General features: G+C 53.1%; 107 protein-coding genes, 1 rRNA gene, 2 pseudogenes and 1 riboswitch (1 of these 111 running past the window's edge). Of the genes and pseudogenes, 76 read left to right on the top strand and 34 right to left on the bottom strand.

Annotated elements, in window-relative coordinates:
* Positions 1–905, bottom strand: partial view of an ATP-binding protein gene (locus L2W48_RS02385; RefSeq protein ID WP_236099022.1) — the 5' portion only. It extends 112 nt beyond the left edge of the window; the window shows 905 of its 1,017 coding nt (coding positions 1–905); it begins with the start codon at positions 903–905; its stop codon lies off the left edge, out of view.
* A 137-nt stretch (positions 906–1,042) separates the two neighbouring features.
* On the opposite strand from L2W48_RS02385, the gene kdsB reads away from it, so the two are divergent.
* From kdsB to L2W48_RS02350, 7 genes are all read left to right on the top strand, one after another.
* Positions 1,043–1,777 carry a 3-deoxy-manno-octulosonate cytidylyltransferase gene (gene kdsB, locus L2W48_RS02380; RefSeq protein WP_236099021.1) on the top strand — a complete coding sequence of 245 codons (735 nt, stop codon included), beginning with the start codon at positions 1,043–1,045 and terminating at the stop codon, positions 1,775–1,777.
* Positions 1,774–2,931: an iron-containing alcohol dehydrogenase gene (locus L2W48_RS02375; protein ID WP_236099020.1), complete on the top strand. Its 1,158-nt coding sequence runs from the start codon at positions 1,774–1,776 to the stop codon at positions 2,929–2,931. The genes kdsB and L2W48_RS02375 overlap by 4 nt, the downstream gene beginning before the upstream one ends.
* On the top strand, positions 2,932–4,113 hold the full coding sequence (locus L2W48_RS02370) for a DegT/DnrJ/EryC1/StrS family aminotransferase (RefSeq protein WP_236099019.1): 1,182 nt from the start codon (positions 2,932–2,934) through the stop codon (positions 4,111–4,113).
* Positions 4,114–4,254: 141 nt separating this feature from the next.
* Positions 4,255–4,941, top strand: coding sequence for a TetR/AcrR family transcriptional regulator (locus tag L2W48_RS02365; protein ID WP_236099018.1), 687 nt, complete (start codon positions 4,255–4,257; stop codon positions 4,939–4,941).
* Positions 4,942–4,943: 2 nt separating this feature from the next.
* Positions 4,944–6,071, top strand: a complete 1,128-nt coding sequence (locus L2W48_RS02360; protein WP_236099017.1) for an efflux RND transporter periplasmic adaptor subunit — start codon at positions 4,944–4,946, stop codon at positions 6,069–6,071.
* On the top strand, positions 6,068–9,097 hold the full coding sequence (locus L2W48_RS02355; protein ID WP_236099016.1) for an efflux RND transporter permease subunit: 3,030 nt from the start codon (positions 6,068–6,070) through the stop codon (positions 9,095–9,097). The genes L2W48_RS02360 and L2W48_RS02355 overlap by 4 nt, the downstream gene beginning before the upstream one ends.
* 63 nt (positions 9,098–9,160) lie before the next feature.
* Entirely contained in the window at positions 9,161–10,618 is a 1,458-nt protein-coding gene (locus tag L2W48_RS02350) for a chromate transporter (protein ID WP_236099015.1), read from the top strand.
* Here the strand turns inward: L2W48_RS02350 and L2W48_RS02345 are convergent.
* The 8 genes from L2W48_RS02345 to L2W48_RS02310 form a co-directional block, all read right to left on the bottom strand.
* Positions 10,605–11,123 (bottom strand): hypothetical protein, encoded by a 519-nt coding sequence (locus L2W48_RS02345; RefSeq protein ID WP_236099014.1) that lies wholly within the window; start codon positions 11,121–11,123, stop codon positions 10,605–10,607. The genes L2W48_RS02350 and L2W48_RS02345 overlap by 14 nt on opposite strands.
* Complete coding sequence (locus tag L2W48_RS02340; RefSeq protein WP_236099013.1) at positions 11,120–12,169, bottom strand: AAA family ATPase; 1,050 nt, start codon at positions 12,167–12,169, stop codon at positions 11,120–11,122. The genes L2W48_RS02345 and L2W48_RS02340 overlap by 4 nt, the downstream gene beginning before the upstream one ends.
* A gap of 84 nt (positions 12,170–12,253) precedes the next feature.
* Positions 12,254–13,342, bottom strand: a complete 1,089-nt coding sequence (locus L2W48_RS02335; RefSeq protein WP_236099012.1) for a mandelate racemase/muconate lactonizing enzyme family protein — start codon at positions 13,340–13,342, stop codon at positions 12,254–12,256.
* On the bottom strand, positions 13,330–14,844 hold the full coding sequence (locus L2W48_RS02330; RefSeq protein WP_236099011.1) for a tripartite tricarboxylate transporter permease: 1,515 nt from the start codon (positions 14,842–14,844) through the stop codon (positions 13,330–13,332). The genes L2W48_RS02335 and L2W48_RS02330 overlap by 13 nt, the downstream gene beginning before the upstream one ends.
* 69 nt (positions 14,845–14,913) lie before the next feature.
* The gene (locus tag L2W48_RS02325; protein WP_236099010.1) at positions 14,914–15,888 is read right to left on the bottom strand and encodes a Bug family tripartite tricarboxylate transporter substrate binding protein; all 975 of its coding nucleotides are present in this window, start codon (positions 15,886–15,888) and stop codon (positions 14,914–14,916) included.
* A 52-nt stretch (positions 15,889–15,940) separates the two neighbouring features.
* Positions 15,941–16,438 carry a tripartite tricarboxylate transporter TctB family protein gene (locus L2W48_RS02320; RefSeq protein WP_236099009.1) on the bottom strand — a complete coding sequence of 166 codons (498 nt, stop codon included), beginning with the start codon at positions 16,436–16,438 and terminating at the stop codon, positions 15,941–15,943.
* A gap of 20 nt (positions 16,439–16,458) precedes the next feature.
* Positions 16,459–17,619 (bottom strand): dipeptidase, encoded by a 1,161-nt coding sequence (locus tag L2W48_RS02315; RefSeq protein WP_236099008.1) that lies wholly within the window; start codon positions 17,617–17,619, stop codon positions 16,459–16,461.
* Positions 17,620–17,623: 4 nt separating this feature from the next.
* A complete protein-coding gene (locus L2W48_RS02310) occupies positions 17,624–18,829 on the bottom strand; it encodes a M20 metallopeptidase family protein (protein ID WP_236099007.1) in 1,206 nt (401 codons plus the stop codon).
* Positions 18,830–19,011: 182 nt separating this feature from the next.
* On the opposite strand from L2W48_RS02310, the gene L2W48_RS02305 reads away from it, so the two are divergent.
* The 43 genes from L2W48_RS02305 to L2W48_RS02095 all read left to right on the top strand — a co-directional run bounded on the left by L2W48_RS02305 (position 19,012) and on the right by L2W48_RS02095 (position 59,833).
* Positions 19,012–19,812, top strand: coding sequence for an IclR family transcriptional regulator (locus tag L2W48_RS02305; RefSeq protein ID WP_236114851.1), 801 nt, complete (start codon positions 19,012–19,014; stop codon positions 19,810–19,812).
* 20 nt (positions 19,813–19,832) lie between these two features.
* The gene (locus L2W48_RS02300) at positions 19,833–21,437 is read left to right on the top strand and encodes a gamma-glutamyltransferase family protein (RefSeq protein ID WP_236099005.1); all 1,605 of its coding nucleotides are present in this window, start codon (positions 19,833–19,835) and stop codon (positions 21,435–21,437) included.
* 69 nt (positions 21,438–21,506) lie between these two features.
* The gene (gene relB / locus L2W48_RS02295; RefSeq protein WP_236099004.1) at positions 21,507–21,740 is read left to right on the top strand and encodes a type II toxin-antitoxin system RelB family antitoxin; all 234 of its coding nucleotides are present in this window, start codon (positions 21,507–21,509) and stop codon (positions 21,738–21,740) included.
* Positions 21,724–22,026: a type II toxin-antitoxin system RelE family toxin gene (locus L2W48_RS02290; RefSeq protein ID WP_236099003.1), complete on the top strand. Its 303-nt coding sequence runs from the start codon at positions 21,724–21,726 to the stop codon at positions 22,024–22,026. Before relB ends, L2W48_RS02290 begins: the two co-directional genes overlap by 17 nt.
* A gap of 153 nt (positions 22,027–22,179) precedes the next feature.
* A complete protein-coding gene (locus tag L2W48_RS02285) occupies positions 22,180–25,143 on the top strand; it encodes a lectin like domain-containing protein (protein WP_236099002.1) in 2,964 nt (987 codons plus the stop codon).
* 75 nt (positions 25,144–25,218) lie between these two features.
* On the top strand, positions 25,219–27,099 hold the full coding sequence (locus L2W48_RS02280; RefSeq protein ID WP_236099001.1) for a lectin like domain-containing protein: 1,881 nt from the start codon (positions 25,219–25,221) through the stop codon (positions 27,097–27,099).
* 146 nt (positions 27,100–27,245) lie between these two features.
* Positions 27,246–27,950, top strand: a complete 705-nt coding sequence (locus L2W48_RS02275; RefSeq protein WP_236099000.1) for a Crp/Fnr family transcriptional regulator — start codon at positions 27,246–27,248, stop codon at positions 27,948–27,950.
* Between the two features lie 35 nt (positions 27,951–27,985).
* Complete coding sequence (locus L2W48_RS02270; protein WP_236098999.1) at positions 27,986–28,666, top strand: DUF969 domain-containing protein; 681 nt, start codon at positions 27,986–27,988, stop codon at positions 28,664–28,666.
* Positions 28,663–29,577: a DUF979 domain-containing protein gene (locus L2W48_RS02265; RefSeq protein WP_236098998.1), complete on the top strand. Its 915-nt coding sequence runs from the start codon at positions 28,663–28,665 to the stop codon at positions 29,575–29,577. Before L2W48_RS02270 ends, L2W48_RS02265 begins: the two co-directional genes overlap by 4 nt.
* Before the next feature lie 11 nt (positions 29,578–29,588).
* The gene (pcp, locus tag L2W48_RS02260) at positions 29,589–30,233 is read left to right on the top strand and encodes a pyroglutamyl-peptidase I (RefSeq protein WP_236098997.1); all 645 of its coding nucleotides are present in this window, start codon (positions 29,589–29,591) and stop codon (positions 30,231–30,233) included.
* Between the two features lie 286 nt (positions 30,234–30,519).
* Entirely contained in the window at positions 30,520–31,257 is a 738-nt protein-coding gene (locus tag L2W48_RS02255; protein WP_236098996.1) for an IclR family transcriptional regulator, read from the top strand.
* Between the two features lie 73 nt (positions 31,258–31,330).
* Positions 31,331–32,161 (top strand): 3-methyl-2-oxobutanoate hydroxymethyltransferase, encoded by an 831-nt coding sequence (gene panB, locus L2W48_RS02250; protein WP_236098995.1) that lies wholly within the window; start codon positions 31,331–31,333, stop codon positions 32,159–32,161.
* Positions 32,162–32,178: 17 nt separating this feature from the next.
* Complete coding sequence (locus tag L2W48_RS02245) at positions 32,179–33,120, top strand: ketopantoate reductase family protein (RefSeq protein WP_236098994.1); 942 nt, start codon at positions 32,179–32,181, stop codon at positions 33,118–33,120.
* A gap of 7 nt (positions 33,121–33,127) precedes the next feature.
* Positions 33,128–34,126: a TRAP transporter substrate-binding protein gene (locus L2W48_RS02240; RefSeq protein WP_236098993.1), complete on the top strand. Its 999-nt coding sequence runs from the start codon at positions 33,128–33,130 to the stop codon at positions 34,124–34,126.
* Positions 34,127–34,203: 77 nt separating this feature from the next.
* Positions 34,204–34,689 carry a TRAP transporter small permease gene (locus L2W48_RS02235; protein ID WP_236098992.1) on the top strand — a complete coding sequence of 162 codons (486 nt, stop codon included), beginning with the start codon at positions 34,204–34,206 and terminating at the stop codon, positions 34,687–34,689.
* Complete coding sequence (locus L2W48_RS02230; protein ID WP_236098991.1) at positions 34,686–35,969, top strand: TRAP transporter large permease; 1,284 nt, start codon at positions 34,686–34,688, stop codon at positions 35,967–35,969. Before L2W48_RS02235 ends, L2W48_RS02230 begins: the two co-directional genes overlap by 4 nt.
* Before the next feature lie 55 nt (positions 35,970–36,024).
* Positions 36,025–37,173, top strand: coding sequence for an amidohydrolase (locus L2W48_RS02225; protein ID WP_236098990.1), 1,149 nt, complete (start codon positions 36,025–36,027; stop codon positions 37,171–37,173).
* A 98-nt stretch (positions 37,174–37,271) separates the two neighbouring features.
* Positions 37,272–38,819: an ABC transporter substrate-binding protein gene (locus L2W48_RS02220; RefSeq protein ID WP_236098989.1), complete on the top strand. Its 1,548-nt coding sequence runs from the start codon at positions 37,272–37,274 to the stop codon at positions 38,817–38,819.
* Positions 38,820–38,907: 88 nt separating this feature from the next.
* Complete coding sequence (gene nikB / locus L2W48_RS02215) at positions 38,908–39,840, top strand: nickel ABC transporter permease (protein ID WP_236098988.1); 933 nt, start codon at positions 38,908–38,910, stop codon at positions 39,838–39,840.
* 28 nt (positions 39,841–39,868) lie between these two features.
* Positions 39,869–40,741 carry a nickel transporter permease gene (gene nikC, locus L2W48_RS02210; protein ID WP_040383019.1) on the top strand — a complete coding sequence of 291 codons (873 nt, stop codon included), beginning with the start codon at positions 39,869–39,871 and terminating at the stop codon, positions 40,739–40,741.
* Positions 40,742–40,756: 15 nt separating this feature from the next.
* On the top strand, positions 40,757–41,728 hold the full coding sequence (locus L2W48_RS02205; RefSeq protein ID WP_329604250.1) for an ABC transporter ATP-binding protein: 972 nt from the start codon (positions 40,757–40,759) through the stop codon (positions 41,726–41,728).
* Positions 41,729–41,740: 12 nt separating this feature from the next.
* Complete coding sequence (locus L2W48_RS02200) at positions 41,741–42,721, top strand: ABC transporter ATP-binding protein (protein ID WP_236098987.1); 981 nt, start codon at positions 41,741–41,743, stop codon at positions 42,719–42,721.
* 106 nt (positions 42,722–42,827) lie between these two features.
* Positions 42,828–43,175, top strand: coding sequence for a DUF6883 domain-containing protein (locus L2W48_RS02195; protein WP_236098986.1), 348 nt, complete (start codon positions 42,828–42,830; stop codon positions 43,173–43,175).
* Positions 43,156–43,449 carry a hypothetical protein gene (locus tag L2W48_RS02190; protein ID WP_236098985.1) on the top strand — a complete coding sequence of 98 codons (294 nt, stop codon included), beginning with the start codon at positions 43,156–43,158 and terminating at the stop codon, positions 43,447–43,449. Before L2W48_RS02195 ends, L2W48_RS02190 begins: the two co-directional genes overlap by 20 nt.
* A 1-nt stretch (position 43,450) precedes the next feature.
* On the top strand, positions 43,451–43,891 hold the full coding sequence (locus tag L2W48_RS02185) for a protein-export chaperone SecB (RefSeq protein WP_236116494.1): 441 nt from the start codon (positions 43,451–43,453) through the stop codon (positions 43,889–43,891).
* A gap of 284 nt (positions 43,892–44,175) precedes the next feature.
* Positions 44,176–46,950 carry a TrlF family AAA-like ATPase gene (locus tag L2W48_RS02180; protein ID WP_236098983.1) on the top strand — a complete coding sequence of 925 codons (2,775 nt, stop codon included), beginning with the start codon at positions 44,176–44,178 and terminating at the stop codon, positions 46,948–46,950.
* Between the two features lie 3 nt (positions 46,951–46,953).
* Positions 46,954–48,243 (top strand): ATP-binding protein, encoded by a 1,290-nt coding sequence (locus L2W48_RS02175; RefSeq protein ID WP_236098982.1) that lies wholly within the window; start codon positions 46,954–46,956, stop codon positions 48,241–48,243.
* Between the two features lie 343 nt (positions 48,244–48,586).
* Complete coding sequence (locus tag L2W48_RS02170; RefSeq protein ID WP_005659857.1) at positions 48,587–48,805, top strand: DUF1659 domain-containing protein; 219 nt, start codon at positions 48,587–48,589, stop codon at positions 48,803–48,805.
* Between the two features lie 44 nt (positions 48,806–48,849).
* The gene (locus L2W48_RS02165) at positions 48,850–49,056 is read left to right on the top strand and encodes a DUF2922 domain-containing protein (protein ID WP_005659855.1); all 207 of its coding nucleotides are present in this window, start codon (positions 48,850–48,852) and stop codon (positions 49,054–49,056) included.
* Positions 49,057–49,074: 18 nt separating this feature from the next.
* Positions 49,075–49,227: a YvrJ family protein gene (locus tag L2W48_RS02160; RefSeq protein ID WP_236098981.1), complete on the top strand. Its 153-nt coding sequence runs from the start codon at positions 49,075–49,077 to the stop codon at positions 49,225–49,227.
* Positions 49,220–49,555 (top strand): D-Ala-D-Ala carboxypeptidase family metallohydrolase, encoded by a 336-nt coding sequence (locus L2W48_RS02155; protein WP_236098980.1) that lies wholly within the window; start codon positions 49,220–49,222, stop codon positions 49,553–49,555. Before L2W48_RS02160 ends, L2W48_RS02155 begins: the two co-directional genes overlap by 8 nt.
* Positions 49,556–49,577: 22 nt before the next feature.
* Entirely contained in the window at positions 49,578–50,144 is a 567-nt protein-coding gene (locus L2W48_RS02150) for a sigma-70 family RNA polymerase sigma factor (protein WP_236098979.1), read from the top strand.
* A 119-nt stretch (positions 50,145–50,263) separates the two neighbouring features.
* Positions 50,264–51,322, top strand: a complete 1,059-nt coding sequence (locus L2W48_RS02145) for a ParA family protein (protein ID WP_236098978.1) — start codon at positions 50,264–50,266, stop codon at positions 51,320–51,322.
* A gap of 55 nt (positions 51,323–51,377) precedes the next feature.
* The gene (locus L2W48_RS02140; RefSeq protein ID WP_236098977.1) at positions 51,378–51,638 is read left to right on the top strand and encodes a type II toxin-antitoxin system RelB/DinJ family antitoxin; all 261 of its coding nucleotides are present in this window, start codon (positions 51,378–51,380) and stop codon (positions 51,636–51,638) included.
* A complete protein-coding gene (locus L2W48_RS02135; protein WP_236098976.1) occupies positions 51,638–51,910 on the top strand; it encodes a type II toxin-antitoxin system RelE/ParE family toxin in 273 nt (90 codons plus the stop codon). The genes L2W48_RS02140 and L2W48_RS02135 overlap by 1 nt, the downstream gene beginning before the upstream one ends.
* Before the next feature lie 200 nt (positions 51,911–52,110).
* Positions 52,111–53,196, top strand: a complete 1,086-nt coding sequence (locus L2W48_RS02130) for an Ldh family oxidoreductase (RefSeq protein WP_236098975.1) — start codon at positions 52,111–52,113, stop codon at positions 53,194–53,196.
* A gap of 23 nt (positions 53,197–53,219) precedes the next feature.
* Positions 53,220–54,317 (top strand): non-hydrolyzing UDP-N-acetylglucosamine 2-epimerase, encoded by a 1,098-nt coding sequence (wecB, locus tag L2W48_RS02125; protein WP_236098974.1) that lies wholly within the window; start codon positions 53,220–53,222, stop codon positions 54,315–54,317.
* Positions 54,314–55,060 carry an acyltransferase gene (locus tag L2W48_RS02120; protein WP_236098973.1) on the top strand — a complete coding sequence of 249 codons (747 nt, stop codon included), beginning with the start codon at positions 54,314–54,316 and terminating at the stop codon, positions 55,058–55,060. The genes wecB and L2W48_RS02120 overlap by 4 nt, the downstream gene beginning before the upstream one ends.
* Positions 55,061–55,077: 17 nt before the next feature.
* Complete coding sequence (locus L2W48_RS02115) at positions 55,078–56,397, top strand: nucleotide sugar dehydrogenase (protein ID WP_236098972.1); 1,320 nt, start codon at positions 55,078–55,080, stop codon at positions 56,395–56,397.
* Positions 56,398–56,413: 16 nt separating this feature from the next.
* Complete coding sequence (locus L2W48_RS02110; RefSeq protein WP_236098971.1) at positions 56,414–57,448, top strand: Gfo/Idh/MocA family protein; 1,035 nt, start codon at positions 56,414–56,416, stop codon at positions 57,446–57,448.
* Positions 57,445–58,686: a glycosyltransferase gene (locus tag L2W48_RS02105; protein WP_236098970.1), complete on the top strand. Its 1,242-nt coding sequence runs from the start codon at positions 57,445–57,447 to the stop codon at positions 58,684–58,686. The genes L2W48_RS02110 and L2W48_RS02105 overlap by 4 nt, the downstream gene beginning before the upstream one ends.
* Positions 58,687–58,958: 272 nt before the next feature.
* The gene (locus tag L2W48_RS02100; protein ID WP_236098969.1) at positions 58,959–59,270 is read left to right on the top strand and encodes a DUF6444 domain-containing protein; all 312 of its coding nucleotides are present in this window, start codon (positions 58,959–58,961) and stop codon (positions 59,268–59,270) included.
* A 17-nt stretch (positions 59,271–59,287) separates the two neighbouring features.
* On the top strand, positions 59,288–59,833 hold the full coding sequence (locus tag L2W48_RS02095; RefSeq protein ID WP_329604252.1) for an IS66 family transposase: 546 nt from the start codon (positions 59,288–59,290) through the stop codon (positions 59,831–59,833).
* 24 nt (positions 59,834–59,857) lie between these two features.
* Here the strand turns inward: L2W48_RS02095 and L2W48_RS02090 are convergent.
* Positions 59,858–60,836: pseudogene (locus L2W48_RS02090) on the bottom strand (IS3 family transposase).
* 529 nt (positions 60,837–61,365) lie between these two features.
* On the opposite strand from L2W48_RS02090, the gene L2W48_RS02085 reads away from it, so the two are divergent.
* Positions 61,366–62,322: a hypothetical protein gene (locus L2W48_RS02085; RefSeq protein WP_236116493.1), complete on the top strand. Its 957-nt coding sequence runs from the start codon at positions 61,366–61,368 to the stop codon at positions 62,320–62,322.
* A gap of 64 nt (positions 62,323–62,386) precedes the next feature.
* Here L2W48_RS02085 and L2W48_RS02080 read toward each other — a convergent pair whose 3' ends face one another.
* Positions 62,387–64,546 carry a glycosyltransferase gene (locus L2W48_RS02080; RefSeq protein WP_236098966.1) on the bottom strand — a complete coding sequence of 720 codons (2,160 nt, stop codon included), beginning with the start codon at positions 64,544–64,546 and terminating at the stop codon, positions 62,387–62,389.
* A gap of 228 nt (positions 64,547–64,774) precedes the next feature.
* Here L2W48_RS02080 and rfbB (L2W48_RS02075) point away from each other — a divergent pair, with 228 nt between their 5' ends.
* The 6 genes from rfbB (L2W48_RS02075) (at position 64,775) to L2W48_RS02050 (ending at position 70,150) form a co-directional block, all read left to right on the top strand.
* The gene (gene rfbB / locus L2W48_RS02075; protein ID WP_236098965.1) at positions 64,775–65,830 is read left to right on the top strand and encodes a dTDP-glucose 4,6-dehydratase; all 1,056 of its coding nucleotides are present in this window, start codon (positions 64,775–64,777) and stop codon (positions 65,828–65,830) included.
* Positions 65,827–66,234, top strand: a complete 408-nt coding sequence (locus L2W48_RS02070) for a sugar 3,4-ketoisomerase (protein WP_236098964.1) — start codon at positions 65,827–65,829, stop codon at positions 66,232–66,234. Before rfbB (L2W48_RS02075) ends, L2W48_RS02070 begins: the two co-directional genes overlap by 4 nt.
* Before the next feature lie 2 nt (positions 66,235–66,236).
* Positions 66,237–67,343 (top strand): DegT/DnrJ/EryC1/StrS family aminotransferase, encoded by a 1,107-nt coding sequence (locus L2W48_RS02065; protein ID WP_236098963.1) that lies wholly within the window; start codon positions 66,237–66,239, stop codon positions 67,341–67,343.
* Positions 67,340–68,083: a sugar phosphate nucleotidyltransferase gene (locus L2W48_RS02060; RefSeq protein WP_236098962.1), complete on the top strand. Its 744-nt coding sequence runs from the start codon at positions 67,340–67,342 to the stop codon at positions 68,081–68,083. The genes L2W48_RS02065 and L2W48_RS02060 overlap by 4 nt, the downstream gene beginning before the upstream one ends.
* A gap of 3 nt (positions 68,084–68,086) precedes the next feature.
* Complete coding sequence (locus L2W48_RS02055) at positions 68,087–69,508, top strand: oligosaccharide flippase family protein (RefSeq protein WP_236098961.1); 1,422 nt, start codon at positions 68,087–68,089, stop codon at positions 69,506–69,508.
* Positions 69,509–69,625: 117 nt separating this feature from the next.
* A complete protein-coding gene (locus tag L2W48_RS02050; protein ID WP_236098960.1) occupies positions 69,626–70,150 on the top strand; it encodes an acyltransferase in 525 nt (174 codons plus the stop codon).
* A 135-nt stretch (positions 70,151–70,285) separates the two neighbouring features.
* On the opposite strand, the pseudogene L2W48_RS02045 reads toward L2W48_RS02050, so the two are convergent.
* From L2W48_RS02045 to L2W48_RS02030, 4 genes and pseudogenes are all read right to left on the bottom strand, one after another.
* A pseudogene (locus L2W48_RS02045) lies at positions 70,286–70,507 on the bottom strand (IS3 family transposase); the annotation flags it as partial.
* A 4-nt stretch (positions 70,508–70,511) separates the two neighbouring features.
* Positions 70,512–70,790 (bottom strand): transposase, encoded by a 279-nt coding sequence (locus L2W48_RS02040; protein ID WP_236098959.1) that lies wholly within the window; start codon positions 70,788–70,790, stop codon positions 70,512–70,514.
* Positions 70,791–70,828: 38 nt separating this feature from the next.
* A complete protein-coding gene (locus L2W48_RS02035; protein WP_499776432.1) occupies positions 70,829–71,398 on the bottom strand; it encodes an IS66 family transposase in 570 nt (189 codons plus the stop codon).
* A 29-nt stretch (positions 71,399–71,427) separates the two neighbouring features.
* Complete coding sequence (locus tag L2W48_RS02030; RefSeq protein WP_236098958.1) at positions 71,428–71,739, bottom strand: DUF6444 domain-containing protein; 312 nt, start codon at positions 71,737–71,739, stop codon at positions 71,428–71,430.
* A 271-nt stretch (positions 71,740–72,010) separates the two neighbouring features.
* On the opposite strand from L2W48_RS02030, the gene L2W48_RS02025 reads away from it, so the two are divergent.
* The 4 genes from L2W48_RS02025 to L2W48_RS02010 all read left to right on the top strand — a co-directional run bounded on the left by L2W48_RS02025 (position 72,011) and on the right by L2W48_RS02010 (position 74,347).
* Positions 72,011–72,925 (top strand): glycosyltransferase family 2 protein, encoded by a 915-nt coding sequence (locus L2W48_RS02025; RefSeq protein WP_236098957.1) that lies wholly within the window; start codon positions 72,011–72,013, stop codon positions 72,923–72,925.
* Positions 72,926–73,227: 302 nt separating this feature from the next.
* On the top strand, positions 73,228–73,560 hold the full coding sequence (locus L2W48_RS02020; protein WP_407928688.1) for a DUF6444 domain-containing protein: 333 nt from the start codon (positions 73,228–73,230) through the stop codon (positions 73,558–73,560).
* Positions 73,561–73,611: 51 nt separating this feature from the next.
* Positions 73,612–73,932: a hypothetical protein gene (locus L2W48_RS02015; RefSeq protein ID WP_236098956.1), complete on the top strand. Its 321-nt coding sequence runs from the start codon at positions 73,612–73,614 to the stop codon at positions 73,930–73,932.
* A 55-nt stretch (positions 73,933–73,987) separates the two neighbouring features.
* Positions 73,988–74,347, top strand: coding sequence for an IS66 family transposase (locus tag L2W48_RS02010; protein WP_236098955.1), 360 nt, complete (start codon positions 73,988–73,990; stop codon positions 74,345–74,347).
* On the opposite strand, the gene L2W48_RS02005 is transcribed toward L2W48_RS02010, so the two are convergent.
* Positions 74,348–74,524, bottom strand: a complete 177-nt coding sequence (locus L2W48_RS02005; protein WP_236098954.1) for a DUF4277 domain-containing protein — start codon at positions 74,522–74,524, stop codon at positions 74,348–74,350.
* A 131-nt stretch (positions 74,525–74,655) separates the two neighbouring features.
* On the opposite strand from L2W48_RS02005, the gene L2W48_RS02000 reads away from it, so the two are divergent.
* A complete protein-coding gene (locus L2W48_RS02000) occupies positions 74,656–75,975 on the top strand; it encodes a glycosyltransferase (RefSeq protein ID WP_236098953.1) in 1,320 nt (439 codons plus the stop codon).
* A gap of 113 nt (positions 75,976–76,088) precedes the next feature.
* Here the strand turns inward: L2W48_RS02000 and rfbC are convergent, their stop codons facing one another.
* The 8 genes from rfbC to L2W48_RS01960 all read right to left on the bottom strand — a co-directional run bounded on the left by rfbC (position 76,089) and on the right by L2W48_RS01960 (position 85,427).
* A complete protein-coding gene (gene rfbC, locus L2W48_RS01995; RefSeq protein WP_236098952.1) occupies positions 76,089–76,640 on the bottom strand; it encodes a dTDP-4-dehydrorhamnose 3,5-epimerase in 552 nt (183 codons plus the stop codon).
* A gap of 2 nt (positions 76,641–76,642) precedes the next feature.
* Positions 76,643–77,530 carry a glucose-1-phosphate thymidylyltransferase RfbA gene (gene rfbA, locus L2W48_RS01990; RefSeq protein WP_236098951.1) on the bottom strand — a complete coding sequence of 296 codons (888 nt, stop codon included), beginning with the start codon at positions 77,528–77,530 and terminating at the stop codon, positions 76,643–76,645.
* The gene (rfbB, locus tag L2W48_RS01985; protein ID WP_236098950.1) at positions 77,527–78,582 is read right to left on the bottom strand and encodes a dTDP-glucose 4,6-dehydratase; all 1,056 of its coding nucleotides are present in this window, start codon (positions 78,580–78,582) and stop codon (positions 77,527–77,529) included. Before rfbB (L2W48_RS01985) ends, rfbA begins: the two co-directional genes overlap by 4 nt.
* Before the next feature lie 14 nt (positions 78,583–78,596).
* The gene (rfbD, locus tag L2W48_RS01980) at positions 78,597–79,445 is read right to left on the bottom strand and encodes a dTDP-4-dehydrorhamnose reductase (RefSeq protein ID WP_236098949.1); all 849 of its coding nucleotides are present in this window, start codon (positions 79,443–79,445) and stop codon (positions 78,597–78,599) included.
* Between the two features lie 4 nt (positions 79,446–79,449).
* Entirely contained in the window at positions 79,450–80,508 is a 1,059-nt protein-coding gene (locus L2W48_RS01975) for a DUF1972 domain-containing protein (protein ID WP_236098948.1), read from the bottom strand.
* Between the two features lie 8 nt (positions 80,509–80,516).
* A complete protein-coding gene (locus L2W48_RS01970) occupies positions 80,517–81,827 on the bottom strand; it encodes a sugar transferase (RefSeq protein WP_236098947.1) in 1,311 nt (436 codons plus the stop codon).
* A gap of 80 nt (positions 81,828–81,907) precedes the next feature.
* Entirely contained in the window at positions 81,908–83,221 is a 1,314-nt protein-coding gene (locus tag L2W48_RS01965; protein WP_236098946.1) for a GumC family protein, read from the bottom strand.
* Between the two features lie 22 nt (positions 83,222–83,243).
* Positions 83,244–85,427: an SLBB domain-containing protein gene (locus tag L2W48_RS01960; protein WP_236098945.1), complete on the bottom strand. Its 2,184-nt coding sequence runs from the start codon at positions 85,425–85,427 to the stop codon at positions 83,244–83,246.
* A gap of 210 nt (positions 85,428–85,637) precedes the next feature.
* On the opposite strand from L2W48_RS01960, the gene L2W48_RS01955 reads away from it, so the two are divergent.
* Positions 85,638–86,336: a Synerg-CTERM sorting domain-containing protein gene (locus L2W48_RS01955; protein ID WP_236098944.1), complete on the top strand. Its 699-nt coding sequence runs from the start codon at positions 85,638–85,640 to the stop codon at positions 86,334–86,336.
* A gap of 104 nt (positions 86,337–86,440) precedes the next feature.
* Positions 86,441–88,579 carry a YjbH domain-containing protein gene (locus L2W48_RS01950; protein WP_236098943.1) on the top strand — a complete coding sequence of 713 codons (2,139 nt, stop codon included), beginning with the start codon at positions 86,441–86,443 and terminating at the stop codon, positions 88,577–88,579.
* Between the two features lie 15 nt (positions 88,580–88,594).
* Here L2W48_RS01950 and L2W48_RS01945 read toward each other — a convergent pair whose 3' ends face one another.
* Positions 88,595–90,586 (bottom strand): TonB-dependent receptor plug domain-containing protein, encoded by a 1,992-nt coding sequence (locus L2W48_RS01945; protein WP_236098942.1) that lies wholly within the window; start codon positions 90,584–90,586, stop codon positions 88,595–88,597.
* A 62-nt stretch (positions 90,587–90,648) separates the two neighbouring features.
* Positions 90,649–92,883 carry a Synerg-CTERM sorting domain-containing protein gene (locus L2W48_RS01940; protein ID WP_236098941.1) on the bottom strand — a complete coding sequence of 745 codons (2,235 nt, stop codon included), beginning with the start codon at positions 92,881–92,883 and terminating at the stop codon, positions 90,649–90,651.
* A 49-nt stretch (positions 92,884–92,932) separates the two neighbouring features.
* A riboswitch (cobalamin riboswitch) is annotated at positions 92,933–93,095 on the bottom strand.
* A gap of 136 nt (positions 93,096–93,231) precedes the next feature.
* Here L2W48_RS01940 and L2W48_RS01935 point away from each other — a divergent pair.
* Both L2W48_RS01935 and L2W48_RS01930 read left to right on the top strand, forming a co-directional pair.
* Positions 93,232–93,594: a hypothetical protein gene (locus L2W48_RS01935; protein WP_236098940.1), complete on the top strand. Its 363-nt coding sequence runs from the start codon at positions 93,232–93,234 to the stop codon at positions 93,592–93,594.
* 183 nt (positions 93,595–93,777) lie between these two features.
* Entirely contained in the window at positions 93,778–96,762 is a 2,985-nt protein-coding gene (locus tag L2W48_RS01930) for a ribonucleotide reductase barrel domain-containing protein (RefSeq protein WP_236098938.1), read from the top strand.
* A 54-nt stretch (positions 96,763–96,816) separates the two neighbouring features.
* On the opposite strand, the gene L2W48_RS01925 is transcribed toward L2W48_RS01930, so the two are convergent.
* Positions 96,817–97,392, bottom strand: coding sequence for a hypothetical protein (locus tag L2W48_RS01925; RefSeq protein WP_236098937.1), 576 nt, complete (start codon positions 97,390–97,392; stop codon positions 96,817–96,819).
* A 171-nt stretch (positions 97,393–97,563) separates the two neighbouring features.
* Between L2W48_RS01925 and L2W48_RS01920 the strand changes: the two genes are divergently transcribed.
* The 7 genes from L2W48_RS01920 to L2W48_RS01890 are packed head-to-tail and all read left to right on the top strand — an operon-like array spanning position 97,564 to position 106,113.
* Entirely contained in the window at positions 97,564–97,980 is a 417-nt protein-coding gene (locus tag L2W48_RS01920) for a chemotaxis protein CheW (RefSeq protein ID WP_236098936.1), read from the top strand.
* Positions 97,980–99,338, top strand: a complete 1,359-nt coding sequence (locus L2W48_RS01915) for a CheR family methyltransferase (RefSeq protein ID WP_236098935.1) — start codon at positions 97,980–97,982, stop codon at positions 99,336–99,338. The genes L2W48_RS01920 and L2W48_RS01915 overlap by 1 nt, the downstream gene beginning before the upstream one ends.
* A 15-nt stretch (positions 99,339–99,353) precedes the next feature.
* Complete coding sequence (locus tag L2W48_RS01910; protein ID WP_236098933.1) at positions 99,354–99,857, top strand: chemotaxis protein CheW; 504 nt, start codon at positions 99,354–99,356, stop codon at positions 99,855–99,857.
* A 17-nt stretch (positions 99,858–99,874) separates the two neighbouring features.
* The gene (locus L2W48_RS01905; protein WP_236098931.1) at positions 99,875–101,533 is read left to right on the top strand and encodes a methyl-accepting chemotaxis protein; all 1,659 of its coding nucleotides are present in this window, start codon (positions 99,875–99,877) and stop codon (positions 101,531–101,533) included.
* A 24-nt stretch (positions 101,534–101,557) separates the two neighbouring features.
* A complete protein-coding gene (locus L2W48_RS01900) occupies positions 101,558–103,711 on the top strand; it encodes a hybrid sensor histidine kinase/response regulator (protein ID WP_236098930.1) in 2,154 nt (717 codons plus the stop codon).
* 12 nt (positions 103,712–103,723) lie between these two features.
* Positions 103,724–104,737, top strand: a complete 1,014-nt coding sequence (cheB, locus tag L2W48_RS01895; RefSeq protein ID WP_236098929.1) for a chemotaxis-specific protein-glutamate methyltransferase CheB — start codon at positions 103,724–103,726, stop codon at positions 104,735–104,737.
* 8 nt (positions 104,738–104,745) lie between these two features.
* Positions 104,746–106,113, top strand: a complete 1,368-nt coding sequence (locus L2W48_RS01890; protein ID WP_236098928.1) for a diguanylate cyclase — start codon at positions 104,746–104,748, stop codon at positions 106,111–106,113.
* A 64-nt stretch (positions 106,114–106,177) separates the two neighbouring features.
* On the opposite strand, the gene L2W48_RS01885 is transcribed toward L2W48_RS01890, so the two are convergent.
* Positions 106,178–107,344 (bottom strand): iron-containing alcohol dehydrogenase, encoded by a 1,167-nt coding sequence (locus L2W48_RS01885; protein WP_236098927.1) that lies wholly within the window; start codon positions 107,342–107,344, stop codon positions 106,178–106,180.
* Between the two features lie 304 nt (positions 107,345–107,648).
* On the opposite strand from L2W48_RS01885, the gene L2W48_RS01880 reads away from it, so the two are divergent.
* Positions 107,649–108,425, top strand: a complete 777-nt coding sequence (locus L2W48_RS01880; protein WP_236098926.1) for a transporter substrate-binding domain-containing protein — start codon at positions 107,649–107,651, stop codon at positions 108,423–108,425.
* Positions 108,426–108,471: 46 nt separating this feature from the next.
* Here L2W48_RS01880 and L2W48_RS01875 read toward each other — a convergent pair whose 3' ends face one another.
* The 6 genes from L2W48_RS01875 to kduD form a co-directional block, all read right to left on the bottom strand.
* A complete protein-coding gene (locus L2W48_RS01875) occupies positions 108,472–109,752 on the bottom strand; it encodes a TRAP transporter large permease (RefSeq protein WP_236098925.1) in 1,281 nt (426 codons plus the stop codon).
* Positions 109,743–110,219, bottom strand: a complete 477-nt coding sequence (locus L2W48_RS01870) for a TRAP transporter small permease (RefSeq protein WP_236114984.1) — start codon at positions 110,217–110,219, stop codon at positions 109,743–109,745. Before L2W48_RS01870 ends, L2W48_RS01875 begins: the two co-directional genes overlap by 10 nt.
* A 71-nt stretch (positions 110,220–110,290) precedes the next feature.
* Positions 110,291–111,292: a TRAP transporter substrate-binding protein gene (locus L2W48_RS01865; protein ID WP_236098923.1), complete on the bottom strand. Its 1,002-nt coding sequence runs from the start codon at positions 111,290–111,292 to the stop codon at positions 110,291–110,293.
* A 44-nt stretch (positions 111,293–111,336) separates the two neighbouring features.
* Positions 111,337–112,170 carry a 5-dehydro-4-deoxy-D-glucuronate isomerase gene (kduI, locus tag L2W48_RS01860; RefSeq protein WP_236098922.1) on the bottom strand — a complete coding sequence of 278 codons (834 nt, stop codon included), beginning with the start codon at positions 112,168–112,170 and terminating at the stop codon, positions 111,337–111,339.
* A gap of 33 nt (positions 112,171–112,203) precedes the next feature.
* Entirely contained in the window at positions 112,204–112,968 is a 765-nt protein-coding gene (locus L2W48_RS01855; RefSeq protein ID WP_236098921.1) for an IclR family transcriptional regulator, read from the bottom strand.
* A gap of 27 nt (positions 112,969–112,995) precedes the next feature.
* Positions 112,996–113,763, bottom strand: coding sequence for a 2-dehydro-3-deoxy-D-gluconate 5-dehydrogenase KduD (gene kduD, locus L2W48_RS01850; protein ID WP_236098920.1), 768 nt, complete (start codon positions 113,761–113,763; stop codon positions 112,996–112,998).
* Positions 113,764–113,991: 228 nt separating this feature from the next.
* Between kduD and L2W48_RS01845 the strand changes: the two genes are divergently transcribed.
* A complete protein-coding gene (locus tag L2W48_RS01845; RefSeq protein ID WP_236098919.1) occupies positions 113,992–114,402 on the top strand; it encodes a hypothetical protein in 411 nt (136 codons plus the stop codon).
* A gap of 462 nt (positions 114,403–114,864) precedes the next feature.
* Positions 114,865–115,343 (top strand): 16S ribosomal RNA (locus tag L2W48_RS01840); the annotation flags it as partial.

The following is a 115,343-nucleotide window of genomic DNA, read 5'->3' as shown; positions in this document are numbered from 1 at the left end:
ATAGACATGACCGGAATCGACATCCTCTTCTTTCTACTCATCAGGAGTGTCTTTTTAAGCACGAAGTACGAATGGGTCGCGAGAAAAAACTGAATACCTCGATCGGCCAAAACGGCCAAGATATCCAAGAAATCAGATATGGCTTTGGGATGCATGGCGGCCTCAACCTCGTCTATGAAGACCACCGATCCTGGAGAGAGATAACGATTTCCCAAAAGGATGTCCAAAATGGCTATCTTTTTTATCCCCTCCGCTGTTGTCCCTATTGCGAACTTCTCGTTGCCGACCTTGAACGACCAGCGTTGAGCCTCGTCGTCGTATTCAACCCGTCCCCCTAATATTCCTTTCAGGTTTTCTCTGGATTGGGCGAATTCGGTGAAGTTTTTTCCCCTAGTCGGTTTTATAGAGAGGACCTTGGCCAGATCGAAATAGGTATCGTCGAAACCGAAAACCTGGTCTACCTCTCTAGACCGAAGAACGACGTGATGGATGGACAGGAGCTCTTTCGCCGGGATGAATATTGAATTGTTCTTTCTGAAGGAGCCTTCCCAGCCTATCTTAGTTATCTGTTTGGTGGTGTCCTTGCCGAAGGAATATTCCAGCTCGTCCCCGTCTATGATGGCTCTCATCCGAAGTTTTTCGTCGCTCCCCTTCGTCACCAGATCGCCGATCTTTTCGGCCTGGAACGTCCAGTGTAGCTTGCGGGCAAGCAGATCCGCCAGTGAGGACTGTCTGTCGTCGCCTCGTCCGGACATCTCTATGGAGCGGATGGCGCTGTAAAGGGCCTTCAAGAGGAAGGTCTTCCCCCTGCCGTTTTCGCCTATGACCAGGTTTATCTTTCCTAGATCGGGCCAATGCAGGTGTTTCAGAGGGCCAAAATTATTCAGGTCGACTTTCTCTATCATAATCCTCGCTCCTTCTTCAACGTAATTTCTCTCCCTACCGAGTCATTGTAACCCATCTCGAACGTTTTATTCGTGCCACTATCGCCCCTAGTCTGTGATACTTCTACGTGAAAGGAAAAAAGATGGAGGTGAGAGATTTGATCGAGACCCTGGCGGTGATACCGGCTCGGTACGGCAGCACGAGGCTTCCGGCCAAGCCCCTGATGGAGATAGGAGGGGTCCCCCTGGTGATCAGGGTGCTTCGCAACGCCCTGAGGTGCCGTGGCGTAGACAGGACCCTGGTGGCTACCGACGACGAGAGGATCGCTTCGGTCGTCGAGGACTGGGGAGGGGAGGCCATGATGACCCCGAAGGATCTCCCATCCGGAGGGGATCGGGTGGCCTACGTGGCGGAGCGAATAGAGTCCAGATACGTGCTGAACATCCAGGGAGACGACCCCCTGGTTGGGCCGGAGATGGTGGACCCTCTGATGAAAGCCCTCAAGGGCGACCCCTCGGTGCCCCTCGCCGTGCTGGCCAAGAGAATAGAGCGGCCCGAGGAGGTCGACTCGCCCGACATAGTGAAGATGGTCTTCGATAAAAAGGGAAACGCCCTATATTTCAGCCGTTCTCCTATACCGTACCGTAGAGTCGGAGAGGCTGCCTGCTACAAGCACATAGGGCCCTACGCATATAGGAGAGACTTTCTTCTGCGTTTTTCCAGCTGGGATCAGACCGAACTGGAGCGCTCCGAGAGCCTGGAGATGCTTCGGGTCCTCGAGAGGGGATACCCCATCAGGTGCGTGGAAACCTACAGGGACACCATAGAGATAGACACGATGGAGGACGTAAAGTCCTTAGAGAGATATCTTCGGGAGGTAGAGGACGAATGAATTTCGATATGTTCATGGCTGGAAAGATCTCCTTCGGTGCCGGAGTGTCGGCTACGGTAGGGGAAAAGGCGAAGGTTCTAGGAGCCTCCAAGGTTATGTTGGTGACCGACGAGACAATGGTCTCCATAGGAACGGCTGAACGTATAACCTCCTATCTGGAGGAGGCTGGCCTTTCCGTAGAGACGTTCTCCCAAGTGGAGCCCGAGCCGTCGGTGGAGACGGTCGACTTGGCGGCGGACCGGCTCAAATCCACAGGATGCGACCTCGTCGTGGGGCTGGGAGGAGGAAGCTCCATGGACGTGGCCAAGGCTGTCAGCGTTCTGGCAACCAACGAGGGTTCCGCCGGGGCCTATCAGGGACTGGGGCTGGTCAAGAAGCCCGGTCTTCCCAAGATCGTGATCCCCACCACCGCCGGTACCGGTTCTGAGGTCACCTTCACCGCCGTGTTGATTCGCAAAAGCGACGGAGTCAAGGGCGGAATAAACTCGGACTACCTATATCCGGACTGCAGCCTGTTGGACCCGGAGCTCACCCTATCCATGCCCCGAAAGGTCACAGCCGAGACAGGCATGGATGCTTTGGCCCACGCCCTGGAGGCCTATACCAGCCGCCAGGCATCTCCCTTCAGCGACATGATGGCCGAGGCCGCAATAGCCAGGATTGGCAGATACCTCAGGGTCGCAGCCTTGAACGGGAACGATATCGAGGCCAGGAGCGAGATGATGCTTGCCGCCCTCTTCGGAGGTGTGGCCCTTGCCAACGCCGGAGTCACCGCCTGCCATTCCATGGCATACCCTCTGGGTGCGGTCTTCGGAGTGGGGCACGGTCTTTCCAACGCCCTGCTTCTTCCATACGTGGTTCGGTTCAACGCCATGGCGGCGCCGGAGAAATTCGCCAGGGCCTCGGAGCTTCTGTGCGGGCCTAATTACTCGGAGGGGCTTTTCGACAGGGCCGTCGAGTGTGCCGATCGGCTGGACGAGCTGGTCCACGATCTGGATCTGCCGACGAACCTGAGAGAGCTGGAGGTCGGCATAGCCTCGGAGAACTTCGAGGACATGGCGAAAAGGGCCATGGCCGTCGCCAGACCTATGGAGAACAACCCTAGGGACATAACTCTGGAGCAAGTCATATCTATTTATGAGGAGGCCTTTTAAATGCCCGGTTTTGAGTTTTTCGATCAGAGAGAGATAGATGCAGTAGCCGACGTTATCAACAGGAAGATGGTTCACCGTTATTCCTTCAACGACTGCCGTGACGGCATATACAAAGTTGAGGAATTCGAAAAGGCCGTCGCCGATATGGTGGGATCCCGTTTCGCCCTGGCGGTCAGCAGCGGAACCGCCTCCCTTTACGTTGGACTCAAGGCCATGGGCATCAAGCCCGGCGACCAGATCATAACCTCGCCCTTCACCTTCATCGCTACGGTGGAGGCCATGGCCGAGTGCGGCGCCGTGCCGGTGTTCGCCGATATCGACGAGAGCCTCAATATGGATCCCGCCTCCGTGGCATCTCTGATAAACGAGAAGACCAGGGCCGTCATGCCGGTCCACATGTTCGGTGCGGCGGCGGACATGGATGCCATAGCCAAGGTCTGTCACGACTACGGTCTGCCTCTCCTGGAGGATTCCTGTCAGGCCATGGGCGCCACCTACAAGGGCAAGTACGTTGGGACCTTCGGAAAGTGGGGCCCCTACAGCCTCGATCCCTATAAGCTTCTGACCGTTGGAGAGGGCGGCATGATCGTCACCGACGACGAGGAGCTCTACAGGGTCATGGAGTACGCTCACGACCACGGACACGTCCACGACAAGTCCATAGACCGTGGAGCGGAGCGCAAAAGCGGCCTGGGCATGAACTTCAGGATGAGCGAGATCCAGGGGGCCATAGGAGTGGTCCAGGTTGAGAAGATGCCGGGCGCCATAAAGACCCTCAGGGAGAACAAGGCCAAGGTCCTCGAGGCCGTGGGGAGCGTCCCCGGCCTGGTGCGCCGTTCCTTCCCCGATCCCGACGGCGAGATAGCCACCCAGCTGGTCTATATCCTTCCGGACGGAGAGTCGGCGAAGAGATTCCAGGCCGCCTCCGCCGAGGCCGGAGTGGGGTGCGGTATCCTCTCGGGCAACTCCTGGCACTATGCCAAACATTGGGATTCCCTTAGGGAATGGGGCCGTTGCGCCAGGGCTCACGGCATGGACGTTCCCTTCTATCGTCCTGTCGACATGGAGGTCACCGAGGGTATTCTCTGCCGTGCGGTCGTCTACGGCATAGGAGTGACCGCCTCGGACGAATCGCTGGAGACCATGGCGAAGGCCATAAAAGCCGGAGCCGTCGCGGCCTGACCGAGGCGATTCGCTAGGCCGGTAGAGAACCTTGTAGGCTCTCTGCCGGACTTTTTTTACCCTGTCGAAACATTGGTCACTTGACTAAAATAGGTCGACCGTATAAAATCCTTCTCCGTAAAGATCCATGGAGGTGACGGCATGGCAGGATATTCCAGCGGAGACAGAACCAGGGAAAACCTCGTGAACGCCGCGGGAGAGCTCGCGGCGGAACTGGGCTTCTCCAGAGTGACCACCAGAGAGGTGGCCAAAAGGGCCGGAGAAAACGTCGGCAGCATCCACTATCACTTCGGCAGCAAGGAAAAGCTCTTCGAGGCGGTGGTCTACAAGGCCATAGATCCTCAGCTGAAAAACCCCCTTTCCGATGTTCTCGCTCCCTATATGGATCGCCTGGACGATCGAACGGTGCAGGCCGAGGCTGTGGTATCCGCCGTCAGGTGGTTTATGGGACAGCTTTTCTACGACGACAAACCCCTTTGGTGCTGTCGTGTGATCTACCAGCTGCTTCAGAGCCCGGGACATCTGAGAGACCTCGCATACTCGGTGGCAATAGAGCCGGGAGTCGAGTCCTTCCGAAGGCTCCTTCGAAGGGTAGACGGATCCCTGAGTTTCAAGGATTCAATTAGAGAGATGCTGATAATATGTTCCCCCATATTTTTCCACGCCGACTACAGGGACATCATAGGCAGGGAGCTGGGGGTGGAGAGCTACTGTCCCGATTACCTGGAAGGGCTCGAGAGAAGCGTGCTTAAGAGAACTCTGTTTGCCTTGGGATTGGCCGATCAAGTGGAGAAAATATGGAACAGCAGCGAAAGAGGAGGAGAGTAGAGTTGAACAAGAAAATCCTATGGGTTTGTGCCGTCCTGTTCCTGGCACTGGGATCGTGGTTCCTGTGGAGCCACGTCGTTATGGCATCGGAGAAAAACTCGGACAAGGTCGTCGAGGCCCCCAGACCCAGACCGGTGGGACTGGAGACCGTTGGAGTCGGTGCGATCCGGTCGGATCGCCGCTACCCCGGCGTGGTGGAGGCCGATCAGGAGGCCTTTCTTGCCTTCCGGGTAGCAGGTCCCCTGACCAAGGTGGACGTTCAGCTGGGAGACCTGGTGAAGAAGGGGCAGAGGCTTGCCCAGATAGACCCCAGGGATTTCAGAGACGAGATAGAGGTGTTGAAGGCTCAGCTCGAGGGAGCCAGAGCGACCCTCGAAAACGCCCAGACCGACTACGGCAGGTCCAAGTCACTGCTGAAGGAGAAGGTCATAGCCCAGGCCGAGTACGATGGGGCCAAGAAAGCCGTCACCACGGCCAGATCGTCGGTAAGAAACCTCTCGGCCCAGCTGGACATAGCCGGACACAGGCTTCAGGACACGGAGCTAAAGGCTCCCTTCGACGGCATAGTGTCGGAGAGAAAGGTGGAAAACCACGAGATGGTCTCGGCGGGACAGGTGGTCATGGGGCTTCTGGATATATCCACCCTCAAGGTTACAGCCAATGTCCCCGAGGGGGCCCTGGTCCGAGGGTCCCTGTCGGAGGGAACGAAGGCGGAGCTGTCCTTTCCGTCCATACCGGATCTCAAGTTGACCGGGACCCTCGAGGAATGGAGCTCCTCCCCCGATCCTGCTACCAGGACCTACTCGGTGTCCTTCTCCTTCCCGGCGCCGGAAGGGGTCAGGGTGCTCCCGGGAATGACCGCCGAGGTCCTCTGGAACGGCGAGGAGGGCTCCTCCGAGGTCGTAACGGTGCCTCTGGGGGCGGTTGTATCCCGAGGAGACGGCGGATCGTCCGTCTGGGTCTACGATCCTGACGAAAAGGTGGTGCGATCCAGGTCGGTGTCGCTAGGCAAGGTCGGAGGAGACGACAGGCTGCCGGTGATCGACGGCCTCAGGCCCGGCGAGAGGATAGTGGTCGCCGGAGTGGACTTCGTGACCGAGGGCATGTCCGTCAGCCCTCTTGAACGATGAGCAATCCCGCTTCCTTCGCTTTAAGAAAGAGGACCTTCATGGCGGTGATAACCGTCATGATAGTGGCCGCCGGTATAATCGCCTACGGAAAGCTGGGCAGGCTGGAGGATCCCACCTTCACAATAAAGACCGCCCTGGTGGTCACTCCCTATCCAGGAGCCTCTCCCTCGGAGGTCGAGGAGGAGGTCACGGACGTGGTGGAGGAGGCCGTCCAGTCCATGGGACAGGTCAAGGAGGTCCGATCCACCTCTCAGGAGGGACTGTCTCTGGTCTACGTGGACATGCAGGACGACTACCGTTCTCACGAGCTGCCTCAGATATGGGACGAGCTCAGAAAAAAGGTGTCCGACGTTAGAGGACAGCTGCCCCCCGGGGCCGGTCCCTCCATAGTCAACGACGACTTCGGCGACGTCTACGGAGTCTTCTTCGCCCTGACCGGAAAGGGCTACACCATGAAGCAGCTGGAGGACTACGCAAAGGACCTCAAGAAGGAACTGCTTCTGTGCGACGACGTGGCAAAGGTGTCCATATGGGGAACCAGGGAGGAGCGGATCTACGTCGAGTTCAAACGGTCCCGACTGGCCGAACTGGGCATACCTCCGGCAAGCATATACGCCACCCTCTCGGGACAGAACCTGGTGGAGACGGCGGGAAACGTGGAGATGGACGGAGAATACGTCCGCATCTCCCCTACCGGCGCCTTTCCGGACGAATCGGCCATAGGCGACCTGCTCATAGGTGGAATGAAAGGGCTGGTTCGGCTGGGCGACGTGGCCACTGTCACCAGAGGATACCAGGACCCGCCGGAGAGGATCATGGAGTTCGACGGCAAACCCGCCATAGGAATAGGGATCTCCACCGTGTCCGGCGGCAACGTCATAACCATGGGAAATTCCATAAGGGAGACCCTGGCCGAAATAGAGTCGAACAGACCTCTGGGGATGGAGCTTTCACCGGTCTACTATCAGAGCGACATAGTGACCGAGTCTGTGTCGGTATTCATAACCAACCTCGCCGAGGCGGTGGGAATCGTCATAGCGGTGCTTATGGTCTTCATGGGATGGCAGAGCGGTCTTCTTATAGGCTTCATACTGCTTCTCACCATACTCGCCACCTTTTTGGGAATGTTTCTTCTAGACATAGATCTTCAGAAGATCTCTCTAGGGGCTCTCATACTTGCGCTCGGTATGCTTGTGGACAACGCCATAGTCGTGGCCGACGGCATACTGGTCAAGGTCGAGAAGGGCGAGACCAGAGAGCAGGCGGCGGTGGACGTAGTACGAGACACCCAGTGGCCCCTTCTGGGAGCGACTTTCGTGGCGATACTGGCCTTCACCGCCATAGGGTTCGCTCCGGGAAACATCGGTGAGTTCTGCCACAGCCTATTCGAGGTAATGGCCCTGTCTCTGTCCATAAGCTGGATACTGGCGGTCACTGTGACGCCACTTCTGTGCGTGTGGTTTCTGAAGATACCCAAGGAAACGACCGATCCCTACGACAGGCCTCTCTACCGGTTCTACCGAAGGGCGCTTCAATCCTGTCTGGCCCATCGGTGGATCACGATCGGGGCGGTCCTGGCGATGCTGATCGTCGCCCTGATAGGCTTCGGGGCCGTGCCTCAGACCTTCTTCCCCGACTCGACCCAGAAACGGTTCTACGTCAACTACTGGAAACCTCAGGGATCCCACATAGACGAGACCTACAGGGACACGTCCTCCATAGGCGACTTCGTATCGGAACTTGAGGGAGTGGAGTCGGTGGCGTCCTTCGTGGGAGAGGGGACTCTGCGCTTCGTGCTGTCCTACAACTACGAATCTCCCAACGGCAGTTACGGTCAGCTACTGGTCCAGGTCGACGACGTGTCCAGGATCGACGGACTGATAGACCATATAGAGGAGCATATATACGAAAACTACCCCGACGCGGAGTCCCACTGCACCAAGCTGCCCAACGGCCCGGGGCTGGAGTACAAGGTGGGGGTCCGTTTCAGAGGCCCAGACGTCGAGGTATTGAAGGAGCTGGCGGACCGGGCCTTGGAGGTGATGAGGGAAAACCCCAACGTGGCCGACCTGCGTACCGACTGGAGACAGCCTGTCCACGTCTTGAGGCCGATTTTCTCCGAAAGCAAGGCCAGGCAGGCCGGAGTCAGCAGAAACAACCTCCATCAGGCCCTTCAGTGGACCTACGGGGGAAGTCGGGTGGGAATCTACCGTGAGGGAGACGATCTTATTCCGATAGTCTCCCGTCCCCCAGAGGAGGAGAGGACCTCTGTAGGTTCTCTGGGAGACGTTCAGGTATGGAGCGACGGAGCTATGGCCTTCGTTCCCCTGTCGAAGGTGGCAGACGGAGAGGAACTGATCTGGGAGGATCCCCTGATAAAGAGGCACGACCGTCAGAGGGCTATATCGGTGGAGTGCAATCCCGCCATCGGTCTGGCCGAAACCTTGAGGCGACAGGTCCTGCCTGGAATCGAGGCTATAGAGCTTCCTCCGGGCTATTCGATGGAATGGATAGGCGAATACGAGGACTCTCTGGAGGCCCAGGAGCCCCTCCAGAAGACGTTTCCTATCTGTCTTGTGGCGATGTTCGTCACGGTGGTATGGCTGTTCAATTCACTGAAAAGACCGATCGTCATCTTTCTCACCGTGCCTCTTTCCATAATAGGGGTTGTGGGAGGAATGCTGCTCTTCGGAGTACCCTTCGGGTTCATGTCCATACTTGGTTTTCTGGGCCTTTCGGGGATGCTCATAAAGAACGCCATAGTACTCATCGACGAGCTGGACCTACAGCTCAAGGGAGGCAAGGAACCCTATCACGCAGTGGTGGACTCGGCGGTTAGCCGACTCCGTCCTGTCGCAATGGCTGCGGCCACCACCATATTGGGAATGGCCCCCCTCCTCTTCGACCCGATGTACTCGGGAATGTCGATAACCATAATGGGAGGCCTCTTCGTCGGCACTTTCCTGACCCTCATAGTCGTGCCGGTGCTATACTCGGTATTTCACGGGGTCAAGGAATCGTCTTGAAGTTCGAGAGCCTTGTCTACCCGTGACGTTTACGAATAATCGACGGATGAGGAGGCGAGATCTTTGATATTCAAGGTTTTTGCGGCTTTTCTGAGGGCCGGTTTTCTGGGATTCGGAGGAGGGGCCGCCATAGCCCCGGCGATACACAAAGAGGCTGTCGATAGACACGGCTGGGTGGACGACGGCACCTTCAACGACGTCCTGGCGTTGTCGAACACCCTGCCGGGGCCGGCGGCCCCTCAGATGGCGGCGGTCATAGGCTACAGGGCGGCGGGAATCGGCGGAATGCTTGCGGCCGTCTCCGCTCTGGTGGTCCCCATGGCGGTGCTGGTGGTGGTCCTCATCTCCTGGATCTTCTCTGCCGTGGGGGAGAGCGCCGACAAGATGCTGCTCCTCAAGAGGAGCACCGTGGCGGTTTTCCCTCTGGTGTCGGCCATGCTCTGTCGGCTGATGCTCAAGTTCTACCGTCAGGGGTCGGAGGCCATAGGATCGGTCAGGACGGTGCTGTTCTCTCTGGTCTGTCTGGCTCTGCTCTACCTGGGGGTGGACAACGGCTTCGTCATATTGGCCATGATATCCCTGGCTATAACCTCTGCTGCTCCCTGGCCCGGATGGTTCCGCTACGTCATGGCGGTGCCGGTGGCGGCTCTGCTTTTCGTCCACAGCGACCTCGTCTCGACGTTGAGCATGACCGTTCCGGATTACCTGGAGTGGTCGGTGGTGCTCGGGCTTCTGGTCGCAGGGGCCGTCGGGCTTTGGACCACCCCTGCGGAAAACGGGCTTCCGGAATCGACCGGCGAGGCCGGGCTACGTCCGGTTTTAGAAGACCTCGGGCGGATCTGGTCGGTGGTGCTGGCTGTCTGCGTGCCTTTGGTGGTGTTCTGCCCTCTTCTTCGATCCTCCGCCTATCTGGCGCTTCTGGCCGGGATGACCTTCACCGGACTCATGACCTTCGGAGGCGGCCCGGTGTTCATTCCACTTGCCATAGGGCTTCTGGCCGGGCCGTCGTCTCAGATATTCCTCTACACCAGGGAAAGGCTCATGCAGTATATAGCCATAGTGAACGCCCTGCCGTCTCCCATAATATCCAAGCTCTCCGCCATCTCCGGCTGGGACATGGTGCAGAGGGTGGCCGATTCGGGAACAGCCTATTCCGGTCCCCTTTGGCTTTGGACTTCGGCGGGAGGAGCCATCCTGGTGGTAGCCATGGTGCTCCCTGCGGTTACGAACTCGTTGGTCGCCTTCTCCTGTCTCGACAGGATAAAGAGATCACCGGGTATGAAGGCCATGACCAAGTTTATCCTTCCCGTTCTCATGGCCATCTTCCTGTCGGTCTTCATCTCCTTCATGGATACAACCTTTCGTACGGTGGCCTCCTTCCCGGGACAGTCGGCTATATCGTCGGGGTTGCAGTGTGTCTGGCTCTTCTGCCTCTTCCTCTGGCTACAGACCCGCCTGCGCAGAATTCCCGACCCCCTCTTGATATTGGGCGCCGTGGCCTACGGGATCATCGTTCTCTAGGGGCGCACCTCTTTATGGGATATTTCGGCAGGTAGCGCTTCCAGCCGTCCACCGTCACAACGGCGCAGTCCTTCACGTAGGGATGGCTCCATGGCCGGTCGGATTCCCATCTCAGCTTGGAGAGGATCCTCTCCTTGGTGGCCAGAAGCTGGGCCGCCTCCACAGGGGTCCTCTCCAGACCCAGAAGAAGCACGAACAGGATGGGCTTATCGTCCAGTCCCATGAGGTGCAGATAGCAGTAGCTGTCCCTGGCCTTGGGGATCAGCCTTCCCGCCAGATATTCGTCTCCCGAAAGTCGCCTCACGAAGGAATGCCTCTCCCTCTCCGGGGCACCCTGGTCCGACGGGTCCTTCACCTCCACCATTATGGTCCGTTCCCTTTCCACTATGACGAAGTCCACCAGAGCCATTCCTATGGGACGGGGTTCTCCCGGCTCGTCCAGCTTTATCCAGCTCTCCGCCGCCGAGAGGTTGAGAAACAGCTCCTTCTCTCTGGTCCAACTCAACTTTCTCCCTCCTCCGACTCCAGAAGAGCCCTGGTGGCGTCCCTGTGGTAGAGGTCCATGAAAACCTGGGAGATCACGTTGGGGTGAAGCGACGGATAATCCTCCGTGGAGGAAATGTCTATCCCCCTGCCGTTTCGAAACAGGGCGTGGAAACGGACGTCGTCTCCCTCCCTCGACCTGAGGTCCAGCTCCTTGAGCACCACGTAATCATGGGTGGCCAGGAAAACCTGAACCCCCCTTCTCTGTATCGCTAGGACCACTTCCATCATCGGCCCTATGGCCGACGGGTTGACGTTCGCCTCCGGTTCGTCCCAGAAGAGGACGCTCCCTCCCGTAAGGGTACCGTTTCGTATCAGCCTCCAGAGGACGCCGAGTTTTCTCAGCCCCTCCGCCATCAGGGGGAACTCCAGATCGTCGTACTCGGACTGAAGGAAAAAGCCTCCCTCTCTCTCCACCACCTGGCCGCCTATACGCCGCTCCAGATCCAGGGCCAGCTCCGTCATGTCCTCGTCCAGAGGTGCTTCCGGCTGGGCCATGGACCTCTCTATTACGTCGGCGTAGGTATCGTCGAAGGCCAGCCGTCCCGCCCGATGAAGCGCCGTGAAGTTCGGAGCGTGGACCAGCATCTCCTTCACCGGCAGAAAAACGCTCTCGAGAGGGTGGGCCAGCCACTCCCTCTCTCCCACCATCTCCACCTCGCTCGGGCTATCCGTGCTATCGTCGAAGGAACATAGAATGTGGTCCTCTCCGCCGTCTCTCGTCTTCCTGATCTCTATGGCACCGGAGGACAGCTCCTCTCCCCGCCGCACCAGACGTCCGATCCGTCCGCCCAGGGGCATGAACAGCCTGGTCAGCTTCTCGGGAAAACTCCTCTGGCCCAGCGAAGCCTCGCAGGCTCCGTAGAGAAACTTCATCATGTGAGACTTACCAGAACCTCCCTCTCCCACCAGCACGTTCAGTCCCGGTGAAAAACGTCCTGTGACGGAGGAAAAAGCGGTAAGGTTTTTCAACGTCACCGACGAAAGATAACCTTTGTTCATGTCCATCACCCCTTTCTCCCGTTATTGTAGAATAAAAACCTTGCGGTTTCGTATCGGCAGCTTATACGGAAGCGGTGGGAAAGTGGGTTTTCAGTCCAATTGGAATTCCGCCAGGCTGCGTACTCCTATGCCGGGTTCCGGACCGACGTAGAGGTAGCCGTCTTTTAGGCGATGACAGGTATCGGCCATCTCTTTTTGAGTGGCATAGCATGTTAGATCGTTTGCGGTTTTTGCCGACGGAATGGAACATGCCAGATGAAGGCATGCGGCGCAGTTTATCTGAGTATCGAAGGTGTTGGCGATGACGCAGCCGACGCCGGCCGCCTGAGCGATTCCCGCTATTTGAAGGGCCGGATATATCCCTCCGGTCTTGATGAGTTTGACGGTAATGAAATCGGCCGCGCCCTTCATGAGTTGTTCGGCTGCGTCCGCGGGCGAGTGCACTCCTTCATCCGCGCATAGAGGTATTCCGAACTCTCTTCGCAATCGAGAGGCTTCGTCTATCATATTTGCGGGAAGAAGTTGTTCATACATCTCTAAATCGCAGTCCACGACGCCACGTATGAACTTTACGGCTTTTCCGATGTCGTAACCTCCGTTGGCATCGACTCTTATATTGACGTCTTTCCCGGCCGTGGATCGGACCGTTTTGACTCTCGCTATGTCTTCGACGACTTTATCGCCGATTTTTATTTTTATGCTTTTTACCCCTTGTCGGATATATTCCTCCGTCAGCTTTTCCGTTTTTTTTATATCGGTTATTCCTATATGACGGTTTATAGCTGTTTTATCCCTGTACTTGCCTCCTGTCAGTTTATATATGGGCACGCCTAGTTTCTTTGCATTGAGGTCGTACAGAGCGGTATCTATGGCCGCCTTTGATGCATTGTTGCCGTATATCGATATGTCCATGCTTTCGTGTAAGGACCCCATATCGAAACTTTCCATGCCGATAAGAGGCGGCAGAAGATATTTAGTGAGCACGAGCTTGACTATGGCGACCGTCTCTCCCGAAAATTCCGGTAAGGGCGTGGATTCGCCCCAGCCACGTACGCCATCTTCGTCCTCCACTCTGACGATGACGTGTTCCTTTTCCTGCGGTGGCTTGCCGTAAGAGGTGGCCATCACGGTAGTGGAACGCTTTATAGTCCTGATATCCCATTTTTTTATTCTGGACATCTTGATATCCTCATCCTTTTCCGTCGAGTCGATACCAGAGGCATGATTATGAACAGGACCGATATGACGAATATGACCAATGCTATAGGTCGTCCGGCCAGATCGGACAGATTCCCTCCGGAAGATATTATGGCAGTCCTGAAGTTGCTCTCCACTATGGGACCCAGAATATACCCCAGTATCAAAGGAGGAAGGGAAAAACCGCTGTTGGTGAAGAAATATCCGAATGTCCCGGCTCCAAGCAACACCCATATATCGAATATGCGGTTGTTTACGCTGAAGGTACCCAATATGCACATGATCAGTATAACCGGATAGAGTATCTTTGCCGGAACCTTAAGTAGTCTTACGAAAACTCTTACCAAAACCAAGGCTACTATCACCATGACGAAATTCGAAAGTGCGTAGGCGATGAACATGGATCCCACTATGTCGGCATTCATCCTGAACATGAGCGGACCTGGCTGAAGTCCGTGAATCACCAGCCCGCCCATCAATATGGAGGTAACTAAATCTCCCGGAATCCCGAGAGTCATCATCGGAATCATCGCTCCGCCGTTTACCGCGTTGTTTGCAGATTCGGAAACAGCGACACCCTCGATGCAGCCGTTGCCGAATTCCTCAGGATGCTTCGAAAGGTTCTTTACCTGTGAATAGGCGATCATGGAGGCCGTGGATTGTCCCACCCCCGGCAGTATGCCTATAAGCGTTCCGATAAGGGAGCCTACCCATAGCGCCGTTTTGGATTGGGCTATATCGGTCCATGACGGAATTATGGAGACTTTCTTCTGCATGGGGTTGAATTGGGGTTCACCGGTCGACATAGATCTTACCTGGGTCAACATCTCTCCGAGGGCGAAAAATCCCATCAGAGTCGCGAGAGTTGGAAATCCGCTGTCCAGCTGCCAGATTCCGAAAGTGAATCTCGTGACTCCCATGACCGGGTCCATTCCCGCCATGGCCAAAAAGATGCCTACGACCGCCGCAATAAGACCTTTTGTCATATCCTTGCTTGCCAAGCTGACCACCACGCTGAGTCCCATTATGCCGAGTGCGGTGTATTCCCAGGGGCCGAATATCAAGGCGGCTTTGGCGAGCATTGGCGCTATGGTAACCAAAACGACCATGCTGAATGTGCCTCCTACGAAGGATGCGAATACACCCATCGATAGAGCTTCGGCTGCTCTGCCCTTTTTAGCCAGTGGAGTGCCGTCGAAACACGTGACGATGGATGCCGAAGTTCCCGGAATGTTCAACAGGACGGCTCCGTACAATCCTCCCGATATTCCGCCGACATATATGCCTATCAGGGTGGATATACCTTGAATGGGGGTCATCATATAGGTAAGGGGCAGTATAAGCGATACTCCCAGAGCGGCGGTGAGTCCAGGAATGCACCCGAAGATCAACCCCATTATTACGCCTGAGACCAGAAGCGGGAAAACCGTGATATCGGAGAAAAAAGCGTGAATGCCGATGTTCAGACTCGATACGATATCCATTGTTAACCCCTCGTTTCGTATGGAGTTGCGTGGAAACCTGTTTTTGAGGTTTCCACGCTTCGTTTGTACCTACTTCTTGCCGTATTTTTCGAGCAGCATTCCGTAATATGGGGAATTTTTCTCTATCCATGCCTTGGTAGCGGCGCTATTCCATGCTACGGGGTCTATGCTCATTCCCTGTCTGAACACGTCCTGGAATCCCTTGTTTTGGGCGGCTTTCATAAAAGCCGCCTCAAGTTTATCTATAATGGGACGAGGAGTGCTGGCGGGAGCCCATATGCCTCTCGTGCCGAGGCAACCTGTTACGTTGTATCCCAGATCTATAAGAGTGGGTACATCTGGTAGAAAGGGCGATTTTTCTTCGGATAGGACGAAGAGAGGGCGGAGGTCTCCGGCCTCTATCAGGCTCTTATTCTCCGATATCGTGGCCAAAAGCGAATCTACGTGCCCACCGAGAAGGGCGGCGCGGGATTTTGTGGAACTGTCGAATGCCACATATTTTATGTCTATTCCAGCTGCGTCCTTGACCACCAATCCGGATGTATACATTGTGGACATGCCTACGGATGCCAGCTTGAGTTTTCCGGGATTTTCCTTTGCGTAGGAGAAGAACTCCTGAGCTGTCTTGAACGGAGAATTTCTTGCCACACAGAAGACTGGGTTATCCATTCCCATGATTACGATGGGGATCATGTCTCTGAATACGGCCTCTGGATACAGTCCCTTGAGCCCTCCGACTATCATGCCGGCCGGACTGTTGGCCAACAGGGTGTATCCGTCCGGCTTACTGTGGAAGACCTCCATGGTACCTATGGTGGATCCCGCTCCAGGCATATTTATCACCACGGTGGGTTTCCCCAGGTCGACGAATTGGAGAAGCGCCCTGGTCGTCAGATCCCCGCTTCCGCCCGGACCGAATGGCACGATCACCCTGACGGTGCGTTCCGGGTATGAATCGTAATTGTCGTTCGCGATAGACGGTAAGGCCGACATCGCCATGATCGTTGATACCATGATACATATCGCTAATCTCCTGAATTTCATATGATACACTCCTTTTATGGGATTTCGTCTCACTGGAGACGACGATCACAAATCACTGAAAAAGCTCTCCGGCCGGGAGGTAGACTCCGAAAACGGAACCGAACACGAAATTCAGTGTCAGACCGACGACGGTCGATATCGTTATGGCCCTGAGCATGGTCTTCCATAAATTCCCGCCTGATTTCCCTTTAGCCGATGAACTTAGTCTGTTGTAATAGGTCATGAGAAAAGCGAGAAAGACTATGGTACACGGCAGGAATCCCAACTTTTTCAGGGTCGAAAGATATATCAGCAGCGAGATCACCGTCAGGAAAATTCCCTTGGTCATCAGGGGGTTCACGCGATTACGCCTTCTCTTTTTCATAGAACGCGCCATCAGAGAGATCGATAGAATCAGGAGGATCACGGCCCAGATTTTGGAATATACACTCGGCTCAGCAAGGGCTGGAGCCTCTACCGTTCCCACGAAGGTATCGCTGTAGAAGAATATGGCCACGCTTGCCATGCCGAGAAGAACAGCCCATATAGCATCGCGAATGTCTTCCGTCATTGTATGCATCTCCTGTTCCCCTAGCCTATGGTTTTTTCCAGCAGTTTAACTACGTTAATACCGATCAATTTTCGAATGTCGTCGTCAGAGTAGCCGCGGGATACCAGTACCCTTGTCAGATTCGGCATTTCTCCGGGATTCTCCAGATATTTTACGTATTCTCCGACGAAGGGCTTTGCCGGATGTCCCATCATCTTGGAGATACATTTGTGAAGTCCGAGGTGATCTCCGAACATGGAGTCGGTACCTATGGCCACATGGTCGATTCCCATAACTTCCACACAGTGGTCTATCTGATCGGCGACGTCGAATATGCTCTGCTCTTTCTTGGAAGACGTCACGTTCGGTACGGACTGTACCGCGAAAACCCAGCCGGCATCGGAGATTGCCCTGAGAATGTCGTCTGATTTCGCCTTCGGATGGGTGTTGAGAGCCTTCGGAACGGAGTGACTGATACAACACGGAGCGTCTGATATCTCCAGGGTGTCCAATATCGCTCGATCCGAGCTGTGGGCGAAATCCATAAGCATGCCTAGACGGTTCATACGAACGACGACTTTTTCTCCGAACCTGCTCAGTCCGCCGTCCTGGGTTTCGTTGCTGCCGTCGGCTATGGTGTTGCGTTGATTGTAGGAAAGCCCCATGCAACGGACGCCGAGTCCGTATAGGACGTCCAGGCGATCTATTTCGTTACCGATGATTCCGGCGTTTTCCACGTTGGCGAACACGGCGCAACATCCGGTGGCCTTGGCCTTGTCCACATCGTTAACGCAGGTTCCGAGAATGGTAACGTCCTGATGATGAGCTATATCTGCCTGGCGGATGCCCAGGTCCCATACGATATCCTCGAACTGCCAGGCCTGCGGACTGGAGCGTCTTCCAGCACTGCCGCCATAGCCGTTGAAGCAGGCCGTCATGCCGGATTTGGCTATTCCGTCGTATCCCATGGCTATACGTCCGCTTCTAGCGTACGTTTCGAAATCACGGAGCATGTTATCGGCTAAACGGTGGACGTGGTTGTGGAGATCGAAAACCACGCTTTCATGATGCAGTTTTACGGCACGGGCCTCCATGTTTTCGGGAAGCTCGAGTCTGCAATCCAGGGGGCCGTCCACGTCAGGTGCCAGCTCCACCGGTATTACGGAGGGGTCTTTCAGATACGAGTAAGCTGAGCGTGGCATATCGTCACTCCTCTGAAGATAGGAAATCATCGACTACCTGGGAGAGCACGGTCACTCCGACCGGAATAGCCGCCAAGTCCACCTGGAAAGTGGACGAATGGGTAGAACCTCTCTTGCGAGATCCTACGGACGTCACGCCTATCCTAACTACTCCGGCTGGAACTCTCCTGGAATAGAAGGCGAAATCCTCTCCGCCCATCCTGGTCGGGGATGAGATGATACTCTCCTCCGGAAGATGTCGGAGCGCCGCATCGCGTATGAGCTTCTCCACGTCGTCGTCGATGACGCATGATGGAACTCCTACGCGATAATCGAGCTTGGCCTCAATATGGAACAGACTTGAAAGAGAATCACAGGTTTCCTGCATTCTTTGGATGATTCTGGATTGAACCGTATCGCTGAGTGTTCGGACCGTGCCGGTAAGTTTTGCGGAACCTGGAAGAACGTTGAATGTGTTCCCGGCGTTGAAACTGCATACGGAAATGACCGCCGGATCTCTGGCGTCGATATCCCGGGATACTATGGATTGAAGGATACTGACAAGGTGAGATCCGGCAAGAATCAAGTCTTGGGTTTGAAAGGGACGAGAGCCATGACCTCCGGATCCAGTCAACTCTATGGAAAAATTATCCGAGTTCGCATGGCTGTAACCCTTGAACAGGGCGATCTGTCCCACGTTGATGTCCGGATCCCCGTGGGACATCATTATCATATCCACGCCGGGATTATCAAGGATTCCGGCTTCTATCATGCGTTTAGCTCCCTCCAGTGTTTCTTCAGCCGGCTGGAAGATGAATTTTAAGTTTCCACGTAGATTGCCGTTCGAATATTTTTCCACCGTCTTTTTCAATACGCCGAGCATCACCGTGGTGTTGAAATCGTGCCCGCAGGCGTGCATGATCCCGGTGTTTTCGGATGCATATTCCAAAGACGTTTTCTCTAAAATCGGTAGGGCGTCCATATCCGCTCTTAGTGCCAGAGTGGGTCCGTTTTTTCCCCCCCTTATAACGCATGCCGCTCCGACATCCATGCCGGGCAGATCGATTCGTTCGACTCCGAGATCGTCCATGATCGATTTGATAAGGACGGTCGTCTGGAATTCCTGCATTCCGAGTTCCGGGTGACGATGTATTTTCTTATATATATCCTCCAGCCATGTCGTCGATTTTTCGTCGATAACGGCATTTGAGAGATTCGGGACTTTGCCCATCACGTTTATCCTCCTTTTCGGCTTCGAAAAAATTTAGAGCGTCGTTCTAAAAAATCAAAATCATTTTTGCCTACTTTCTTCGTCCTGTCAAGTAGAATGCCATTCCGTTTTTTCGATAGAGGAAGTCTCAGTCTTTGGTAGAATGTAACTGAGCGAGAGTTCTGAAGGATGGAGGAAGGTTCATGGTAAAAAGGGAAAAAAGCAAGGAGTCGGAAAGGATTAACTCTTCTTTGAAATATAGTCTTCAGATCCTGGATTATCTGGAGGGAAAGGAATCCGGGGTTTCTCTGGCTGATATATGCCGTGCCGTGGAAATAAACAAATCGAGAGCTATGAGGTTGTGCGGAACCATGGAACATATGGGTTATTTGGTTCTTCGTCAGGAGGGTGGGGTCTACTCCCTAGGTCCTAGATTGCTTTCTTTAGGCAAGGCTTTCGAGAGGAATAATCCCATGATAAGGATCGTGAAGCCTGTCCTTCGTAATATGGTAATCGATCTTGAGGAAACGGTAAGTTTCCAGGTCATACGTAACGATAGGCGCATGTGTATAAGCGCGGTAGAAAGCCCTCATCCGGTGAGGTACACGATGGTCGAGGGATCGGAGGGAGAGTTTCCATCCGGCGCTTCGAGCAAGGTTTTGCTTGCATGGGGTCCTGAGAAATTAAGAGAGGAGGTATTCGAAAGGGCCCCTTATGAACGGCACACTCCAAATACGATCACGACCCTTGAAGAACTTAAGGAATCCATAGCTAAAACCTTGGATCAGGGTTATATACTATCTTTTGAAGAAAGAAGTTTGGGTTCCGCCGCATTGGCCGTCCCTGTTTTCGGTAGCGAGGGATCGCTCGTCGGAGCCATATGTGTCTCAGGGGTTCTTGAAAGGATGTCGAAAGAATTCTTAAGGATGGCTGTGCCTTATTCGATCGAAAGGGCCAAGGAACTCAGCCGAATGTTCGGCTGTAGCAATTCATTTATCGAATGAAACCGAGGAGGCTCAGGGAAATGGAATTCGATGCCTTTAGATATCGCAATCCGTCCAGACGGGCTCTGGTCTACGGTTCCCGTGGAATGGTGGCTACCTCCCACCCTCAGGCCGCCCAGGCCGGTCTGGATACGCTCAAAAAAGGGGGAAACGCAGTCGACGCGGCAATTGCCACCGCGGCGGCCTTGACGGTGGTGGAGCCCACCAGCAACGGCCTGGGCAGCGACGCCTTCGCCATAATATGCAAAGACGGAAGGCTCTACGGCATAAACGGCAGCGGACCTTCTCCCAGGGCCCTGACGAGAGACCTATTGAATAAGAAGGGACTTTCCCGACTGCCCTCTATGGGGTGGCTTCCGGTGTGCGTCCCCGGAGCCGTCGCAACCTGGGCGGCCATGTCCAAGAGGATGGGCCGTCTGCCCTTGTCGGAGGTTCTGGCCCCGGCGGTGGATCTGGCGAAACAGGGAGTGGCCGTGCCTCCTACCGTGTCTAAAAACTGGAAGCTGGCCCTGGATAAATACGGAACCTCCAGCGACCCCGCCCTTTCCCCGTGGAAAGACACCTTCGTGTTCGACGGAAAAACCCCCGAGCCGGGAGATATCGTCCGTCTGGTGCACCACGGTAAAACCCTGGAGATGATAGCCCGTTCCGACGGCGGGGACCTTTACCGAGGAGAGCTGGCCGAGAGGATCGTCTCCTTCGCCTCCGAAACAGGCGGTCTCCTCGCCTTCGAGGACCTGGAGGAGTACTCTCCCGAATGGGTGGAGCCCCTCTCGGTGGACTACGGAGATCTTACCGTATGGGAGCTGCCGCCGAACGGCCAGGGCATAGTCGCCCTGATGGCCCTGGGGATACTGGACGGCCTGGGATCCTCCGATCCTAACTCGCCCGAGTCGGCCCACCGCTCCATAGAGGCTCTGAAGCTGGCCTTCGCGGACGGACACCGCTACATATGCGATCCCCATATGGCGGATGTCCCGGTGGACCGGTTGCTGTCCGACGGCTACCTCTCCGAGCGGCGTCTTCTGCTGGGAGACAGGGCCGCTCGGCCCGAGCCCGGCGATCCCCACTCGGGCGGAACCGTCTATCTGGCCACGGCCGACGGCTTCGGCAACATGGTCTCCATGATACAGAGCAACTACACCGGTTTCGGTTCCGGAGTCGTCGTACCTGGAACGGGAATCGCCCTCAACAACAGGGGGCTAGGCTTCTCGATGGAGCCGGGCCATCCAAACGAGATTATGCCGGGAAAGAGGCCCTACCACACCATAATTCCCGGCTTTCTCACGAAGGGCGGCGAACCCTTGGGTCCCTTCGGCGTAATGGGAGGCTACATGCAGCCTCAGGGGCACCTTCAGGTTATAACCAACCTGGTCCGGAGGGGGATGAACCCTCAGGAGGCACTTGACGCCCCCAGATGGCAGTGGACCGGCGGGCTGGACGTCTCGGTGGAGCAATCCTTCCCGTCCGACATGGCCAGGGCCCTCTCCCGGATGGGTCACCACATAACGGTGGTTCTCGAGCCGGACTCCTTCGGCAGAGGACAGATAATACTGAAAACCGACAGAGGCAGCCTGGTGGGAGCCACCGAGCCCAGAGCGGACGGAACCGTGGCTACCTGGTGACGAGCCTTTTCAAGGATATATCGCCGTGGTAGTATAGGTAATACCACGGATGACTTGGAGGTGTCGTAGATGAAAAGCGTGATCACCGTAAAGCTCGATGAAGAGTTAAACCGTATACTTTCCGAACGGGCGGCCCGTGAAGGCAGAAGCAAAAGTTTTTACGTTCGGGAAGGATTGATCCAGTACCTTGAGGACCTTGAAGACATAGAGGCCGCCGAAGCGGGATATAAAGATTGGGAGGCAGATAACTTTAAGACCCATAAATGGGAGGACGTGAGGTTCCGTCTTGGCCTGGACGATTGAGCTCTCGTCAAAAGCGCGAAAGGAACTTGAAGCCCTGTCTAATGAAGATCGTAAACGTGTAGGGAGCTATCTGGACGAACTTCTCACATTGGAGACCCCTCGTGATAGGGGACGGGCCTTGACGGGTAATTTTAGAGGTTACTGGCGGTATCGAATCGGCGATATACGTGTAATCTGCGATATAGAGGACGAGCGTTTCGTAATTATCGCTTTGCGTATCGATCGCCGAAGCCAAGTCTACCGACGCTCCTTGCCGCGAAGAATTAGAGGCCGATATGGTAAATGAACCGTGGTGACCTGGCAAGATATCGTATTTTTCTTGACACTTTCGTGGGTGTCGTTGTTAAATGGAAACAAAGGGCCTCTTCCGATGTCGGAGGCCCTTTGTCTTTAAGGTGGCGAGAGTTATCCGCAGAGAACGAGAAAGGGGAGTGGACACATGAAGAATTGGGGAAAGATCCTTCTGTGTGCCGTGATCGTAACTTTGGTCGCGGCGGCGGGATGGGCCGAAATGGCTCCGTTGAATCCCGCTTTCGAAAGTTACATGGAGCGCATACACGAGAAAAACAACGATGGAGCCGGTTCCGGAGCTGTCTTAGGAGGGCGTATACCCTCTCCGGTGGACCTCAGCCACCTGGCCGGGGTATCGGTGCTTTGGTCGGACGGAAAATCAGCTCCGTCCTTTCCGGTAAGCTACGACCTCAGGGAGCTGGGATACGTCACGGAAGTAAAGAACCAGAACCCATACGGCGCCTGCTGGACCTTCAGCGCCATGGCCTCCATGGAATCCACCGCCCTAAAGGCGGGGGTAACCAGCCCGGACTACGCCGAGCAGTTCATAGCTTACTACGGCTACGTCGACCAGTCTTCCGAGCTGCCGGGGTTTGCAAACTATACCGCCTCCAACTTTCCCGGCATTATGGACAACGGCGGAGACGACTTCAGAGCCATAGCCCTGCTGGCCCGTGGAACCGGAGCGGTGAACGAGGCGGACGCACCCTACGGTTCGACCGCCCCCAGCGCCACAGCTCCCGTGTCCAGGGCCCTCAGAAACGTCTACTATTTCTATTACGATAACGACACCAGATATCAGAAGGCCAGCGTGGAGAACGTAAAGACCGCCCTTATGAACTACGGGGCTGTGTCGGTGGGAATGTACGCCGGGGACCCTCAGGGTGGGAACTGGGACGACTCTTCCTACTACAACCCTTCCACCTATGCGTCCTATATCCCCTCTGGCAACCCCGACGGCCTTTCTGTGGGGTCGGCCAACCACGCAGTCACGGTGGTCGGCTGGAACGACAACTACTCCAGAACCAACTTCAACCCGTCCAACCAGCCGTCCTCCGACGGAGCCTGGATAGTGAAAAACTCCTGGGGCTCCGGCTGGGGCGACGGAGGCTACTTCTACCTGTCCTACGAGGACGCCGTGCTGGACACAGGTGCCGCCTACGTAGGAGGCGATCCTGCCAGCTACGACAGGGTATATCAGTACGACCCCTTCGGGTGGTGTTCTTCCTACTCTCCCAGTGGAATGGTCGACAACACCGCCTGGATGGCCAACGTCTTCACCGCGGCAGAGGATACTTTGGTGGAGGCCGTCTCCTTCTACGTCGGAGGGGTAGGCAACACCTACGAGTTGTCGGTCTACACCGGCGTCACCGGTTATCCAACCACCGGGACCAAGAGATATCCCTCTCAGACAGGAACCCTGAAAGAGCCGGGATACCGTACGGTTCAGCTGGAATATCCCGTCTTCGTAAAGGCTGGAGATAGCTTTTCCATCGTGGTGAAATTGATCACGCCTGGATATGATTACCCCATAGCGATGGAGGCTCGACACATCGGATACTCCGATAAGGCTACCTCCTCGCCGGGACAGAGCTATGTTTCCTCCGACGGATCTGCCTGGACCGATGTCACCACGGTGAACAGCACCGCCAACGTATGCCTTAAGGCCTTCGGGTTAAACCATGTAGCTAGAACCGGCAAGGAGATTCTGGGCTATTCCATACCAGGCCAGGTAAGCTCCATCGTAAACGAAGACCTTCATACGGTCGGCGTAACCGTGCCTTTTGGAACCTCGGTCACCTCTTTGGTGCCTTCCTTCGTCCTCTCCGGTGGAGCGAGCGCAACCGTAGGCGGGGTAAACCAGTTCAGCGGCACCAGCTCCAACGACTTCGGATCTCCCGTCGTCTACAGTGTGACGGCCGAGGACGGAACCACCCAGGACTGGACAGTAACCGTCACGGTGGCTCCTGCTCCCAGAACCGGAAAGGACATACTCAGCTACACCCTTCCGAATCAGGTGGGCGACAGCTTCATAGACAAGGGTAAATACACCGTATCGGCGGACGTCAAAAAGGGAACGGATCTGACGTCTTTGGTCGCGACCTTCGATCTCTCCGGAGGAGCTAGCGCCGCCGTCGGCGGGGTAGAACAGGTCAGCGGGATCACCTCCAACGACTTCAGCTCCCCCGTCAACTACGCCGTTACCGCCGAGGACGGAAGCGGACGTAACTGGACCGTGACGGTGTCCTATTATTCCGTAAACTCCAAAGACGTCGAAAAGGTCGTCGTCAGCGACGATGTGGTCAGCTCCGACGGAGGGGCCTCGTTGGTGAAAACGGACGATCTCGTCGATCTGGTAAACGACAACACAGACCTGATCGCACTGTTCAAGAGAGAAGAGGTCGCCCTGGCCATGGCCGGTTCCCTGATCCCCGGCTCCGAGCTGGACTTCTCCTCCGCCTCCGGCGACAGCACCTACGTTTCCAGGCTGGGCATGGGGTACGAGGGAGCTCAGGGTAAAGTCACTCCCGTGATGGTGCAGACCAAAAAAGGATCGAAGGACTTCGACGGACTGGACGTCTCCCTTCCGGAGGCCCAGAGAAAATCGCTGATGGCATCTGGATCGTCGGAGAAACTCGCCTTCCGGTTCCGGGTAACCTCCGGAGACAAGGCCCTTCTCTTCAAGGGCAGAAACCTCATGGCGGAGAAACTCGCCTCGCTCAAGAAGGACGAGGACGGATTCCCCTATCTGGAGTTCATCCTGTCCAACGGCTCCGGTGGCCTCTCCTTCGACGACCTGGACGGAACGGCGGTGGATATACACGACAAAGCGAAGTTCATCGACGATGTGTTGAGCAAAATATCCACGGGTAAATACGTCTATCAGGACCTGGTAAACATCTACATAGAGAACCTGGATCAGTCCAAGTTCAGCGAATACAAGGCCGAGATAGACAAACTGACCACTCCCACCCTGGCGGACATCGAGACCATAGTGGAAGCGGTCAACAAGGGTGAGACCCCGCCCTCCGGCGGTGGCGGCGGATGTTCCGTCGGTCTCGTTCCCTCGACGGCAATTTTACTTCTGCCGTTGCTCTTTCTGCGAAAATAGATAACAATATACAGATCTTGAAGAGGCGGTCTCCTCGAAGGGAGGCCGTCTCTCATCTAAAGTAGGAGGTAATCTATGAAAACGAAAAAATACGTGAGATTGTTTTCCTGTTTTTTATGTCTGCTCCTTTGGTCGACGGCCTCTTGGGCCGCCGAAATGGCTCCGTTGAATCCCGCTTTCGAAAGCTACATGGAGGACCAAGCCGATGAGGGCAAAAACGCCTCCGATAAACCCCACAGAGGGCGTATACCCTCTCCGGTAGACCTCAGCCACCTGGCCGGGGTATCGGTGCTTAGGTCGGACGGAAAAGCCGCGTCCTCCTTTCCGGTAAGCTACGATCTTAGACCCCTTGGCCTGGTCTCCCCTGTTAGAGATCAGAGCCCCTACGGAGCCTGCTGGACCTTCAGCGCCATGGCCTCCATGGAATCCACCGCCCTAAAGGCGGGTGTCGCTAACCCGGACTACGCCGAACAGTTTCTGGCTTACTACGGTTACGTGGATCAGACCAGCGAGCTGGTCGGATTCGGAAACTACGATGCCTCCGACTTTCCCGATCTCATGGACAAAGGCGGAGACGACTTCAAGGCCATAGCTCTTCTGGCCCGTGGAACCGGAGCGGTTAACGAGGTGAACGCACCCTACGGTTCGACCGCCCCCAGCGCCACCGCGCCCATATCCAGGGCCCTCAGGGACGTCTACTATTTCTATTACGATAACGACACCAGATATCAGAAGGCCAGCGTGGAGAACATAAAGACCGCCCTCATGAATTACGGAGCCGTTTCGATCGGAATGTTTGCCAACAATCCTCAAGGTGGAAGCTGGGATAGTTCTCCATACTACAATCCCTCGACCTACGCTTCTTATACTCCCTCGGGCAACCCCGACGGGCTTTCAATCGGTTCGGCCAACCACGCCGTCACGGTGGTCGGATGGGACGACAGCTACTCCAAGAGCAACTTCAATTCGTCCAATCAGCCGTCCTCCGACGGAGCCTGGATAGTGAAAAATTCCTGGGGCTCCGGCTGGGGCGACGGAGGCTACTTCTACCTGTCCTACGAGGACGCCGTTATGGACACCGGTGCCGCCTACGTAGGAGGCGATCCTGCCAGCTACGACAGGGTATATCAGTACGACCCCTTCGGGTGGTGCGGTTCCTACGCTCCCAGCGGCATGGTCGACAACACCGCCTGGATGGCCAACGTATTCACCGCCACGGTGGACACCGACATAAAGGCGGTCTCCTTCTACGTCGGAGGTGTGGGCAACACCTACGAGATATCTGTCTACACCGGCGTCACCGGTGGCCCGACGACGGGAACCGCAGACATATCGTCCCAGACTGGAACCCTCCAGGAGCCGGGTTATCATACCGTTCATCTGTCCTCCGTCGTCTCGGTAAAGGCCGGAACCAAGTTCTCCGTCGTGGTCAAGGTCAAAACGCCTGGATACGACTATCCCATAGCTTCAGAGGGTCTTGCGGAGGGGTACTCGGATAAGGCCTCTACTAGAGCTGGACAGAGCTACTTCTCCTCGAACGGAACATACTGGAAGGACATAACGTCGGTTAACAAGACCGCCAACGTGTGTCTGAAGGCCTTGGGAACCGTCACTGGGACCAAAGCGAACGGTTCCCTGACGATAACCATAACCCCTCAAGACGCCGCCGACGCCGGAGCTCGCTGGAGCGTAGACGGAGGAAATACTTGGAATACCTCGGGACGGAACCTCTCTCTCGATCCCGGTGAATACACCGTCATCTTCGACATGCCCTCCGGTTGGGCGGACAAGATCCCCGAGACCTATCCGGTCGTAACCGGGGTGAGCAACTCCTACAGCTCCACCGCGGAAGAAGAATGGTCCCCCTTCGGAAGCGGCGGTGGATGCTCCGTCGGCTTCACTCCGGCGGCGCTCCTCTTGGGTCTGCCCATGTTGGCCCTGTTCGGCAGGAGATAGATAAACCCGAAAAGAACCTCTCTTAGGAGCTCCCCTTAAAAGGGGCGCTCCTTTTTTGTAGCCTGGACTACAGATTTCAAAAAATACATTGTCTATACTTATGTGTATGTTCTTGAATCGCCAGGAGAGATGGAGGCGAGATAACCGTGAACGAAGGGAAAAGCTACTACCGCGAGGTCTTCGACGAGAAGAAGCAGCTGGAGATGAGAAACTACTTCAAGGAAACTCTGGCTCCTCGGGGAAAACTCAAGAGATACCCTAGAAACGACGTCGTGGAGCCGGGAAGGCGGGGAAAATGCTTCGGCATCGTGGTGGAAGGAAAGATCTCCAAGGCCATCATAAGCTCCTCGGGCAGGGAGAAGCTGCTCTACGTCCTCCGCCCCGGCGAATTGTTCGGCGAGATGGACCTCATCGACGGAGGCTCGCTCAACTACGTCCTCTACGCCAAGGAACCCTCCGCCGTATCCTGCATCGCCCAGGCCGTCCTGGAGGAAGAGCTCCGGTGCAACCCCGAGGCCTACCGCTACTTCATCCACAGCATGACCAGGAAATTCCGCATAGTCACGTTGCAGCTTGCCAACAACGTCTTCAACGACTCCACCGGACGGGTGGCCGACGCTCTCATTCGGCTTTACGCCTGCTCCGACACGGAGGACGCCGAGATGACCGAGGGAATGATAACCACCGCCCTCACCCAGAGCGAACTGGCCTACAACGTAGGCTGTTCCAGGATCACCATATCCAGGATACTGAAATCCTTTTTCGAAGAGGGACTTCTGGAAAAGGTAAACAGAAAAATCGTCATAAAGGACATGAAGGGACTGGCGAAGTACACCGACAGGGTCCAGTGAAAGGGTCGCCTGTCGTAATCGAAAGGGGATAGAAAATGATCAGGTTGGTAGGCGTGTTGGTCGTCATAGTGGGATTGGGGCTGAGGCTCAACCCTCTACTTGTCGTCATAGTGGCGGGGTTCTCCTCCGGTCTGGCCGGAGGAATGGGACCCTATGAAATACTGGAGGCCATCGGAACCGCCTTCGTGACCAATCGGTATATGTCTCTCTTCATCTTGACCTTGCCGGTCATAGGGCTGCTCGAGCGTCACGGTCTCAGGGAGCAGGCGGAGCTCTTCATAATGAAGCTGAAAGGCGCCACGGCGGGAAGGATAATGCTTCTCTACATGGTGTTCCGCCAGGCCACCAGCGCCGTGGGGCTCCAGCTCGGAGGACACCCCACCTTCATAAGACCCATAATCTCACCCATGGCGGAAGGGGCGGTTGCCAAAGGTAGGACTCTTCCCCAATCCGTGTTGGACGAGATCAGGGGAATGGCCGCGGCGGCGGAGAACTACGGCAACTTCTTCGGTCAGCTCATATTCATAGCGGCCGGAGGGCTTCTGCTCATAAAGGGAGTCATGGAACAGGCCGGATACTCGGTCGACCTGCTGTCCATGGCGCTCTACGCCGTTCCCACCGCTCTGGCCGCTCTGGCCCTCGCGACGGTTCGTTACACCATGTTCGACCGCAGGATGAAGAATCTGTCTCTGGAATCGGAGGAGGAAAGCCGATGAAGATAACTCTGGATCACATGTACGTCGTCACGGGGCTTCTGCTGATGGTCTTCGCCCTTCGCTCCTTCCTGGACAAAAACAACGCCAAGAGGGTCGGCACGGCGGTCTTCTGGGCCCTTTACGGCGTCACCTTTCTCTTCGGCAAAATCATACCGGACGGAATAATCGGGGGCATGGTGGTCCTGATGGCGGTGATAGCGAGCTGCAAGGGCCTGGGGTCCGGATTTTACGGCGAAGCGTCCAAAGAGGAGAAGACCAGGGAAGCTAGAAAGTTCGGCAACAGACTCTTCCTCCCCACCCTGATAATACCGGTCGTCACGTTTCTGGTGGCCAAGTTCACCTCGCTGGGAGCTCTGGTAGGGCTGGGATTGGGTTCCATCGCTGGGTTGATAGCCGTCGTACTCCTGACCGGCAACGGAATCGGCACGGCGGTAAACGAGGGACGTCGTCTCATCGACGCCATAGGATGGGCCGTCATACTGTCCCAGTTTCTGGCGGCGTTGGGCTTCCTGTTCGACAAGGCCGGTGTCGGGGGAGTCATAGCCCAGATGGTCTCGTCGGTGGTCCCGACCGGAAGCGCTCTGGCTACCGTGATCGCCTACTGCGTCGGAATGGCCTTTTTTACCATGATAATGGGCAACGCCTTCGCCGCCTTCGCCGTCATCACCACGGGAATAGGCATCCCCCTGGTGATAGTCATGCACGGAGCCAACCCCGCCATAGCCGGTGTTATAGGGATGCTCTCCGGCTACTGCGGCACCCTCATGACCCCCATGGCGGCCAACTTCAACGTGGTTCCGGCGGCTCTTCTCGAGATGGAAGATAAAAACGGTGTCATCAAAGCCCAGATAGCGACGGCCGTTCCGATGCTCTGCGTAAACATCGCCCTGATGTACTTTCTCGCTTTTTAGGAGGTAAAAACATGAAGATATTGCTCACCGGATTCGAACCCTTCGGAGGAGAGCCGGTCAACCCGGCTCTTGAGGCGGTCAAAAAGCTGAACGGAAAAACCGTGGCGGGAGCGTCCGTTTCTTTCTGCGAGCTTCCCACCGTTCGCTGGAAATCGCTGGAGAGGCTGGAAAAAGCCATAGCCGAGGTGGATCCGGACGTGGTGGTCTCGGTAGGTCAGGCGGGAGGACGGACCGACGTCACTCCGGAGAGAATCGCCATAAACGTGGACGACTACAGAATAAAGGACAACGACGGCAACCAGCCGGTGGATGATTTAATCGCCCCCGAAGGTCCCGCCGCCTATCGTTCCACCCTTCCGATAAAGGCCATGGTCTCAGCCATGAAGGAAAAGGGCGTCCCCGCCTCGGTCTCCAACACCGCCGGAACCTTCGTCTGCAACCACGTTTTTTACGGCCTGATGCACATACTCGCCAAGGAGGGCAACCGCAGAAAAGGCGGCTTTGTCCACATACCCTACCTCCCGGAACAGGCCGCCAGGCTGGGAGGACAGCCGAGCATGTCCCTGGACTGCATAGTGGAGGGGCTGGAGGCCGCCCTCGCCGCGGCGGTAACGGTGGAGGACGATCACAAAAAAATCGGCGGGGCGATCTGCTGAGCAGCCCTATTTGTTCGACGAGTTTCCGCATGACGGAAGGATTTAGCCTTATACTTAGAGAGAGCCCTCGGGCTCTCTCTTTTTTTGGGACGTATTCACCATGGCAAGCCCATCAGTTTCGTTGTCTACGGCAACTTTAATATACAATATACATAATTGACGCTGTTGAAATCACTCTCCTGGGAGGGGTATAATTATATTGTCCCATAATACAAGACGTTGTCCCGTATTGTGGGACTTAAAAGGGGTAGGTAACGCAGTGAGAAATTCCGATAACGTTCAATCCGTGGAAAGAGCTCTCCTTATCGTAGAATATCTCGACGAAAATGGAGAGCAAGGGATAAACGAGATAAGCAGGGGGTTGCTTCTGGAAAAAAGCACGGTTCATCGCCTCGTGTCTACGTTGAAGAATCTGGGATATTTGAGTCAAAATCCGACGACCAAAAAATACGCCAACAGCTTTAAGTTCTTCGAGATAGGCAACGGTGTGGTCAAAAGGCTGGGACTTCGTAAGCAGGCTCAGCCTTTTATGAGAGACCTATCTGAAAAGAGCAAGGAAGCTGTCAACTTGGCCATTATGGATAGAGAACATGTGGTCTACATAGATAAGATAGAAAGTCCTTCAACTTTTAAAATAGATTTGGCTATAGGTAAAAAAATGCCCTCTTACTGTACGGGGCTGGGAAAGGTCCTACTTTCCTCTATGGAAGAGTCTTGCGTGAGGGATCTTTTCAAAGATCGAAAGCTGGAAAGGTTTACCGAAAATACGATTACCGACATCGATGATCTTATAAAAAATCTACGAAGGATAAAATCTCAGGGATACTGTATAGACGACGAAGAGTACATAGCTGGTCTTCTGTGCGTAGCCGCACCTGTATTAGGACACGCCGGAGAGCCCGTAGCAGCTATCAGCGTGGCTCTTCCGAAATTCAGATACGACGAGAAAGAAATAGAGCCCATAGTGGAAGCGGTGAAGGCCGCCTCCGAAGGGCTTTCCAGGGAGTTGGGATATTCCCTGTAGACGTTTCCTTTGCAGCATCTCATCCTACCTGCTGATCGGCCGAACAGTGGAAAAGACAAACGGAGGGAGCGACATGACGAAGGTAACGATCCAGAAACTGCGGGAAATGAAGCAAAAGGGAGAGAAAATCTCCATGGTAACCGCCTACGACTATCCCCAGGCCTGCTTCGTCGAAAAAGCGGGCATAGAGATAATTCTGGTGGGAGACTCGCTATCCATGACCATCCTGGGCAACGAGGGAACCGTACCACTGACCACCGACGAGATGATCGCCCACATAAAGCCGGTCGTCAAGGGAGCCCCTACCCCGATGATAGTGGGGGACATGGTCTTCGGATCCTACAACGAAAGCCGTGAGCAGGCCATTCACAACGCCAACCGTCTCATGAAAGAGGGAGGTTGCGACGTAATCAAGCTGGAGGGCGGCCGTCCGGACATAGTCGGAGCCATAGTCGAGGCGGGAATCCCCGTTCAGGGCCATATAGGGCTCACCCCTCAGACCTCCTCTCTTTTAGGAGGCTTCAAGGTCCAGGGCAAAAGCCTCGAAGCCGCTCAAAAAATAGTAAACGATGCCAAGGCCCTGGAGGCGGCCGGAGCCTTCTCCATAGTGGTGGAGTGCGTTCCGGAAGAGCTGGGAAGGGCCATCACCCAGGCGGTCTCCATACCGACCATAGGAATAGGGGCCGGAGCCCACACGGACGGACAGGTCCTGGTATATCACGATATGCTGGGAATGTTCGACAAATTCGTCCCCAAATTCGTAAAGAGGTACGCCAACATCGGAGATCAGATAGTGGAGGGACTGGAAAAATACAGAGACGAGATAAAATCCGGAGCCTTCCCTGCGAAGGAACACGCGTTCGGAGGCATAACCCGGGAAGACCTGGACGGTCTCATCCTCTGAGCCAGGAGGCCGAAGCCATGAAGATAGCCATACTCGGCTCGGGAGCCATGGGTTGCCTCTACGGCGGCAGACTAGCCGAGGCTGGATTCGACGTAACCCTCGTAGACGTCTGGAAAGAACACGTCGAAGGCATAAACTCCGACGGACTCAGTATCGAAGGCATAGGAGGAAAGCGGATAGTAAAGGGCATAAAGGCCGTCATCGATCCGAACCGGGCGGGCCAGGTCGATCTGGTGGTGGTGTTCGTCAAGGCCACCCTCACTAAAAAAGCCATGGAGGGAGCCCTCGGATTGGTGGGGGACGGCACCAGGGTCCTGACGCTGCAAAACGGCCTGGGAAACGTGGAGGCCCTGAGCGACATAGTAGGTTCCGACCGCCTTATAGCAGGCACCACCGCCCACGGATCCACCCTTCTCGGACCGGGATCGATAAAACACGCAGGAGAGGGCATCACGGTGATCGGGAACCTCTCGGGGAAGACCGACCCCTTTTTGGAAGATCTGACGGCAATTCTAGAAAAGGCGGGGTTCTCCGTTCAGACCTCTGAAAACGTTATGGGCCTCATATGGGGGAAACTCATCGTGAACGTCGGCATAAACGCCCTCACCGCGATAACCGGCCTTAGAAACGGTCGCCTGCTAGACTTTCCCGAGACGAAGGAGCTCATGAAAATGGCGGTGGAAGAGGCCATCGAGGTGGCCCGGCGAAAGGGCATCGTGCTGAGCGATCCCGATCCGGCAAGACACGTCGAAGAGGTGTGCCGATCCACGGCGGAGAACCTTTCCTCCATGCTTCAGGACGTCATGAACCGACGGCGAACAGAGATAGACGCCATAAACGGGGCGGTGGTCGCCGAGGCGGAAAAATTGGGAGTGCCTGCCCCGATCAACAGGGTTTTGTCCGCTCTGATAAAGGTAAGGCAACTTACTTACGAAGAGACAGAAAATCAAGGAGGGTAGAATTGAGATGAAGAATCGTGTTTTTTTCGCTTTTGGAGTGTTTGTTGCGCTGTTTTTTTTGAGCTCTGCCGTGACGGTGGCTTACGCCGCTCCGAAGTATAGTTTTAAACTGGGCCACGCCGTTCAGGAAACCCATCCCTATCATCTTGGAGCTATGAAATTCAAGGAAATAGTTGAGAGGGAGACCGACGGAGATGTCGAGATCAAGCTTTTCCCCAATAACCAGCTGGGATCCGGAGAGAGGGATCTCATAGAGGGGATGCAGCTGGGGACGGTGGATCTGGTGGTGTCCTCGACCGGACCGATGGGAGGCTTCGAGAAAAAGTTCATGCTCTTCGATTTCCCCTTCCTTTTCAGAGACAAGGAACACGCCTACAAGGTTCTCGATGGCCCGGTCGGTCAATACGTCATGGGGCTTCTGGAGAAGAAAGGAATAAAAGGACTTGCCTGGTACGAGAATGGTTTTCGTAACTTCACCAACTCCAAGAAGGCGGTAGAGACCCCTGAGGACGTCGAGGGACTTAAACTGCGTACCATGGAGAACAAAGTCCATATGGCTATATGGAGAGCCCTAGGTGCCGATCCCACCCCGATGGCCTGGGGAGAGTTATTTACCGCTCTTCAACAGGGAGTGGTGGACGGACAGGAAAATCCGGTCCCGATAATATATACATCCAAACTTTACGAGGTTCAGAAATATCTCGCCATGACCGGTCACGTATTCTCCCCTTCCATGATACTCATAGGGAAAAGGCAGTTCGACGGTATGCCGGAGGATTACAGGCGGATTTTCCTCGATGCCGCCCAGGAGTCCGCCGTCTACGAACGATCCGAGATAACCAGGATGGAAAACGAGCAGGTTGATAAGCTGAAGGAACTCGGCATGGTGGTTACATACCCGGATAAAGCTGCTTTTCTTGAAAAGACCAAGCCGGTTTACGACCAGTACAGAGGAGAGCTCGGAAAAGACGGGGATCTTTTGGACCGAATAATAGAGACGAAATAGTTCCTGTAAAGCGAGGAGGGCGCGAAAGGATCGGATCGTGCCCTCCTCCGTTAAATTATCAAACGGGGGAACTTGAGATGTTCTATGAGAAAATTCTAGATAAGCTGAACTCGGCTGTCGAGGTCCTTATAAGTTTTCTTCTGACCTTCATGGTGGTCGTGGTCTTCCTCCAGGTCGTTTTTCGATTCATAATACATTCATCCTTGCCTTGGTCGGAAGAAGCCGCGAGGTACCTATTGATCTGGATTTCCTTTCTGGGAGCCACCGTGGGTGTGAAAAGGGGGGCTCACGTAGGGGTGGAGGCCGTTGTGAACCTGTTCGGTGGAAGAAAAAGAAGAGCTATCTCCGTCGTGGCCTACGTATTGGAAGCTGCCTTCTTCGTCTTTCTCGTCCTTTACGGATATAGGATTTTATCGATAGTATTTTGCCAGTCCTCTCCGGCCATGGAAATATCTATGGCCGTACCTTATTCATCTTTGCCCGTTAGTTCGGCGATAATGCTTCTGTACACGATAGACGGGCTGTTCAGAACCATCTTCGATCCAACGGAGGTGATAGCATGACCGCCGCTGTCTTGTTCACATCTCTGGTCGTACTCTTTGCCATCAACGTGCCAATCGCAGTGTCCATCGGCCTGTCCTCTCTTGCGGCCGTTCTGTTCTCCGGGGCGATCCCCCCCGTGGTAGTCGTTCAGAAAATGATAACCGCGACCGACTCGTTCCCTCTGATGGCGGTACCTTTCTTCCTATTGGCCGGTTCGTTGATGGAATACGGCGGCATCTCCAGGAGACTGGTGGATCTGGCGAACTCTTTTGTGGGGAGATACTCCGGCGGGTTGGCCTTCGTCGCAATAGTCTCCAGCATGTTTTTCGGGGCGATCTCAGGAGCGGCCGTTCCCACCGTCGCTGCCATAGGCTCAATTCTCATACCTGCCATGGTCAGGAAGGGATACGACAAATCCTTCGCAACCGCAGTTGAAGCCAGTGCCGGAACTCTGGGTGTTATGATCCCGCCGAGCATACCGATGATAATATATGGAACCCTTACGGGAGTATCCATCGGAGCCCTGTTTATGGGGGGCATCTTGCCCGGCGTGCTGGTGGGATTTTCCCTAATGTTCGTAGCCTGGCGGATATCGAGGAAGAGGGGTTACAGAGGAGACGCGCGATCTACTAGAACCCAGAGATGGACGGCCTTCAAAGAAGCAATCCCTGCTCTTATGATGCCAATAATAATTTTAGGGGGTATCTACGGTGGCGTGTTCACCCCGACGGAGGCTGCCGTCATTGCGGTGGTCTATGGATTCATGGTGGGAACCTTCGTCTATAAGACTCTGGGATTTCGGGACATAAGGAAAACCCTGGTGTCCTCGGCCGTTGGAACATCGGTGGTAATGTTCATCATAGCGACTTGCTCGGTTTTCAGTTGGATTCTTACGGCGGAGCAGATTCCTCAACTCGTCGCCGATGCCATCCTTTCCATTTCCGATAATCCGATAGTCATATTGACCCTGGTAAATTTGCTGCTTCTCTTCATAGGAACTTTCATGGAAACCGTGGCGGCCATAATAATATTGGTTCCGGTATTGCTCCCGATAGTGACTCAGATAGGGGTGGATCCACTGCATTTCGGTATAGTCATGGTCGTGAACCTGGCGGTGGGAATGGTAACGCCCCCTCTCGGAGTCTGCCTATTCGTAGGGTGCGGTATCTCTGGGATAAAACTGGAACAGATAACTAGGGCGATTTTGCCCTTCATACTCATCATGATATTGGACATACTCATATTGGCCTACGTGCCGGTTATCTCGACTTTATTGCCCCGGTTGGCCGGGATCTACTGATCTGTTATACAATGGTTCCCTAGGCAAGGTATCCAAAAACAGGAGGGGATCACAGTTGAAAGCGATAACGAAGGTCCAGGCTTGGACAGTTACGGGTGGAATCGTGGAAAACGCCACGGTAGTCGTCGACGGCGGCAAAATCGTCTCGGTCCAGTCCGGGGGAGCGGTGCCGGAGGGAGCCGAGGTCATCGACGGAACCGGCAAGATACTCACCCCGGGCTTCATCGACGCCCACGTCCATGCGGGAATATGCGAGGAGGCCGTTCCCGGGGCGATGAACGCAGTTAACGAAGACACCGGGGCGGTCACACCGTCGGTGCGGGCCGTCGACGGAATCAACCCGTCCGACGAAGCCTTCCGCAACGCCCTGTCCGCAGGGATCACCTGTATGCAGATACTTCCGGGCAGCGCCAACATAATCGGGGGAATAGGGGCTATCTTAAAACCGGTGGGGCACATAGTGGACAAAATGGTCGTCCGGGCCCACTCGGGAATGAAGGCTGCTTTGGGCGAAAACCCGGTCAACTGGCAGGGAGGCAAGGGACGTTTCCCCTCCACCAGAATGGGCAACGCCGCCTGCATGAGAAAAGCCATACAGGACGCCTTCGACTACAGGGACAAAAAGAAACGGGCGGAGGAAAAAGGGGAACACTTCTCCGTCGACCAGGGAATGGAGCACTTCCTTCCCGTATTGGACCGCACCGTGCCCATGAGGATCCACAGCCACAGGGCCGACGACATCTGCACCGCCATAAGAATCTGCGACGAATTCGACCTTCGCTACACCATAGAGCACTGCACCGAGGGACAGTTCATAGCGGACTACCTGGCGGAGAAAAAAGTCCGGGCCGCGGTCGGACCAACCGCCACCAGCAAGACCAAGGAAGAGGTCAAAAACAAGGGCTGGGAAACCCTTCTGGCCCTCAAAAAGGCCGGCGTATCCTTCTGCCTCATAACGGACCATCCGGTAATCCCTATAGAGACCCTCCCCGTCGCAGCGGCCCTTGCCATAAGGGCCGGACTGGACGCCGATACGGCCCTGGAGGCCCTCACCATAGCCCCTGCCAGACACCTGGAGGTGGATGACAGAATGGGCTCCATCGAGCCGGGCAAAGACGCCGACCTGGTCCTCTGGGGCGGCGACCCCTTCGACGTAAGGAACTCCCCCGAATTGGTCTTCGTGGACGGAGAGTCGGCACTGTAAAGGTAAATAAAGAACAGTTGACGAATTGAAGTAGGCCCGATAAAGTGGCAGCAGGGTGCGTTAAAACGGATACCAATTTGAATACGGGAGGGAATACAATGAAAGCAAAAGGCATCAAACTCTGCGCGGCATTCTGCGCAGCCGCTCTTTCCGCCGGACTACTGGCGGGAAATCCCGCCATCGCCAAGGAAAAGAAAGACCCGGACACCTTGACCGTGGCCAACGTCTACGACGCCAAGACCCTGGATCCATTCGGGACCAACGATGTGGCCTCCTCCGGAGCCATGCTCCACATCTACAACCGTCTGGTCAAGCTCAACGACAAGGACGAAGTGGTAGGAGACCTGGCCGAGAAGGTCGAGCAGGTGGACGACCTCACCTACAGATTCTATCTGCGTAAGGGCGTCAAGTTCCACAACGGCGAGGAGCTCAAAGCCTCCGACGTGGTCTTCAGCCTCAAGAGATCCCTGTCGCCCTCCAGCGGTGCCGTCAAGCACATCGTCGGAGCCATCGACCCGGACAGCATAGTGGCCCTGGACGACTACACCGTCGAGGTCAAGACCCTGTTCCCCTTCGCCGCCTTCCTGCCCTCCATGACCCACATGGGCGGAGGAGCCATCCTCAACGAGAAAGCCGTCACCGAGGCGGGAGACAACTACGGCATGAACCCGGTGGGCACCGGCCCCTTCAAACTGGTCGAGTGGAACCGCGGCGACAAGATGGTAATGGAGCGCTTCGAGGACTACTTCGGCGAGAAACCGGCCTATAAGACCCTCATCATCAGGGCCATCCCGGAGGGAACCAACCGCACCATCGAGCTCGAGAGCGGCAACGTCGACATCGCCTACCAGATAACCACCAACGACGTCAGCAGGGTGGAGGCCAACAAGGAGCTCAAGCTTCTCAGGCTTATCGACAACTCCACCACTTACCTCGGCTTCAACTGCGAGAAGGCCCCCTTCGATGACGTCAGGGTCCGTCAGGCCATCACCATGGCTCTGCCCACCCCCCAGATCATCAAGGCGGTCCTCAGAGGAGTCGGAGCCACTGCGGTCGGCCCCATCGCTCCCAACGTAAAATACGCCAACCCGGACCTAAAGCCCATGCCCTACGACGTGAAGAAGGCCAAGGCCCTCCTCGCCGAGGCGGGATACCCCGACGGCTTCAAGGCCTCCATATGGACCAACGACAAGAAGGCCAGAATCGACATAGCCACCATCGCCCAGAACCAGCTCAAGAAGATCGGTGTCGATGTGGACATCCAGGTCCTCGAGTGGGGCGCCTATCTTGAGGGACTTACCCAGAAGAAGCACGACATGTTCATCGTCGGCTGGACCTGCCAGACTCCCGACCCGGACATGGCGGTCTTCGCTCCCTTCCATTCCTCGATGAAGGGCAACAACAACTTCACCTTCTTCGGAGACGACGAGGTCGACGCCCTTCTCGAAAAGGGCAGAGTAACCCCCGACGGCCCGGAGCGTCAGCAGGTCTACTACGATATTCAGGACGCCCTCAGAAACAAGGGACCCTGGGTGTTCATGTACAACGACGAGCAGATCATCGGAACCCAGGACTACGTCAAGGGATTCACGGTAAGCCCCTTCGGCTTCCACGATCTCAGCAAGGTGACCTTCGACGGCAAATAGCCTGAAGACCTCAAGCACCTAAGCACCCGACGCAGGAGCATGGCTCGTCCGTGCTCCTGCTTTCCATTCTGCATTGGGAGGTAACGGAATGTTCAAATATATCTTCAAACGGGTACTCATGCTCGTTCCGGTGCTCATAGGGGTGACCTTCATAGTCTTCTCCATGCTCTACATAACCCCGGGAGACCCGGCCAGGATGGTCCTGGGAGAGCAGGCCCCGCAGGAATCGGTGGACGAGCTGAGGCAGGAGATGGGTCTGAACGACCCCTTCTTCGTACAGTTCGGACGCTACGTCTATAAAGCGGTCGTCCACGGAGACATAGGCCGGTCCTACATCACCAAGAGGCCGGTGGTCCAGGAAATCTGGGCCGCCTTCCCGGTGACCCTGAAACTCTCCGCCATAGCCATGGTCATAGCCATGATAGTGGGCATACCCTGCGGCATAGTGTCGGCCATAAAACAGTACTCTCTGTTCGACAACGCCGTCACGATCTTCGCCATGATCGGCATATCCATGCCGGTCTTCTGGCTGGGAATATTGCTCATACTGCTCTTCTCCGTCAGGCTCGGATGGGTTCCTCCGTCGGGTTTCGACAGCGTCTCCACCATGATCCTTCCGGCCCTGACCCTGGGAGCCCAGTCCGTGGCCATCATCACCAGGATGACCCGATCCAGCATGCTCGAGGTCATAAGGCAGGACTACATCCGCACCGTCAGAGCCAAGGGACAGAGGGAAAGAGTGGTCATCTGGAAACACGCCCTGGGCAACGCCCTCATACCTGTCATAACAATAAGCGGAATACAGTTCGGCATCCTTCTGGGAGGGGCGGTCCTCACCGAGCTGATCTTCTCCATCCCGGGAGTCGGAAGACTCATGGTCGAATCCATCAAGATGAGGGACTTCCCTGTGGTACAGGGCGGCGTCCTCTTCATCGCCGTGGCCTTCTGTGTGGTCAACCTCCTGGTGGACCTCGTTTACGCCTGGCTGGACCCGAGAATCAAGGCCCAGTACGTCTCCTAGGAGGTGCATCGGAATGAGCGAACCCGTAATGAGCGAAACCGTAATCAAAGAGACCAAGAGAAAAAACCCCTGGGCCGAAGTATTCCGAAGGCTCAAAAAGAACAGACTGGCAATGATCGGCCTGTTCGTGGTAATAGTGCTGGCCTTCACCGCCATCTTCGCCGACTTCATAGCCCCCTATACCTACGAGGAACAGGACCTCATGGCGGCCTTCGAAAGTCCATCGGCGACCCACTGGTTCGGAACGGACGAATTCGGCCGGGACATCTTCAGCCGCATAGTCTACGGAAGCCGAATCTCCCTACAGGTGGGATTCGTCGCGGTCAGCTTCTCCATACTGATCGGAGGCTTTTTGGGAGCCCTGGCCGGATACTACGGCGGATGGATAGACAACGTAATAATGAGATTCATGGACGTCCTGTTCTCCGTTCCTCAGCTGCTGTTGGCCATATCGGTGGCGGCCTCGCTGGGACCGGGACTCTTCAACCTCATGATAGCCGTCGGCATATCCTCCGTGCCTCAGTACGCCAGACTGGTCCGGGCCTCGGTGCTCTCCATAAGAGAGCAGGAATTCATAGAGGCGGCCAGATCGGTGGGAGCCAAGGACCTCAAGATAATCTTCAGACACATACTGCCCAACTGCATGGCCCCCATCATAGTACAGGGCACCCTGGGGGTCGCCTTCGCCATACTCACCGCCGCGGGGCTCAGCTTCATCGGCTTGGGCATACAGCCTCCCATCCCCGAATGGGGCGCCATGCTCTCCGGAGGACGGGAATACATCCGGGATCATGCCTACATGACCATGTTCCCCGGACTGGCGATCATGATAACCATACTGGCTCTCAACTTCCTGGGCGACGGACTAAGAGACGCCCTGGACCCCAAGCTGAAGAACTAGAACGGGGGACCGGAAATGAACGATAAAATGCTGCTGGACATACAGGACCTCTCGGTTCGCTACACCACCGAGGACGGAATCGTCCGGGCCGTGGAGGACCTGCAACTGAAGCTGGCCCCGGGCGAATCCCTGGGCTTCGTCGGAGAGACCGGAGCGGGAAAAACCACCACCGCCCTCTCCATAATGGGCCTTATCTCCGAACCGCCTGGAAAGATAACCGACGGAAAGATAATCTTTCAGGGAAAAGACCTGCTCAAGGCCTCCGAAGAGGAAATGCGCTCCGTCAGGGGAGGCAAGATCGCCATGATCTTCCAGGACCCCATGACCTCCCTCAACCCGGTCATAACGGTGGACGAGCAGATAGCCGAGATGGTGCTGCTCCACAACGACGTCAGCAAGAAAGAGGCCCTCAAGATAGCTGTGGAAATGCTCGAGGTCGTCGGAATCCGTTCCGAAAGGGCCCACGAATATCCCCATCAGTTCTCCGGGGGCATGAAACAGAGGGTCGTCATAGCCATAGCCCTGGCCTGCAACCCGGCTCTGCTGATAGCGGACGAGCCCACCACCGCCCTGGACGTAACCATCCAGGCCCAGGTGCTGGAGCTCATGAAAGACCTCAAACGCAAGTTCAACACCGCCCTGATCATGATAACCCACGACCTGGGGGTGGTCGCCGACATATGCGAAAAGGTCGCCATAATGTACGCCGGTTCGGTGGTGGAATACGCCGAGAAGAGGCCCCTCTACACCGAGCCCCTTCACCCCTACACCGTGGGACTGTTCAACTCCATACCGGACGTGGACGACGACGAGGAATTCCTCAAGGTCATACCGGGACTGACTCCGGACCCCACGAACCTTCCGTCGGGATGTCCCTTCCACCCCCGGTGCACCCACGCCATGGAGCGGTGCCGCACCGAGCGTCCCCGCTGGACCGAGGCCAGGCCGGGCCACTTCGTGGCCTGTTTCCTGCACCAGAAAGACTGAGGAGGGCCCGTCATGGTCGCAGTAGGAAACAAACTCATAGAGGTCAACAACCTCAAGAAATACTTTAAAACCAAAAGAGGCATGCTCCACGCCGTGGACGACCTCAGCTTCCACATAGACAAAGGCGAGACCCTGGGTCTGGTGGGGGAGTCGGGCTGCGGTAAATCCACCACAGGCCGGGTCCTCATAAGGCTGCTGGAGGCCACGGCGGGACAGGTCCTAATGGACGGAGAGGACGTGCTCTCCGCCTCGGGAAAGAGACTGGCGGACCTCAGGACCAAGATGCAGATGGTCTTTCAGGACCCGTACTCCTGCCTCAACCCCAGGATGACCGTATCGGAGCTCATATCCGAGCCCCTGGAGGTCAACAACCGCTACACCGGAAAAACCGAGCGACCCGCCAGAATCAGGGAGCTCATGGACATAGTCGGACTGGCCACTAGGCTCACCAACGCCTACCCCCACGAACTCGACGGAGGACGGCGCCAGAGGGTGGGCATAGCCAGGGCCCTCGCCCTGAACCCGGAATTCATAGTTCAGGACGAGCCGGTCTCCGCACTGGACGTGTGCATCCAGGCACAGATACTCAACCTGATGAAAAACCTCCAGAAAGAGCTGGGACTGACCTATTTATTCATCTCCCACGACCTCTCGGTGGTCAAACACGTCTCTGACAGAATCGCCGTCATGTATCTCGGGTCGATGGTGGAGCTTACCGACTACAGATCCATATTCAAGAACCCCCTCCACCCCTACACTCAGGCCCTGCTGTCGGCCATACCGATAGCCAAGGTCGACGTCGACAGAGACAGAATCCTCCTGGAGGGAGATGTTCCCAGCCCCATAGAGCCCCCTGCGGGATGCCGCTTCGCCGGACGATGCCGCTTCCGCCAGGAACGGTGCACAGTGGAGACCCCGGAACTTCGTCAGATGGAACCCGGCCGCTGGGTAGCCTGCCACTACGCCGGTCAGCTGGAGGAACGACGGGCATAGGATCACCGGGACAGATCGAGTTGTCTGACCTCTCTTGACGGGATTGGCGGTGGGTAATAGGATCTAGAATATATAGACGGTGGAGATCTCCTGAGGGGGAGGCGTTTTGGCTAGTTTAAATAATCTGACCATAGAGATTCCTGAGGCTAAGATTTTCAGGTATGCTCTGAACGAGCAGCACCCTTCGGGGAAACATAAGGCTTTTGTTTTCGAATCGGTATTAGGCTTTAATTCGTCTAATGGAGATAAGCTGATAGAAAAAATAAAGGCTGCTGTGTTGCAAAATGTAGACAGACTAACGGAAAAGGGTTGTACTCCGGATGGATCGTTGCGTTATGAATTGATACTCGAAATTGAGGGAGAAAACGGTCGAGTAGCTAAGGTGCTAACAGCTTGGCAAAAAATAGGCAGTACTTTAAGGTTGGTGACGACACATGTATGCAAAAATAGATGAGCTTGACATGGTTAAGCTGAGGGACGGTACTGAAGGAACCGTCGTCCATGTAGGTTCGGGGGGGTCTTTTTACACCGTAGAGGTTGAATCCTCCGATGGAGACTGGGAACTTTTCGATGTACTAATAGATAAGATCGAATCGGTTATCTGGAAAAATCTGGATAGCGATGTCCCTCTTCATGGATCTTCCCTGAAATATGCACTGTCGGACACGTCCTTTTCCCTCAAAGGAACCTTGGTCGACGGATGCGATCAGATTGCTCTTGCTTCGTAAAATGACGATTTCGACCGGTTGTGTTCTTAGATTTACGGATTATAAGCTTGAACGGGCTTGCTTTGAGGGGAATCCAAACTATGAAAAAAGAGAAGGGATGATTCCTCTAGATTTAAGCTTAAACCGTGAGATGAAAAGCATAAGCGAAAATAGTTTTTCTCTATCGATCTCCGTCGATGTATTTGAAAAACCAAGAGAAAATAATTATCCTTTTTCCGTCGGTGTTACCGTTTCAGGCTTTTTTCAAGTGGACGACAGCGTCGGTCTAGATCTAAAAAACAAGCTTATAGAAACGAACGCCGCAGCGATTCTGTTCCCATACGTAAGATCTATAATCTCTCAGATCACATTGATGGCGAATACCGATAGCACCTTGATCCTCCCCCCCGTCAACTTTGTGGAAATGCTAAGGTCAGAGGAAACGAAAAAAACCTCGGAATGATCGCCAGATCTAACGATTAGAGTCATTAATGGAGTAGGCTTGACTTTTCAGACAAAGCCAAGCCTGCTCTTTTTGTTTTGTATCGATACTCCCCAGGCTTCTGCTTGCGGGAATACCCATAGATTCCCAGGAATTTCTGAAAGACCTGCTGTAACCTCCAAAGGACCCGACCGAAAGGTCGGGTCCTTTTTGTTCTTTCCGTAAGAGTGGTAATATAAACTCACCGTGAGGTTTTCGTTCTACCGCGACGGATACGCGTACTAAAGTCAGAGGAGTGGAATGAAATGGCAGATACGTATAGTTTTCCGGGAAGTAAATGGATGAAGTTTGATTTTCATACGCATACTCCTGCATCGAAAGAGTATGGTAGGGGAGATGATGCCCTCAAGAAGATCAAACCGGAGTTTTGGTTACAAAAAGCGATGGAATCCGGTCTCGATTGCGTGGTCGTGACCGATCACAACTCGGGCGGCTGGATCGATGATTTAAAGTCTAAAAACGATGAACTTAAAAATCGCGACACGAAACCCGACTGGTACAGGGAGCTGACCATTTTCCCAGGATGCGAGATTACCGTCGCCGACAGCAGTAGTCGTGTTCATCTCCTCGCTGTTTTTGATCCGAGCTGCGATAGCCCAAAAGTAAACGGTGTTCTGGGTGCATGTGGGATCACAGACGGATATGGCGACGACCAGAGCACGTCCACGTCAAAAAGTTTTATCGATACGGTTAAAGAGATTGCCGAGGCAGAAGGAATTGCCATAGTTGCTCATATCGACGGTTCAAAGGGATTACTTGGAGAGATTGCTTCTCTGACGCCGGAACTCGAAAAAAGCCTTGGATCTCTAACCGCTGCGGAATTTTGCAATCCTGATAAATTCGACGATGCGGAACCGTCCTTGAAAAAGGCCGTTGACCGTCTAGCAAAGGTAGGTGGTTCCGATGCCCACAAGCCGGACGAAATCGGAGAGCATTTCAGTTGGATCAAGATGGGTCCTCCTTCTATAGAAGCTCTTCGATTGGCATTGCAGGACCACGAATTTTGTGTGAAAAACCAGACTGAAAACCCCAACAGTCTGCCGGATATCTTTTTGTCGAAGCTCACCATAAAGGGTATGCGCCATTGCGGTCGTATCAGTGACCAACCATTTACCATTCAATTTCATCCACACTTTAACTCTATCATCGGTGGACGTGGAACCGGGAAATCTACCGTTATTGAATCCATCCGTATCGTCACTCGCCGAGATAGGAACTTGGCCACCGAAGCTCCCAGGGTAAAAGACGAGCTGGATAAGTTCATGAAACTGTCCCAGGAGAAAGGTGTCATGCTGAACGAGACGGAAATTCTGCTGGAGCTCCGTCGACGTGATAAAAAGTATAGATTGCGCTGGAGATTTGACGGAGAGGGCGCGGTGTTAGAGGAGGAAGTCGACGGAGTTTGGCAAGAAACCGAAGCAGGTGACTTTAGAGAACGGTTTCCGGTAAGCATTTTCAGCCAAAAACAGATCAACGAATTGGCGTCGAATCCACGAGGACTGTTAGAGATAGTAGACCGTTCCCCCGAGGTGAATCGAACGGAATGGCAGTCGCAGTGGGAAAACGCTAAAAGCCGGTTTCTTCAACTGAAAGAGCGAAGAAGAGAACTATTACGGCACTTGGCCGACGAGCCGCAAATTCGAGCGAAACTGAGAGACGTCGAAAACGACCTAAAACAATATGAAGAGAAAGGTCATGGTACTGTACTCAAACAGTATCAAAAGCGCAGCCAGCAAAGGAACGGTCTTCCCGATGACAGTGTTTTCGATGAACTTTCTTCCGGTATAAGAACACTTGCGTTCAACGCCGAACTCTCGGATTTTCCCTCGCATCTGTTTGACGAACAGGATGAGACTACCGTCGGGATCAGGACGATTCACGAACGGACGGCGAAAGAGCTAAAAAAGATCGGGGAGACCCTTGGCGAGCTTGCCGATAAAGTCGATGAGCTAAAAGCCCAAAGGGAAGAAAGCATTCTCTCGAGCGAATGGTATAAGACGGTACAGGCCAGCATCGTCGCCTATAATGGATTGGTCAAGGAATACGAGGAAAAACAGAGCCCGTTCAATGTTCATCTTTATGGTGAGTGGGTTCAGCAACGCAGCCAATTGCAGCAGCGACTAAAAAAACTTGATTCCACCCGGAAGGAAACGAAGTCGACGGAAAAACAAATCGATGAAACTTTCGCAAGGCTTCAAGAATTACGCACCGAGTTATTCGAAAAGAGGAAGAAGTTTCTTGAGAAAATCATCGGAAATAGCTCTTTTGTGCGTATGGAATTAGTAAAATATGGCGAAGTGAGCACGGTAGAGGACGAATATCGTTCTTTACTCAACCTTGAGGATGGAAAGTTCGTAAGTTCGGTATATGATCGAGAAAACAAACAGGCCCTTCTCTGGCCGTTTATCAGATGGGAAGATTCTAAAGTACCTGAAGCCGACCTACCGCAGGTGATTTCGGAGATAAAAACCAAAACGCTTGATATCGCCAGAGGGCGGTTTTCCGGAAATCATGGTGCGTTTGATAACCGCCTGAAGAAATTATTTGAGAATCAACCGGCTACTTTCGATCAACTCGAAACGTGGTGGCCGGAGGATATGCTGCGAGTCAAATATTCCAAAAACCCGGCCTCGGGTAAGTTCGATGACCTTGAGAAAGGTTCTGCCGGGCAGAAAGCAGCGGCTATTCTTGCTTTCTTGTTGAGCCATGGCGATGAGCCGTTGATTATAGACCAACCGGAAGACGATCTGGATAACGCATTGATATGTGATCTTGTCGTAAATCAGATTCACGAGAACAAAAGGAGACGTCAGCTCATCGTCGTGACCCACAACCCCAATATCGTCGTTAACGGCGATTCCGAGCTGGTGCATGTCCTGAAATATGAAAACGGCCAGGTACAAATCGATCGACAAGGCGGCCTTGAGGAGTCAAGCATCCGAGACTCTGTCTGCACCATCATGGAAGGTGGCCGTCAAGCGTTTAAAAAGCGCTATGAGCGCATAGCTCTGGAGGTTTAATTTATGTTTCAAGCTACGGATGAACTATTAAGGCAAATTCGGTTGGGGGAGGACTCCTCTCTTGAACTGAAGGACCTGAGATACAAGGGAAATCAGGTTAACGAGCCCCATCGCAACAGCATGGCCGATGAGCTAGCTGCGATGGCGAATACGTCAAGCGGAGTTTTTGTATTAGGGGTTGACGATAAGTCGAGAACGATCGTTGGTATTCCTGAAGACAAGCTGGACGTAGTCGAAACCTGGTTGCGAGGAATATGCAACGACCTCGTCACTCCCCAGCTTTTTTGCCGAATTAGAAAGCTGCCGGTCGTAGCCGAAGACGGTGTGGAACGGGTTATTGTCAGAGTAGACGTTCCCAAGAGTCTTTATGTCCATCAAAGCCCCGGCGGATACTACCATAGAATCGGTAGCTCGAAACGACAGATGACTCCTGATATATTGGCCAGGCTTTTTCAACAGCGAAGTCAGGCCAGAATCATCCGTTTTGATGAACAGTCGGTCACCTCTGCCCCCCGAGAGTGTCTCGAAAAAACCTTATGGAGAAAGTTCAAAACGCCGCTGTCTCCAGATAGCGATGACGACTTTTTGATTAAGCTAAAGCTGTTGACGCAGGATGATGACGGTAAGATATGTCCCAGTGTCAGTGGAATACTGATGGCATGTAAAAATCCTCAGGAGTTTCTACCTAACGCATTCATTCAAGCGGTTGCCTATCGGGGAACCGAACGGGATGCGGCATACCAGCTGGATGCAAGAGACATCTTTGGACCTTTGGATGTCCAGATTATAGAGGCTTACAAGTTCGTAGAAAAAAACATGAAAGTTTATGCGGTCAAGGAGCCTGCGAGACGAGATATCCCACAGTTTGCGATGCAGGCGATATTTGAAGCGTTGGTAAACGCCGTCGCACACAGGGACTATTCAATTCAGGGCTCTAAAGTTCGATTACACATGTTCTCCGATCGTGTTGAGCTTTTTTCTCCCGGAGCTATCCCTAACACGATGACGATCGAGAGTCTGCCCCTTCGTCAGTCCTCTCGTAATGAGCTCCTTACCAGCTTACTCGCGCGTTGCCCGATGCCTTTTGCCGATTTTCCAGGGGAACGCAATTTTCTCATGGATAAAAGAGGCGAGGGAGTGCCCATCATTCTTTCCGTAAGTGAAAAACTTTCGGGGAAGCGTCCAGAGTATCGTTTGATCGATGACACCGAGCTCTTATTGACGATATTTGCGGCACAGCCACCGCGTCAAAGCCCTGACGGATCGGCGGCGTTCGAACCGTCGTCCATGTAGGTTCGGGTGGCTCTTTTTACACCCCCCCCGTTAACTTTTTGGAAATGCTAAGGCCAGAGGAAACGAAAAAAAACTTGGAATGATAGCCAGACCGAACGATTAGATTCATTAATGGAGCAGGCTTGACTTTTCAGACAAAGTCAAGCCTGCTCTTTTTGTATCGATACTCCCCATCATGTATTATAAGCTAATCATAATCAAGATCTTGTTAAATTTTGCTCGATTTACTATAATCAAGGATAGAGTAAACGCCCTGGAGAAAGTCGTTTATGAATCTGTTTGTATAAAACCCCTCCCGAGCCCACTTTACATAATAGACCCCAAGAAGAAAGGAGGTGCTCGAATGGCATCCTTCGTACCGTCAAGCAGCAGAGTAGTGCTTCGCTGCCAGGTGGGAACCTCGGCGGACGGCGCTCCCAAGCTCGGGAGTCTGTCCATCTCCAGGGCCAACCCCGCCATGACCGCCGACCAGCTGGACGCCGTGGCTGCCGCCATGGGAACCCTTCTGGACGTCCCGGTCGTGGAAGTCCACAAGATCGACACCGACATAGTCTCGGACTAACCGGACCGTTCGGACCTTAAGCGCACAGGAGAGGAGGTGAAAAAATGAAAACCGTTAAGATGACCTTCGGGAGATCGGACGGAACAAAAAAGAGCATCTCCCTGAAGCACGCCAAGGAAACCCTCACGGAAACCGAGGTCAGGACGGCCATGCAGTCCGTCATAGACAACGGAGCGGTTCTTCCGGCGGTAACCACCATAGTAGAGGCCGAGCTTATCGATCGCACCGTGGAGGAGATCATAACCCAGTAGCGAGGAGGATAGAGACAAATGGAGGACTTACTGGCCGGCATAGCCCAGCACGGCTTCTCCATAGCGGTGGCAGCCTACCTGCTGATCCGCATGGAAAGCAGACTGGAAGGGCTTAGCCAGGCCATACAGGAACTGAAACTGGCCATAGTCGAGGAAGGTCGCCGTGGATGACAACGACATCCGAATAGCGCCCCACTTCTCGCTTCGGGAGTTTCAGTGTCCCTGCTGCCTCACGGTGCGCCTCCAACCGGAGCTTCTGAGCCGGTTGGAGGCCCTCCGGGGCCGCTGGGGTCCACTGAGGATAACCAGCGGCTACAGGTGCCCAAGGCATAATTCCGAGGTCGGAGGGGTGCCTCGCAGCCGACACATGAAAGGCGCGGCGGCGGACGTAGTGGTCTCGAGAAGCCGTCAGGAACTTTTCTGCGCCGTAGCGAGAGAAGAAGGCTTCGAGTCGATCCTGCCCTATCGAGACAGGGGATTCGTCCATCTAGCTGTATAAAACCGAAGGAGGTTTATATAAGATGCGCCAGGAAAAAAAGAAAACCATAAAACCTATAGACGAAAGCAAAATCATCGGAGGGGACTGCCCCTGCGACGGAACCGACGACATACTCGATCTGGAGGAACTGGTGCTTCGATTCCTGCCCCTCATAAAAAGCCTGGCGAAACGCTATGCCGGGCGGGGCGCCGACTTCGAGGAACTCCTGGGTGAGGCCGCCTGTCACGCTCTGGAGCTCATAATACAGTATCCGGACGAACAACCCCTGCCCCTATACCTGTCCAACATGCTCCCCGGCAGGGTAAGAGACGCCGCGAAAAAGCTTCGTCGTCAGGCCGACCACGGCAGCTTCGAGGAAATGGCCGAAACCGGCTACGAGCCGGAGGATCCAAACCCACTATACAACCCCAAGCTTCTGCTTGCGGGAATACCCATAGATCCCCAGGAATTTCTGCTGGTTGAAGGCCTTCTTCGAGGCCTGAGGCAAAAGGAAATAGCGAAAGACCTGGGATGTTCCCAACAAAACGTCAGCATCATGGTCAGAAAGCTGAGAAAAAAGCTGGAGGATTTTCTGAAAGACCTGCTGTAACCCCCAAAGGACCCGGCCGAAAGGCCGGGTCTTTTTTGTTCTACCGGCTTTCAGGTCTATTAACAGTAAAGAGGCTTTCCCTGCTACAATTTCCTTAAAACAGGAGGGGGAATTGCGTTATGATCGTATATGCTGTGTGGAACAACAAAGGTGGGGTTGGAAAAAGCTACCTGACATTCCAGCTAGCCTCGGAATACGCTAAAAACCATCGGGCTAAAAAGGTACTCGTGATAGACCTGTGCCCTCAGTCTAACTCTTCTCTGACTTTCCTCGGGGGAATCGTCAACCAAGGAGACGAAAATCTATCCGATATACAGAAAGCTGTGCCGAGAAAAACCATCGCAGGATATATCCAGCATCGAATCAAAAGTCCCTATGTATCGCCTAAAACAGGAAGTGAATTTCCAATACAGGTCTGTAACTACAACGAGTACATACCGGAAAATCTTTTTCTTGTAGCAGGAGATGAGCAGCTAGAGGCTTTGACCTCAAGGGTTTTTGGTGCATCCACCATAGGACCTGAAGACGCATGGAGAATCGTTCACCTATGGATAAAAAACCTCATAGATGACATAGCCGACTCCTGGAACACCGATGACATATGTGTTTTTATCGACTGCAATCCCAGCTTTTCCATATATACGGAGCTAGCCCTAACCGCTGCGGACAGACTTCTCATACCCTTTTCCGTAGACGGTGCCTCCAAACGCTCCATAAAAACCCTTCTGTCTTTGGTTTACGGCCAAAGACGGCATGAACAGGACGTCCAAACCGAATTTCATCTTAACTCGTTAAAGTATAGAATGGAATTGCCCAAGATATACATGTATATAGGAAGCAGACTAACCCAGATGAACAAAACATCTGCCTCAGCGTTCAAAACGGTTGTCAACGAAATAGGAGAGGAACTTTGGAAAACTTGGCAGGGTAATCCGAACATATTTTTAATTCACCCTTCGGGAACCCCTATATCAAGCGCGAAAAAATCTTTTCAAAAGATGTTCCAGTTCGAGATCAACGATGCAAACTCAGCCTCGGTAGTTTCCGGTGCCTGTGGAATACCTATATCGGTTCTGCCAAGCGGTCCTAAAATAATACTGGGAAACAAAATCATGGTGAACATCAGCCAATTGGAAAAGCAAATCCCCAATATCAAAGCCCTGACGGATCAGCTCTAGCAATTGATCATTTCCCGATACGTTGATACAATGTGGCTACAAGGAGGCGATAAAGATGACCGCCTGTGATAGTTCTATCAGAGTTCGCATAGACAGCGAAACCAAACAGAAAGCATCGGAAGCCCTTTCGCAGATGGGGCTATCCATATCCGACGCCGTCAGGATGACGCTGGTACAGATCGGAACGAGCGGACGATTTCCATTTCCGGTAGAGATCCCCAACGCCAAAACCAGGCAGGCTATGGCCGAGATTGCTTCCGGAGAAGGAGAAGAGTTTCAGTCTCTTGACGACCTGTATGAAGATCTCGGTATCTGATGCCGAAGCTGAAACGATCAAGTCAGTTCAAACGGGACGTAAAACTACAAGTAAAACGGGGCAAAGACACGGACAAGCTGAAGAAGGCACTCCAAATCCTAGCCTCAGGGAAGGAACTTCCCGAACAATACAATGATCACCCCATGCTAGGAAACTGGGGCAGCCATCGCTCGCTTCACATAGAACCCGATTGGATCCTGATATACAGAGTCGATCAACAAGCCATTTCACTGATCAGAACCGGCACCCACTCCGATATCCTCAAAAGATGAAGACCCGGCCGAAAGGCCGGGTCTTTTTTCTATGCTATAAAAATTCCATGGTGTGATATACCTACCTAGCATGATAATATAAACCCACTGTGACCTTTTCGTTGGGAAAACTCGAATAACGGTCTTGACCTAACGCTTTTCGAGTAGTATTTTGACTCATAGAACTCATCGCAATAAATTCGTCGAAAGGGAGCCCGTCTATGATTTCCTCGCATAACGACGCCAACTGCACAAACGTGGATCACGAAAAACTTCGGGCCTTCATAGAAAGTGTATTGGAACGCCTGAGCGTCCCGGTAAAGGATGGAAAACGTATCTCCGACGTATTGGTGGAGGCGGATCTTAGAGGTTTCGATACTCACGGAATAGGCCGTTTTCACATCTACGTCGATAGGCTGAAATCCGGGGCTCAAAGCCCTACATCGAAAATAACCGTACTATCCGAATCCAGTGGAACCGCTCTTCTCGACGGCGGGGGAGGCATGGGCCACGTAATATCCACAGAGGCCATGAAACTGGCCATAAAGAAAGCCGAGGAAAACGGAATAGGAGCCGTGGCGGTGAGGAACTCCAGTCACTTCGGATTTACCGGTTACTACCCCTTGATGGCTTCTTCCGAGGGAATGGTGGGAGTGGCCTTCACCAACGCCAGGCCGTCCACATGTCCCACCTTCGGAACCGAGCCCATTTTGGGAACGAACCCCATAGCCTTCAGCGCCCCTACGGACTTGGATTTTCCCTTCCTTTTCGATGCTGCAACATCCATCGTTCAAAGAGGTGCTGTGGAAATGTTCGAGAGAAACGGTCAGGTAATGCCGGATGGATTGGTGACCGGCTCGGACGGAGTAAGCCTTAACGACCCCTCTGAAATTCTGAAAAAACTCCTGAGCGGAGAAGCCGCTCTCTTGCCTCTAGGCGGTTTAGGTGAGATAAACGGAGGGCATAAGGGATACGGCCTGTCGGTTATGGTTGAGATACTGTCCGCAGCCTTCCAAAACGGTCCCTATCTAAAGCAGGTTACGGGAATCGGAATGGGGCACTTTTTCATCGCTATAGACGTATCCAAATTTTTGCCTCTGGAGACCTTCCGCTCCGTAGCAGGGGCCATACTTCGAGATCTTCAAAACTCGAGAAAAGAAAAGGAAGCCTCTCGTATATACGTTGCGGGAGAGAAAGAACACGAAACCAGGTCTAAACGATTGAAATCAGGGATACCCATAACGCCGGAGCTAATGGTCCAGCTGGACTCCATGGCCCAGGAGCTATCGGTTCCCAGATTACTCTGACAACACATCTAGGAGGTTCTAATTTGCCCAAGGTAATATCCCTCGTAGGAGCCCGGCCCCAGTTCGTAAAGGAGGCCATGATATACAAAGAGGTGCGCCGTCTTTCCGCCTGGGACTACGTGTTGGTCCACTCGGGGCAGCATTACGACGCCTACATGTCCGGGGCCTTCTTCGATCAGCTATCCATAAAAAATCCGGATCATTCCATGGACATAGGCAGCGGATCCCACGGAGCCATGACGGCCCGCGCCCTCGAGCGTTTCGAGGCGGTGTTGCTGAAAGAACGGCCCGACATGGTCCTCGTCTACGGCGACACCAACACCACCGTGGCCGGAGCCCTGGCGGCATCCAAGCTGAAAATCCCCGTGGCCCACGTTGAGGCGGGAATAAGGCAAAACCCCAAGGACATGCCGGAGGAGATAAACAGGGTCGTCACGGACCATCTGTCCAGACATCTCTTCACCTGTTCTCGAACAGCGGCAGACAACCTGGCGAAAGAGGGCATAACCCAGGGCGTTCACAACGTAGGAGACGTCATGTACGACCTTTTTCTCATGATGCGTTCCAGCTTCGACGGAGCCATCACGGAAAAACTGGGCCTGAAGCCGAATCGCTTCGTGCTGGTGACCTTGCATAGAGACTTCAACGTGGACGACGAACGAAAGCTCGGCGAGATCCTAAAGGGGCTCTCCGAGCTGAGAAAGACCCTCGATCTGGAGATAGTCTTCCCCGCCCATCCCAGAACGTCTAAGAGGATAGAGGAATTCGGCCTTTCCGGCCTGACGGACGGCATCAAGATCGTGCCCCCCGTGGGATACTTTCAGCTCATGGGGTTGGCGGAAAACTGCGCCTTAGCCGTTACCGACAGCGGCGGATTCCAGAAAGAAGCCGTCTTTGCCGGAAAAAGGGCCTTGGTTATAATGCCCGACACCGGCTGGAGAGAACTTACCGACTGCGGCTGGAACCTCCTGGCGGAGCCGAACTCCGAGGACATAGTAAAAAAAGGACTCTCCATCGCCCAAACCGACGGAACGACACCGCCCACCCCCTACGGCGACGGACACGCGGCGGAGAAGACAGTTCTCGCCTTGAGATCGATACTGAAAGGAGCCACCCAATGATAGACAGCCCTTGCCCCGAAAGCTCCACGATCGGGCAGAACGTTGTTATAGAGAAAGAGGTTCGTATCGGCGAAAACGTCCGGATCGGCCACAACGTGGTCATAAGGTCCGGCGTTCATATAGGCGATGGCTCCATCATCCTGGACGGAGCCATACTGGGCAAATGCCCCGCCAAGGCGGGCCTATCCGCCACCACAGGAGAGGCCGTGGAACTTCCCCCTCTGGTACTCGGCAAATCTGTAACGGTAGGGGCCTGCTGCGTGATCTACCGAGGGGCCGAAATTGGAAATTCCGTCTTCTTCGGCGACTGCGCCACCGTCCGAGAGGATGTAACCATCGGCGAACTCACAATAATCGGCAGAGGAGCCACAGTGGAGAACAAGACCACCATCGGCAAAAGATGCAAAATAGAGAGCAACGCCTACATAACCGCCATGAGCACCGTGGAGGACTACTGCTTCGTAGCCCCCTGCGTCGCCTTCTCCAACGACAACTACCTTGGCCGCACCGAAGAGCGTAAAAAACACTTCGCCGGACCGGTCCTCCGAAAAGGAGCCAGAATAGGTGCCAACGCCACCTTGCTTCCCGGGGTGGAAATAGGCAAAGACGCCCTCGTAGCTGCTGGAGCGGTAGTCACCAAAAACGTTCCCTCCGAAACGATAGTGGCAGGATGCCCCGCCAAAGAGATGAAACCGGTACCGGAAGAGCAGCTCATAGAAAACCAGACATACTACGAAGGATAAAGGAGACCGACCCAACCATGGCATTGATCGACAGAATAAAAGACAAAACGGCCAAAATCGGAGTAATAGGCCTGGGCTACGTAGGCCTTCCCCTGGCCGTGGAAAAAGCCAAGGCGGGCTTCTCCGTCCTCGGCTTCGACGTTCAGCAGGACAAATGCGACAAGATCAACAGAGGTGAAAACTACATAGGCGACATAGTTCCGGAAGAGCTCGAAGACTTCGTCTCCAAAGGCCTCATAAAGGCCACCACAAACTTCGACGGCCTTAAAGACTGCGACGTCGTCGCCATATGCGTTCCCACTCCTCTGGACAAATTCAAACAGCCGGACCTCTCCTACGTCGAGGCCTCCACGAAAGAGGTTGCGAAAAGGCTGCATAAAGACATGCTCGTGGTGCTGGAATCCACCACCTACCCCGGAACCACCGAGGAAATACTGAAACCCCTCCTGGAGGCATCGGCCCTTAAAGTAGGAACGGACATCTACCTGGCCTTCAGCCCCGAGCGAGTGGACCCGGGCAACGCAACCTACAAAACCCACAACACCCCCAAGGTGGTCGGAGGCTGCACAGCCCAGTGCACCGAGATAGCCAAAACCCTGTACGAATCGGTGCTGGACGCCCCGGTATTCGTCGTATCCAGCCCCAAAGAGGCGGAGGCCACCAAGATACTGGAAAACACCTTCCGTATCGTAAACTGCGCCCTGGCCAACGAAATGGCCATACTCTGCCATAAAATGGGAATAAACGTCTGGGACGTCATAAAAGCAGCCTCCACCAAACCCTTCGGCTTCGTCCCCTTCTACCCCGGCCCTGGAATAGGCGGCCACTGCATCCCTCTGGACCCCTTCTACCTCACCTACAAGGCCAGGGAATACGACTACCACACCAGACTCATAGAGCTGGCAGGAGAGATAAACGACTCCATGCCGGACCACGTAGTCGAGAGACTCATGGACCTGCTCAACGACAGATCCAAACCCCTCAGAGGCAGCAGAGTACTTCTGCTGGGAGTCGCCTATAAAGGAGACATAGACGACCTCAGGGAATCTCCGTCCCTCAAGGTGTGGAAGCAGCTGGAGCGCAAAGGAGCGGTGGTGAGCTATCACGACCCCTACTGCCCCGAAGTCGACTGGAAAGGCGAAAAGGTGAGTTCCGTAGACATAACGGAAAAAAGCCTGAAGGAATACGACGCCGTGGTCATAACCACCGCCCACAAGCACAAAGTAGACTACAAGTTGGTGGCGGACAACTCCAGCCTCGTCTTCGACACCAAAAACGTTCTGGCACCGGCGTTGAAAGTAGATCCGTCGGAGCTTGAAAACGCCTATCTGCTGTAGCTTGGGAGGAGAGAAAATGCACAACATAGCCATACTGGGCTGCGGCAGAATAAGCGCCAGCCACGTCGCCGCCATAGAAAAGGTTAGCGAACTGAATCTCGTGGCCTGCTGCGACATACTGGAGGAAAGAGCCACCGTAACTGCCGCCAAGACCGGCTGCACCGCCTACACCGACTACGAAAAAATGCTTGAAAACGAAAACATAGACATGGTCGCCCTATGCACCCCCTCGGGAATGCACCCGGATCACGCCATAACCGCCGCAAAGGCAGGGGTAAACGTGCTGTCCGAAAAGCCTCTCGGCACAAGCCTCGAAAAGGTGGATCGGGCCATAGAGGTCTGCGACAGGGCCAAAGTGCTCTACATGGAGGTAAAGCAGAACCGATTGAACCCCACCATAGTGCTGCTTCGTCAAGCCCTTGAGGCCGGGCGTTTCGGCCGCATCCACATGATAACCTCCAACGTTCTCTGGACAAGGCCCCAGGACTACTACGACATGGCCCCCTGGCGTGGAACCTGGGAGTTCGACGGAGGATGCCTCGCCAATCAGGCCGCCCATTATGTGGACATGGTTCAGTGGATGGGCGGGGCGGTTGATCAGGTACACGCATTTTCCTCCACCCTGGGCAGGCGTATAGAGGCGGAGGACACCATAACGGTTGGCCTCAAGTTCAGAAACGGAGCCATAGGGAACATAAACGTATCGGTGCTGACCTACCCCAGAAACCTGGAGGGAAGCATCACAGTAATGGGAGACAGAGGCACCGCAAAGATAGGCGGAGTAGCCATGAACAAGGTGGAGATATGGGACTTCGACGCGCCTCACAAAATGGACGAGCAGCTTGATTCGGTAAGCTACGACCCCAAGAGCGTCTACGGAGGGGGACATTACGTCCTGTACAGAGACCTTCCGGGAATGCTGGACGGAACGGGCAAATCCTACGGTTTCGTGACCGCCAGAGAGGGGAGGAAGACCGTAGAGGTGCTGGAGAGGGCTTATGAACGGAGTAAAGAAAGCTCTCGTGTTAAGGTAGGACGGGGAATATTATGAAAAGGGTGGTTGTTTTGACATCATCCTTTCCTTATTTGCCGGGAGAACAGTTCCTTGAAGATGAAATGCCTTACTGGGGGAATAAAGTTAGTTCTGATCTTGAGGTTTTTTTAATGCCTTTCCATGTATCAGATTATCCTCGATCTGTTCCCGATGGTATCAAAATAGACTTATCTATGTCAAAAAAGACAACAGTAATTGAAAAAGCTTATTTCTTAATGAAATCTTTTTTTTGTAAAATATTTTACCAAGAGCTCTGTTATTTATTCCGCTCTAAGAAACTCACTTTTGTGACTGTTTTTGTTGCCCTACGTTCTGTTGCTATTGTTCTTTATGCAAAGCGGGCCCTTGATCTTTTCTTTTGCAAGCATGGTATTATTGATGTTGCTTACTGCTATTGGAATGATGTTCAGGCATATGCATCAGTTCTCAATAAGCGTAGCGCTAAAATAAAAAAAATCGTATCAAGAGCCCATGGCTTTGATCTATATGAGGAAAGAAGGCGAAGGAGGTATATGCCTCTTAAGCGACAGTTTTTGAAAGATCTTGATATTATCTATGCGATTTCTCAGGAAGGCAAGAAGTATATGGAGGATGTTTATGGTGTGCCCTCTGATATAATTATGATTAGTCGATTGGGGGTTCCTGTAACTTCTGGAATAGCTCAGTCAAGTCCTAACGGATATCTCAACATAGTGTCTGTTTCTAGTTGCTCTTCTATTAAGAGAATAGATAAAATAATAGAAGCCCTATCGTTGTTCTCTAGCTGGCATGATAATTTAAAAATTAGATGGAGTCACATTGGCGAAGGGCCTCTGTTGAATGATTTGAAAATTTTATCCAAAGAGGTTCTTAGTGATAAAAATATCGAATATAAGTTTTGGGGTTTTTTGCCTAATAATCAAGTAAAATCATTTTTTCTTGCCGAGCCCGTAGACCTTTTTATTAATTCAAGTGAATCAGAAGGTGTCCCGGTTTCCATAATGGAGGCTATGGCCTGCGGTGTACCTGCTATAGCTCCTAATATTGGAGGAATCTCAGAGCTTATACCATCGGAGTTTGATACAATGTTGCCGGGTAGCTTTGAAAGTACTGAATTAGCTCTGCTTATTGAGAGGCTATTGGTTAAATTCAAGGAAGAAGAGTTGAGATTTGCTTTTAAAAAGCAAGTGATAAGAAAATTTGAGGCAAGTGAAAATTATGTAAATTTTGTGAATAGCGTGTTGAGTATTATTTAGAGAATTTTATTCACAATAAATAACTATTCAGTTCCTCTACTGATTTAGGTCTTAAACTCAGTAGTCCTTTAGGTCAGTTATCTGCTATCGGAAATTCGTGGCAAATAGCATCGTCTGTACCTTATCGTCAATGTATCTTGGTACTGTCCAGTATGTTTCGCGCATTGTAACTATTCAGTTCCTCTGCCGATTTAGGTCCTAAGTCAGCAGTTCCTTAGCCTCTTGTAACGTGCTCTGATGGTATCAGAATGAATCTGAAGGGAGGCCTACCCATGTTTCAGAAGCCCACCTACGAAGAGCTCTTCGAGGAAAAACAGATGCTCAAGGCGATAATCAAGAGCCTCAGCGAGAGGATCTCAGAGCTCGAAGCCATCCTGAAACAAAACAGCCAGACCAGCTCCAAGCCTCCTTCCAGCGACGGCTATAAAAAGCTCAAGCCTACCAGCTCCCGGAAGAAAAGCGACAAGAGTAAAGGGGCCCAGAAGGGCCATAAAGGAAGTGGCCTTCAGCTTCCCCATGAGCCGGATAAAATCGTAGAGCATCTGCCTAATCAGTGCGAGATCTGCGAAAAGAAGGATGTCTGAACCGCCGATAAGGCTTCCTGCGATGCAGGATACGTAATAGAGACCAAACTGGTGACCACGGTGGAAAAACATCAGGCGATAAAACGAACCTGTCCCTTGTCCAGCGAGACGATAAGGGGTCATCTGCCTGTAATCGTGACTACGCCTATATCTCCGTCGAGAAGAAGCGAGGCTACGATGGAATGGTCGCCTCCGGGATACTTACCTGGTTCAGGGGGATAGCTGTCCATGACTTCTGGCGTTCCTACGAGAGATTTGACGTGAACCACGTCTATTGCAATGCCCATCTTATAAGGGAGCTGAGGCCCATCCACGAAAACACCGGCCAGGAATGGGCTTTAAAGCTGAGAAAGCTCCTGGTATGGGCCCAGCATAAAAAGAAGGAGTTTATCGCGGCCGGGAAGGACCGTTTTTCACCTTATTGCTGCCGCTACAGAATAGATAAGCCCTTCGATGAATTACTTGCCTCCGGTATAGCTCAAAACCCCTTACCGACTGGAAATGGGGCAAGAGGCAGGCCCAAAAAAAGTATGGTGGACCCCACTGTCAAGACCATTTTTTAGCCTAGATTAGTTTAGGTCAGACTGCTATAGGTCTTCCTTTCCGAAATATATCTCCTGCGGTGTCCGGTATCCCAGTGAGGAGTGAAGCCTCTTACTGTTATAGAATGTCAGGTATTTCTGTAAGTCTCGAGATAGATCGGCGACTCGCTCATATTCATTCAGGTACAACCACTCGTATTTGAGCGTCCGCCAGAACCGTTCGACGAAAATATTGTCCAGAGCCCTGCCGCGACCGTCCATACTGATGCTGATGGAACGTTCCTTCAGAGGCTTCAGAAAGGCCTTGCTGGTGAACTGACAGCCTTGGTCGGTATTGAAGATCTCTGGCTTGCCCATCTCCAGAGCTTTCTTCAAAGCCACGATGCAGAATTCAGCGTCAAGAGTATTGGATAGCTCCCAGGAGAGGATATAGCGGCTATACCAGTCGATGACAGCTACGAGATACATGAACCCACAGGTGAGTCTACAGTACGTGATATCCGTGCTCCAGACCTGATTGGGCTTCCCCACCTTGAAGCCAGGCGGTCATTCGCCTGCTACCGTAGGTTGGGATGTCTGTGTATTGTTTGTAGATAAGCTCCATGATCTCCAGCTTTTCTGAACTTTCCGTCCCCACTGTAGGTGGAGAGTAAAAGCTGGAGCGGTTCAAATCGAGGAGATCGCACTGTCGGCGAATGCTGAGATGAGGATGATCCGATTCCACATAGCCTCGCTTCTTTTCAAGAGTCAACGCCAGATTTTTTTTAAGCCAGTCCAGCTCCATTTTCAGCCGACCGATTTCTTGATAAAGAGGAGCTGTCAGAGCATCTATATCCACTGGGTTTCTTTTCTGTTGGAAGACTTCGGGAAGCCCCTGCAATAGCTGTCTTTTCCACTGTCCGATCTGAACTGTGGAGACTCCAAAATCACTGGAGAGCTGCACTAGGGTCTTATCTCCCTTCAGCGCTGCCAGGGCTACTTTGGTCTTGAATTCCGGTGAACGTCGTTGTCGTTTGGCTGCCATTATGTCCCCTCTCTTTCTGAGACCTATGATACAGCAGCCTATTCTTGACCTTAACCTAGCAACTTACTCGGTGGTCCATTTTTCCGGGTCCACTATAAGCTAGTGACTATGCTAAAACAATGTCGTTTTTCATTACGGCGAAGAAGCACTCTATCAATATCTTCGAGGCCATGTCGATGGCCAGATTCTCTTCTTAGCTGGGGCGATTGAATAGTTACAGATATTCTATGTTATCGACAACTTCGGGTGGTTTGTTCGCTAGGATTAAATTATAATAAAATCCAATAATGATCTGAGGGGTGTCTCTTTGCAAAAGGTATATTCGATCGTGTTTTTATTTCTTTTTTATAAAATTATATTTTTTAGTAGGATTTTAGATTTCAAATTTTCTATGGGGTTAATATTTATCTCTCTTTTTTTCTTAGGGTGGAGAGTTAATAAAAATAGCTTAGTTTATTTATTCTCTCAGGTGTGCAGCATATGTTTATCATTAATACCGCTCTTAGTTAATCAGTCCAAAGACATTGTTATGAGCAAGTCTTTGGTTGGTGCTTTTCTGTACTCCGCAGCTATTTGCCTCCTAATTGAGCATAAAAATATCGCTATAGGGAAAAAAGAAGCGATACGTATTGTTTTCTGGGGGGCTTTTCTTCAGATAATTATAGGTGTATACTCTTTTATTTTTATGGAGGTTAGGTCAAAAATATTTGCTTTAGAGTTTATATCAGAAAGGGCAATGTCAAAAACTGAATTAATGCGTCTGATAGGGCTAGGAGCAGTGAAATACGCTGGGGCAGGGATATACTTCGGGGTAGTAGCCTTAATTGCTATGGGGGTTTTAATTCAGAAAGGAAGACCGTTTATGGCTTGGGCTACTTCATTATTTTTTATCTTAGCAGGGTCCTTCTTTTCCAGAACGACTCTGGTATCCGTACCGCTGTTGTTTGTGATATTCATTTTATCCAACAAAAATAAAATAACAGCAACGATTAAGGCTATTGATTTTTTGATTGTCTTAATCTTGTTTGCGCTAGTGTTGCACAATATATTCAAGGAAGAACCGTTATATCAATGGGGATTAGAGCCGGTATATAATTTGATCGAGCACCAAGAGCTTAGATCTAACTCCACAGATGGTTTAAAAACAATGTACTCTTTCCCTGATAAGACACGCACGTATATCTTTGGAGATGGGAAATTCGTAAGCCGTGATGTAACGGGAAGAGACTCAGGTTACTATATGCATACAGACGTCGGGTATCTGAGATTACTGTATTATGGTGGAGTTCCAATGATTATTGTCTACTTCATTCCTTGCATGGTTGCAACAGTACTTTACATGAAGAGTCGACCTCAAAAAACAGAGAAATACGTATTTCTATCTCTCATAGCATTTATCCTTGTTGTCAACTTGAAGGGGCTAGCTAGTGCTAACTTCGTAACGGATATTTTTTTATTTTCATCATTTAAACGCAATAACCCCTAGGCGATGGCTGTCAAGAAACGCGATATGTCTCTTGACAGCCATCACACATAGTGTTATCGGATGTTTAAGAGATTTTCGTAGCTAATGACCTTATTTTTTTGTCGTAGTTTGTAGTTTTGGATGAATAAGCTCTTATCTGATTTGGGGTTGCGCTAATCTTTTTTATCCAGGAGACTACGTCCCTTACATCGATCTCTTTATGAGAAGGGATTTGAAGTACCCACGGTATGTCTCTAAAATCGGGGTCGTCGTAGTTTATCACGAAGGGTATCCCCCTCGCGGCGTACTCCCTGGTCTTGAGGGTGCAGGCTTGGCGGAGTCCATTTCGGTCCAGCGCTAAAGACCCTATCGCTGCGTCGCACCTGTCGAAAAGGTCCGATATCTCGCCCTTGTCCAGGTAACCGTAGAACGTAACCGAATGCATCGGAGGCAGTTTTTCGACCATGGAGCGCAATCTGTCCATTTCCTCTCCCTCCCCGGCTATATGAAGCCTAACGGGGCATTCGTAAAACTTCGCCATTGCCGATATCAGTCTGTCCAGGCCGTGCCAGGAGGCCAGAGCGCCGCAAAAAAGGAGGTCGACCCCTTCCTTGTCGGATTGGCTTTCATAATGTCTGGCGGGATAGTCCTCCACGTCTATGCCGTTGGTCATACACACGGCGCTACTGTGAGGAGCCCTGTTTTTCTCGAAGTCCCTTATCTCGGGGGTTACTCCGATGATGAGGGATACGTTTAGTAGGGTAAGCCTGCCGAAAAGCCAATCCGACACCATGAAGTGGTATTTTTTAAGCAGGCGAAGCTCGTGGGGTTCCTTGGACTGGTGCTCGGTTATTATTTTTACTCCCATTCGGGATACCATATAGGTGAAAAGAGCGGAGAAGGGACACCCCAACGGATATCTCAGGTAGAGGTAGTCCGGTCTGTGTCTGGATATCCAGTCGTAGGCAGTTCTGAGGCCCTCGACTCTGTAGGAAAGTATGTTCGATCTGGGGATGTCCTTCAGCACGATGTCCTCTCGGTCGGCTATCGTCTGGGCCAGGGTCATGTCGTGGTTTCCTACGAACAGGCAGGAGAGGTCGAAGTATCGGGACATGTGTCTCACCTGTCCCTTTACTTTTTTTGCCACCCCCATCATGTTGGGCTTTATGTCCTGAAATACGCAGTAGACCATGGAGGCCTTTTTACGCCCTCTTGTACCGATGGCTTTCTCCATGGTTTCTTTCATCTCCGCTATCCCCCCCACCGGAACGATCCACCCTCCGCCGTCTTTCAGCAGGTCCCTGGTTCCTCTGGCGTTTGCTCCTATCACCGGAACTTTCAGGGCTATGCTCTCCATTACGCTTCTCGGAAGGCCCTCCCTCTCCGAGGGAAGCACCGTGGTCCTGGATGCCAGTATGTAGGGCCTGACGTCCGGAACGTGCCCCAGAAAGTGAACCCTTTCGGCTATTCCGAGGTTTCTACATAGCTCTTTGCTTTTCTCTATGAGCTTTCCCTTTCCCAGAAAGGCCAGATGGGCTCTGGGGTCCTTTACCATGGCGAAGGCATTTATGAGGTCGGAATGTCTCTTGCCTCTGTTGAACTCGGCTATCATGGTGAAGAGTACGTCCCCGTCGGTCAGGCCCATGTCGCGCCTCGCCTGTTGGACCGCTTCCTTCGGCACGGCATCGGGGTTGTAGTGGGCCCTGTCCAGGCCGACTCCGTCTTTCAGAAAACGCACTCTTTCCCTGGGCAGAAGGTGGGTTATGGCGGCCTGGTAATCCTCGCCGTTTATCACCTCGAGCTCGTCGGTCCAGCGTGATGCCAGTTTCTCCAGTCCCAGAAACAGGGCGTTCTTGACGGGGTTCCCTCCTCTGTAGAAGTGGAATCCGTGGGCTGTATAGATTACCTTCGAGCCGATTTCCCTTCTCATCTCTTTAAGAGCGAAGCGTGTTACGAAAGAGGCCACAGGAGTATGAACGTGGACCACGTCGTATTCGTTTTTCCTCTCCAATCGACGGATTCTTTCCGGGTATTCGGTAAAATTTTTAAGGTCCAGAGGAGTGCGCCCCCAGCCTATATCGTGGCAATGGTCGAAGGTTCTGTGGCATTTTTCGCTCTTCGACGCCCCGTTAGCCAGACAGTCCACCTGCCAGCCGTTATCTTTAAGTCTCTCGGCTTGAGGTAGCAGGAAAGCTTCCAACGTGACCGATACGGTGGTTACGATCAGATATTTTCTACTTTTCATTTCCTCTCCACCCCTCCTTCCCAAATTGACGATAACCGCCGATATTCTACCACGGCTCATATTTAAACCATCCTACAGGGCTATATGCCCAGCCTATATGATAATATAAACCCACTGTGACCTTTTCGTTGGAAAAACTCGGATAACGGTCTTGACCTAACGCTTTTCGAGTAGTATTTTGACTCATAATAACGTTGGCTTTTTATCCTGAAGGGAGTGCCCTAAAGAGTGAACTACTTAGTAACCGGCGGAGCCGGATTTATAGGAAGCAACCTGGTCCACCTGCTTGTGGAACAGGGACATAACGTAACGGTGCTGGACTTGCTAACCTACGCAGGAAACCTGGACTCTCTGGCGGATCTTGAGGGCAGGGAAAACTACGTCTTCATAAAAGGAGACATAGGCGATGCATCTTTGGTATCGGAGATCCTTCGGGACAGGAATATCCAGGGCATATTCAACCTGGCGGCGGAAAGCCACGTGGACCGATCCATAGACGGACCGGCGGAGTTCATAAAGACCAACGTCATGGGAACCTTCGTCCTATTAGAGACCGTCAGATCCTACTGGAACGGCCTAAAGCCGGAGGCCCAAGGGACCTTTAAGTTCCTCCACATCTCCACCGATGAAGTCTACGGATCCTTAGGGGACAGCGGCCTCTTCACCGAGACCACCGCCTACGCCCCTAACTCGCCTTACTCTGCGTCCAAAGCGTCGTTGGACCACCTGGTAAGAGCCTACCACCACACCTACGGCCTGCCCACCGTCACCACCAACTGCTCCAACAATTACGGACCCTACCAGTTTCCGGAAAAGCTCATACCTCTGGTGATCCACAACGCCCTTGCGGGAAAGGACCTGCCTATCTACGGAGACGGCTCAAACGTCAGGGATTGGCTCTACGTCATGGACCACTGCAAAGCTCTGGCCACCGCCATGGAAAAAGGCATTCCGGGGGAGACCTACAACGTAGGCGGCAACAGCGAGAGGACCAACCTACAGATAGTCCACACTCTCTGCGACCTCCTGGACTCAAAAAGGCCGAAGGCCAGCGGAAGCTACAGAGATCAGAGAACCTTCGTAAAGGACAGGCCCGGCCACGACAAGCGGTACGCCATAGACGCATCGAAGATAAAACAGGAGCTAGGCTGGACACCGGAGGAGACCTTCGAGACCGGAATGGAGAAAACCGTCAACTGGTATCTGGGCAACCATGACTGGGTAAACAGGGTTACCGACGGATCCTACAGAATGGAACGGCTGGGACTGGGGGATGTAGATTGAAGATATACTCTGCCCAGACCATAAATAACCCTGTCGACTCGGATGACCTGCTCTGTGTATGGGAGACCGGCAAACAGATACCTTTCGACGTAAAACGGATATACCATATCGGCAACGTCAAGGCCGGAACCATCAGAGGACACCACGCTCATAAAAAGTTAGAACAGATCCTCCTCTGCCCCTACGGCTCAATAGAGGTCGCTCTGGACGACGGCACAGAGGTAAAAACTTGCCTTCTGGATTCGCCGGACAAAGGGCTCTACGTCGGCCCCTCCATGTGGCGAACCATGAAATGGATGGTGGACAACAGCGTCCTGATGGTCTACGCCTCGGAACACTACAGGGAAGAGGATTATATAAGGGACTACAAGCTCTTCACCGAATTTGCCCGAAAGGGGATGTAGCTATGATCATACCTTTCAACAAACTTGCTCCTCTTTACGAAAAACATAAAAACGAATACGATGCGGCGGCTATCGAGGCGCTGGAATCCGGGTGGTATATATTAGGCGATAAATTGTCCTCTTTCGAAGGGCAGTTTGCGGATTACATCGGAACAGCCCATTGCGTAGGGCTCAACTCCGGCCTGGACGCCTTGATATTGGCTTTAAGGGCTTTGGGTGTAGACGCCGGTGACGAGGTAATAGTTCAGGCCAACACCTATATAGCTACAGTCTTAGGCATAACCGAAAACGGTGGAACCCCTGTTTTCGTCGAGCCGGATGAATATCACGGATTGAACCCCGCCAAGTTGGCCGATGCAATAACGGATAAAACGAAAGCGATAATAGCCGTTCATCTTTACGGTCAACCCTGCGATATGGAGCCTATAGTCGAAATCGCCGGCAAGCATGGTATCCCTTTGGTAGAGGATTGCGCTCAATCTCATGGTGCAACCTGGAAGAGTCAAAAGACCGGTACGTTCGGTACGATCGGTTGTTTCAGTTTCTTCCCCACTAAGAATCTGGGGGCTTTTGGTGACGCCGGAGCCATTGTGACAGACGACCAGGAGATCGCCGAGAAGGTCAGAGCTTTAAGGAATTACGGCAGTAAAAGAAAATACTATAACGACATTTGCGGCGTAAATTCAAGGCTAGATGAAATTCAAGCGGCTCTCCTGAGCGTTCGTCTGAAATACCTAAAAGAGACTTTGGACGAGAGGGCGACTATAGCCGATTACTATCTGAACAATATAGACCCGTCGGCTGTAACTCTTCCCTCCATTCGCTCGGATGCCTCTCATGTATGGCATCTCTTCGTGGTTGAGAACGATAAGCGTGACGAACTTCAGCAGCATCTAAGCGAAAGGGGTATCCAGACCCAGATCCACTATCCCGTTCCGCCTCATCTTTCCGGGGCTTATAAAAATCTGGGATTTAAATCGGGGGATTTCCCCATTACCGAGAGGTTGGCGTCTTCCGTTCTCTCTCTTCCCCTTTATAACGGTATGACAAAGGATGAAATGGACTCCGTCTGCCGGGCGGTAAACGAATTTGGAGGAATGAAAAGATGAAAGGTGTCATTCTCGCAGGCGGCAAGGGTACCAGACTTTATCCTCTGACAAAAACCATAAACAAACATCTTTTGCCTGTAGGTCCGGAGCCTATGATATACAACCCCATCAGAAACATGATGGCCTGCGGAATAAAAGACGTCAGGATAGTGACAAGTTCCGAATATATGGGGCAGATGGTGGGGGCTTTAGGAAGCGGTTCCGATTTCGATCTGAATTTTTCCTACAGCGTCCAGGACGAGGCTAACGGCATAGCCGATGCCCTTAGACTTACGGAGCACTTCGTTGGCGACGATACCGTTCTGGTGCTGTTGGGCGACAATGTCTTTGAGGATCCTATAGGGTATTTCGTAGAGAACTATAAAACCAGGCAGGGAGGAAAAGGAGCCAGAGTCCTTTTGGTGGAGGTTGCCGACCCCCAGCGTTTCGGAGTGGCGGCCCTGGACGAACAGAATGTCGTGGAGATTCAGGAAAAACCGGAATGTCCCAAGAGCAACTATGCAGTAGTGGGGGCCTATATCTACGATAAAAGGGTGTTCGACATAATAGGACATATAAAACCCTCGGCCAGGGGAGAGTACGAGATAACCAGCGTAAACAACCGCTATATAGAGCTGGGAGATCTACAGTACGATTTCGTTGCTGGAGGGGGCTGGATGGACACCGGAACTTTCGAATCCTACTACGACGCAAACCGTATCATGTTCGAAAAACATCGCAGAGAGATGGGCGTAGAATAGGTCGTGTCCAGAGCCCGTCTTTTTATAGAAAACTTCCTGATCTACGGAGTGGGAAACGTCCTCACAAAAATAGTTCCCTTCCTGATGCTGCCGGTGTTGACCCGAATCATAACTGACCCAGCGGTGTTCGGGATTTTCGATATCTACATCATCATCATTCGCTTCGGTGTCCCTATGGCAATTCTGGGCAGCTACGACGCCATGTTTCGGCTTTACTTTGACGGAAAGGACCAGTCCTTCCGTAGACAAATCTGCTCCAGTTCCTTGGCCATAGTTGGGATCACAGGAAGTTTGGTGCTTATAGCAGCCCTATCCCTCTGGCTCTACGGTTATTCTCCATGGCAGGGCGGATACCGCTGGATCATCCTCTGTGCTGGTGTGGTAATAGCCTCACAGGCGGTACAGAACGTTATTGCCGCCCCTACCAGGATGGAAAACAAACGTAGAACCATCATAATCCTGTCTTTACTGGGGCCTATACTCTACTACGGCATCGCCATGGGGTTAGCACTGAGAGACTATCCGCTTCAGGGACTTGTAGCGGGAAACCTCCTCAGCGGAATCGTCGTTTTGATCCTCTATGGTTGGCTGAACAGGTCGTACTTCACCTTAGAGGGTGTAAATAGGGGGCACATCAAAGAAATCCTCAAGATAGGGATTCCTCTTACCCCTACATTCATTGTCTACTGGATTTTTACCTCCTGCGACAGGTTTATGATAGGACACTATCTGGGGATGGATTCGGTTGGTCTTTATGGGGTTGGAGCCAGGCTATCGGCTATAAGTCAGGGAATATACATGGCATTTGCTGGAGGATGGCAGTATTTTGCCTTCTCCACCATGAAGGATTCAGATCACACCGAACTTATGTCCAGGGTATTTGAGGTTCTAGGGGTGCTTTCGATAATAAGCCTTCTCGTTCTCCTTCCCTTCGTGGACTGGATTTTCTCCTTCATGGTGGCAGAGGGGTATCGAGGGGCTTCGGTGGTATTTCCCTACCTCTATATCTCGCCTCTGATTCTCATGCTCTTTCAGACTATCGGGAATCAATTTCTAGTGGTTAAAAAATCCTATCTATCCATGTGTACCTTAGCATTAGGTGCTGTCGTAAACGTTCTTCTCAACTGGTATCTTATACCTAAGATAGGGATAGAGGGTGCCGCCATAGCGACAGCCTTAGGATACGTGGTATCGGTGATCGTGGCCTTTATCATGCTTAAAAGGCTGAGCCTCATTCAGGGCAACCTACGGTTTCTGGTCCCTGTCATGTTGTGTCTGCTTTCCATAGTTAACGGTAAGTCGGTATGGATATCGCCGGTGTTGTTCTCCTCAGGCTCTATGCTCCTGATCGGCATCGTTTACAGGGAGCAGCTTAGGATGATTTGGGCTAGATTTGGGCTGAGTAGGAAAGGTGAGCAGAATTGATCAAAATCTTGTCCGATAACGTATATTTCATCGTGCAGGTCGGTTTTTCTAGCTTGACTTGTGAAGGTCTTGGTGTCTAATTTAAATTTTATTGTATCTTTGAGAGGAGGTCTCTAATTGGCTTGTCTACGTATTCACGACCTTTCGGATGTCCAGAGCAAAGATATAGGAGAGAATACATCTATTTGGCAATATGTTGTTGTTTTGCCAGGGGCAAAGATAGGATCTAACTGTAATATTAATGCTCTGGTGTTTATCGAGAATGACGTTATCATAGGGAACAACGTTACCGTTAAATCAGGTGTCCAGATTTGGGACGGTCTTAGGATTGCTCACAATGTTTTTATCGGTCCTAATGTGACCTTCTCAAATGATCTGTTTCCTCGTTCAAAAAGAAGACCGAGTGAATTTATCAAGACTAACATAGAAGACCATGCCTCGATTGGAGCTAACGCTACAATAATTGCTGGGGTGACTATAGGAGCCTATTCTTTGATTGGTGCTGGATCGGTCGTTACTAAAGATGTCCCTCCCCACGGATTAGTTTATGGTAATCCAGCAAGGATTCAAGGATACGTATGTAACTGTGGTCAGCGGATCGGAAAAGGAGATACATGTCCATCGTGTGGTTTTTCTTTGTGAAAATGTGGAGCCCGAGAGATTCGAGATCTTTCCCTGCCTGATATCGTTTTTCTAAATCTCGATAACCAGGATAGGACGGCTTCTGAATGTGCAGCGGGAACTCAAGAAACGCGACATGTCTCTTGACAGCTATCGGATCGATTCACTGTAGGGGTTATCGTTGCTTACCCTCGGTCTGCTGTGGGAGAACAGTACTCCTAGTTTTTCCATGGTGGCCCTCAATGTGGCGCTTTTCATTGGGCTTCCGTTGTCGGCGTGCAGGATCAGCGGTTTGTCGGCAAGACGGATCTTTTCCGACAGGACCGCTTTGGTGACCACCTCCGACGCCAGCTCTCCTGATTCTTCGTCGTAGATCTCCCCGTTACGGCGATCCGAGGCACCGATCAGTCGTCCTCGTTTTCCCCTCAGATCGCCTGAAGTAAGCAACCTCATGCATAAGCTCCCTGACCTTGAAGCTCTGGCCATCGTTTGCCTCCTCGCAGGGAGCGGCCTTGCCGGACGCACGGAGCTCTTTTCTCCAGTTGTAGAGGGTGGTCACCGTTATGCCCGTCTCCTTCGATAACTTAGGTATGGACATGTTCTCCGGCGGCATCATTCTCTTTTTGATTGCCTCTTTTTGTTCTTTGCTGTACCTAGCCATGTGTCGCACCTCCAGGGAGTCTCTCTCGACTCGCTAAACTAGTCTATCATGCGACACCTATTTTGGCAGGTAGGGTCCCTAAATCTCTCCAGGAGGTTCCTGGCCTTGCCTTTTTTGGGCCTGCCTCTTGCCCCCTTTCCAGTAGGTAGAGGGTTTTGAGCCAGACCGGAGGCAAGTAATTCATCGAAGGGCTTGTCGATCCTGTATCGGCAGCAATAAGGTGAAAAACGGTCCTTACCGGCCGCGATAAACTCCTTCTTTTTGTGCTGAGCCCATACTAGGAGCTTTTTCAGGTCTGAGGCCCATTCCTGTCCAGTGTTCTCGTGGATGGCCCTTAGCTCCCTTATAAGATGGGCGTTGCAGTAGACGTGGTTAACGTCAAATCTCTCGTAGGGACGCCAGAAGTCATGGACAGCTATCCCCCTGAACCAGGGAAGTATCCCGGAGGCGACCATTCCATCGTAGCCTCGCTTCTTCTCGACGGAGATATAGGCGTAGTCACGGTTACAGGTAGATGACCCCTTATCGTCTCGCTGGACAAGGGACAGGTTCGTTTTATCGCCTGATGTTTTTCCACCGTGGTTACCAGTTTGGTCTCTATTACGTATACTGCACCGCAGGAAGCCTTATCGGCGGTTCAGACATCCTTATGTTCGCAGATCTCGCACTGTGAGGGCAGGTGCTCCACGATTTTATCCGGCTCATGGGGAAGCTGAAGGCCACTTCCTTTATGGCCCTTCTGGGCCCCTTTACTCTTGTCGCTTTTCTTCCGGGAGCTGGTAGGCTTGGGCTTTTTATAGCCGTCGCTGGAAGGAGGCTTGGAGCTGGTCTGGCTGTTTTGTTTCAGGATGGCTTCGAGCTCTGAGATCCTCTCGCTGAGGCTCTTGATTATCGCCTTGAGCATCTGGTTTTCCTCGAAGAGCTCTTCGTAGGTGGGCTTCTGAAACATGGGTAGGCCTCCCTTCAGATTTATTCTGATGCCATGATATCACGTTGTAAGAGCCTGAGGAACTGCTGATTTAGAACCTAAATCGGCAGGGCGACTGAATAGTTACATTTTAGTCTTAAATTTCGGTGAACGTCGTTGTCGTTTGGCTGCCATTATGTCCCCTCTCTTTCTGAGACCTATGATACAGCAGCCTGTTCTTGACCTTAACCTAGCAACTTACTCGGTGGTCCATTTTTCCGGGTCCACTATAATAACCTGAGAGGATGAAAAAATGCTTTCTATTATTATGGCAACTTATAATCAAGAAAATTATGTCCTTGATACGCTGAATAGTATGCTAAAGTCCGATGTCCATGATGTGGAGTTGATAGTAACCGATGACTGCTCTACTGACCGAACTCCTGAAGTTGTCGAGGATTGGGTAGATAAAAACGGCCATCGATTTGCCAACGCCAAACTTATCAAAGGTTCGGAAAATGTGGGTATTGTCGGTAACTTTAGAAAAGGTATCGTAGCATCGAAGGGGTCTCTCCTTAAGGGGTTGGCTGGCGATGATTGGTTTCTCCCAAAAGCCATTGATATCATAAAGAAATACGATGGAATAAAAAGCACGATTTTCTGCTCTGATGTTGTTGAGATTAATGAGTTGACTGGAAAGAGAAATATTAGGAGAAACGACCGGCGATTTTTCATGGCAATGACTAGCCATGAAAGGGCAAACTTTTTAGCTGGTGTGGGGTGTGTGATACTAGCTCCAGGAGCTTTTTATTCAAGAGACGTTTGGGATGACTCAGCACATCTTCTTCGTGGAATAAAACACATAGAAGACTACTATCTATGGTTTTGTTCCGCAAAAAAAGGTAAGCTATTCGTGGAAGTGGGGTTTCCTTCAGTTTGCTATAGGACTCACAATGATAATATTTCAATGTGTGTGAAGGATAAGCCATCAAGGTTAAGGTCAGAGTTTTTGATAGATAAAATAAACGTAAATTTATTATTTTTAAGAGATAGTTCCTTAAGCGTTGGGATTAGGTATAGTTGTTTTATCAGATCCCTTGCCCTTTTTGTGTTCTTGAAGAGTTCCACCGTTGTTGGGAAATCAGTAGCCATATGGCCCTTCAGGTTACTTATGTCTATGGATCCTTATTATATGAAAAAAATAGTTTTTAGGCTAAAAAGCTGGTAGCCTTCACTCACACTATGTGCCAGGATGTTTTTGACAACCCAAAAGGGCGGAGTATAGTGGACCCGGAAAAATGGACCACCGAGTAAGTTGCTAGGTTAAGGTCAAGAACAGGCTGCTGTATCATAGGTCTCAGAAAGAGAGGGGACATAATGGCAGCCAAACGACAACGACGTTCACCGGAATTTAAGACTAAAATGTAACTATTCAGTCGCCCTACCGATTTAGCTCCTAAATCAGCAGTTCTTTAGCCTCTTGCAACGTGATATCATGGCATCAGAATAAATCTGAAGGGAGGCCTATCCATGTTTCAGAAGCCCACCTATGAAGAGCTCTTCGAGGAAAACCAGATTCTCAAGGCAATAATCAAGAGCCTAAGCGAGAATCAGGAAAGACTGGAAGCCCGTATAGCAGAGCTCAAAGCCATCCTGAAACAAAACAGCCAGACCAGCTCCAAGCCTCCTTCAAGCGACGGCTATAAAAAGCCCAAGCCGACCAGCTCCCGGAAGAAAAGCGGCAAGAGTAAAGGGGCTCAGAAAGGCCATAAAGGAAGTGGCCTTCAGCTTCCCCATGAGCCGGACATTATAGTGGAGCATCTGCCCGTACAGTGCGAGAGCTGCGAACATAAGGATATTTGAACCGCTGAAAAAGGTTCCTGCGGTGCAGGATGCGTTATAGAGACCAAGCTGGTGACGTCGATAGAAAAGCATCAGGCGATAAAGCGTATATGTCCCTTGTCCTGTGAGACGATAAGGGGCCAGTTGCCTGTGTTCATCAAATCCACCATCCAGTATGGTCCTGAGACTATCGCTTTGCTCTCCGTCCTAAACACCATAGGGGCCGTATCCATAGCCCCATCTGTGGAGGTCATAAAGGAGAAGGTCAAAGCTCTCTCCTTGCCCCATTTCGACGAAACAGGTGTTCGAGTAGATAAAGGACTCCGCTGGGCTCATGTTGCCTGTAACCGCGACTACGCCTACATGAAAGAAGGCGTTTATCGCGGCCGGTAAGGACCGTTTTTCATCTTATTGCTGTCGCTACAGAATCGATAAGCCCTTCGGTGAGTTGCTTGCCTCCGGTCTGGCTCAAAACCCCCTACCCACTGGAAAGGGGGCAAGAGGCAGGCCCAAAAAAGGCAAGGCCAGGAACCTCCTGGAGAGATTTAGAGACCATAAGGAGGAGATCCTGCTCTATGCCAGAGACTTTGCGATCCCCTTCGACAATAACGAAGCTGAGCGAAACATCCGCAACTTCAAGGCGAAGCTTAAAATATCGGGCTGCTTCCGAACCTCGGAAGGAGCTAGTGACTATGCCAAAATAATGTCGTTCCTCATCACGGCGAAGAAGAACTCGATCAACATCTTCGAGGCCATGTCTATGGCTATCGATGGTCAGATCCTCTTCCTGGATGGGGCGACTGAATAGTCACAAGCCAAGACCGTTTAAAATAACCGCTTTGGCCGCCTCCTGGCCGGAAGAGACCGTATGGGAACGGGACTTGCTCAGGTGACGATCCAAAAACACCACCAGGCTAAGCTTATTGACAAAGCTTGCTACTATACCGTAATGGGCTAAATTGAGCGTCTCGGTGCATTCCATCATCACTAAACTCTCCTCTTCTGTAAAATCCAGGTTTTTCATAACAGGAAGATTGGACTGAAGTTCTTGAATTATAAAATAATTGAATTTGATTCGAAAACCCGATAACATTGATCTAGGAGGGAGTTGTTTTTTTGAGAAAATTTATCTACCTGGCTCGTTATTATCCACCAATATCAAGTATTGCATCTATGCGAAGCTGGAAGTTGGCCAAATATATCAAGAATTTTAATTGGGAGCCTGTTATTATTGCAGGAGAGGAAAAAGAAGGTGTTTGGAATTTACCCCTTCCCGATGTTACTGTCTGTAGAGTCCCAAGCAGATCTACTTTAGATAGACTAGCTAGAGAATTTCAAGAAAGAAGCATTCAACGTGCTGATTCTGGTCGTCTCAAATCGAAGACAGGGGAAAGGGGGGGGATTAGACTGGCAAGGTTTGCTCACCGGATGGCAAGGGAAATCTTTGCTTATCCAGATGAGTATAGCAAGTGGATGCATAATTCTCTTCGCTGTGCTAAAAAAGCCATTGTTAGGGATCAACCTAAGGCTATTATCAGTACCGCATCTCCTTTTTCTAGTCATGTAGTTGCAGACAAGATAAGTAGAGATTTTGGTATCCCATGGATTGCAGATTACCGAGATTTGTGGAGCGATAGTCATCTTACCGACTATAGCTCCCTTAGACGCTTTTTTGATCGTAGACTTGAAAAGCGAACTCTTCGATCTGCTTCAAAAGTTGTAACTGTATCTAAACCTCTAGCTGATAGATTGGAGGACCTCTTAGGGCGATCAGTTGATGTTATTACAAACGGTTTTGATCAAGAGGATTATGATAATTATCTCTCTTGTAGTGATAAGAATAATGAAACTAATAACGTGCCAGTCTTTTCCATCGTTTATACAGGGTCAATTTATAGAGGCAAGCAGGATCTACAGCCTTTTTTCGATGCAATAAGTTTTTTGGTAAAAAACAATATGATTGACCCTTTAAAAATAAAAGTAAGTTTTTTAGGTGTTGATCCTAGGAAATTACCTCCAAATCTGATTGAAGAAGATATTAACTCAATAGTTTCTTTTGAGGATAGGATTCCCGTCGAGCAGGTTATTCAAAGACAATTAAATTCCTCTGTGTTGCTTTTTTTGTCCTGGGCGGATTTAACTCAAAAAGGGCTTTATTCTGGGAAGATATTTGAGTATCTTGGTGCAAGAAAACCTATTTTGGCTATACCTGAAAATCCTGGTTCGGTAGTCGATGACTTAATAAAAGACACAAATTGTGGCTTTGTCTGCTCTAACTCTGATAGAATAGCCAAGGCTATAAAATGTTGGTATGATGAGTTTTATGAAAATGGAAGGGTCTCTTACTTAGGTTATGAGGATAAGATTATGGAATACGATAGGAAAAGGCAGGCTAAACAATTTGCTGTCTTGCTAGATTCTATCACTGAAGGGTAACTACTCAGTCCCCCCGTTGATTTATGATCTAAATCGACAGGGGGACTGAGTAAGGTGCCTTCCTGGGAACTAGAAAATGAGGATGCTTGGGTGGGGGGCCCTAAGTTTCAAAGCTACTGTAGCATGGTAAAAGAACTTGGCCTAGTTGAATCTTTTTCATTTAAAAGGACCGAGGATTGATCTAATGGCCATTTAACCCCAATAGTCTCATCGTCCCACCTTATGCAGCCCTCATCCTCAGGATGATAAAAATCTGTAGCCTTATAGAGGAATTCGGCTGTATCCGATAGGGTCAGAAATCCGTGGGCGAAGCCCTTCGGTATGTAGAGCATTTTCTTGTTTTCAGCGGTTAGCATCACTCCAACCCATTTCCCAAAGGTGGGCGAGTTTTTTCTTATATCCACCGCTACGTCAAAGACCTCTCCGTGGATTACCCTTACCAGCTTTGCCTGAGGATATTGCTTTTGGTAATGTAATCCTCTTAAGACCCCTTTATGGGAGCGAGAGTGGTTGTCCTGGACGAACTTCCAGTCGTAACCTGCCGCTTTGAAGTGCCTTTCAGACCAGGTTTCCATGAAGAAACCCCGTTCGTCACCGTAAACCTTGGGTTCTATCAGGATAACCTCAGGTATTTCCTGAGGTATAAACTTAAAGTTGTTCTCCATGGTTATCCTTTGCCTCCTGTTTCCTTCGTTATCTTCAACAGATATTGGCCGTAGCCATTTTTGCTCATAGGCTGAGCTGTCTTTTCCACGTATTCTTTGGATATAAAGCCCTTATGATAGGCAATTTCTTCTGGGCAGCAGATCATTAGGCCCTGCCTTTTTTGGATGGTTTCCACGAAGTTGGCAGCCTCCAAGAGGCTTTCATGGGTTCCTGTGTCCAACCATGCGAAGCCCCTGCCTAATACCTGCACGTTCAGCTCGTCTTTTTCCAGGTAGACCCTGTTGAGGTCGGTTATCTCCAGCTCTCCTCTGGGAGATGGCTTTAAGCTTTTGGCTATCTCCACGACCTTTTCGTCGTAAAAATAAAGTCCCACAACTGCGAAGTTGGATTTCGGCTCTCTCGGCTTTTCTTCAAGGCTTATCGCTTTTCCTGATTCGTCGAATGCGACGACACCGTACCTTTCAGGGTCATTGACGGGATATCCGAAGACTGTGGCTCCACTAGGCTGATTGGTGGCGTTCTCCAACATATCCGAAAGCCCTCTGCCGTAGAAGATGTTATCTCCTAGAACCAACGCACATCCTTGGCCATCGATAAACCTCTCCCCTATCAAAAACGCCTGAGCGAGTCCGCCGGGCTCTGGCTGAACCTCGTAGGATATAGATATACCCCACTGAGATCCATCGCCCATAAGCTTCTGGAAGCTGGATTGATCCTCCGGCGTAGTTATAACAAGGATGTCCTTGATGCCAGCCAACATCAATACACTAAGGGGGTAGTATATCATCGGCTTGTCGTATATGGGCATCAGCTGCTTGCTGACCGGTATGGTCAGAGGGTAGAGTCTTGTCCCTGATCCTCCCGCCAGAATGATCCCTTTGGTTATCATTCTACATCCCCCAGTCCCAGCCGTTCCATCCTGTAGGATCCGTCGGTTACCCTGTTTACCCACTCCTGGTTGTCCAGATACCAGTTGACCGTTTTCTCCATGCCGGTGTCGAAGGTCTCATCAGGGGTCCAGCCTAGCTCCTCTTTTATCTTCGATGCGTCTATGGCATACCGTTTGTCGTGGCCTGGTCTGTCTTTGACGAAGGTTATCTGGTCCCTGTAGCTTCCGTCGGCTTTCGGCCTCTTTGAGTCCAGGAGGTCGCACAGGGTGTGGACTATGGTTAGGTTGGTCCTCTCGCTGTTGCCACCTATGTTGTAGGTCTCCCCTGGTGTGCCTTTTTCCATGGCGGTGGCCAGGGCTTTACAGTGGTCCATGACGTAGAGCCAGTCCCTGACGTTTGAGCCGTCTCCGTAGATAGGCAGGTCCTTTCCCGCAAGGGCGTTGTGGATTACCAGGGGGATAAGCTTTTCGGGAAACTGGTAGGGGCCGTAGTTGTTGGAGCAGTTGGTGGTGACCGTGGGCAGGCCGTAGGTGTGGTGGTAAGCCCTGACCAGGTGGTCCGACGACGCTTTAGACGCAGAGTAGGGCGAGTTAGGGGCGTAGGCGGTGGTTTCGGTGAATAGACCGCTGTCCCCTAAGGAGCCATAGACCTCGTCGGTGGAGACGTGGAGAAAACGGAAACCGTCTTTATCCTGCTTTGGAAGGCCGTTCCAGTAAGCCCGTACCGCTTCCAGCAGGACGAAGGTCCCCATCACGTTGGTCTTTATGAACTCCGCCGGTCCGTCGATGGATCGGTCCACGTGGCTTTCCGCCGCCAGGTTGAATATGCCCTGGATGTTCCTGTCCCGAAGGATTTCCGACACCAAAGATGCATTGCCTATGTCTCCCTTTATGAAGACGTAGTTTCCCCTGCACTCCAGATCCGCCAGAGAGTCCATGTTTCCAGCATAGGTTAGGGCGTCCAGAACCGTGACGACGTGTCCCTGTTCGATCAATAAATGGACCAGATTGCTTCCTATGAATCCAGCTCCGCCGGTTACTAAATAATTCATAGTTATGGGCCTCCTTAGCAATCTATCTCGTTTAAGTATGCTCTAAGACCTTCTTGCCAAGGTCTTAGAGAGGGTAATCCCTGGGCTGGTCCCATGTTGTTTTTCAGCTTGGAAAAGGCAGGTCGTTTTGCGGGGCGAGGAAATTCATCGGTGGTACACCGAGAGAGATCTACCTCCAGACCAGCTTGATCGAATATTTCCTTAGCAAAATCGTACCAGCTACAGAAACCGGCATTGGTGAAATGATATATGCCGTATCTGGGCTTTTCCACCAGAGTCATGATCCCCTCAGCCAGGTCTTTTGCGTATGTAGGGCTCCCGATCTGATCGTCCACGACCTTAAGGGGTTTTCCTGATTTTGCAAGTTGAAGCATCGTCGATACGAAGTTCTTACCCTTAATACCATAAAGCCACGCTGTACGGATTATATAGGACCTGGAGCAACAGTGAGCTACCAGCCTTTCCCCTGCGTATTTTGTCCTGCCGTAGGCACTTTGAGGGCTAGGTATGTCGTATTCGTCGTAAGGAGTTTCTTGGGTTCCGTCAAATACGTAATCGGTGCTTATATGGACCAGTGAAGCCCCTATCTCCTCACAGGCCATGGCTAGATTCCGAGGTCCAATGGCGTTCACCTTGAAAGCGTTATCTTCGTCGGTCTCGCAACCATCCACGTTGGTGTAGGCGGCACAGTTTATTACTATGTTAGGCTTTTTTATGTGTATGAATGAAGATGTGGTGTCTTGTTCCGTTATATCCAGTTCTTTAATATCTATTGCGATTACGGTATTTTTTGTTTTCTTAGCAAGAGAATGGACCTCTTGTCCGAGCATGCCGTTGCAGCCTGTTAGGAGTATATCTGTCATATGATCAATCCTCAAATATCGATAAATATTTATCAGCTATGAGATCCCATCTATATCGTTTTTTTGCGGTTGCTTTCATTGCTCTGGCTATTTTGTCAAAGCTTGTTTTGCTTGTGCCTTGAAGAAGTTTTTCTAGATCTTGATGATTTTTAAAGTAAAGAGCTTGGTTATTGGTTGTATATCTATTGTATGATATATCAAAAGCTAAAACAGGAAGACCTAACCACATGGCCTCCACCAGAGAGGGATTTGTTCCTCCTGCGCTGTGTCCATGTAGATAAATGGAACAATTGGATCGCAAGGCGTTTAGTCTTTTTTCGTCGTATATAGGGGATAGTAATGATATGTTTTTTTTGCTTTTGTATTTTAACAATAATTCGCGCCCATATTTGCTGTTTTCCCAGTTTCCTACCACCATTAGTTTGTGATTTGTTTTTGAAAATGCCTTTAGCATGATGTCTATGTTGTTTTCTGGCTCGATTCTACAGACAGAAAAAGCGTAGGGCTTTTCGTAGTTGGTTAATTCTGGAGATACAGAGGAAGCATGGTCACCCCCATATTCTATAAGGGTTGCTTTCTTGTTGTATTCTTGAAGTACATAGTTTTGGATTTTTTTATTGTCTGCTATGATTGTATCAGAATATTTACAGGCAAATCTTTCAGAAATTTTTAAAAATATTTTTGCGTATTTCCCCCACTTTTCTCTTTTCCATTCTAACCCGTCGATATTCGTAATGATCTTTGGCCGTCTTTTTAAGATTTTTATTAGTGGCAATGTCATGCATCCTGAAACGCCTAGTATCAATAACACATCTTTATCTATAGACTTAAAGATTGAGATTGCGTCATATAAGATGCTTTGAATTCCGTTGGGATTTAGTCTGATGTAGCGCAACTTGGAATTATTGTGATTTTTAATTTTCGTATCGTAGATTTTGGAAGAGCAAAATACAGTAAAATTTAATTTATTGGATAGCTTTTTTGTGAGGTTTTCTGCCAGTGTCTCGAATCCACCGTATGCTGCGGGAATGCCAGCTGTTCCTATTATAGCGACAGATTTCATGTGACCCATTATTTAGCTCCCTTCATCCCGACCATTGTCCCAACGGTGGCTAGGATGATCGTCAGGTCCAACAGTATGTTCTGGTTTTTTACGTAGTATAGGTCGTATTCGGTTTTGCTTTTGTAGGTCTCCAGGTCCGAGGTGTAGCGATACTTTATCTGGGCCCATCCGGTTATCCCCGGTTTTATTCTGTGTCTGTCTTCGTAGAAGGGGATGGATCCGGAACACATTTTAACGAATCGATCTATCTCCGGTCTGGGGCCTACCAGGTTCATGTCTCCTCTTATTATGTTTATAAGCTGGGGAATTTCGTCCAGCCTTAGTTTTCGGATTACCCGTCCCGCCTTGGTGAGCCTGGACAGGTCCTGATCCGGGTCGCCGTGGCATTTTTCGTCCGCCTGAGACATGGTCCGGAATTTGTAAATGGTGAAGTGTTCTCCTCCCTTGCCCGTGCGTTTTTGTCTGAACAGCATGGGCTTGCCGTCGTCCGAGGCTATGGCTATGGCTGCCGCTGTCGCGAACGGTGCCAGTATTACGGACAGAATGGCCGCCGCCGCCAGGTTGAAGGATCTCTCTATCGGTCTGGAGGATATGTCCTGAAAGCAGATGGAGTAGTAGGACCGGTAAGAGTCCAGCACCTCCATGGGGATACGTTTTAGAACCTTTTCCACCAGATGGGGAAGATAGTGTATCTCTATGTCGGATTTTTTCAGTGTGTCCATTATGCTTTTGTCGTCCAGGGTACTTTCCTCCGTTATTACTACCGAGGTGGCGGAGGACCTTTTTTCAAGGCAGTTTTCCAGCTTCTCGACGTTTGCCTGGCAATATGCGACTGGGAGGAACTTTCTGGACAGGCTGTTGCTCATCTCGATCATCAGGCAGTGCCATTTTGCTTTGTCGCCTACAACTATGCATCTTTTAGAGGGGAACACTCTTTTTATGTACAGTGCTATTGCCGTTCGAAGCAGGGGCATGATTATCATGCAGGTGCCCATGGCTTTCATAAACCGCCATGGTCTGAGCTCGTAGAAGGGTAGAAAAAGCGCCACCATCCCTACGGCGAATACCCCGGATACCAACACCGCCGATGCGGTTCTTACGGCGCTTTCTTTTTTTCCGTTGATCAAGGTTATCTGATCGTAGCCTTTGAAGGAGTAGAGCCCTAATATCAGTACCAGATATATGAATCCATAGGCGCTTAGGCCCCTCATGGAGAAGGAGAAGAAGTTTTCCCTGCCTATGAATATAACGCTGGCCCAGTATACGACTGTGTCGAAGGCTAAAAGGCTCCATTTTATGTATTTTAGGTATCGTATCATTTAGGTCCCTCCCGGGGATTTTTTCTACGTACCCTTTTATTCTCCCGACGGATCCCCGGGCGGGAAATAGGGGTTTCCCCCTATTTCCCGTTTTTCCTTCCGAAGAGTTTCAGGTGTTTCTTCAACTCTGTCATCTTGGCGCTGCGTTCCGGATCGGACTGGGCGTTGGCTGCGAACTCCTTCAAAAAGGCCCCGAAAACCCCTATGAAGCCTCCGAGCACCGTTGCCAGGACCACTATGAGTTTCTTTTTCGGTTTATCCTTTTTTTCCGGGGGTTCCGCCGGGGCCAGCACCTGGACCACGCTTGGTTCCTGGGCCTCGGAGATTCTGGCGCTTTCGTACTGCTTCAGCAGCATTCCGTAAAGGGTTTCGTTGAATTTCATGTCTCTCATCAATCGGAGGTATTCCAGCCCCGCGTCGGGAAGGTCTTTTATGGATATGTCCGACGGCATGGTGGAGCCTGTGCTGGCCTCCATCCGCCTCAGCTGTTCTTTCAAACTTGCCAGCTCCGATTGCAGCCTTTTTACCTTGGGGTTGTTGGCCGTGGCGAAGGTCTGGGTGGACCTCAGCTCCACCTCTTTTGCCGTTACCTCCGCCCTCAGCTTTATGAGTCCTTCCATTACAGCCGAGGTCTGTTCTCCTACGTCCAGTATTCCCGTTCGTATTTGGTATTCCGAGAGGTTTCTTTCCGCCTGAAGAAGGTTGTACTGGGCGTCTTTTACCTGGTCTTCCAGAAACAGCCTCTGCTGCGAGGCCTGGCTGAAGGCAAGGCTCTGCATGAGTTCCTGAAGCTGTGCCACATATTCGTTGGCTATCTCTGCCGCCAGGTCCGGCGATGTGTCCGAGACGGAGATGGTTATTATGCCGCTTTTGGTGTCTGCGTTGGCCGAGGTTGCGTTCTTCAAATTCATTCTTACGTCGGACCTGAATTTCGGTTCCTCCGCGCCTGGTTCGCCTTTGGGCATGAGCTTTTCCGCCAGAGTCTTGATTCCCTCTTTTATCGCCTCCACCGGAGGTAGCCCCGGTTCCGGTTCTCTGTCCATCAGGCCGAATTTGTCTATTACTTTGTCCAGCACAGGGCGGCTTTTGACTATCGCCACCAGGGTGTCGCTGGGGGTGGTTACCCCAAGCATTCCCGCCGCGAAGTCGGGAACCCCCATCTGTGCCAGTGCCGCCATGGCTCCGGATCCTCCGCTTTGAGGCGGTATTACCTGGGTTTCCGCTCTGTAGATCGGTGTGGCCAAGAGGGCATAGGCTATCGCCAGAACGGCGAAGATGGTGGTTGTCTTTATTATGAACCATTTTCTTCTGGCCAGCACCAGCAGCAGGTCCAGCAGGTCTATTTCGTCTTCGTCGTAGTATTCCTGGGGCCTGGGCGTTTTGTTTTCGTCCATCTCTCGGTTGCTCTCCTTCATGTCAGTCGTTCACTATGTTGTCTATCACGGCGAAGGACATGGCCATCTGAGAGATCATCTCTATGAGGTCCTTTGTCTGTCTGGCTCCTATGCCGCTGAGTATTTTCTGAGGCACCACTATGGCGTCCCCTTCTTCCACTATGGCAGGTCTGTTTTTTCTGTAGGCCTGGACGGTGCTGCCGTCGGCCCGCAGTATGTAGGTTTTCTTCCAGTTGGCGTAGGTTGCGTAGCCTCCGGCCATCTTTACGTAGGTGCTGAAGGGCTGTCCCGGCCGGAACACAAGGCTGGTGGCCCTTTGGACCATTCCAAGTACGTGCACCGTGTTAGGCCTGGTGGGTATTATGAGCCTGTCTCCGTCGGTCAGCTCTATGTCGTAGGGGGTGCCTTTCAGCATGGCGACGGTTTTGGGCAGGCTTATGACTATCCGTCCCGTGGCCTTGAGGCCCTGCACGTTTTCCAGGAACTGTTTCTGCATGTCCAGCTGCGACCTGGCTGCGTCCGCCGTGTCCGACTTCGTGGCGCTGTTGACGGCGTTCATCGTGGCCATGGACAGTTCCTGTCTCAGTCTGGATATGGTTTCGTCTATGTGGGCCTGCTGTCTTTCCTTTTCCGCCTTTCTGGTGAAGATGGCCCCTCTTCTGAAGGCTTTGTCTGTGAAGCCTCCGGCTCTTTCCAGGACGTTTGAGAGCGGTTCTCCTTTGGAGATCGAGTAGACACCGGGATATTTGACCTCTCCCTCTATTTTGACCGATTTATACAAGTCCCATTCCGGAATGGTTCGTACGAAGATGTAGTCGTTCATCTCCAGCATTATGTTGTCCTGTGGGGATCCTTCCAGTGCTTGTTTTATGTTTACATGAAGTATTTCTGTTTGAGGGCCCTGTTGCGTTACCTTGACCCTGCTGATTTCCGCTATGTCGGAGGCCATGTATAGCGGACTGCCCGCTCTTTTCAGTATGTCCGATATTCTGGATCGTCCCTCCGTTATGGCGAAACGTCCCGGCTGAGGAACTGCTCCCGCTACGGTGACCATGATTTTCGGGGTTTTCGGCACCGGGTATATGCGAACTAGATCTCCGTTTTGGAGCTCTATTCCTCCTTGGGCGGTCGGAGCCAGGTTTATTATGTCTCCCTCGAAAGTGGTGCGCCTCTGTCCTTTTTCGAATCTTTCTATCTGGACCCGGCCTTTGTAGGCCCTCTGGGAGAGTCCACCGGCCATGTCTATCAGTTTGGCCAGAGGGATGTTCTTTCCCTTCATCTCGTAGACCCCTGGGGTGCGGATGTCTCCTGTTATGGCCGCCAGGTTTCCTACTGTGGGTATGAATATGACGTCGCCCGCCATGACTCTGGCGTCTTTGCTTTTGTCGCCTTTCATCAGGAGGTCGTAGGCGTCGAAGGTGCTTATGGTTTTTCCCTTCCTCTTAAGCTGTATGTTTCTCATGGTTCCCGAGCTGGAAGGGCCTCCTGACGCCATAAGTACGTTGACCAGTGTTGACAGAGAGGATACTGTGTAGGCTCCGGGGCGTCTGGCGTTGCCCGTTACGTATACCGTTATGGAGTGCAGCCTGCCCATGGTTACGTTTATGTCGAATTCGTTTAGGAAACGGGCGTAGGCTCTCTCGACGGCGTTTTGGAGCTGTTCGAAGGTCAGCCCTGCCGCTCCTATTACCCCCGCCACCGGCAGGGATATGGATCCGTTTCTGTCCACAGTTACGGAGAAGTGTCTTTCCTCCAGGCCCCAGACGGAGACGCGGATTTCGTCTCCAGGACCAACCACGTAGTCCGGACCTACCGGAACGTTTTGGACCGGGGCGAAGGTGGACTGAGGGGTTTTGAAGAAACTGTCGCCGTAGCGGGGTAATCTGGACGTGAAGCGGTTTTTTTCTCCTCCAAGCAGAAAGTCTTCCGGTTCTTGCTGGTTTTGCGACAGGTTTTTCTCTGAGAAGGGCTCTGTCTGTCTATCTTTTAGTGTTTTGTCTTCCGATACGACATCCGGTTCTTCCATGTATGAGTTGTCGTCTTTTACAAGATTGGGTGCCGCTATGGCCTGCATAGCCGCTATGTCCGGGCCGGCGGATCCGCCGTCGGTTTCCGCCAGGGCGGTGGTGCCGAATAAAAACGATAAAGCCAGTGCCGCAGTTACGGATGTTATGAAACCTCTAACTTTAGATTGTGTATGAAACACAGGGTAATCCCTCCCAAGTTTAGATCCAAGACGATGGGTCGATTATATGCGTTCACGGTATATTACGCTAGGTCTGTTTTCATGTATGCGTTTTTTTTACTTTTTTTTGGTTGAAATACTTGATACCAAGGGCGGAACAGGGTATATTCTAAGCGTCGCGTCGTTTTAATGCCTGAATACGAAGCACATATTTTACGGAGGTGTTGTTGTATGAAGAAGTTTCTTGTAAGCCTTTTGGCCGTAGCCGTGGTTCTGTCCATGGCAGGCGTGGTGTTGGCTGCCGATCCTCACGATCCGCACAATCCCACTGATGATCCCACGAAGCCTTCTGTTAAGCCGGTTACCTCCGGCGACGTAGTGGTTATCGAAAAGCCTACCACTACCACCAAGAGTGTCGATATCACCGTATCCTCCGACAAGACCGAGGTGGCCGATGCCATCAACAAGCTGATCACTGGTAATAACTTCATTCCCAGCTATGTCTACGTTGGCGGAAAGAGCCTCGACAAGATCGTTACTCCCGCAACCATGTTCCAGATGAGCGCTGTCAGCAGCGATCTTGCGAGCGTGGATAAGATGGAGATCATCGTCTCCATGGATGCCACCAAGGTTAACGCTGCCTTTATGCAGGCCCACTACGATGGAACTCTCCTTATCGACAAAACCAGCTATGATCTCAAAGCCAAGAGCTGGTACGGCGATCCGGTGGTTACCGCCGAGGCTATCTCCGACGATAAGGCCGTCAAGGTGACCGTCAACGGTCCCAAGTACTTCTTCACCACGGCGGACGTGGTTCTCGCCAAGACCACCGCTACTTCCAGCGGCGGCGATTCCTCCAGCGGCTGTAACGTAGGCTTCGCTCCTATGGCTCTGCTTCTTGGTCTGCCTCTGTTCTTCCTGAAGAAGTAATTTTTCCAAACACGCGACGTCGCAGCCCCCCTAACGGGGGGCTTTTTTGATATGCTTGTTCCATCTGATCCCCTTTCGTTCGGGACATGGGAGGTATGTGGACTATGAAAAGGGCGTTTTTATCTTTGGCCCTGGCGTTTTTATCTTTATCTTTGTTCGTCTGCCCCGTTTTTGCCGTCAGTCCGTCCAACGGAGGGTTTGCCGGGTTATGGGAGTATCCTACGGCGGAGGTTCCCGGAGACGGCAGAGGATGGGTCGGTTTTGGACGTTATGATCCCTATTCTCCCTACTACGTGAACATGGGGCTTTTGCCATGGATGGAGTTCAACTTTCGTCTGACCGAGTTTCGTACCGTTCCAATGGCGGTGTGGGATTACTATGTGGACAAGGCCATAGACGTGAAGTTTCTGCTTTACGGCCAGAAGGGGTGGATTCCCAGCTTTGCCGTAGGGGCCACCGACATATCGGGAACCAAGATAACCGACGCCAAGTATGCCGTCGCCACCTGGAATCTGAACGATTGGGCCTTGACGGTAGGTTACGGTTCCGATCGTTACAACGGTGTTTTCGGAGGTTTCAGCTGGCAGGCTCTGGACTGGCTGAAGTTCAAGGCTGAGTACGGTAATTTGGATTATTCGGGAGACAGGGTGTCCGGAACAAGGATATTGAAGGAAAACCCCACCTCCGATTTCAACTACGGTCTGGTGGCCTCCTGGGAAGATCTGAGCCTGTCCTTGAGCCGTCAGAGAGGGAACGAGTGGTGCTGGGCTCTTTCCTATTCCTTCGACGTTCACAAGAATTTCCTCGGAGGAAGAAAGAAGAGGATGGCCAAGCCCGAGGACGCCGAGGTTCTTTCCTGGGACGAGGTTTCCGCCGAGGATATGTCCTTGAATCTGGTGGAGGCAGTGGGAAGCTCCATCGGGGTTCGAGATGTAAACGTTTTGGTCGGAGACAGGAAGGTTTTGGTGGCCTACGAGAACATCGGCTACAGTTCTCAGGCCGAGGCACTGGCCAGGGTTATGGTCATGTCTTCTTGGCTGATTCCCTGGGATGTGGATTTCGTGGCCTTCGTGCCCAGGGTCAGAGGGGTTCCGATAGTCAGGTTGGACGTGCCTGGGTCTCAGCTCGGGCTGCTAAGGATGGGGCAGCTGAACCGTCACGACGGGAATATGGCGAAAGTCCGCTGGGCCAGGGGAAGCCGTTTTTCCGTGGCTCCCGACGAGGAATGGACCTTCTTCAGAAAGCCAGGAGAGACCCTTCACAAGGGACAGAACGCCTTCAAGGTAATGCTCACGGCGGATCTCAGGGTGGACAGAAAGACTACCAAGCCCTTTTTCATGTCTCGTTGGAGCGTGGACTACGTTTACGATTGGAGAAGTTCCGAGGGTATGGCGGCCCATCTGGACGTGCGTCAACCCTTCGCCAACGATATAGATCAGTGGTTCGAGACGGAGGTGAACGACGAGACCAGGATCTGGAAAGGGGTTTTCAGCTATCTGCATCGTTTCGGCGACGGGGTGTACGGTTTGGCCGAGGTTGGGTGGCTGGACGATATGTGGTTCGGGGCCAATCTCTGGGGTCGTTGGTACGGCAAAGACGGCACCTGGTGGGTCGGCGGACGATACAGTCTCTTGCACGAGAGGGATCCCTATAGTTTCGCAGGGCTTTCGGATAATCAGCTTTGGATATCTCAACCTACTAATATACCCTATGACGGGGAGTGGTGGTCCGTGTGGTGGGCTCAGGCCAACTACACCGTTATGCCCTACAACGTGGATCTGACCGCCGAGTACGGAAAGTTCGTAGACGGCGATATGGGCTACAATCTTCAGGCGACCAGGAACTGGGACGATCTTTCCATAGGGCTCTATTACAGGGTTACGGAAAACAAGATTCCCGGGGAGAACTACACCAAGACTGGTGCCGTTTTGGATATTCCCGCCGATGCCTGGTGGGGAACCGAGAGCGCTCAGTATTGGCATCAGGATATGAGGATAAACTCGGCCTGGATATACAACGGCGGTCGCATTCCCGGTGCCTGGAAGACGCCGGAGCAGCTGCTGGGGCAGCTTAGACCGGAGCTGCTTAGGCGTAATCTCTATCTTGCCCTGGACGATTACGGCCGTTCCCTGAGGGGCAGGCCGTCCTATCACGACGAGGTGCTCCGCAGCCACAGTCTGTACGATTACATAACCGGCGAGTACAGGGTTAAGGAGGACGGGGCCCTTTTGGGGGTTCAGTAGGGTCCCGTCGGTTTTTCAGAATTTGAGAGAGTATGAGAGGTGGAAGGTCCGTCCCTGAAGGGGATACCAGGGCTGCCTCTCGTTGCCGTAGTAGCCCGGGGCGGGAACTATCATCCGTTCCGGGCCTTCGTCTAAGACGTCGTCCACCCCGAAGACCAGAAGGCTGTCGTCGTTCAGTCTGTATCTCACTCCGGCGTTGACTATGGATAGGTCGTCGTAGACCGCCGTGTCGTCGTCGCTGTAGTAGTTGTCTCCGGTGAAGGTGTATTCGCCGAAGATCTGTGTTTTTTCGCTAAGGTCGTGGGTGAGTCTGGCGAACCAGGCCAGCTCCGGACGGTTTCTCAGCTTTTTGCCGTTTCGGACTCCGGCGGAGCGATTTTCTCCGTCCATCCAGGTGCAGGCCAGGTTTAGTCTCCATCTTCCCCAGTCGAATGCGCTTTCCAGCTCAAGCCCTTCGACGTGTCCCTTTCCTATGTTGCGGTACATGCTGTAGCGTTGGTTGAGCTGTATGAACTCTATGAGGTTTTCAGTGTCCAGGACGAAGGCCGTCAGGCCGGTTCTGCCGCTCCAGTTTTCCCCTTCCCAGGTTTTGTGTATCCCCAGATCGTAGTGGGTTCCCTCTTCCCATTCCAGGTCGGTGTTGGGAGCTATGCCGACTCCGTCGCCGTATTTTTCGTACATGTTCGGGGCTCTGTTGTATCTGCCGTAGGTTGCCTTGACCAGCCAGTCGTTTCCGGGTTTCCAGTTCAGCCCCAGGCTCCACGATGTGTGGTCCTCGTCGTCCTGGTAGTTCCATCTCACCATAGGTATCAGTAGGAGGTTTCCCATTTCGTCCAGGATTATAGTGTCCTGCAGGGTGGCGGAGGCGGAGTGCTGGCTGTAGTGGTATTTTTTCAGGTCTTTGTTTATCCGAAAGTAGTTTTCGTCTTCCGATATGTCCAGGGTTTCCTGTCCCCATCGGGCGGCCCATTCGAAGAAGTGTCTTTCTCCCGCCAGGAACGATCCGTTCAGGTCGGCGTTCAGCCTTTCCGTGTCGTATTCGGTGCGGTGGTTGCCCGGTACGATCGAGTCGAGGTCGCCGTCGGGGTCCCTGAAGGTTTTGTCCTGGGTTCCGTAGGAGATCCGCCATTCCCAGTCTCCCTGGTTTTTGCCCAGAAAAAGGTCCTGCCTTGTGGTGGTCTGGTCGGTTCTGGCTATTTTGGTCGATGTGCTGTCGTATCCCGGGGCTGGCATGGGTATGTCTCTGTCTCTGTTTTTGTAGGAGTAGCCCAGGTCCCAGTCGGAGTTTTCCCAGCGGAGGGCAAGGCTTCTGTCGTCCCATCCGTTGTTGGTCCTGTAGGTGTCGTAGTTCAAGGACGGGTTGCCCGGAACGGGGCGGTTCGTGTAGGGAAAGTCTCCGTCGGCGGTTCCCAGCTCGAAGGCCATGGAGAGTTTGCCCTCTCCTACCGGGGTGGCGTAGTTGCCGCTTAGTCGTCTTTCTCCGAAGGATCCCGCTCCTGCCGTTACCGATCCCTGTCCTTTTTCCGGCCTTTTCGTGGTTATGCTTATGACCGCACCCATTCCGGCTACGCCGAATTTAGGCGGAATGTAGCCTCGGTAGATCTCCACTGTTTCGACGTTTTCCACCGGTATGGCCGACAGGTCCACCGCCGATTCACTTCCCAGGTTTACCAGTATGTCGTCCACGTAGACCGCTACCTGGGCAGCGGTGCTTCCCCTCACCGACGCTACCGAGTAGCCTCCTCTTCCCTTTGCCTCTATGACGTGTATCCCCGCCGATTGTTCCAGCAGGTCCGGCAGGGTTTTGAACTCTCCCTTGGTCTTTTCCGGTTTTATGACCGTTACGGAGCCGGCGGATTTTTCCTGGTCCTCCATGAGGGTGGAGGCTGTGACGACGACGGGAGATACGGTTGTCTCCGTGGCCCAGGAGGAAACGGTCACGGCTGTGGCTGTCGCTATGGTCAGGGCGGCCAGGGTTCCCCTTTTCGTTTTCTTTCCGATTTTCATGTGGTCCTCCCTATGTGAAGGGAGGGCGATGTCTTCGCCCTCCCTTTTTCAGCGGTACCTTTCTAGCGTTTCTTCAGCAGTATCAGAAGGGGCAGCAGAAGGCTCAGAGTTCCGCCGGAGAAGCCGACGGCGTTGCAGCCTCCTCCGGATACGCCGGTTTTACCGGGGTCGTCCGAGGAGGTGTCCTTTATGCCCAGCCAGAGCGGGTCTATCAAGACGGTTTTTCCGCTCTCCGTTTTGCTGTCGCAGTGGACGAGGAAAAATCGGTCGGTTCCCGATTCCTTGGTCGATACGACGTTCGATCCTCCGTCGGCGTTGGTGAGCACTATCCTCGTGGTGATGGACAGGATGCCGCCTTTCATCTCCACGGAGAAGTATTTGTCGTAGTCGGCCGAGTCCTGCTCCTTAGCCAGGGCTGCCAGGTCGTAGGTGGTTCCCTGTATTTGCTTGTAGAAGGCCATTCTTGTCAGTACGGCCTTGACCAGCGTTCCCGATCCTCCTGCGATTTCGTCTTTGATCTCTTCGTAGGTGTCCGGTGCCTTGGTCTTCAGGTCCACCGACAGGCATACTTCCATGGTGGGGGTTCTGTAGATGCCCGTGTCGTCGGAGAGGGTTATCTCTATTTTGCGAGATTCGTCTCTGAAATAGGTTTCGTTCGATCCGGCCAGAGGAACGTCCGCCGAGGCGACCTGTATCGAGATGTCCTTTTGCTCCAGTTCGGCCCTGTCGTAGCTGACGATGTCGGTGCTTATGGAGTCGTCCAGGAAGGCCACTCCCATGTCGGGCGATACGACGTAGGCTTCGGAAGCGGTCTTGAAGCTGAATAGGTCGCCCTTGGTGGTTTTGTCGTTTGCCGTTACGTCAACCCTCCAGCTGTAGGTTTTGCCGGAGAGGAGGTTTACCGTGCCGGGATCTATCTCGGTTTTGGCCGAGTTCACCAGAACGGGATAGAGCTCGTCGGCGGCGGTTCCGAGGTGGATCGAGTATTTCTTGCCGTCGCTTCCGTCGGGCGAGTACCATTTGAAGGTCACGGCGTCGGCCGAGACGGTCGCTCCGTCGGCGGGAGACAGTATGGAGGCCTTGGCAGGGGCGGTTCCTCCAGCCGAGATGGGAACGATCGCCAGGGAGTAGGGCATGTTGCCCAGGTCGGATCCGTCGAAGGAGGCTATCTGGTCGCCTTTGAGGTCGAATCCCTTTATGTAGCTGTCTCCTTCTCCGGTTCCCCGGCAGGATATCCACATGATGTCTCTCTCTCTGTCCATGGCGGAGGCGTTCATCCAGGGGCCGGTGTAGACAGTCTGCATTTCGGAGGGCTTGGCCATGTCGATTTTGCAGAGTTTGTTGACCGAGGGCCAGCTTCCGTCGTTGAGGTAGGCTATGAAGTAGGCTGTGCCTCCGTCGTCCACCATGAAGTTTTCGAAGGCGTAGTGTTCGCCCACCCCTTTAGTTATGTCGTCTTTGCCCAGGAAGGTGGTTACCGGCATTTCCTCCGAGTCGGTGGTTATGTTTACTTTGTCTATTCTGGTTTCGTTTGTGGGGGCGACGTTGCCGTAGCCCATGGAGCCGCCGAAGCAGGTGACGTAGATGGCTCCGTTATAGTGGCTGATGTGTTTGGCGTTTTTGCCGACCTTGGCGTAGGCCTGTACCGAGCTGTCCTGAGGATCTATTTTGAGGAGTACGCCCGGGCCGTCGTTGCCGTAGTAGTCCGAGGGACTGTCGGAGCACATGAACAGGGCGTAGATATAGCCGTCGACGATTTTCATGGCGTTGAAGTAACCTGTTACGTAGTTCGGAACGTATTTGGGAAGTATGGTTGAGAAGTCCAGGCATAGAGACTCTAATCTGGAGAGGTCGTCTCCCTGGTAGACAGACATGCTGAGGTTGGCGTAGTTGGCCAGATAGACCCTGCCGTTGTGGGATGCCAGGTCGTAGACGTTGGTGCCTCTGTTGCCTGCGAAGATTCGGCTGCCGTCGTCGTAGGATCCCAGGGGGTACACGTACACCTGGTCCAGGTCCTGGTCGGTTCCCCAGCTGCTTCCGTTGGCGACCCATACGTAGGGGGAGCCGTCGTGGCTGTAGGTAAACACCTTTGAGTCGCCGTTCAGGTTAACTATACGGTCTGGCGTGGCTGTTACTGTTCCCTTGATGGAGTCCACCGACCCGAAGGTTCCGGCGGTGTAGGCGCTGTCGCAGGTGACGTAGAGAAGCATGGGATCGGCCCATCCCGGGGAGAGGGACAGGAAGATCAGGGTTATTGCCGTCAGTAGAGACGATACAGAGCGGATGACGGTTTTCATTCTTTTACCTCCTCAACAAAAATGGCCGTCCCTTCCCTCGAAGAGACGAACGGTTCGAACCTGGCTGGAGAGTGTCCGGACTCGGCTTCTTCCTCGGAGGACGCCTTCCCGACCTTTCGGTCAGTGGCATAGTGTCCTCTTCGTCGGCCTTACCGTAGCGGGGCTGTGCCGGTTTTTCACCGGCTTCCTGCTCCAGGGGTGTCGCTGATTGTTTCAATTTTGTAGTTGGATTTTACGATATGTGCCCCGATAGGTAAAGGGCGAGGAAGGAAGATCGGCTTAGATGGTGATATACTGATCCACAGGCGATGAACCTGCCGACACTGTGGCGGTCGAGGAGGTTTTTTTGTGTCAAAATCATATTGTTCCCGAATGTTTAAAGTTCTGTTTCTGCTCTGCGCGTTTTTTCTTCTTTCCGTCTCTTTCGTTTCCGATAAGGCAGAAGCCTCTCGACTGATTATACAGGTAGACGATGTGGAGGTTACGATTTCCGGAGATGTGGAGTCGGCGTGGAGAGATTTTTTGGTGTCGTTCGACAACGAGTCTAACGATATCGCCTTTCCAAAGGGTAATGTCTTCGTGGTAGGCGGCACGACCTCCGAGGGAGATGTTCAGTCTTCTTCCGGCGGCGGTGGCGGATGTTCCGTCGGCGTTACCCCCGTGAGCGCTCTGTTGCTGTTGTTGGGGGCTCTGCCTTTGATTCGGAGGTAGTTGGTCGTAGCGGTCGGTTTTTAGTGGTTGCGATTCTTTTGCGGGAGGCTCGGTCAATATGCCGGGCCTCTCGCCTTTTTTGAAGTATAATGAGGATGTTAAGTCGTCTATGCCCCTATATGTAGGGGTATTTTTCGTTTTTACACTCTAATTATGATGTGTTAAGGATATGGAGGATGTATCATGACCAAAGAGGATAGGCGCTACAGGGACCGTTTCGATCCGTCCGTCGACGTGAATATGTTGGAGAATCCCCTTATTCCGAGGCAGTCGGAGAACGCCGCCTGGCTGCTGGATCAGAGGTATCTTCTGAGCCGCTACGACCGGGCGGAGGGGAAGGTTCGAAAGGAGGCGTCCTTCGAGGAGTTCGCCCGAAGGGTGTCTCGTGTCATAGCCTCGGTGGAGACTTTATACGTGGGCGAGGACGATCTGAACTGGATCAGGGTTCTCGAGAAGAATCTTTTCTCCGATATATTGAACCGTCGTTTTCTGTTCAACTCCCCCTGTCTTTTCGGTGCCGCCGCCGGTATGACCGTCGATCCGGCTATGTCGGAGCTGATCTATCGGTCGCCCGACGATATGTCCTATTCGGATTACGTGGCGGTGAGAGACGGCAAGACCGAGAGCCAGCAGCTTTTCGCCTGTTTCGTCATTTCCGTGGAGGACAGCATCGAGGGGATTTTCGATTCGGTAAAGGACGCCGCCGTCATAAGCAAGTACGGCGGAGGGGTCGGCGGCAATTTCGGCAATCTGAGGGAGTTCGGCTCGGATATAAAGGGAGGCACCGGCGGCAAGGCCAGCGGTCCGGTTTCCTTCATGGAGACCTGGAACACCATGGGTTCCGTGGTGGTCCAGGGAGGACGTCGCAGGGCCGCTTTGATGGGGATGCTTTACGACGATCATCCCGACGTGGAGCGTTTCATGGACGCCAAGGTGGAGGACGGCAAGCTGCCCTATTTCAACATTTCCGTTTCCGTCTCGGACGAGCTTCTGACCAAGGCAGCCCAGGGAGGGGATTTCCACCTCCGTTCCAGGGCGGACGGTTCCGTCGCCAAGACGGTAAAGGCCGCCGATCTGTGGGATAAGCTGTGTCGCAACGCCTGGCGCAGAGGGGACCCCGGCGTGTTCTTCGGCGACAGGGCCAACGTGGACAACATCCTGAAGAAAGACCCCCAATGGCGCATAGAGTCCACCAATCCGTGCGTTACCGGAGATACCTGGGTTATGACCGACGAGGGACCCAAGCAGGCGGTGAATCTGGTCGGAAGGCCGACGACTCTGCTGGTGGATGGCAAGGGTCACGAAACGGAGGGTTTTTTCTCCACAGGCGTAAAACCCGTCTTCGAGCTGAAGACCAAGGAAGGACATTCCCTAAAACTAACCGCCGATCATAAGGTTATGGTGGATACAGACGGAGAATGGAGCTGGATTCCTGCCGGAGAGCTTTCCGAGGGAAATATTTTGAGGCTTCACGATCATTCCGGCGAAGGAAAGATATCGAAAGTGATGTTCGATTCCCTGGTTCCTTGTGGGGAGGAGGAGGTTTTCGACGTTCAGGTGCCGGGGGTAAACGCCTTCGACGCCAACGGGCTTTACGTCCATAACTGTGGCGAGCAGCCGTTGCCTAATTACACCAGCTGCAACCTGGGATCGGTTAACCTGGAGGCTTTCGTGTCAAGCGAGTCCAGCGGAGAGGCTGTCTTCGACATGGATTCCTTCGTGGATCAGGTGTTTCGGTCGGTCTACTATCTCGATCTGGTTATAGATGCCACGTCCTATCCGTTGGAGCGGATCGCCGAGCGCACCAAGATGATACGTCCCGTAGGGCTTGGCCTGATGGGGCTTGCCGACGCCGCCATAATGCTGGGGATCTCCTACGGTTCGGAGAGCTTCAACCGGTTCTGCCGCTCTCTGGGAGGAACCATGGCCTCGGCGGCCCTGGCCGCCACGGTCAGGATAGTGTCTGAGGAGGGAAAGGATCCCTTCCCGGAGCATCGGTTGGTGTCGGACCTCATGGAGAGCTTCCGCTGCGAGGCCGGATTGCCCGATGCTGTGGACCGTTGGTTGGAGCGGATGGACGAGGGCGGCTTCAGGGAGCTGCTGGAGCGTATGAGGCGGACCGACACGGTTCCCTATACACTGGTTAACACCCTGGAGGCCCTCTTGAGCGCCGCCTCGGTTCACAGAGGCGACGGGATGGGGCTGGTCCGAGAGGTGCTGGAGGCCCTTTTCTCCGGCAGGATGAGAACCAGCCGTCGTCTCAGCGTGGCTCCGACCGGGTCCATATCGATGTTGCTGGACGCCAGCCCCGGTATAGAGCCCAATTTCGCCTGGAGCTGGAGCAGAAAGGTGATGTCCGCCACCGGGGACGGAGGCTACGAGACGAGGGAGTATTTCCACCGTCTGATGACGGCGGAGCATAAAGACGAGTTCCGTCGCACCGGCGGGATCTCCGACCCCCGTTTCGTCACCGCTTACGACATAGGCACCGATTCCCACGTGGAGGTTACCGGGATCTTCGCCGCCGTGGTGGACAGCGGCATCAGCAAGACGGTGAACTTGCCATCGGAGGCGACGGTGGACGACGTCAGGCAGGTCTACGAGGACTGTTACCGCATGGGATGCAAGGGTATCACCATATATCGCGACGGTTCCAGGTCGGATCAGCCCATAGAGGCCAAGAAGTCCGACGAGCCGGAGAAACGGCCCCTCAGTTCCAAGGTGAAGGAGCGTCCGGGCAGCATCGTTTTCGGCAAGACGATAAAGGACGTGACCCCCTGGGGCAGCATGTACGTGACCATAAACTACGACGGCGACGATCCCTTCGAGGTCTTCGCGTCTCTGGGCAAGAGCGGTTCGGAGATGAAGAGCATGACCGAGGCCCTGTCCCGGGTGATCTCCATAGGTCTTCGTAGCGGCGGCAGGCTGGAGGATTTCATTTCCACCTTGAGGGGCATTTCCGGCAAGGAGTACTGGCTTTTCGAGTGCGACGACGACAGGGTCGTCCGTTCGATCCCGGACGGTATAGCCATCCTCATGGAGAAGCTTTCCGGACTGGGCGGCGAAACGTTGAAGAATGTTCCCAAGTGTCCCGAGTGCGGTTCTCCCATGGAGATGGTGGGTGGCTGCGAGTACTGTTTCAGCTGCGGCTACTCGCCCTGTAAGTAGAGAACGGAAAGAGAAGATCAGAGGCCCCGGCTTTGCCGGGGCCTCTGATCTTCGCTAGGCGGTATAGGTTGACTGTTGTTTTCTGTAGGCGTCGCTGTCTTTGAACGATAACTCTGCGTCGACTTGGGCGAGCTGTTTTTCTATGCTTTTGCGCTGTTTCTCGTCTCCTTGTGCGTTTTGAAGTTGTTTTTGAAGCTGGGCCCTCTGTTGCTTTAGTTTCTTTATCTCCGCGTCGACGCTGTCCGTGTTCACTGTAGAGGACGATGAGTTCTTGTCGTCGTTTTTTTCCGGTTTGTTCCCGCTTTTTTGTGTGCTATCGCCGGTTTTCGAAGATTCCTGACTTTCCTCTTGTTTCTCTGTTTGCTTTTCAGCCGTGGCGGGAGTGTCTACGGTAACCTTTGGGTTGCCGTTTTCGTCTTTTTCCATCCTGTAAACGCCGGAAGCCTGTTTCTGCTCGTCGTCGCTTGGGATGTATTTATCTTGCGTTCCTGCCGATGTGATGTTTTTATCCGGTTCCGCTTTTGTCTTGCCGTCGATCTTTCCCTCTGCTTCTTCGTCTCGAGCCCTTTTTATTTGCTCTGAGTATGGATTTTGCTGTTCGACGGTGCTTCCTACAGATCCTATCGACATATAAGAACCTCCTCGCTTATAGCTTATAAAGTTTATTCTACGCCTTTTTCAGCATAGTTTCAATGTCAAGGCCATGGGGAGATAAGGCTAAACCGGCTCTGTCTAGGCGATTCGGGGCTGTTTGGGTGCTATACTTGTTTTAGTTTTATGTCTTTTTAGGGGGCTGTCCGTATGGGGTATTTTCTGAGATTTTACGTGGGTTCCAGGAGTTTTGCACTCCCCGTGCACGAGGTGGATAGAATAGTTCCGGCGGTGGCCGTATCCCCTTTGAACGAACCCCACTCGGTGGTGGCCGGGATGATCAACGTCGAGGGCGAAGGGGTGCCGCTCTACGATCTTCGCAGTGTCTATCGAGAGCCCCAGGTAGAAATGGGGCTGGACCATCGTTTCATACTGATTACCTGGAAGGACAAATCCGTAGCCCTGTGGGTCGACGGAGTGGACGACGTGGTCTCCCTTTCGGAGGATCCCGTCGAGCTGCCGGGGTCGGATCGGATGGCCTCCATGGTCTTCGACGACGACATTTTTGCCCTGTCGGTGGTGTCCTCCGAGGAGATAATGGATCTGGCAGAGAGGGTCGCCCGATAATGTCCGAAGCTCTCGGTCGGTTGTCCGATTCCGATCTGGATACGGTGGTTTCCCTTTTTTCCCGCAGGTTCGGACTGGTCATGGGGTGGGACGAAATAAAGGCCAGGGATAAGGCGGCCTCCTTGATCGGGGAGCTCTCTCGCAAGCTGGGGGAGACACCGGAGGAGGTTTTTCGTCTGATTCGGAAGAGGTCGGACAAGGCCTTTATGGACATGATCTCGCCTCACATAACGGTTGGTGAGACGTTTTTCTTTCGGGATAGAAAGGCTCTCGATGCCTTTGGTCGGGAGATCGTTCCCCGTCTGGCCTCCAGGGCTAAGAGGCCGATTAACGTCTGGTCCGCCGGATGCAGCACCGGAGAGGAGCCTTATACACTGGCCATGATAATGGATCATTCCATTTTGGGACTGGCGGGAGGTTTCAGGGTTTACGGAACGGATCTTAACGAAAACAGCTTGAAAAAAGCTCGTCAGGGTATGTATGGTCGCTGGTCCTTTCGAGGAATGAGCGATATCGAGATATCGCGATATTTCGATGTCGTCGGAGACGACCGTTTCAAGGTTAAAGATCGTTACAGGTCCAGAGTGTCCTTCGAGTCGGCCAACCTGGTTTCCTCGAGTCCTCTTCGGCTTCGGCGGGAGGACAAAATGGATGTCATATTCTGTCGTAACGTGATGATGTATTTCGACGAGGCCAACAGAAAGAAGGTCCTTCGTAGCTTCAGAGAGGCCCTTTCACCGGATGGATGGCTGGTCGTGGCGGCCTGCGAGATTCCCATATTGGACGGTTCTTCCTTTCACCCGGTCAGAATGGGGGAACAGACCTTTTTCACGGTCGAGGAGGGGCCTTCTGCTCCTCCTGAGCGTTATCTTCTGGATTCGGCCGTATCGGAAATCGAGCCGGAGGTCGAGGCTGTTTCCGATGTGTGGTTTGATCTCGAGTCGGAAACGGAACCGGAGTTCGAGCCGAAGGTCGAGGCTGTCCCGTCCTGCGACGGCGATCTGATTCGGTCTTTGGCGGATAGGGGAATGTCGGATGAGGCACTGGAACTCTGTCTTTCATCGGAGAACTCCACCGATCCCTACGTCCACTATCTGATGTCGGTGATATATCAGGACAGGGGAGAGCTCGATTTCGCCAAGGATTGCCTCAGGAAGGCCCTTTTTCTCCGGCCGTCTTTCGTGATGGCCCATTTCGCCCTTCTTGGAATAGCGGTGTCCCAATCGAACGATAGGGATCGGGCCAGACACATCAGAAATGTGGAGGAGCTTCTGCTGCAGATGGCGGAGGACGAGCCCGTTCCCTACGGAGAGGGTGCCACGGCGGGAGATCTGCTGTCGGCTTTGAAGGATCTGTGATGCGAGGTGAGTGATATGAGAAGGGACGTGTCAGCTGTTCTCGAAAGTAGGGCTCAGGTTCTGGCTTCTAAAAGGGGGGCGTCGTCGGAGAAATTGGAGGAACTGATAACCTTCAGATTGGGACGGGAGACCTACGGCGTATCCTCCGATTGGGTCGGAGAGGTCTTTCCGGTCAAGGAGATTGCCGAGCTGCCCGGAGTTCCCGGTTTTATCGTCGGGGTGGTGAACTTGAGGGGAAGGATAATATCGGTAAACGACCTGGCTCTTATTCTGGATGTGCCGGTCGAGACCGAATCGGACCGTTTCGTTCTTGTGCTGAGTTTCGACTCGATGGAGATGGGCCTTCTGGTGGGATCTCCTGTGGACGTCATGACCGTGCCTTCCGACTCTATGATTCCTCCCATACCGAGTTCCTCCGGTGCTATGGACTATATATCGGGGATATCCGGAGACGTTATAGTGTTGAACGGGGCGAAGATACTTTTCGATAAAAAATTGTCCGTAGACGGAGAATTGTAGTTGCAGGAGGCTTTGTTATGAAAAAACTTAAAGTGAAGGACAAGGTTCTTTGGGGGGTCGGAGCGATGGTGGCCATAGCTCTTGCCCTAGGTGGATTGGGGTTTTACGGTATATCCCGCCTATCCGATACCATGGAGGAGATAAAGGACAGCAAGATTCCGGCTATAAGGATTTTGAAGGATCTGGAATTCAACAGGATGGTTTTGAGGGTGGAGAGCGTCTCGGTGAGAGACGGCATGGACCTCCGGGAGCTGAACGGCATCGCCAACAGGAGGAGGGATCTGTCCTCCAGGATGGACCGACTTTGGAGCGATCTGATGTCCCTTTCGGCAGGGCTCGGAGTGGACGAGGCTAACAAGTCAAAAATAGGAGAGGTCTATAAACAATGGCGGGGTACCCACGATGAGCTTGACCGTATCATCGCCTCCATATTGAACGATACCTCCGGTCAAAGAAAGACCCTTTACGAAAAGTATGGCTCGGCGGTGCTGTCGATTCTCTCCACCTCCGATTCCCTAGGAGAGCTGTTGGATGGTCTGGCCTCGGATATAAACGAGGAAATAGACATCGAGGTGGCCTCGGAGCAGAGTTTGGGCCATCATCTCTCTACCGTCAGCCTCGTCGCTGTTGTCTTCGGAGGGCTCTTTGGATTTATGCTGGCATACGGCATAATTTCGTCCGTGGCACATCCCATCGCTGAGGGAGTGGCTCTTATAGTCAGGCTTAAGGACGGAGACCTTCGGGAGGACGTGCCGAAGGAGTTTCTCGAAAGGGAAGACGAGATCGGCGAGCTTGCCCGGTCCATACAGGCTCTCACGGAGGATATGAGACGGCAGATACTGGCCATGGCGGAGGTCTCCACTTCTCTCTCGGCCTCGGCCTATCAGATATCCGCCGCTGTCTCTCAGGTGACTGCCAGTGCCGAGGAGACCTCTACCGCTGTGGTAGAGACCACCGCCACCATGGAAGAGGTGCGGTCCACCGCGGCGCTGACCGATAAAAAGAGTACCGACGTGGCTGAGAGCGCCAAAAACGGCATAGAAGTGGTTAAAAAGGGAAAGGATGCTACCGAGAAACTACTGGGCGGTCTGAAGAAAATAGGCGATCAGATGAACTCCATCGCCAAGACCATAGTGCGTCTGAGCGAGCAGAGCCAGGAGATCGGCGAGATCACCGGCACGGTGGAGGATTTGGCGGAGCAGTCCAACCTCTTGGCGGTGAACGCCGCGGTGGAGGCCGCCAAGGCCGGGGAGGAAGGCAGAGGTTTTGCTGTTGTGGCCCAGGAAATAAAGGCCCTGGCCGAGCAGTCCAAGCAGTCGGCCAAGGAGGTCCAGAAGATACTCAGGGATATCCAGAAGGCTACCGATGCCGCCGTAATGGCGACGGAACAGGGGGCCAAGGCGGTGGAGGAGGGAGGAAAGGACGCCGTTCCCTCCAGGGCCTCTATCCAGGAGATCACCAAGGGGTTCGGGGAAATGTCTCAGGCCGCTACCGTCATAGCTAGATCTAACAACGAGCTTCTCGACGGCGTGGATCAGGTGCTGATAGCCATGGAGAACGTCAAAGAAGCGGGAATTCAGAACCTGGCCGGTATGAAGGACGTCGAGAGTTCGGCTAAGGGGCTTAAAGATATGGGGCAGACCCTTTCGAAATTGATCGACCGATACCAGGTCTAGTCTCTTGAATACGGAGAGTCGAAGTTGAATTCCTCCGATTTGGAGTTTCTTCAGGAGTTGCGGCAGGATTTTCTCCTGGAGGCTCGGGAGCATCTTCAGACGATTACGTCGGGGCTTCTGGATCTGGAGCGATCCGAGGTCCCCGAGGAAAAGATCGTCGAGTCGGTATACAGGGCGGCTCATAGCCTTAAGGGGGCGGCCCACGCGGTCGAGATGCCCAAGGTGGCGTCTCTGTGTCAGTCTATGGAGGGGGTTTTCTCCAGGGTCAAGGAAGGAAGCCTCTTTCTGGAAAAAAAGGACTACGATCTGCTTCAGAGGTCCATGGACTGTCTTTCCGTCCTGATAGAGGATCCCGACGGGGACGACCGGGAGGCCAGGGTTCTTGCCAAGTCTATGGACGATCTGAAGGGCGGTTCTCCCAAAGAGATAGATCCTCCTATGCCGATGGAGGAGAAGGCTCCGCCTCCGTTGGAGGAGCAGCCGAAGGGAACGGTTGGAGACACAGTAAGGGTTAAGTCGTCCAAGGTGGACTCGTTGCTTCTCCAGGCGGAGGAGATGATCTCGGTCAACCTGGCGATGGACCAGAGGATAAAGGAGGGGCGGGAGCTGCTGTCTCTGGTGGAGGACTGCAAGAAGGCCCTGCACCAGGAGGACATGGAGGCCCTGAGGTCGTCCTTTTACGCTGTGGAGGGCGAGATAAGAAAAACCATAAAGGCTCTCTCCATGGACGGAAGATCGGCCAGAGTGCTTCTGGATCGTCTTCTGAGCGACGCCAAGGCGGTGGTGATGCTGCCGTCCTCTACCCTTCTCCAGTCTTTCCCCAAGATGGTAAGGGATCTGTCCAGAAACATGGGAAAGGACGTCGATTTTCGGATGACCGGCGGAGATGTCGAGGTGGACAAGAGGATTCTCGAGGGCATGAAGGATCCCCTCATCCATCTGATAAGGAACGCCCTGGATCACGGCATAGAGAGCCACGATGAGAGGATAGTCTCGAACAAAAATCCGGTGGCCTCTCTGAGCCTTTCCTTCTCCTATACCTACGGTGGTCAGATCGAGATAGTGCTGTCCGACGACGGTAGAGGTCTGGACCGGGATAGGATAGCGGAAAAAGCGGTGATCTCCGGTCTGATTTCCCAGGATCAGGTTCTGTCCATGGAGGACGGCGAGGTTCTGGATCTGATATTCCGTTCCGGTTTTTCGACCAGCAAGCTTATCACCGACGTCTCCGGTCGAGGATTGGGGATGTCTATAGTCAGGGAGAACGTGGAGCTGCTGGGAGGGAGCATATCCCTTTCGTCCCAGTCAGGCGAGGGAACTTCCTTCAGAATCAAGCTTCCTCTTTCCATGGCGACTTTCAGAGGGGTTGTGGTGGAGGAGTGGGGAAGGTCCTTCGTGTTGCCCACCTCTCAGGTGGTGAAGGTGACCAGGGTCGGATCCGATTTGGTTCGGAGTCTCGAGGGCAGGGAAGCGGTTGACGTTGACGGGACGACCTATCCTCTGGCCAGATTAGGGGCGGTTTTGGATCTTTCCGGAAACGGTAGGGACGATAACGATAAAAACCAGGCCTTCCCTGTAGTGGTGGTGTCCTCCGGTACAGGCGTGTCCTTTGCCTTCGCCGTAGGGGCCGTCGTGGGGGAGCAGGAGATCCTTCTCAAGGGACTGGGCCCTCAGATGGTAAAGGTTCCCTTTGTCTCCGGTGCCACCGTGATGGGGTCTGGAAAGGTGGCTCCCGTTTTGAGAGTCAAGGACCTTATTCAAAGAGCCTCCGAGAGGAAGTCCACCGTAGCGACTGCCGTCGAGTCTGAGGAAGAGCCCACTTCGGTGTTGCTCGTGGAGGATTCCATAACCTCTAGAACCTTGCTGAAGAATATATTGACCGCCTCGGGATATATGGTACAAACTGCGGTGGACGGCAGAGAGGGTTTTGATCTATTCTCCAGGGAGTCTTTCGACATAGTGGTTTCGGACGTGGAGATGCCCGGAATGAACGGTTTCGAGTTGACCAGGGCTATACGGTCGCATGGGTCGAAAGGGGCGGTTCCCGTGGTGCTGGTAACCTCCTTGGACAGCCGGAGTGACAGAGAGAGAGGGGTGGAGGCGGGAGCCGACGCCTATATAGTCAAGAGCAGTTTCGACCAGACGAAGTTGTTGGATGTCATGAGGCGGTTGCTCTAAGGAGATGTTCCTATGATAAGGGTTTTAGTGGTGGACGATTCGATAGTCCTCAGAAAACTGATCTGCCGGTTGCTGGTCAAGGACCCCGATATAGAGGTGGCTGGTCAGTGCGAAAACGGTGAGCAGGCACTGAGTTTCGTCCTCTCCAACCCTGTGGACGTGGTCACCATGGATATACAGATGCCGGTGATGGAGGGGTTTCAGGCTACCAAGAGGATAATGGAGGAGAAGCCGATGCCGGTGGTGGTGGTCAGCTCCTGTCTGGAGCCGGACGATGTGGAAAAGACCTTCAAGGCCATAGAGGCCGGAGCGGTGGCGGTTCTGCCCAAGCCGTCCCATCGGGCCGGAGGTTTCGAGGATTACGGAGAGCAGCTTCGCAGGACGATAAAGGACGCCTCTCTTGCCTCCGTAGGAAAACTTCTTTCATGCCGTATCGATAGATTCGGCGAAGTGGATTGTAAATCTATAAAGACGGTGGTGGTAGGGGCCTCCACAGGAGGACCTCAGGCTTTGGCCGGGATGCTGTCGGTCATTCCCGGGGATTTTCCCGCTCCGCTCTTCGTGGTGCAGCATATAGCCTCCGGTTTCCTGGAGGGGATGTCCCAGTGGCTATCCAGTTGTACCGACTTGAAGGTAAAGGTAGCGAATAGCGGGGAGAGGCCGTCTCCCGGAACGGTCTATCTGGCTCCGGAAGGGCGTCATATGGAGATCTACGACAGGGAAATCCGCCTATCCGATGGACCTTCCGAACACGGAGTAAGACCGTCGGTCTCCGTTTTGTTTAGATCTATTCCTTCGTCTCTGCGGTCCGTTTCGGCCGGTGTGATCTTATCCGGAATGGGGATGGACGGAGCCCGAGAACTCAGAGATCTTAAGGACGACGGAGCCATCACCTTCGCTCAGGACAGGGAGAGCTCGGTGATATGGGGTATGCCCGGAGAGGCGGTCAGGCTATCCGCCGCCGACAATGTGCTGTCTCCCGAGGAGATCGGGAAGGCCCTATCTCTCTGTGCCAGGAAAGGATGAATATTTTCATGACTTTTAGCGGATCTGTTCCCGTGGTCCAGATCGTCGAGGACAGTCTTACTCAAGCGAAAAGGCTTGAGAGGTTGCTCAGATCTCATGGTTACGAGGTTACAGTGGCTCGTAACGGAGCTTTGGGGCTGGAGATGGCAGGCAAGGTGAAGCCTACCGTGGTTATAACCGACGTGATGATGCCGGAGATGGACGGCTACGAGATGTGCCGGAAGATAAAGGACGATCCGGAGCTTAAGGATACCCCGGTGGTGATACTGACCTCCCTCTCCGATCCGGGGGATGTCATAAAGGGTCTTCAATGCGGAGCGGATAACTTTCTTACCAAACCCTATCAGGACGAGCACCTCCTTCGCAGGCTGCAGCATATACTGACCAACCTGGACCTTAGACGGTCCGGTCAAGCTCAGATGAGCGTCGAGGTGTTTTTCGGAGGGGAGTATCACAAGCTGACCGCCGACAGGATACAGATAGTCGACCTGCTTCTGTCGACCTTCGAGGCAGCTGTGATGCAGAACAGTCAGCTTCAAAAGTTGTCCGGAGATTATCGTAACGCCCTGGACGACGTCAAGAGGGTTCAGGCCAACTTCCAGACCATAATGGAGACCACCGGAGACGGGGTCGTCGTGGTGGACGATGCTGGGTTGGTCCGTTACGTCAATCCCGCGGCGGAGCTGCTCTTCGAGAGTTCCAGCTCGGAGATGATAGGTAAGCCCTTTTCCTACGACGTGGACGAAGACGGTGACTGGGAGATATCCATAAAGACCTCGAAGGGCGAGATCTACGTGGACATGAGGGTGGTCGGATCCAACTGGGACGGAGATTTGGTGAGGCTGGCGACCTTGAGGGATATATCCGAGACGGTCTGTCTCAGAAAGAGGCTGGAGGAGGAGGCCACCACCGATGCCCTCACCGGTCTTTATAACAGAAGAGGCTTTATGACCATGGGACAGAGGATTATAGAGGTGGCCGACGAGAGGGGGCTGGATGTCCTTTGCGTCTTCGCGGATCTGGACGGATTCAAGAGGGTCAACGACGATTTCGGCCACGACGAGGGCGATAAGGTTCTCAAGGAGGCGGCTGAGGCCCTGGAAGATGTCTTCAGGGAATCGGACATAGTCGGCAGGGTAGGAGGGGACGAGTTTGCCGTTATCCTTCTCGACGACGGACAGGATTGCGAGGAGAGCATAAAGCGGAGGATCGACGAGAAGCTGGAGTCGGTGAACCGCAATCCGGAACGGTGTCCTTATCCCATGCTTATGAGCGTTGGAATACACAGGAGAAAGTCCGGTTCAGGATCCAGCCTTTCCGACTTAATGATAAGGGCGGACAAAAAAATGTACAGTTCCAAGCCTCCCCGGCCTTAATCTCGACCGGACAAGAAGAAAGAGAGCGCCCGGATCTCATCGATGATCCGGGCGCTCTCTTTCTTTATCTACACAGTTTCAGTATCTCCAGCGCCTTTTCCGTGGTGATCGGTACGAACTGGCCTACCGGGCCGTTCCAGTTGCTCTTCTCGGCCATCTCCTCCAGCCGGTCGTCTGGAACGCCGAGTTCCTCCAGGGTCACCGGCATGCCTATGCTACTGAAATAGTTCTCCATGACGGCGATTCCGTCCAGAACGGTCTTCTCCGGGTTCCAGAAGTCGGGTTCCAGACCCCATACCCTATGGAAGAAGCGGACGAAACGGGCCACGTCGTGACTGTAGACCGCCTTCATCCAGGCGGGAAAAACCACCGCCAGACCGGCCCCGTGGGCCACGTCGTAGATGGCGCCTATCTCGTGCTCTATTCTGTGAGATGCCCAGTCTCCTATACGTCCCGTGTCCAGTATGCCGTTGTGGGCTATGGTGGAGGCCCACATCAACTCGGCCCTGGCGTCGTAGTTCTTCGGGTCTTTCAGAGCGATGGGAAGGTATTTTATCACGGTCTGAAGGGTTCCCTCTATCAGTCTGTCCGTAAGGTCCACGTTGGGTTCGTTGGTGAAGTACCTCTCCATCAGATGGGCCATTATGTCGGTGCCTCCGGCGGCGGTCTGGTAAGCCGGAAGGGTGGTGGTAAGCTCCGGGTTGAGTATGGCGAAGGCCGGACGGTTGCGCTCGCAACGGAGGGCGTGTTTCAGCCATCCCTCCTCCTTCGTTATGACAGACGAGGTGCTGGTCTCGCTGCCTGTGGCGGAGATGGTCAGTATGCATCCTACAGGAAGGCCCGCCTCCGGCATGACTCCCTTGTCGAAGAAGTCCCAGACGTCGCCCTCGTATGGAGCCCCGACGGCTATGGCCTTGGCCGAGTCTATGGCGCTGCCGCCCCCGACGGCCAGGACAAGGTCCACCGACTCGTTTCGACACAGCTCTATTCCCTTATAGACCAGAGATAGCCTTGGGTTGGGCACGACCCCTCCGAGCTCAACGAAAGATACCCCCGCTTCTTCAAGCGATTTTGCTACTCTGTCGTAGAGGCCGGTTTTCTTTATGCTTCCTCCGCCGTAGTGGAGCAGGACTTTTTTAGCCCCTCTCTCAGCGACTTCCCGGCCGACCTGTAGTTCCGTTTCTCTGCCGAAGATTATTTTGGTAGGGCTCTCGTAGACGAAATCTTTCATAGGTTCATTCCTCCTCTTTTCTGCGATGCGGTTCCGTGCGACGAACCGGAGTTCCATGTAACAGTATAGCACTGCCGAAAAGCGATTGACTTTTGCAGGCTATCCTGGTAGCATTCTCTACCAACGACGACGATGGAGGAGGTCCCTTTCTATGAACTTCAGCCTACTTTTCTTTAGCTTTAGCCAAAACAGCGGGGGCCCTCTGTCGGTCGGCGTTTAATTGCCGTTTGGCTGAAACTAGGGGATCCCCGTTCAGGGGGTCCCTTTTTTTTATGCACCGTACAAAACGAAGGAGGGGTACTATATGAGAGCAAGGCTGAGACGCGGTTTGTTGGGGTTGTCTTTGGTGCTGGTTTTCGCCGCGGTGGCGGTGGCGGCCCAGGGAAGTCTGTTGGACGAGATCGTCCAGAGGGGTGAGCTTAGGGTCGGCATGACAGGGGATTACAAGCCCTTTACCTACAGGGACGGAGACGATTGGTCCGGTATCGACGTGGATCTGACCCGATCTCTGGCGAAGACCCTGGGGGTGAAGGTCGTAATAGTTCCCACCACATGGAAGGCAATCACCGACGACCTGATGGAGGGAAAGTACGATATCGCCATGGGAGGCGTGTCGGTCAAGATGGACCGTCAGAGAAGAGGGCTCTTCTCCATTCCCTATTTCGTAACCGGTAAGACTCCTATAACCAGGGCGGAGAACGTGGATCGTTTCCAGACACTGGAGCAGATCGATCGACCGGAGGTCACCGTGATAGTCAACCCCGGCGGCACCAACGAGAGGTTCGCCAGGGCCCACCTGAAGAAGGCTAAGATAATAGTCTACGACGACAACGTGACCATCTTCGACAAAATAGTGGACGGCACTGCGGACCTCATGATGACCGACGGGGTGGAGACTTTGCTACAGCAGAAGCTCCGTCCGGAGCTGAAGGCTGTCCATCCCTACGAGCCTTTCGACCGTTTCGAGAAGGCTTATCTGATGCCTAGAGACATTATATGGAAGGAATACGTGGATCAGTGGCTCCACACGGCGGAGCTCACAGGAGAGCTTCAGGCGGTTTGCGACCGCTGGTTGAAATAGTCCGATTTGCGACGGCTGCGCCGTCCCGGATTTTCCGGGACGGCGCTTATCTTGCCAGGGCGGGAAGCCAGGTCGAGATGGCGGGGACGAAGGTAACCAGCAACAGGACCAGCAGGTTGCACAGAATGAAGGGCAGGGCGTGCATGAATATGTCTGTTATGGACATTCGACAGATCTTGTTGCAGGCGTTCAGGCACATCCCCACCGGCGGGGTTACCAGCCCTATCGCCAGGCCGGTTATCATGATGGCGCCGAACTGAAGCTCGCCCACTCCGATCCCTCTCATCACGGGCAGGAGGATGGGGCACAGCAGCAGTATGGCCGGAGCCACGTCCACGAAGGTCCCCACCAGGAGTATTATCAGGTCCAGCAGCAGGAGGATCCATATTCTGTCCACGTCCAGGTTCAGGAGAAAGTTGCCCACCGTTGCCGGAACCTGTTCCACCGACAGTATCCAGACGTATATGGTGGAGAATCCTACCACGAACATCACGGCGCTGGAGCTGAGGACGGTTTTTTTGAGGATTTCCCTGAGCTGTCCCATGTCCAGTTCTCTGTAGACGAAAAATCCCAGCAGAGCGGCGTAGAGCACCGCTACCCCGGCGGATTCGCTGGCGGTGGCTATGCCGAAGGACACGGAGAGGACTATTATCACCGGCATCAGCAGGGCCAGAACCCCGTCCTTGGCGGTTTTCACGAAGTCGGATCGATCGAAAGGCGTCGGTTCCGGGTGGTAGCCTCTTTTTTTCGATATCATCCAGACCAGAGTCATCTGGCTCACCCCTATCAGTATTCCCGGTATCAGCCCCGCCAGGAACAGCGATCCCACCGAGGCTCCGGACACCATGGCGTAGAGGAGCATCGGTATGCTGGGAGGAATTATCATTCCCATGGTCGAGGAGGCGACCGTGACCCCGGCGGAGAAGCCCTTGTGGTATCCCGCCCTCTCCATCTCCGGCACGAGTACCGATCCTATGGCGGACGTGTCCGCCACGGAGGATCCGGTTATCCCTCCGAAGATCATGCTGGCTATTACGTTGACCTCTCCCAGTCCGCCCCTTATGGGTCTGACCAAATAGAGGCTGAAGTCCAGTATCCGTCTGGTTATTCCTCCGTTGTTCATGAGCTCTCCCGCCAGTATGAACAGAGGCAGTGCTATGAGGACGTAACTGCACGATCCGGACCAGATTCTCTGGGCGAAGATGCCCATGAAGGCCGGTTTTGCGATTATGAAGTAGGCCGCGGCCGAGGCCCCCAGAGAGTAGCATAGGGGAATACCTATGACGACGAATACCAGGAATGTGCCGAGAAGGATGGTTATGCCCATGATTTGCTCCTGAGAAGTTCCACCAGCCTGGTCGCCTCGAATACGGTGACCAGTACCAGATTGATCGGGAATAGGAAGTAGATACATTTCTTGGGTATCCTGAGGCCCGGGGTCGGTGTGTCTCCGACCTTGTCGATCCAGTTGATGCAGACCTTCAGGAGAACCAGCTGAAGTGCTATGACGACTATTATCTGAACGACGGACAGAACTCTCCTGCCGGAAGGCGACAGCCTGTCCGTGATGGCGTCTATCCTTATGTGTTCGTCGGTCCTTACCCCGAGGGCGGCCCCTAGATAGGTGGTGGCCATGAACAGTACCGATATGGACTCCTCCGCCCAGATGTAGGTTATTCCAAATACGTAGCGGCTGAAGACGAGGGCTATGACCCCCAGGGTCATGGCCGCCGTTACGGCTATGGACGACGCCGTCAGGATTCGCTCGAGCCTTTCGGTGAAACGCTTCATCATGAAGAATCTCCCTCCGGTTATAAAAAAGGCAGGAGACCGTTGGCCTCCTGCCGGATGCCGTCTTCGGTTCTCTAGTTGGCGGCTGCCTCTCGAATTCTGTCGATCATCTCCTGGGTGAACATGCCCTTGTCTATGTAGTATTCGTAGACCGGCTGTACCGCCTCGACGAAGGCCTGGTGCTGTTCGGATGTGAGGGAGTTTACCTCCATCTTGTCTTTCAGGAAGGTCATGCACTTGGCGTCGTCCTCGGCCACGATCTTGTCGCTGACCAGCATCATCTCTTTAGCCGCGTCCTTGAGGATTTTTTGGTCCTTCTCGTCAAGTCCGTCGAACCATGTCTTGTTGACGTAGAACATCTCGGCGTGATACTGGTAGTTCACCAACGTGAGATATTTCTGGACCTCGTAAAACTTCATCGAGACTATGTTGGTGAGGGGGTTTTCCTCGCCGTCGGCCACGCCGGTCTTCAGGCCCATGTAGGTCTCTATGAAGGGAATGGACACCACGTTGGCTCCCAGGGCCTCCATGGTCTTGACTATGGTGGACATCGGCGGGGTCCTCATCTTGAGGCCCTTGAGGTCCGAGGGTTGTGTGATGGGTCTGACGTTGTTGGTTATCTGCCGGAAGAGTCCGGAGTCGCCGGTGGCGAGTATGACCATTCCCGCCGGCTCCACCGATTTAGCGATTTCCTCGCCGAGGGGGCCCCTGGTGACCTTGTGGATACCCTCCATGTCGGAGAACAAAAACGGCATGGAGTAGATCTCCAGAAGAGGCGCCGCCTCCTCGAAGCCTCCGCTGCGGAAGCCCTCGACCGAGCCGAGTTTTACCGCCTCGAGGGTCTCCATCTCGGTTCCCAGCTGGCCGGAGGGATAGAGCTGTACCTCCACACGGCCTTCGGTCTCCTTTTCCACGATTTCCTTGAACACCACCAACGACTTCTGACGGAACGTGTCGGCCGGCATGGAGTGGCCGATCTTCATCACAGTCTTGGCCGATGCGGCGGTCTGGGGAAGACCCCAGGCCATGGTCAATGTCAAAGCAGCTGTGCACAACACCGTTATCGCTTTTCTCATCACACAATCCTCCTTAATGGGTATTGGTGAAACGTCCGGTTCTATTAACGCAGCTCTTCCATAGGTATATGGTCCATGTCGGTGAATTCCTGATTCTCTCCGACCATGCTCCAGATGAAGCTATAGTTCGAGATCCCGGCGGCGCTGTGGATGGACCAGCTGGGGTTGATTACCGCCTCTTCGTTTCGGACCATGATGTGTCTCGTCTCTGACGGTTCGCCGAAGAGGTGCATGGCCAGGCCGTCCTCGGGAAGGTCGAAGTAGAAGTAGACCTCCATCCTCCGGTCGTGGGTGTGGCAGGGCATGGTGTTCCACACGTTTCCGCTCTCCAGCTGGGTGAGTCCCATCATGAGCTGGCAGGTGGTGCAGACGTCGGGATGGATGTACTGGTTGATGGTGCGGACGTTGGCCTTCTCCGGCTCGCCCATCTTGACCTTCTTGGCCTTTTCTATGTCGATATAGCAGTTGGGGTGGTTGGTGTGGGCCGGGGCGCTGCTGAAGTACATGTGGGCCGGGTTGGTCGGGTCGTCGCTGGAAAATGTGACGTCCTTCTGTCCCATGCCGAGGTAGAGTCCGTCCAGAGGCTTGAGGTCGAAGGTCTCTCCGTCCACCGTCACCGATCCGGGCCCTCCTACGTTTATGATTCCCAGCTCCCGCCTCTCCAGGAAGTAGCCGACGCCCAACTCCTTGCCGCACTCCAGCTTGAGGGGCTCCTTGGGGCAGGCCCCTCCTGTGATGATTCTGTCCACGTGGCTGTAGACCATGGAGGTCTCTCCGAGCACGAACAGGTCGGTTATGAGGAAGTCCTTCCTCAGTCGGTCCGTGTCGTAGCACTTGAAGTCCTGGGGGTGCACCCCGTGTCTGACGTCCAGTTTCATGTTTTTTCCTCCCGTCTTATTCTTTCCCGTAGATCAGCTGGCGCTGTAGCCCAGTTGGTAGGAGATTAGCCTGGCAGTGGCCAGGATCCTCTTTCCCAGAGGCTCTATCTTCTCGTCGGTTATCCTGAATATGGGGCCGGTAAGGCTCACCGCCCCGACAGGATATCCGTCTTTGTCCATCACCGCCGAGCCTATGCATCTAACTCCCAGATCGTTTTCCTGGTCGTCCATCCCGTAGCCTATCGTTCTGACCTGGGCTATCTCCGATCTGAACCGGTCCTTGTCCACCTCGGTTTTCTCCGTTTTGGGCTGGAACTCGGTGGTCTCCATGTAGAGTTCGAACTCGTCCTCCGGCAGGGCCGCCAATATGGCCTTGCCAGCCGAGGTGCTGTAGAGTTCTAATCTCGATCCTATTCTGGAGTCCATCCCGGTTGGACTGTAGCTGTGCATCTTCTCAAGGTAGAATGCCTCTCCCTTTTCGTAGATGAAGAGGTGAACCGTCTCCTTCAGGTCCTGGATGAGCTCCTTTAGATGGGGTCTTGCGATCTTGGCCAGTCCCGTCTGGAGCTGGTAGGAGTTGGCCCACTCCAGACTTCTGGGGCCCAGGCGGTAGCGACCGATTTCGTCTTTCAGAACTACGTAGTTATCCTCACAGGTTCCCAGGATGCGGTGTACCGTGGTCCTGGATAGCCCGGTTCCCTCGGATATCTCCTTTATTCCGGCGTAGTCGTTCCGTTCGGATAAATAGGAGAGTATGTCGAAAAGCCTTTGCAGCACCCGGATCCCCTGTTTTTCCATTTGAAGTCCTCCTAGTTGTCCATGTGCTCAGCGGGATAGCCAGCCTCCGTCAACCGGGAATATCGATCCGGTGACGTAGTCCGAGGCGGCGGAGGCCAGAAAAACCGCCATCCCCGCCAGATCCTCCGGCGTTCCCCATCGTCCAGCCGGTATCCGACCCAGTATCTCGGCGTTTCTGATCTCGTCGGCCCTGAGGGCCGCTGTGTTGTTGGTGCTGATGTAGCCCGGGGCTATTGCGTTGACCTGTATGCCCTGGGGCGAAAGCTCGTTGGCCATGGCCCTGGTGATCCCGGCGACCGCCGATTTGCTGGCGGTGTAGGATGGCACCCTTATGCCTCCCTGGAAGGTGAGCATCGATGCTATGTTGATGATCTTGCCCTTTCTGCCCTCTTTTACCATATGGCCCGCGGCCGCCTGGGACAGGAAGAACAGGGCGTTCTGGTTTATGTTTATGACGTCGTGCCAGTCTTTTTCGTCGAAATCGAGCAGATCGGCCCGGCGGATTATCCCGGCGTTGTTGACGAGCACGTCCACTCCTCCGACCTCGTTCCATATGCGGTCGACCATCTCGTTGAGTCCGGCTCTGTCCGATCCGACCAGGTCCATCTCGTAGAGGGTGAATTTTCTGCCAAGGGCCTCGATCGCTTCCTTGGTCTCCGGCATTGCGCTGTGTCCCAGACCGACTATGTCCGCCCCCGCCTGGGCCAGACCTACCGCTATACCCTGACCGATTCCGGTTCTTGCTCCGGTTACCAGGGCTGTTTTCCCCGAAAGGGAGAAGTTTTCCAGGATCATGGTCTCATCTCCTTGTTTTTTGGTATTCTGATTCCGCATGACGGATCCATGTTCCGCTTGAGTTACATTATAGTCCGTTTCTGTCCCTTTGCAAGAGCGAATCCACTGCGAGGTCGTCTCGATCTCGCGGTGGAAACTCGGACGTGCGATTTTAAAAAGTCTCCTGTCCGTTTTTTTGCTAGAATTTCCACCGAGATCTCTATTTTTTCGCTATCTGGAAGGGGCGTGTTGATTTTGATGTTTCTAGGTCCGGTTATAATGACCGCCGCCGTGTCGGCATTGGTTACCGCTATAGGGCTCAAGTTGGCCTGTAGGGGCATGTTCGGGGTGGCCCCAAGCTACGGTAACGCCTGGCTGGCAGCCTTCGCCGGAGCTGTGGCCGCCTCGGTGCTGACTCCCATGCTTGGCTCGGTGTTGCATATGTGGTTCGGAGGCTTTCTCGGTTTCGGTCTGGTGGCCTTTTTCGTACAGGCAGCGGTGTTCAAGGGAATTCTCCGTCTGCCTGGAGGACGTGGACTTTCCTTCGGGGAGAGTTGCTTGGCCTCTCTGTTGGCGGTTTTGATTCTGATGGTGCTTTCCTTTCTTTTAAGGGCTATTCTAGGCATATCGTTTTTAGCCGGAGGAGCGTGCTTTTTATAGGGTACCTCTAAAAACTCACGTCCGAGTTTCCGCTGAGAGGTCGTTTCGGCTCCGCCCTGTCTCGCCCAAACATATTTTCGACCTGCCTGTTTCGTACGGACCGCCTCGGAGGGCACGTCCTGTGCCCCCTCGGCTTGGGGCGACGTCCTGTCGCCCCATCCGTACTACACGACGGCAATTTCGGAAATACGGGCTCGAATGGGCTCCGCCGAAACGACCTCTCCGCGGAGCGGCGTTTTTAGAGATGCCCTGTAGCTGTTTTATAGTGATCCGATGTGGCTGAGAGAGCTAAGAGAAATCGAAACAATGAAACAAGAAATTGGTGGTTGACGGATGGAGTGTCTGTGGTGTATTATTCCTTCTGCGCCGCTGAGCCGGCCGCCTCGTAAGGTAGCTGTAACAGAGGGCGCACGAACATTGACAGCCGAAAATGGGGAAACAGAAAAGCGAAGCCAAGTGAATTTTATGGAGAGTTTGATCCTGGCTCAGGACGAACGCTGGCGGCGTGCTTAACACATGCAAGTGGGACGAAGGTATGAACTTGAAGGCTTCGGCTGGACGGTACATATACTGAGTCGCGGACGGGTGAGTAAAGCGTGAGGACCTGTCCATCAGAGGGGGATAGCCCCGGGAAACCGGGATTAAAACCCCATAAGCCTAAGGGTGAAAGGGAGCAATCCGCTGATGGAGGGTCTCGCGTCCTATCAGGTAGTTGGTGGGGTAAGGGCCTACCAAGCCGAAGACGGGTAGCCGGACTGAGAGGTTGACCGGCCACATTGGAACTGAGATACGGTCCAGACTCCTACGGGAGGCAGCAGTGGGGAATATTGGGCAATGGGCGCAAGCCTGACCCAGCGACGCCGCGTGAGGGAAGACGGTCTTCGGATTGTAAACCTCTGTTGCAGGGGAAGAAGGAAGTGACGGTACCCTGCGAGGAAGCC

The sequence above is a fragment of the Dethiosulfovibrio russensis genome, assembly GCF_021568855.1.
GTDB lineage: Bacteria > Synergistota > Synergistia > Synergistales > Dethiosulfovibrionaceae > Dethiosulfovibrio > Dethiosulfovibrio russensis.
This window is presented reverse-complemented; position numbering and strand designations above follow the sequence as displayed.

Coding starts and splice junctions, on each gene's coding strand:
- L2W48_RS01925 (WP_236098937.1), bottom strand. CDS start 97,392: ATGTCGATAGGATCTGTAGGAAGCACCGTCGAACAGCAAAATCCATAC.
- L2W48_RS02320 (WP_236099009.1), bottom strand. CDS start 16,438: ATGACGGAAGACATTCGCGATGCTATATGGGCTGTTCTTCTCGGCATG.
- L2W48_RS01965 (WP_236098946.1), bottom strand. CDS start 83,221: ATGGACGAAAACAAAACGCCCAGGCCCCAGGAATACTACGACGAAGAC.
- pcp (WP_236098997.1), top strand. CDS start 29,589: ATGAAGATATTGCTCACCGGATTCGAACCCTTCGGAGGAGAGCCGGTC.
- L2W48_RS01915 (WP_236098935.1), top strand. CDS start 97,980: ATGTCCGAAGCTCTCGGTCGGTTGTCCGATTCCGATCTGGATACGGTG.
- L2W48_RS02200 (WP_236098987.1), top strand. CDS start 41,741: ATGGTCGCAGTAGGAAACAAACTCATAGAGGTCAACAACCTCAAGAAA.
- L2W48_RS01905 (WP_236098931.1), top strand. CDS start 99,875: ATGAAAAAACTTAAAGTGAAGGACAAGGTTCTTTGGGGGGTCGGAGCG.
- L2W48_RS02265 (WP_236098998.1), top strand. CDS start 28,663: ATGAAGATAACTCTGGATCACATGTACGTCGTCACGGGGCTTCTGCTG.
- L2W48_RS02020 (WP_407928688.1), top strand. CDS start 73,228: ATGTTTCAGAAGCCCACCTATGAAGAGCTCTTCGAGGAAAACCAGATT.
- L2W48_RS02160 (WP_236098981.1), top strand. CDS start 49,075: ATGGAGGACTTACTGGCCGGCATAGCCCAGCACGGCTTCTCCATAGCG.
- L2W48_RS02205 (WP_329604250.1), top strand. CDS start 40,757: ATGAACGATAAAATGCTGCTGGACATACAGGACCTCTCGGTTCGCTAC.
- L2W48_RS02335 (WP_236099012.1), bottom strand. CDS start 13,342: ATGTCCAGAATAAAAAAATGGGATATCAGGACTATAAAGCGTTCCACT.
- L2W48_RS02105 (WP_236098970.1), top strand. CDS start 57,445: ATGAAAAGGGTGGTTGTTTTGACATCATCCTTTCCTTATTTGCCGGGA.
- L2W48_RS02355 (WP_236099016.1), top strand. CDS start 6,068: ATGAGCAATCCCGCTTCCTTCGCTTTAAGAAAGAGGACCTTCATGGCG.
- L2W48_RS02280 (WP_236099001.1), top strand. CDS start 25,219: ATGAAAACGAAAAAATACGTGAGATTGTTTTCCTGTTTTTTATGTCTG.
- nikB (WP_236098988.1), top strand. CDS start 38,908: ATGTTCAAATATATCTTCAAACGGGTACTCATGCTCGTTCCGGTGCTC.
- kduD (WP_236098920.1), bottom strand. CDS start 113,763: ATGATCCTGGAAAACTTCTCCCTTTCGGGGAAAACAGCCCTGGTAACC.
- L2W48_RS01940 (WP_236098941.1), bottom strand. CDS start 92,883: ATGAAAACCGTCATCCGCTCTGTATCGTCTCTACTGACGGCAATAACC.
- L2W48_RS01870 (WP_236114984.1), bottom strand. CDS start 110,219: ATGATGAAGCGTTTCACCGAAAGGCTCGAGCGAATCCTGACGGCGTCG.
- L2W48_RS02180 (WP_236098983.1), top strand. CDS start 44,176: ATGGCAGATACGTATAGTTTTCCGGGAAGTAAATGGATGAAGTTTGAT.
- L2W48_RS01855 (WP_236098921.1), bottom strand. CDS start 112,968: ATGGAAAAACAGGGGATCCGGGTGCTGCAAAGGCTTTTCGACATACTC.
- L2W48_RS02185 (WP_236116494.1), top strand. CDS start 43,451: ATGACGATTTCGACCGGTTGTGTTCTTAGATTTACGGATTATAAGCTT.
- panB (WP_236098995.1), top strand. CDS start 31,331: ATGACGAAGGTAACGATCCAGAAACTGCGGGAAATGAAGCAAAAGGGA.
- L2W48_RS02065 (WP_236098963.1), top strand. CDS start 66,237: ATGATCATACCTTTCAACAAACTTGCTCCTCTTTACGAAAAACATAAA.
- L2W48_RS02040 (WP_236098959.1), bottom strand. CDS start 70,790: ATGGCTAGGTACAGCAAAGAACAAAAAGAGGCAATCAAAAAGAGAATG.
- L2W48_RS01890 (WP_236098928.1), top strand. CDS start 104,746: ATGACTTTTAGCGGATCTGTTCCCGTGGTCCAGATCGTCGAGGACAGT.
- L2W48_RS02370 (WP_236099019.1), top strand. CDS start 2,932: ATGCCCGGTTTTGAGTTTTTCGATCAGAGAGAGATAGATGCAGTAGCC.
- L2W48_RS01950 (WP_236098943.1), top strand. CDS start 86,441: ATGAAAAGGGCGTTTTTATCTTTGGCCCTGGCGTTTTTATCTTTATCT.
- L2W48_RS02340 (WP_236099013.1), bottom strand. CDS start 12,169: ATGGACATGAACAAAGGTTATCTTTCGTCGGTGACGTTGAAAAACCTT.
- L2W48_RS02140 (WP_236098977.1), top strand. CDS start 51,378: ATGACCGCCTGTGATAGTTCTATCAGAGTTCGCATAGACAGCGAAACC.
- L2W48_RS02115 (WP_236098972.1), top strand. CDS start 55,078: ATGGCATTGATCGACAGAATAAAAGACAAAACGGCCAAAATCGGAGTA.
- kduI (WP_236098922.1), bottom strand. CDS start 112,170: ATGAAACTGGACGTCAGACACGGGGTGCACCCCCAGGACTTCAAGTGC.
- L2W48_RS01875 (WP_236098925.1), bottom strand. CDS start 109,752: ATGGGCATAACCATCCTTCTCGGCACATTCCTGGTATTCGTCGTCATA.
- L2W48_RS02130 (WP_236098975.1), top strand. CDS start 52,111: ATGATTTCCTCGCATAACGACGCCAACTGCACAAACGTGGATCACGAA.
- L2W48_RS02120 (WP_236098973.1), top strand. CDS start 54,314: ATGATAGACAGCCCTTGCCCCGAAAGCTCCACGATCGGGCAGAACGTT.
- L2W48_RS01920 (WP_236098936.1), top strand. CDS start 97,564: ATGGGGTATTTTCTGAGATTTTACGTGGGTTCCAGGAGTTTTGCACTC.
- L2W48_RS02325 (WP_236099010.1), bottom strand. CDS start 15,888: ATGAAATTCAGGAGATTAGCGATATGTATCATGGTATCAACGATCATG.
- L2W48_RS01880 (WP_236098926.1), top strand. CDS start 107,649: ATGAGAGCAAGGCTGAGACGCGGTTTGTTGGGGTTGTCTTTGGTGCTG.
- L2W48_RS01955 (WP_236098944.1), top strand. CDS start 85,638: ATGAAGAAGTTTCTTGTAAGCCTTTTGGCCGTAGCCGTGGTTCTGTCC.
- L2W48_RS02270 (WP_236098999.1), top strand. CDS start 27,986: ATGATCAGGTTGGTAGGCGTGTTGGTCGTCATAGTGGGATTGGGGCTG.
- L2W48_RS02190 (WP_236098985.1), top strand. CDS start 43,156: ATGTATGCAAAAATAGATGAGCTTGACATGGTTAAGCTGAGGGACGGT.
- cheB (WP_236098929.1), top strand. CDS start 103,724: ATGATAAGGGTTTTAGTGGTGGACGATTCGATAGTCCTCAGAAAACTG.
- L2W48_RS02240 (WP_236098993.1), top strand. CDS start 33,128: ATGAAGAATCGTGTTTTTTTCGCTTTTGGAGTGTTTGTTGCGCTGTTT.
- L2W48_RS02080 (WP_236098966.1), bottom strand. CDS start 64,546: ATGAAAAGTAGAAAATATCTGATCGTAACCACCGTATCGGTCACGTTG.
- rfbB (WP_236098950.1), bottom strand. CDS start 78,582: ATGAATTATTTAGTAACCGGCGGAGCTGGATTCATAGGAAGCAATCTG.
- L2W48_RS02305 (WP_236114851.1), top strand. CDS start 19,012: ATGGTAAAAAGGGAAAAAAGCAAGGAGTCGGAAAGGATTAACTCTTCT.
- L2W48_RS02220 (WP_236098989.1), top strand. CDS start 37,272: ATGAAAGCAAAAGGCATCAAACTCTGCGCGGCATTCTGCGCAGCCGCT.
- L2W48_RS02025 (WP_236098957.1), top strand. CDS start 72,011: ATGCTTTCTATTATTATGGCAACTTATAATCAAGAAAATTATGTCCTT.
- L2W48_RS02135 (WP_236098976.1), top strand. CDS start 51,638: ATGCCGAAGCTGAAACGATCAAGTCAGTTCAAACGGGACGTAAAACTA.
- rfbD (WP_236098949.1), bottom strand. CDS start 79,445: ATGACAGATATACTCCTAACAGGCTGCAACGGCATGCTCGGACAAGAG.
- relB (WP_236099004.1), top strand. CDS start 21,507: ATGAAAAGCGTGATCACCGTAAAGCTCGATGAAGAGTTAAACCGTATA.
- L2W48_RS02100 (WP_236098969.1), top strand. CDS start 58,959: ATGTTTCAGAAGCCCACCTACGAAGAGCTCTTCGAGGAAAAACAGATG.
- L2W48_RS02310 (WP_236099007.1), bottom strand. CDS start 18,829: ATGGGCAAAGTCCCGAATCTCTCAAATGCCGTTATCGACGAAAAATCG.
- L2W48_RS02175 (WP_236098982.1), top strand. CDS start 46,954: ATGTTTCAAGCTACGGATGAACTATTAAGGCAAATTCGGTTGGGGGAG.
- L2W48_RS01885 (WP_236098927.1), bottom strand. CDS start 107,344: ATGAAAGATTTCGTCTACGAGAGCCCTACCAAAATAATCTTCGGCAGA.
- L2W48_RS01975 (WP_236098948.1), bottom strand. CDS start 80,508: ATGAAATCTGTCGCTATAATAGGAACAGCTGGCATTCCCGCAGCATAC.
- L2W48_RS01930 (WP_236098938.1), top strand. CDS start 93,778: ATGACCAAAGAGGATAGGCGCTACAGGGACCGTTTCGATCCGTCCGTC.
- L2W48_RS02005 (WP_236098954.1), bottom strand. CDS start 74,524: ATGATGGAATGCACCGAGACGCTCAATTTAGCCCATTACGGTATAGTA.
- L2W48_RS01970 (WP_236098947.1), bottom strand. CDS start 81,827: ATGATACGATACCTAAAATACATAAAATGGAGCCTTTTAGCCTTCGAC.
- rfbA (WP_236098951.1), bottom strand. CDS start 77,530: ATGATAACCAAAGGGATCATTCTGGCGGGAGGATCAGGGACAAGACTC.
- L2W48_RS02245 (WP_236098994.1), top strand. CDS start 32,179: ATGAAGATAGCCATACTCGGCTCGGGAGCCATGGGTTGCCTCTACGGC.
- L2W48_RS02150 (WP_236098979.1), top strand. CDS start 49,578: ATGCGCCAGGAAAAAAAGAAAACCATAAAACCTATAGACGAAAGCAAA.
- L2W48_RS02315 (WP_236099008.1), bottom strand. CDS start 17,619: ATGCCACGCTCAGCTTACTCGTATCTGAAAGACCCCTCCGTAATACCG.
- L2W48_RS02285 (WP_236099002.1), top strand. CDS start 22,180: ATGAAGAATTGGGGAAAGATCCTTCTGTGTGCCGTGATCGTAACTTTG.
- rfbC (WP_236098952.1), bottom strand. CDS start 76,640: ATGGAGAACAACTTTAAGTTTATACCTCAGGAAATACCTGAGGTTATC.
- L2W48_RS02230 (WP_236098991.1), top strand. CDS start 34,686: ATGACCGCCGCTGTCTTGTTCACATCTCTGGTCGTACTCTTTGCCATC.
- L2W48_RS02085 (WP_236116493.1), top strand. CDS start 61,366: ATGAGCAAGTCTTTGGTTGGTGCTTTTCTGTACTCCGCAGCTATTTGC.
- L2W48_RS01865 (WP_236098923.1), bottom strand. CDS start 111,292: ATGAGAAAAGCGATAACGGTGTTGTGCACAGCTGCTTTGACATTGACC.
- L2W48_RS01910 (WP_236098933.1), top strand. CDS start 99,354: ATGAGAAGGGACGTGTCAGCTGTTCTCGAAAGTAGGGCTCAGGTTCTG.
- L2W48_RS02375 (WP_236099020.1), top strand. CDS start 1,774: ATGAATTTCGATATGTTCATGGCTGGAAAGATCTCCTTCGGTGCCGGA.
- L2W48_RS02170 (WP_005659857.1), top strand. CDS start 48,587: ATGGCATCCTTCGTACCGTCAAGCAGCAGAGTAGTGCTTCGCTGCCAG.
- L2W48_RS02110 (WP_236098971.1), top strand. CDS start 56,414: ATGCACAACATAGCCATACTGGGCTGCGGCAGAATAAGCGCCAGCCAC.
- L2W48_RS02235 (WP_236098992.1), top strand. CDS start 34,204: ATGTTCTATGAGAAAATTCTAGATAAGCTGAACTCGGCTGTCGAGGTC.
- L2W48_RS02165 (WP_005659855.1), top strand. CDS start 48,850: ATGAAAACCGTTAAGATGACCTTCGGGAGATCGGACGGAACAAAAAAG.
- L2W48_RS02030 (WP_236098958.1), bottom strand. CDS start 71,739: ATGTTTCAGAAGCCCACCTACGAAGAGCTCTTCGAGGAAAACCAGATG.
- L2W48_RS02145 (WP_236098978.1), top strand. CDS start 50,264: ATGATCGTATATGCTGTGTGGAACAACAAAGGTGGGGTTGGAAAAAGC.
- L2W48_RS01945 (WP_236098942.1), bottom strand. CDS start 90,586: ATGAAAATCGGAAAGAAAACGAAAAGGGGAACCCTGGCCGCCCTGACC.
- nikC (WP_040383019.1), top strand. CDS start 39,869: ATGAGCGAAACCGTAATCAAAGAGACCAAGAGAAAAAACCCCTGGGCC.
- L2W48_RS02365 (WP_236099018.1), top strand. CDS start 4,255: ATGGCAGGATATTCCAGCGGAGACAGAACCAGGGAAAACCTCGTGAAC.
- L2W48_RS02300 (WP_236099005.1), top strand. CDS start 19,833: ATGGAATTCGATGCCTTTAGATATCGCAATCCGTCCAGACGGGCTCTG.
- L2W48_RS02060 (WP_236098962.1), top strand. CDS start 67,340: ATGAAAGGTGTCATTCTCGCAGGCGGCAAGGGTACCAGACTTTATCCT.
- L2W48_RS02330 (WP_236099011.1), bottom strand. CDS start 14,844: ATGGATATCGTATCGAGTCTGAACATCGGCATTCACGCTTTTTTCTCC.